This window comes from Bradyrhizobium sp. STM 3561 (genome assembly GCF_045571455.1).
In the GTDB taxonomy this organism is placed as follows: domain Bacteria; phylum Pseudomonadota; class Alphaproteobacteria; order Rhizobiales; family Xanthobacteraceae; genus Bradyrhizobium; species Bradyrhizobium vignae.
The window spans coordinates 169,339-284,681 of the sequence record NZ_CP120696.1; the positions used below are offsets into that span (position 1 = coordinate 169,339).

Here is a 115,343-nt window from a genome sequence, read left to right on the forward strand (position 1 = left end):
TGCGCTGATGGGTCCGAACGGCGCCGGGAAGTCGACCCTGCTCAAGACCCTGTATGGCATGACCACCGTCAAGGGCGGCAGCATCAACTGGCGGGGCAAGGACATTGGCACGCTGAAGTCGCGCGCGATCCTGGCCGAAGGCATCTCATGGGTACCGCAGGGCCGCTGCAATTTTCCGGTCATGACGGTCGACGAAAATCTGCAGATGGCGGCCTACACGCTGCGCGATGCCAGAGTGAAGGCGGAGCGCGACTATGTCTACGATCTCTTTCCGATCCTGAAGACCCGCCGCAACACGCTCGCGGGCAATATGTCCGGCGGCGAGCAGCAATTGCTCGAGGTCGCGATGGCCGTGCTGCAGCGACCAAAAATCCTGCTGGTCGACGAGCCCTCGGTCGGGCTGTCGCCGACCGCGATCGGTATCGTGTTCGACGAACTCGCACGCATCAACGCGGCCGGCCAGACCATCCTGCTGGTCGAGCAGAACACCAAGAAGGCCATGCAGGTCGCGCAGCGCGCCGTCATCCTGCGGCTCGGCAAGGTGATCTGGGATGGCCGGCCCGCCGACATAACGCACGAAGAACTCGGCGAGCTGTTCCTCACCGGGCGCATGCGCGGCGAAACCAACGTCGAGCACTGACACACTTTGCAACTCAAAGGACGACCACAGTGACGATCTTCGTGCCGGCCGCGCGCGTCTCGCGCATCAAGATATCCCCGACCACCGCAGCGTCTGCGCGCGTGCGCGAACTTAAGGCCGCCGGCCGCGACATCGTCGACATGGCGATCGGCGAGCCCGATTTCGACACTCCCGACGACGTCAAGGCGGCGGCACATGCGGCGATCGACCGTGGAGAAACGAAATACACCGCCGTCAACGGCACCATCGCGCTGCGCAAAGGTATCATTGCCGACTACAAGCGGCGCCTTGGGCTGGAGTATGCCGACAACGAGATCTGCGTTGGCGGCGGCGCCAAGCAGATCCTGTTCCTCGCGCTGATGGCAAGCGTGGAGGAGGGGGCGGAGGTGATCATTCCCGCACCCTATTGGGTCTCCTATCCCGACATGGTCATCGCCAATGACGGCAAGCCGGTCGTCATCCGCTGCTCGGAAAACCAGGGATTCAAGCTGACGGCTGATGCGCTGGAAGCTGCGATCACACCGAAGACGCGCTGGCTGATCCTCAACGCGCCATCGAACCCGACCGGCGCGGCCTATTCCCGCAGCGACCTCGAAGCGCTCGGCGCCGTTTTGCTGCGCCACCCCAACGTCCTCGTGCTCTCCGACGACATATACGATCAGATCTGGTATCGCGACGAGCCGGCAACGACGCTCGCCGCTGCAGTACCGGCCCTGAAGGATCGCGTCCTGCTCACCAACGGCGTGTCCAAAACCTACGCCATGACCGGATGGCGGATCGGCTATGCCGCAGGTCCCGCGCCGCTGGTCTCGGCGATCAACAAGCTGCAATCGCAGATGTCGTCCTGTCCGTCATCCATTAGCCAGGCAGCTGCGGCCCATGCGCTGACCGGCGACCAGTCCTTCGTACGCGACAGCGTCAAGCTCTACAAGGAGCGCCGCGACTATGCCTGTGCGCGGCTCAATGCGATTCCTGGCCTGTCATGCCTGGTGCCTGATGGCGCCTTCTATCTCTATCCCGGCTGCGCCGGCGTGATCGGCAAGACCACGCCCGAGGGCAAGGTTATCGAGAACGATCTTGACTTCGTGCTCTATCTGCTGGACGGCGTCGGCGTCGCCGCCGTGCAGGGGGCGGCCTATGGGCTCTCGCCCTATTTCCGCCTGTCGATCGCGACCTCTATGGAGGCGATCAAGGACGCCTGCGACCGTATCGAACAGGCCTGCCGGGCGCTGCGCTGAGAAACCGATTGAAATCAATGGGCTAGATAAGGGATACTGCCGGTCAGGAGCGTGGTTCCAGAGCAGCATTCCATCCTCATGAGCGTCGATTTCAGGAAGCTGAAGAGCTTCGTCAAGGTGGTCGATGCCGGCAGCGTTTCGCGCGCTGCCGGCCTCTTGCGCACCGCGCAACCGGCGCTGTCGCAGCAGATCGCGGCACTGGAGAGCCATTTCAAGCACAAGCTGCTGCTCCGCAGCAATCACGGCATCGTGCCGACCGAAGCCGGCCTGATCCTCTACCGTCATGCGCAATTGTTGCTGAAGCAGATCGAGCAGGCCCAGATCGATATCGACCAATCGACCAAGGCGCTGGCGGGACGGGTGTCGATTGGCTTGGCGACTTATTCGGCGTCGAGCACGCTGTCCCTGCCGATCTTGAAGGAGATGTCGGCGCTGCATCCGCAGATCATCGTCCATATCAATGACAGCTTTGGTCATGTCTTGAGCGAGCTGATCATGACCGGCAAGATGGACATGGCCATGATCTACGGCTCCGGTCCAATCAAGGGCGTCAAGTTGCAGCCGCTGTTTCGCGAGGAGCTGTATCTGGTTTCGCGCGCCGAGACGACGGCGAAGACGCCGACTGACGAGCCGTTGCCGCTATCGGCGTTGGCCGACGTCAAACTGCTGCTCCCGAGCCAAGGCCATTTCCTGCGCCGCCTGATCGACGAGTCCCTGGCGAGGGCGCGGGTGACGCCGAATGTCGCCTCGGAGATCGAATCGGTCTCCGCGCTTGGTGCGGCCGTGACCGAAGGGCTGGGCTCGACCATCCTGCCGGCCTCGGTCGCCGCCGCCAGCGCATCGAGCTTTGCCGGTGTCGAGGTGCGACGGCTGGTGCGTCCCGCGATCGAGGCGACCGTCTCGCTGTGCGTCTCCGACCATCTTCCGCTGTCGGAGCCAGCGCTTGCCACGCGATCGGTGCTTCTGACCGTGGTCGAGAAGCTGATGCGCAGCCATCCGCAGGGCATTAAGGCGGCCTAAGCAATACCGCTGAACGTCGAAGCCTGCGCTTTGCCGGTGCCCGGGCACTGGTTTCGCTAGGCCATAAACAAAACCTATGGCGGCAGACGTGAGTTGTGGTGGTCGTGTGCGACCGCTTTTCCTACGCTCGAAGACAATCGCTTCGAGGAAACAAATGGCCAAGCTCGCATTCGACACCGGAGGAACTTTCACCGATTTCGCGCTGCTCGACGACAACTGCGAATTGCATCTTCACAAGGTGCTGAGCACGCCGGCGAATCCTGCCGAGGCAGTGGTTCGCGGCGTCTCCGAACTGCTCGCGGAATTCGGCAGCGTCGTCGATCTCGATCATCTGCAGGTGCTCGGCGCAACCACCGTCGTCACCAATGCGGTGCTGGAGCGCAAGGGCGTCAAGACCGGCTTCATCTCGACCGCCGGCTTCCAGGACATGCTGCGCATTCGAAACGAGGGACGTTACGATCTCTATGATCTGAATCTCAAGTACCCCGATCCACTGGTGACGCGCGCGAACAGCTTTGGTGCGGTCGAGCGGATGTCGGCCAACGGCGAAGTGATCACGGCGCTGGAGGAGGACACGGTCCGCGAGATCGCCGGACGCTTGCGCCACGAAGGCATCAAGTCCGTCGCCGTTTGCCTGCTGCACGCTTACAAATATCCTGATCATGAGCAGCGCATCGCGGCGTTGCTGCGCGAAGAAGATCCCGATATCTTCGTGTCGCTGTCATCAGAGGTTTGCCCGGAGGTCCGCGAGTTCGACCGCGCCTCGACGACCGTCGTCAACGCGTATACGAGGCCGCAGATGTCCGGCCACGTCGCCCATCTCGAGCGTGAGTTCGCCGCAACGGGCATCAATCGCCAAGTGCTCTGGATGACCTCGTCGGGCGGTCTCGTGCCGAGCAGCCGCGCTGCGGAGCTGCCGGTGCGCCTGATTGAATCGGGCCCGGCTGCCGGCGCCGTTGCTGCTGCTGAATTCGGCCGCATCGCCGGGGAGGGCAGTGTGCTGTCCTTCGACATGGGCGGCACCACCGCTAAATTGTGCCTGATCCCGAACGGCGAGCCGACCGTCGGCACCGACCTCGAGGTCGCGCACTATCATCGCTTCCGCAAGGGCTCGGGCTTTCCGCTCAAAATCCAGTCGATCCGGATGATCGAGATCGGCGCCGGCGGCGGCTCGATCGCGGCCAAGAATCCACTCGGCCTGCTAGACGTCGGGCCGCGCTCGGCGGGCGCGATGCCTGGGCCGGCCGCCTATCAGCGCGGCGGCACCGAGCCGACCGTGACGGATGCAGACATCCTGCTCGGCTATATGGGCACCGAATCTTTCGTCGGCGGTTCGTTCAAGGTTTCGAAGGACGCGGCGTTGACGGCGATGACGAAGCTTGCGGCGTCGCTCGACGTCAGCGTTCCCCGCTGCGCCTTCGGCATCCACGATCTCGTCAATGAATCCATGAGCAAGGCGGCCGCCGTGCATGCGACCGACCTCGGCGTCGATCCGCGCAGCCTGCCGATGGTCGCGTTCGGCGGTGCCGGCCCCGTGCATGCCTATGGCATCGCGCGCAAGCTCGGCATCAAGCGCATCATCTGCCCGACAGGCGCCGGCGTCACGTCGGCGATCGGCCTCTTGATTGCGCCGGTCGCGGTCGATCTGTCGGCGAGCTTCCCGATGCAGGTGGACAATTGGGACTTTGAGACAATGGATCGCCTGCTTGGCGATCTCTCCGCGCAAGGTGCAGAAGTCGTCCGCGCCGCCGGGGTCGCGCCGGAGACGATCGTGAACAGCTACACGGTCGACATGCGCCATGTCGGTCAGGGCCACGAGATAACGGTCGCGCTGCCCAATCGCAGCCTGCCGCGCGAGAAATTCTTCGAACAGCTGCTCAGCAATTTCTACAAGCTCTATCGCGAGCTGTTCGGCCGCACCGTCGCGGGCTCGTCCGTCGAGGTGATCACCTGGCGCCTGCGCTCCAGCGGTGAGAAGGATCGGGTGACCCGTCCGCACACTCGCCATGCTGCCGAGGCGAAGAAGGGCACGCGCTCGGTCTATTTCAGCGAGCGCGGCGGCTTCGTCGAAACGCCGGTTTACGATCACTACAAGCTGCCGGTTGGCGAAGCCATCCAAGGGCCTGCCATCGTCGAGCAACGAGAGTCGACCGCCGTCGTCGGGCCGAGCGGCACGGCGCACGTCGACATCAACGGCAACCTCGTGATCAATATCGCCTAGGGAGGACGCCACCATGTCCGTGAACGCTGCCGATTTCAACGATCCCATCAATCTGCAGGTGATGTGGAATCGACTGATCTTCATCGCCGACCAGGCCGACATCGTGCTCGGCCGCACCGCGTTCTCGCCGATCGTGCGCGAGAACCACGACTATGTGACGGTGCTGCTCGACAGCCGCGGCCGCGCGCTCGCGCAATGCACTTGGTCGATCCCGGTGTTCATCACCTCGCTGCCGGTCGCCGCGCAGAAATACTTCTTGCCGAAGTTTCCGGCCGAGACGTTGCAAGAGGGCGACGTGCTCGCCACCAACGATCCCGAGATCGGCACCGGCCATCTGCCTGACGTCACCATGATCACGCCGATCTTCAAGAAAGGCAAGGTCGTGGCCTATGCGGGCTCGATCGCCCATCTTCCTGACATCGGCGGCGCGCCCTTACACTCCGAGGCCAGCGACATCTTCGAGGAGGGCATTCGCTTCCCAATCGTGAAGCTGCACAAGGCCGGCGTTCCCAACCAGGACGTCCTCGAGATCATTGCCGCCTCCGTCCGCCTGCCGACCGAGGTGATGGGCGACCTCGAATCCATGATCGCGGCCAACAACGTGATGGGCCGCGAGCTGGTCAAGTTCCTCGACGAGTATGATCTCGACGGGATCGACGAACTCGCGGACGCGATCCACACCCGCTCCGAAGCGCAGACCCGCCGCGCGATCCGGCAATGGCCGAACGGCACCTACAGCGCCGAGGTGCTGCTCGACGGCTACGATACCGACGTCACGCTCAGGGCGGCCGTGATCGTCCGCGACGATTCCATTCACGTCGACTACACCGGGACATCCGAGCAGATTCTTCACTCGATCAACTGCCGCACCAATTATCGCTATGCTCACTCGGTCTATGCGTTGAAATGCCTGCTCGACCCCGACACGCCGAACAACGAGGGCTGCATCACGCCGATCACGGACGAGGCGCCGCTCGGGTGTATCCTCAATCCGGAGGAATGGACGGCAGGCAATTCGCGCAACCTCATCGGGCATGTGATCCCATCCCTGATCTTCAAAGCGCTCGAAGGCGTGGTGCCCGGCAAGGTGATGGGCGACAGCGGCGGCGCGCCGATTTGGGCCGCCAATTGCGTCGGACGGCGTGACGATGGTTCGCAATATGGTTCGGTGCAGAATTTCCATGGCGGGCAGGGCGCCCGCGCTGAATTCGACGGACTTGACACGCTGAGCTTCCCGTCGAATTGCAAGGTCACGGCGATCGAGATGTTCGAGATTGCGGTGCCCGCGCTCACGGAGTGCAAGGAGCTGATCGCGGATTCCGGCGGCGCCGGCAAGAGCCGCGGCGGTCTCGGCCAGCGCGTCGTGCTGCGCAATCTCGGACGCAATCCCATGAACATCTACCTGGCGTCGGAGCGCGTGCGCCATCCCTGCTTCGGTGTGGTCGGCGGCAAGTCGGGCAGCGCCGGCAAGGTTTACCGGAATGGCGAACCGCAGTTTCCCAAGGGCAAGGTCGTCCTCAAGACCGGCGATCGCTTGGAGGTTGAGACGCCGGGCGGTGGCGGTTGGGGCAAGACGTCGGAGCGCAGTGCGGAATTGATCGAGCTCGACCTTGCGGAAGGGTTGATTACGACGGCTGCCGCGAGGCAGATTTACGGCTATCAGCCCTCAACCGTGGCGGCGACCGCCGCCGAATAGGACAATCATGGGTCTGCTCGATGGGAAGATCGCCCTCGTGACGGGTGCGGGAACAGGGATCGGGCGCGAGACCGCGATCCTGCTTGCGCGGGAAGGCGCGGCGGTGGTCGTGACGGGGCGCCGTATCGCGCCGCTCCGTGAAGTTGTGTCCGTGATCGAGAAGGCGGGTGGCAAAGCCGTCGCTCGCGCGCTCGACGTCGCGTCGCGGGATGCGATCCTCGAGACTGTCGCCTGGGTGAAAGGCCATGTCGGGTCGGTCGACATCCTCGTTAATAACGCCGGCAGCGCGAGCAAGGTGCTGAACGCGCGTTTCATCAGCGAGGCGGAGTGGAACGCCACGGTCAACGTCAATCTCACGGCTGTGTTCAACCTGACGCAGGCTGTGCTGGATGACATGATCGCCAAGAAGGATGGCACGATCATCACGGTCTCCTCGCTGGCCGTCGTCAATCCGAACCTGCTCGGCGGAGCGGCCTACGGTGCAGCCAAGGCCGGTGTGAAGAACTTCATGACGTTCCTGCACAACACGTTTCGTAACCAGGGGATCCGAGCAACGACGATCCTTCCAGGCGAGACCGACACCCCCATCATGGACAACCGTGCGCGGCCGCCGCTCGAGGGCGAGCGGGCGCTGATGCTCAATCCGCACGACGTCGCCCGCGCGGTGCTGCTCTGCGCCAGCCTGCAGAAGGGCGCTGTGGTCCCCGAGTTGCACATCTGTCCGACTTTCATGCGCGATACGTCCGCGGACATCGAGACGGCCCGTTGGGTCGGTGCACCAGCGGGCCTTGCCGACAAGCCGAAAAGCTAGCGAAGAGGATCTCCCATGAACGGAGCCAAGTTGCGCGAGCGCCTTGCCAAAGGCGAGGCGCTCACCATGTTCACGCCGCATCACTCGTCGTCGGGCCTGGCAGTCCGCCTGGTCGAGCTCGGTGCGGATGCCATCTTCGTCGATTGCGAGCACGGCACCTGGAGCTTCGAGGATGTCCGGGTCACCGCCCAGGCCATCCGCGGTGCCGGCGGCGCCGCGATCGTTCGCCCGCATTCTCATGAGCGGCCGGTCCTGATCCGTTATCTCAATGCCGGTGCCGACGGCCTGATGGTGCCGATGGTCGACACCGCCGAGCAGGCGCGCGCGATCGTCGATGCGGTGCGCTACGCATGCCCGGCCGATCACGAGAAGCGGTTGGTCATAGCCATGATCGAGACGCCCAAGGCGATCGAGGGCATCGACGAACTGGTCGCAGTGAACGGAATCGATGTGTTCTTCATCGGGCCCGGCGACCTCTCGCAGAACATGGGCTATCCGCCCGCGCCGCCGTTCGGTCAGCCGCGGCCGCAAGCGGTGATGGAGCGGGTTGCTTACGCCGTGAAGAAGATCTGCGCGGCCGGCAAGGTTGCCGGAACGCTCGTAACGTCGGATGAACTGCCTGCGCTGCTGGAGCAGGGGGTGCGGTATTTTTACATTCACTCCGACCCGTTCCTGCGTGTCGGCCTGGCTGGCGTCAAGAAGCTGCTTGCGCGCTGAGGCACACGCAGCGAGAGAGGGTCCCGTGGCATTCGAATTATTCAATCTCGCCGGCCGGCGCGCGCTGGTGACGGGATCGTCCCAAGGCATCGGGCTCGCTATCGCCCAAGGGCTGGCCGAGCACGGCGCCTCCGTGGTGCTGAATGGCCGCGACCGCAATAAACTGGATGCGGCCGCGGCAAGCGTCAGGGCCGGCGGCCATGACGTGGCAGTGACGAGCTTCGATGTGACCCGGTCCGACGCCGTTCGCGGCGGAATCTCACGTATTGAAGAGGCGATCGGGCCGATTGACATTCTCGTCAACAATGCCGGCATGCAATTCCGTACTCCGTTGGAGGAATTTCCGGCCGAGAAGTGGGAGGAGTTGCTCAAGACCAACGTTTCAAGCGCCTTCTACGTTGGCCAGGCAGTAGCACGCCATATGATTCCGCGCGGTAAAGGCAAGATCATCAACATCGCGTCGGTCCAGAGTGAATTGGCGCGGCCCGGGATCGCGCCGTACACCGCAACCAAGGGAGCAATCAAGAACCTGACCCGAGGCATGTGTGCCGATTGGGCCAGATATGGTCTCCAGATCAATGCGATCGCGCCCGGCTATTTCAAGACTCCCCTGAACCAGGCTTTGGTGGACAATCCCGAGTTCTCGGCATGGCTCGAAAAGCGCACGCCGGCGTCGCGCTGGGGCAACGTCGACGAGCTGATCGGCGCCGCCGTATTTCTGTCCGGCGAGGCGTCGTCCTTCGTCAACGGCCATACGCTCTATGTCGATGGCGGCATCACGACCTGTCTGTGATCAAGCGTCCCGTCGCCTCTTAATCAATTTTGCGGCCCTACACCGGGCTCGAAAGGAGTCCATACCATGTCGACGAAGCCCGCAGTGCTGATGATCGGAGCCTATCCTGCCTGGGATATGGAAGATCTCGACGCGCGCTACGTCGTGCACAAACTGTGGGAAGCGACGGATCGCGACCGCTTGATCGAAGAGCATCGCGATGGCATTCGGGCGATCGCCACGCGTGGAGAACTCGGCGCGTCCGCTGACCTCATGAAACGGTTGCCGGCACTCGAGATTATCTCATGCTATGGCGTGGGGACCGACGCTATAGATCTGGTCCACGCCAGGGTAAATGGAATCCGGGTGACCAACACGCCGGACGTGTTGACCGCCGATGTTGCCGACATGGCCATCGGCCTGTTGCTGGCGGTTGCGCGGAAGATTCCGCAGGCCGACCGGTTCGTGCGCGAGGGACGTTGGACCAAGGGCAATATGCCGCTGGTCACTCGGGTCACCGGCAAGAGCGCGGGCGTGGTCGGAATGGGCCGGGTCGGTGCGGCTGTCGCGAAGCGACTCGCCGCGTTCGATTGCGAGGTTGCCTATTTCGATCTCGCCAGACGGGCTGATCTTCCCTACACCTTCGTCCCCGATCTGGTGGAATTGGCCCGCCGCGCGGAGTTCCTGATCGTGACGCTGGCTGGTGGCGAGAGCACGAAAGGCATCGTCAATGCGCGCGTACTCGATGCGCTCGGGCCTGACGGTATTCTCGTCAATGTCTCCCGAGGATCGACCGTGGACGAAACGGCTCTGATCCGAGCGCTAGAAGCCAAGGCGATCAAGGGAGCAGGCCTTGACGTGTTCTGGAATGAGCCAAATATCGATGAACGGCTTTTACCCCTAGAAAATGTCGTCGTTCAACCGCATCACGCCTCAGGCACGACAGAAACACGACGCGCCATGGGCAAGCTGGTTCGCGACAACCTAGCGGCACATTTCTCGGGCTCGGCGCTGATCACACCCGTGGCCTGAGGAGAAAGCGATGAAAGTCGTCGTCATTCATGCCGCTCACGACCTCCGGATCGAGGATCGTGAATCCGAAACTCCCGGACCCGGCCAGGTCGAGGTTGCCATCGAAGCGGGCGGCATCTGTGGCTCCGACTTGCACTATTTCAATCATGGCGGCTTCGGCACGGTGCGGATTCGCGAGCCGATGATCTTGGGCCACGAGGTCGCTGGTACGATCAAGGCGATCGGCAGGGGCGTCTCCAAACTCGGCATCGGTGATCGGGTCGCCGTTTCTCCGAGCAGGCCTTGCAATGCCTGTGAGTACTGCCTGCGCGGTCTGCAAAACCAATGCCTCAATATGCGCTTCTATGGTAGCGCCATGCCGATGCCGCACATTCAAGGGGCATTCCGCGAGCGTCTCATTGCCGAGGAGTGGCAATGCTACAAGGTGCGCGACGGAGTTTCGATCAACGAGGCCGCCTTTGCCGAGCCGTTCGCCGTAGCTTTGCATGCGGTTGCGCGCGCTGGATCCTTGCTCGGTAAGCGCGTCCTCGTCACCGGCTGTGGTCCGATTGGGGCCCTGACAATCATCGCCGCTCTCGCGCACGGGGCACAAGAAATTGTCGCAACCGACGTTATAGACCCGGTGTTGAGCAACGCGAAGCAGATGGGAGCCAATCGTATCATCAACGTCGCGACTCATCCGGAGAAGCTTGCTGCCTATGCAGCAAACAAGGGTTACTTCGATGTGCATTTTGAGGCATCAGGAAACGAGCGCGCCATCCGTTCCGGGCTCGAGGTCTTGAGACCACGGGGCGTGTTGCTGCAGCTGGGACTCGGAGGCGATATCTTGTTTCCTCAGAACACGATCGTCGCGAAAGAGATCGAGGTTCGCGGGACTTTCAGGTTTCATGAAGAGTTTGGTCTCGCTGTCGACCTGATCAATAGGCGGGCCATCGATGTGAAGCCGCTTCTCACCGGCTGCTACGGTCTTGACGAGGTACAAACCGCCTTCGCCCTTGCTGGGGACCGGAGCCGGTCGTTGAAGGTCCAATTGAGTTTCTGAAGATTGCTGCGTTTCCCGGCCGCTGCCTCCGACGGCTCCGTGCGCGACTCAATCCTCAGTGAACCTACTCCTTAAGGAGATCTAACATGAACCTCTACAGCGGGCCCGTCTTCGAGATGGCGCGGGAGCAGTTTCATCTTGTTGCCGACCACATCGGGATCGAGGAGAAGGCACGCGACCGCCTGCTGTATCCCAAACGGGCTATCGCGGTTTCGATTCCAGTAAACATGGATGACGGACAAACGAGAGTCTTCCAGGGCTATCGTGTTCAGGATCACCTGACACTCGGCCCAACAAAGGGCGGCACTCGCTTTTCGCCGGATCTTGATGTCGGCGAGGTCGCTGCCTTAGCCATTTGGATGAGTTGGAAATGCGCCTTAGCCGGGCTTCCTTATGGCGGCGCCAAAGGCGGGGTGGCCTGCGATCCGCAGGAGCTCTCTTCGCGCGAACTCGAGGCCGTCAGCCGTCGCTATATGCAGGAGATGATCCCGTTCGTTGGACCAAACACCGACGTGATGGCACCCGACATGGGCACCAACGAGCAGGTAATGGCCTGGTTTATGGACACCTACTCCATGTACAACGGACACGCCATCAATGAAATCGTCACAGGAAAGCCGGTGGCGATCGGCGGCACTGCGGGAAGGCGGGAGGCGACGGGGCGCGGAGTTGCGCACCTTGTGAACCGAGCGCTCGAGCAGATCCAGGTCAGGGCATCCAGTGCCACGGCGATCGTTCAGGGGTTCGGCAACGTCGGCAGCATTTCGGCCTATATCCTTGCCCGAGAGATGGGTGTGAAAATCGTCGGCCTCGGTGACCACACCGCGGCCTACTATGACGCCTCTGGCCTGCCGTTAGAGGCCATCGAACGCCACGTCAGGCAGCACAGAAATCTGGCGGGCTGGTCGAAACAGGCGTTGATTGATCCCTCTGAACTGTTGAGCCGCAAGTGCGACATTCTGGTCCCCGCCGCGACCGAGCAAGTGATCACAGCTGCCAATGCCTCGAAGCTATCGTGCCGCGTTCTGGCCGAGGGTGCGAACGGACCCACGACGCCAGATGCCGACGCCATCATTGAGCAAAGAGGGGACATCTTCGTCATCCCCGACATCCTCTGCAACTCCGGCGGTGTGATCGTATCCTATTTTGAGTGGGTTCAGGACGTACAGCGGCTGTTCTGGACTGAGCGGAAAGTCAATGCGCGCTTGAACGACATTTTAGATGTTACCTTCGAGCGCGTCCTTAACCGTGCCAAACAAGATGGCGTATCGCACCGCATGGCTGCAATGGCGATTGGCGTCGAAAAGGTGCGCGAGGGCAAGAGGTTGCGTGGACTTTTTCCGTAACTGCCAAGCGCGATCTGCCGCTCACGCCCGCGGGGCGGGTGTCTTCCGATGAATACTGGGAACGGCTGCACACCTGGGCTTCGCGCGTCATACGGGAATCGATGCCGGCAGGAGTCCATCAGCTCGCGCTTCTCTACGGCCTCCTGCAACGAAAGAAGGTTCGTCAGATCCAGTTCCACAATGTGCAGGGAGCTCAGAACGATTTCGTCAAGGTCTATCACGACGAGGGCGATGTAAACCTATTGAACATCATACGTCTGCTCCGCGATACTCGATGGTAAGGTTCGCTGCTGGCGGACCACAGTCCCAAACATCCGGATGATCCTAAATACGTAATGAGATTGTTCGAACAGCGGCCGAACAGAGCACTGCGCAATTACCGGCGCACATAGGGTCGATCGGCCTCTGTCGAGTCCGAAGCCGAATACGGCGTGCCTGCTGATACGCTCAGCATCAGGAACAAGGCCCTGTGTGCATCATATCTGGCGGCCAGCCGGCTGCGTTGTGAGCCCGCCATGACCGGCGTGCCTTGCTCGTTCAAAAGGCACCATGACCAGCTCCGGCGGCGCCGCCTGAGTGAAATATCATAAAAAGAAAAAGCGTCAGACATCAGAAATAATTCTATCTGGCGCTAGGCCGGTTCTGCAAGAGGGACGCACTTCACTCGTCTGTGCTTATGAGATCGCGCCCAGATACATGTCGTTGCCAGCAGCTGATAAGTTAGATGACAGTTGTATATCCGGCGCGATGAAATTCGTCATGAAATGCGATGTTATGGCCGTTTTCGCCTTCGACTTACTTGCTTTTTTGACACCTCGCTTACGAGGTCTTCCGCATAAATTTGGCGCCCCGGAGCAAAGATGTATATTGTGGTGCTTTGCTAGCAATTCGAACTCTTCCTCATCCTATGATCCTTTGATAGGCCTTTCGGAGTGGCCCGTGCCGAGCGAAGCAACCATTGCTCTTCTTCGCACCGTGCTTGAGGAGTCTGCAGGGGCGTGCCGGCCAATGAGACCGGCCTTCGTGCGCACGTCGCTTCCAAGATGCTCGACGCCGCGGCGAGGAGTGAGATCGCGGCCGAGCGGCTAAAGCAAGTCGCGCTTGATGCCATGCGCTCTGCCCCGACGATGTGGCGCTAGCAAGCGCTGTCACCAGAGTACTGTGCGCGCTCAGCAACCAATCCTGCCACGTTCCCACAAAGCGAACTCAGGCTTGAAAAGAGAACTACAGCATTAGGCTGATTGACACCCTCGCTTGGGCAATCAACTCCTCACGACCTCTCCTCGTTTGTGCATTGTTGTCAGCGCGCAGAAATCGGCGCTTGTTTGCCTCTTCCCCAAAAGATGAACAACGAGAGGCTAAAGAGTAAGATGTTGAGCGGCACACCGCGCTTGACGGTGTATGCCGCACTCGGGTGCAGCTTGCTGCAGAGTGCGGCGATTATCTTCCACCTTTCGCGTGGCGAAGCCGGCTCTTTACGCTCTTTGGAAGCATGAAGCTGCTTATGCCTGTCGGACGAGGACTTGAGCTACCCATAATCCTGTTCTGAGGAGGGCTCCAGGCGCTGAATTCGACTGATCGCAGGAAGAATTACGCCAATGCCACCGAGAATGTCCAACAGTCCGGTGTGTGGCCCGGTTGTGGCGGTTGAGCTCGTTGGAAGTGCAAAAACCAGCTGGAAACCTGACCCGGCCAAATCCACATTGCAGCCAGCCAGTCGGTCATTTCATGTCTCTCGATGATTTGTACGTTATGCGGCTTGCCCGTTCAAAGAAGTGGCTGCGACCGTCTCGCCGAAGCGGAAACTCGACAGGGCCCAACTCCCGAGAAAATCGGGTTGATGATAGACGAGTGCAGCTGGCTCCTCTTCGGCGGCACCAAGCGCTACCATCAGCGGTATCAGGTGATCCTCGCGGGGATGTGCGATGCGTGCATCGGGCGCCAGAGTCCAGTTGACGACACGCTCACGCCGCTCGTCAGGCGATGAGTGGAGTAGTGTCTGCTGCAGCCACTGGTCAAACCGGCCGGATGGCGCGATTGCGGCAGGCCCCCTCAAGCCCAGATTATGAAAACTTGAGCCACTTCCCAGGATGACGACGCCATCTCGTCGCAACGGCGCAAGCAGACGTCCGAGCGAGAAGTACGTTTGGGGATCCAGATCGTGCCTGACCGACAACTGCACGATCGGCATGACAGCGTCCGGGTAGAAAGGCTGCAAAAGGCTGACCGTTCCGTGGTCGAAACCACGCTCCGGATCACACGCACAAGGAAAGCCGCCGGCCTGAAGCAAGGCCTGTACAGTCATTGCGAGCTCGGGCGATCCTGGCGCCCCGTACTTGATCTGGTAAAGATGTTCGGCAAATCCATGATAGTCGAACACCATGTTCGGTTGCGCGGCCGATGAGACGGCGAACTCCGCCGTCTCCCAGTGTCCCGAGATCACAAGCACGGCGCGCACTCCGTCATCCCACTCGCCGCGGATGGAGATCAGCGAACGCTCAAGCGCGCTGAAGCGCTTTCGTATCGCCCCTTCCATGTACGGCCAAGGGCCGCCGCCATGCGAAAGATAGTACGTCGGTAGGAACCTTGCCGCCGCCACGATCAGGCTCTCGCCAGTTGCTGCGGCCGGACAAACAGCCCCTCAAGGCTCCACGCGCCCGCACCGGCAAAGGTCAGGTAGAGGAAAATGAAGCAGAACAGGATCGCCGCATCGCCCTGATTGACGGCAGGCCAAAAGCTCTGGGTTGCATGAAACATGAAATAGGCAACCGCCATCTCGCCTGCGCAGATGAATGCTGCCAGGCGGGTGAACAATCCCACCGCAATCAGGGCACCCCCCGTAACCTCAAGGATGGCCCCGACGATCAAGATGCCGGGGAGGGGATTGGGAGCGCCCGGAATGGCCGCCGGGAAGGCAAACAGCTTCATCAACCCGTGTTCCATCAACAACAAGGCAGTGATGATCCTCATAGCGGCAAGAACGCGGGGGGACCAAGCTTCGAAATCAATCACTGGGCTATTCTCCGGGATTGCGGGACCAGAGCCCGAGTGTCGCGCGGCGATCAGGATGGAAGGCAGCGTCAATCAAGGTGAGAGTTTCGCTGGGCTCGTGACGTAGGGAGGGCGTAGCCCGACCGGAGTTACGAGCCCAGCGTCGGCGCGATCCCGAGGAGGACCGCGCCGACTGGTGATCGCGGCCGGCGGGTTATGCAAGTGGTTCTTCCGCCAAGAGGAATCACTCGCGTGCCCGGCCGACACATCACAGATCACCAGATGAGGCTCTACATGAAGTACCGTCAGACCGATAGCCCGCCGGTGGCGGCGGCCAAGGCGTCATTCAGTGCGTCGACCGCCTATCGGATCGAGAGAGACCCCCGACTTCCATCGCAAAGGAAGGCGCCTCGCGGCCGGCGACGACCGGACCCGTTGAGCGACGTGTTTGAGACCGAGATCGTCCCGATCCTGAAGGGGTCACCTGGCTTACGCCCGGTGGCGGTGTTCGAGGAGATGCTACGGCGTCATCCGGATCTCGGCAGCGGTATCCGTCGTACCCTGGAACGTCGGATCCGTGCATGGCGGGCGATCCACGGCGAGGAGCAGGAGGTGATCTTCCGCCAAACCCACGAGCCTGGCCAACTCGGCCTCTCCGACTTCACAGACATGGACGAGTTGGGTGTTACGATCGCGGGTGCACCGTTGGCTCATCGTCTCTATCACTTCCGTTTGGCCTATTGCGGGTTCGAGCACGCCCACGTCGTGCTTGGCGGCGAGAGCTTCGTTGCCCTGGCCGAAGGCCTGCAGAATGCCCTCTGGTCGCTCGGTGGGGCGCCGCGGGAGCATCGGACCGACAGTCTGTCGGCCGCATTCTGCAATCTCGATCGTGATGCACGGGACGATCTGACGCAGCGATACGAGGCCCTTTGTGCCCATTACGGCATGCGGCCTTCCCGCAACAATCGAGGTGTTGCTCACGAGAATGGTTCGATCGAAGGGTCCCACGGTCATCTCAAGCGAGCAATCGCGGATGCCTTGCTGCTGCGCGGAACTGTCGACTTCGACGATCTTGCCACCTATCGCGGCTTCATCGACGAGATCGTTAGCCGCCGCAATGCCCGCAACGCCAAGCGGATCGATAGCGAGCGCGTGGTGTTGCAGGAGCTGCCCGATCGCCGCACCTCCGACTACGAAGAGGTGATCGTCCGCGTGACGTCGTCCGGCGGCTTCACCCTGCGCAAGGTGTTCTACACGGTGCCATCGCGCCTGATCGGTCACCGGCTGCGGGTGCGCCTTTACGACGATCGTCTCGACGTGTTCGTCGGCGGCACCCATCTCGTCACCCTGCCGCGTGGGCGGCCGCATCCCAATGGCAAGTACGACCAGATCGTCGATTATCGGCACGTGATCCATTCCTTGCGGCGCAAGCCGATGGCGCTTCTCAATCTGGTCTACCGAGATCGGCTGTTCCCGCGCGATGCCTATCGGAAGACCTTCGATCGCTTGCGCGAACGCTTGCCGGACAAGAAGGCCTGCCGGATCATGGTCGATCTCCTCGCGCTCGCTAATGAGCGCGGCTGCGAGGCCGAACTCGCCGATCAGCTCACCGCCGACCTTGACGCCGGCCGACTGCCCGACCTCAACCAGTTGCGCGCTCACTTCGCTCCCGACCCGCCAACCTGCCGAACGTCGTGGTGCAGCTCGCGCCGCTTGCGACCTACGAATGCCTCATCGGTACCGCCGAGACCGGAGGTGCCGCATGAGCGTAACGAACACGGTTGATACCGCACGCCTCAATCTGTTGCTCAACGAGCTCCGCCTACCAGCCATCAAGGTGCTGTGGGCGCAATTTGCCGAGCAATCCGACAAGGAAGGCTGGCCGGCCGGCCGCTTCCTCGCCACCATCGCCGAGCACGAGATCGCCGAACGCGGCCGCCGTCGAATCGAACGGCACCTTGTCGAAGCACGTTTGCCCGCCGGAAAGACCTTCGACAGCTTCGACTTCGAAGCCGTGCCGATGATCTCCAAGGCGCAGGTGATGGCGCTCGCCGCCGGTGACAGCTGGCTGGGCAAGGGCGCCAATTTGCTGTTGTTCGGCCCGCCCGGCGGCGGAAAGAGCCACTTGGCGGCAGCGATTGGCCTGGCCCTCATCGAGAACGGATGGCGCGTCCTCTTCACCCGCACCACCGATCTCGTGCAGAAGCTCCAGCTGGCGCGACGCGAGCTCAACCTCGAGGCGGCCATCAATCGTCTCGATCGCTTCGATCTCCTGATCCTCGATGATCTTGCCTACGTCACCAAGGACCAGGCCGAGACCAGCGTGCTGTTCGAACTCATCAGCGCACGCTACGAGCGCCGCTCAATGCTGATCACCGCCAATCAGCCATTCGGCGAATGGAACAGGGTCTTCCCGGACCCCGCCATGACCCTCGCCGCTATCGATCGCCTCGTTCACCACGCCACCATCGTCGAGATGAACGTCGAGAGCTATCGCAGACGGACCGCCCTCGAACGAAAACGCGGCCCAGGACGGCCGCCATCGCACGCGACACCCAAAACCGTCGCTGATTGACGCTGCGCGACAATCAGACTTCAACAAAACTCTTGCGCGCGACAATCATCGCGGCAATCATCATCAGGCCGCGACACTGCCTCGCCATCCTGATTGCCGCGCTCTTCCTACCCAGATTGCCGCGCTACAGCCCGAGTGTGATCTTTTCCGCCGGATTGATCATCTGCAATATTGTTGAGGCATCATTTCCTGTCCTTTGATAATAGTCCGTCGCGAGACGGAGAAATCTATGGACACGTTGATGAGCCTTCGGGTGTTTTGTGCCGTGGCGGAGCTCAAGAGCTTTACCTCTGCAGCGAGCCGTCTTGGTGTCTCGCCCGCTATGGCCAGCAAGCACGTTGTCAGCCTGGAGGAGCGCCTCTCCGTGCGCCTGCTCCATCGTACGAGCAGGCATATCAGCCTCACGGAGACCGGCGCGCTGTTCTTCGAGCAGGCTCGTCAGATGGTTGATGGGTTTGACGAACTGGAAGCGGCCGTAAGCCAGACATCCGTCGCTCCAAGAGGACGACTGCGTTTGACGGCTCCGGTCTGGATGGCGGGACCGCTCTTCGCAAAATTATTGTCCGACTACAGGGCTCTCTATCCGGACGTGCTGATCGAGGTCGACCTCGATGGTCGCCTCGTCAATCTTGTGGAGGAGGGGTTCGACCTTGCGCTGCGGGTAACCGCCTCCCCGGACCCCGGTTTGATCGCCCGAAAGATCGCCGATGCCCCGTTTTTTTTGGTCGCCTCGCAAAGCTTTCTCGATAAGCGGGGACGTCCGGCCGCATTGGACGATCTGCGCGGCGCTCCGCTGCTAACTTATAGCCTGGTTCACGGCGATGGGGTGGTGGCTATGGAGACCAACCAAGGGCGCAAGACAATAAAATTCACCCCCGTCATGCAAAGCAGCAACGAAACTTTGATGCACCATGCATGCCTCGAAGGGATGGGTTTTGCTTTCTTGCCGAAATGGATGATCTCCCATGATCTCGCCGCCGGGCGATTGGAGCCGGTCTTTCCAGAAGAACTAATCTTCGCCGGCAAGCTCCTCGCCGTCTACCCGACGCGCAAATATCTGTCAGCCAAGGTGCGCACGTTCATTGACTTCATCGCGCGCGACCCGCGGCTCAAGTAGCCGCTCACAAGGCAAGGCCGAAGGTGACGACAAATATTGTCTCCCCGATCAGATCGATCACCTTTGCAAAGGACTCGGACGTCGGCGCTGCCAGACGTCAGGCGGCATGAAGAATGCCCTACAGGCTCAGCAACAACCCGTGTCGACCCAGACGCTGTCTGTTACCAAGGACACAAGGCATTTTGTCACTTTGCTCGGTGGTCTGGCATGCGGCGTGATTTTTCGGATTGCGTTTGAGGGACTGCCATCTAATCCTAATCTAAATTCACCCATCCCTGTCCGTAGGGACAGACACGAGGGTCAAAAGGCTAATATTGACTCGCCTCGCCATGTCCAGGGAGACAGGTCTTAAGTACCGCGCCACGAGTTGACATCGACCCGGCCCAGTTTTGGAGCGATCCCTATCCGACGCTGGCGATAATGCGGCGCGAAACACCAATCGCGTTCGTCTCTCAGCTTGGCTCGACGCTTTTGACCACACGCGAGGATATCTCAATCTCTGAGAAACAGATCGACGTATTCTCGTCCCATCAACCCGAGGGACTGATGAACCGCCTCATGGGCCACAACATGATGCGAAAGGATGGGGAAGCGCATCAAGTGGAGCGCCGCGCCTTCTTTCCCGCGGTATCGCCGAAAGCTATGACGGCGCATTGGAAGACACATTTCCAGGAACATGCGGATCATATCATTCGCGCAATCGAACCGGGCAGCCGCATCGACCTCATGCGCGATATCGCTCTGCCCTTCTCCGATAAATGCCTGAAATCCATCACTGGCCTCACCAATATTGGTTTTGCCGAGATGGATACCTGTCGCAAGCGATTATCGAGGGGATCGTCAATTGCGCGGGCGATCCTGGGATTGACGCGCGTTGCCATGCGGCGACATCGAGCATTGATGCTGCGATTGACGACATGCTGCCAGTCATGCGCAAACATCCAGACCAAAGCCTGCTCGGCGTGCTCCTTGCCTCGGGTATGGCGATAGAGAGCGTACTCGCCAACGTGAAGCTCGCAATCTCTGGCGGCCAGAATGAGCCGCGCAAAGCCATCGCGGGAACCTTATGGGCGGTCCTGACCCATCCCGACCAGCTTGACCTCGTCCGCACGGGCGAGGTGTCGTGGCTACAGGCCTTCGAGGAATATGCCCGCTGGATATCGCCCATTGGCATGTCGCCGCGGCGAATCGCAAAGCAGTGGACCATCCGCGAGGAGACGTTTGAAACTGACCACCGTGTGTCCCTGATGTTCGGTTCGGCCAATCGGGATGAATCCTGTTTTGCGCCGACCTATTCGACATACGCCGCGACGTAACCAAGAGCGTGGCGTTCGGGGCTGGGCCGCATTTTGTGCCGGTGCCTGGGCCTCCCGCGCCATGATTGCGGAGGTCGCGCTACCGACACTCTTCTCGCGCGCACCGAGAATCGAAATCGCAGCCGACGAGCCGGTGCGGATAGGCGGCTGGGCTTTTCGCGGATTGCTCAATTTGCCCGTACATGGTTATAATAGGCGAACCGGGCCCTTGGATCAGCCAAGCCCTCGAACAAACGCGCCTGAGTACGACCGCTGACAACCAAAGCCGCTTACCCTCGGCATCGAGGATCCATAAGAGCCAGGGTCAGGGGCGGGATCGTCGCCGCCTTGCTGGGGGAGGACAGGTGGTGTCTCGTACAATCAGCTCTGTCGGGATCAAAGTTGAACTAAACGGCGCATCCCTGTTGCTGATACGCTGCAGCAGCAACTGGACGGCCGCCCTTCCCACCTCGCCTCGGGGGATTGCGACCGTCGTCAAAGCTGGACGCCACAGAGTTGCTTCAGCGATGTCGTCAAAGCCTACGACGGAAAAGTCCTTTCCCGGCGTCAAATTGCGCGAGCGCAGGCCCAGCATCGCTCCGAAGGCGACGATATCGTTGAAACAGACGATGGCCGTAGGCGGCTCAGGCAGATCGAGAAGCTGGAGCAGGTGAGCCATTCCGACATCGCGCGTCTCTGCGCCTGATAAAACCAGGCGAGGCTCCAGTGGGATGCCATGTTTAGCAAGAGCTTCACGATAGCCAGCGAAACGGTCGCGGCCCGTCGAAATGTTTTCATTTGAACCGATCATTCCGATACGCGTGTGGCCGAGCTCGATAAGATGGTCCATGGCCTTCATCATGCCACCGCGATGATCCGGCGATACGTAGTCGACTTTCGCCCCAGGCACGGTACGCGAAACAAGCACACATGGCAGGTGCAGAGCATGCAAGGAGTTGATGAAAGCCGCATCCGTTCCGACAGCCGGGACCATCAGTAAGCCGTCGACATTGTATTCGCGGACCGTGTCGATAAAAGCGCTTTGGCGGGCGACCGATTCCCCCGAATTGGACATAAGGACAATGCGGTTCTCGGCCGTAAGGGAATCCTCGATCGCCGCAACAATCTCGGCAAAATAGGGGTTGGTGAGATTGTTCACAGCCAGCGCGATCATTCGCGTATGCGGAAGTCTAAGGCTGGCCGCGCCTCGATTATAGACGTAGCCGAGGCCCTTGGCGACCTCCAGCACCTTCTCGCGGGTCCGCTCCGGGATACTGGGACTGTTCCGCAGGACGAGCGAGACAGTCGCCTTTGAGACGCCGCTAGCCTTGGCAATGTCCACCAATGTCGGTCGCGACTCGCCAGATTTAGCCTTGGCCTCCACTATCCCGGCGTCCCTTATCTAACTTCTTGATGTTGAAACAGCATTCACAGAGGCGGACGCCAGTCAAGTGCTTGGCGCTATCCTATCCCGTACAGCTTCAACATCGTGCGCATGCGATCTGCCGCGCGCTCCGGATCTGCAAATAATCCAATCGAGGCTGCAAGCCGAAACACACGGCAAAGATGCAGAACTGAACGGGCGCCTTGCTGGGCCCCCAGCATGGTGAAGTGATCCTGATGCCCGCTTAGATAGGCGAGGAACACTATACCCGTCTTGTAGTATTGGGTCGGCGCCCGGAACAGCTCACGCGACAGCGCAACAGTCGGATCCAGAATCTCGCGGAAAGCTTTGGTGCCGGCGGTTCGATCCTGATTGCCTAGCGCCAACAGGGCAGCTGAAGCTGCCGGCGCAATCGCGTCGAAGATACCGAGCAAGGCGTGACTAGACCCTTGGTCGTCTCCGGCTATCAGCTCCGGATAATTGAAATCGTCGCCGGTGTACATTTTGACTGCCTTGGGCAATCGCCGGCGCATCGCAATCTCCTGCTTCTCGTCAAGAAGCGAGATCTTGATGCCGTCGATCTTGCTGGCGTTATCCTCGATCATGCCAAGGCAGACGTCCATCGCGGCGGCCACCTCGTTATGGCCCCAATACCCCGCTAGCGCCGGATCGAACATCTCGCCAAGCCAATGCAGGATCACGGGCTGGTCCGCTTGGGCGAGCACGCGTTTGTAGACTTCAACATAGTCGCCAGGACCGCGCGCGGCGCGAACCAAGGCGCGGCTCGCCATGATAATTACCCGCCCACCGAGACGCTGCACGAATGAGAGCTGCTCCGAATAGCCCTTGATCACCGCATTCAGATCGGCGTCGGGCGCCTCGATATGATCCGTGCCGACACCCGAGAAGACGATCGACCCCGGCCTGGCCTTGGCGCTCTCGACTGTATTCCGGATCAGAATTTGTGCGGACTGCCAATCAAGCCCCATGCCGCGTTGAGCCGTGTCCATGGCCTCCGCGATACCCAAACCAAGATCCCAGAGGTAGTCGCGGAAACGTTGGGTCGCTTCAAAATCAATCGCGATATCGCGCATCGGAGAAATGTCGGCGCGCGGATCGGACACGACGTGGCCGGCGGATAGTGCAATCCGCGCAAGAGGCTGGTTCGGCTTTGCCGTTCGCCATGTTGCTGAAGGAGGCATGACGAAGTCCTCCATGCCCCCGTCATCATGAGGCAGTCGAATGAGAGTCATTGAGCCTTACCTCCTTTGTCATTCCTGCGGCGCACGAGAAGCGTCGTTTCGCCTTCCTGGACGATCGTGTCGTCCTGCTTTGTGACTTCAAAGGCGAGTGTGAGAATGCCCTGGCCACTATGCGACAGTCGTGTGCCCGCGATTCTTACGCCGGCGCCGATCCGGTCGCCCGAGAAGATCGGCGCCCGAAACTTCCAGTTCCAGCCAAGCGACGCAATTGCTAGGATCCGGACCGCAGACCGGTTCTTGAGCCCGTCTGTCAACGCCAAGCCCAACAGGCCGTGCGCGACGCGCCCTGGAAATCCAACAGATCTTGCAAACTCATCGTCCATATGGACGTCAAAGAAGTCGCCGGACAGTCCTGCAAAGCCGACGATGTGCGCATCCGTTACCACGAGGCGTCCAGTCTGGTAGTGGTCGCCGACGACGAGATCCTCGAACCAGTATTCGCCCGCGCTCAGTGCGCGCTCTTCGCCGGCCATCACAAGCTCCTGAGCGCGAGCCCGCCATCGACGCGGACCACTTCGCCGGTTGAATAACCGAGCTGACCGCTTGCAAGCATTGCCGCGGCCCTTCCAATATCTTCGGGCTCGCCCCAGCGCTTGATCGGCGTTAATCCCTCACCGATCAGGCGGTCATACTTCTCCCGAGCAACCGCTGTCATCTGGGTGCGGATGATCCCGGGCCGGATCTCGTACGATCCGATGCCATGCTCGGCCAACCTGACCGCAAAGAGCCGAGCCATCATGGAAAGCCCCGTCTTAGAGATGCAATACTCGCCCCGATCGGTCGAGGCGAACTCAGCATTGATCGAAGACACGGTAATGATGCTGCGGAATGCGGGTGACTTCACGCCGACCATTCGGCGCACAATCTCTTGCGTCAGAAAGAAGGGCCCTCTCAGGTTGATCGCCATGACGCGGTCGTAACTTTCGGGGGTCATTTTCAGGAGATCATCGCGGACGGCTACGGAGACACCGGCATTGTTGACGAGGCATTCAAGGCCACCAAAGGCATTCCAAGCCCGATCGGCGGCATCGGCGTGATGCCTCACATCGGAGATGTCAAAGGGCAGGGGCTCGGCTTCGCCACCCTGGTCGCGGATAGCCGCAACGGTCTCAGACAGATCCGTCGAATTCGGCAGATCGTTTGCAATCACTGCGAAGCCTGCGCCAGACAGAGCAAGCGCGATCGCGCGGCCAATGCCGCGTCCGGCCCCGGTCACCAAGGCCCGCGGCCTTCCCTCATGCTTCATGGGCGTTCGTCGCTCCCCTGGTTCGGCGGCTCTCGAATGGCGCTTGCCAAGGCCCGAGAGACCTGCTACTAGATCGTTCTACTAGATCGATCTAGTATATCGTTCTAGCATCACAAGCAAGCAAAATTATCAAAGCCGCGGAGGGCCCAATGGATCGTCGTGTAGATCGCCGAACAATTGTCGCTGGAATGGGGGCGCTGGGGCTGATGGCCGTGGGCGCGCGAGCGCAGGGCCTCGGCCCAATGCCGTCCTCCCCCGTTGCGCTGAACGTGATCGACGTCGCGGGCAATCTTGCGCTGAGCCAGAAATCGATCGACGCCTACCGGCAGCAGAACGCAAAACTGGTCTCACGGATCGCCTACACGAAAGCGCCCGCCCCGGAGCTTGCCAGCAAGCTCAAGGCGCAGCAGTCGGCCAACCGCGTCGACATCGACATCGTGCTCACCGGCACCGACGGACTCTTTGCCGGTATCGAGCAACAGCTCTGGCAGGAGTTGCTGCCGCAATATGCAAACGCTCTGCCCAAACCGGAAGACATTTACGATGCCGGCCCACTCAAGATGCAGGCTCTCGCAAAAGGGCAGGGCATGGAAATCGCGTACACGCCGTCCGGACCCTTGTTCGAGTACATGCCAGACCGCGTGAAGAAGGCGCCCAAGACGGCTGACGAACTGCTCGCATATACTCGCGAGAACAAGAACCGCTTTCTTTATGCGAGGCCGGCCAACTCCGGCCCCGGCCGCACGTTCCTGATGGGACTTCCCTATCTGCTCGGAGACAAGGACCCCTCTGATCCGCTGAAGGGGTGGGACAAGACCTGGACCTATCTGAAGGCATTGGGCGAGAACATCGAATATTACCCCTCAGGGACCGGGCAGACGATGAAGGAGCTCGGCGACGGAACGCGGGACATGATTGTCTCGACCGTTGGCTGGTACATCAATCCGCGCGTGCTCGGCATTGTGCCGAAGGAGGCGGGTCTCTTCGCGCTGGACGGCTTCCACTGGGTCTCGGATGCTATGTTCTTCGCCGTGCCAAAAGGCGTCGCGCCGGAGAAGATGCCCGTCATCATCGACCTGCTCAAGCACATGCTCAAGCCGGAGCAACAGGCTTTCGCCTATGACGACGGCTACTTTTACCCGGGCCCTTCAGTGAAGACCTCGACACTCGCCATGGCCCCGAAGGAGAGCCAGGACGTGATCAAGGAGTTTGGCTGGCCCGACTATGATCGCCTGATTGGCGCCGCTCCGCTCGAGATCCAGCTTCCTGCCGATCAGCTTGTCGCCGCATTCCGCCGTTGGGACGAGGAAATCGGCGGCGCCAAGCGCAAGTAACCTCCCACGACTGGGGCTGCCCGACATGGGGCAGCCCCGCTCTTTTCTTATGGACAATCAACACCTCCCGCGCGGTCGGCACACAGGATCAACTCCATGACCATTGCTCTTCAGAAATTCGACGAGCTCCGCCTCGAGCAGGTCCGTCGCGAATTCGGAACCTTGAATGCACTCAAGGATGTGACACTCACCGTCAAACGCGGCGAGTTCATCGCGCTGCTTGGCCCCTCCGGGTGCGGGAAGTCGACGACGCTCAACTGCATTGCCGGCCTGCTTCCGGTCACCGGCGGATCCATTTGGCTCGACAAGCGCCGCATCGACATCTTGAGGCCGGAAGAGCGTGGCTTCGGCATGGTGTTTCAGAGCTATGCGCTTTTTCCTCATCTCACAGTCAAGCAGAATGTCGGCTTCGGCCTGAAAATGCGTGGGGTTTCGAAAGCAGAAATCTCGCGGAAGGTCGATGAAGCCTTGGCCCTCGTGCGCCTGACGGGACAGGCGCAGAAGCTGCCCGGCCAGCTGTCGGGCGGTCAGCAGCAGCGCGTTGCCATAGCTCGCGCCATCGTCATCGAGCCACCACTCGTCCTCATGGATGAGCCGCTATCCAATCTCGATGCCAAGCTTCGTCTCGAAATGCGCGCCGAGATCCGGCGCATTCACAACACGCTCGGAGCGACAACGATCTATGTGACACATGATCAGGACGAGGCTCTCTCGCTTGCCGATCGCATCGTCGTGTTGAAGGACGGTGTCATCCGTCAGGTCGGAACGCCGAACGACCTCTATGAGAAGCCGGCTCATATCGATGTCGCAGACTTCATGGGCTTCCGGAACCGCATCAAGGGCCGGGTCATCCGCCAAACTGGGGCTAAAGCAACGCTGGCGGTCGGCGACAGCGAAGTCACCGGTACGATGCGCGTCTCGGTGCAAGACGGCTCCCAAGCCTACGCCGCGATCCGCGCAGACGATCTGACCACCGGTGATCCCGGGGCCAACGCGTTCGCCGCGCAAGTGGAGACCATTGAATACAGAGGCCGTGAGTTCGTCGGAACCGCGCGGACTCCCGACGGCATCGATCTCGTCTTCAGGTCAGATCACGCGGTGAAACTGGGCGCGCAAGTCCATCTGCGGGCCGCTCCGGATCGCGTCCTCGTCTTCAGCGAATAGGAGACGCACATGGCTATTGCTACAATTGCCGAGAAGCAAGAGGTCGAAGCTGGCCCAAGCCTACGCCAGCGGCTAGCCGCACGCGGATTGGATGCCGTGACGCTTTTGGTGCTTCCTGCCTTCGTGCTGCTGGCGCTGCTCTTTCTCTACCCGTTTGCGTACGGCTTGGTGCTATCCTTCGAACCAAAGGCGGGCTCCGCCTGGTCGAACTATACGCGCTTCTTCACAGACCCCTATCTCTACGGCACAGTCTGGAAGACGTTGCTTCTGTCGGTCCCGGTCACTGTCGTCAATCTGCTGATCTCGCTGCCGGTCGCATTCCGCGTGCGGTTAATGTATCGACAACGGCTGCTAACGACCATCCTCGTCGTTCCGATCACACTCGGCACCGTTCTGATCGCAGAGGGGCTGCTGAACTATCTGGGACCGCAAGGATGGTTTAATCGCGTTCTCCTGGCGATCGGGTTGATCGATCATCCGTTGCGCCTCGTTCACAACTACTGGGGCGTCTTCGCCTCGCTCGTCATCAACGGCTTCCCTTTTACGTTCCTGCTAGTGCTGTCATATGTGACCGGCATCGATCCCGTGCTCGAACAGGCGGCGGCCACATTGGGGGCGAGCGCGCGGCAGCGCTTCACTGACGTGTATCTGCCGATTTTGATGCCTGGGCTTGCAATCACCTTCTGCCTCAGCTTCGTCCAGGCCTTTTCCGTGTTTCCCTCGGCTATCCTGCTTGGTGAGCCAGCAGGAGAAACCCGGGTGATTTCGATCGCGGCTTATCAAGCCGCCTTTGAAGAGTACGACTATTCCATGGCGTCGGCCATCGCGATGATCATGGGCTTTGTTCAGCTCGCGATCGTCATGGGCATGATGGCGACCCGCGGTCTGTTCTATCGCGGGCCGGCCTCAGGAGCAAAAGGATAAGGTCATGATCCGAGACACTTCGCTTGCCTCCAAGCTCTGGATTACCGCGGTCTGGGCATTCGTGGCGTTCTTCGTCCTCAACCTGCTCGCAATGATTGCCTCGGTCGTCACCAGCTCCTTCGCTACCCGCTGGCTCGGCACCTGGTTTCCTGCTGGCTGGACGACGCGCTGGTACGCCTCCGCCTGGAGCGAGTTTCAGCTTCAGGACGTCCTGATTGTCACGTTCGAAGTGGTTGGCGCGGTCGTTGTCGTATCGGGACTTTTGGGTGTTACCGCTGCCTATGCGCTCGCGCGCCGCGATTTCGTGGGCAAGAAGTTGGTCATGCTGGTGATCCTGCTTCCGCTGATCGTGCCACCGATCACCTTCGGCATCCCGCTCGCGACCGTGCTTTATCAAACCGGACTTGCCGGTACGTTCTGGGGTGTCGTTGCGGCCAATCTCGTTCCGACGGTGCCGTTTGTCATCCTGGTCATGATCCCATTCATTGAGCAGATTGATCCCAGGATCGAAGCGGCTGCCCGGGTCTTCGGCGCAAACACCTTCAAACTGTTCGTCCACGTGCTGATGCCGCTCTTGCTTCCCGGCATCCTGGCGGCATTGCTGCTCGTTCTCGTCCGGACCATTGCCATGTTCGAGCTCACATTCCTCGTGGCGGGACCGACAAGCCAGACGCTGGTCGTTGCTCTCTACTACGCGGTCTTCGCCGCCGGCGTGCGCGCGGTCCAGTCAATCGATGCAATGGCGGTCGTCTACATGGTGACGACGCTGATTTGGCTCATCATTGCGCTCAGGTTCGTCAATCCCACTCAGATTGTCACGCGCGCCAAACAGCAGCCGGCTCATTAGGCCCATTTGACGTAGGAGAATAAAGGTGAAAAACAAGATCATCACGGCGGCGAAAGCTGCAACCCTCGTTCGCGATGGCGATGTCGTTTGTATCGGGTCGTCTGCGGGGCTCAATTGTCCCGATCGCGTGCTCGCGGCAATCGGCAAACGATTCCAAGCTGAGGGGAGCCCACGCGATCTCACCGTGCTGTCGCCCATTGCTGCCGGCGATATGTACGGAATCAAAGGGATCGACCATTTGGCCCAGAAGGGCCTGCTCTCGTCAATTCTGGCCGGGTCATACCCAAGCGGACCGTCGTCGCTCCCGTCTCCTGCGATCTGGGAGATGATCGGTAAAAACGAGGTTGCGGCTTATAACATCCCGTCCGGCATCATGTACGACATGGCACGGGATGTTGCCGCCAAGCGGGCTGGTGTTCTGACGAAGGTGGGACTTGATACGTTTGTCGATCCCAGGCTCGGCGGCTGCAAGATGAATGAAGCTGCGTCTTCCCGCGGGGAGATCGTGCACCTTGTCGAGTTTGCGGGCGATTCCTGGCTGCATTTCCCCAATCATGCTCCGCATGTCGCGATCATTCGGGGTACCACTGCCGACGAGCGTGGCAACATCTCGATGGAGCACGAAGGCGCTGTGCTCGGAATGGTCGATCTCGCACTGGCAGCGCGCAACTCCGGCGGAATCGTCATCTGCCAGGTGAAGCGCACGACTGCGGCCGGCTCCCTTCCTGCCCACAACGTCCACGTGCCTTCGACTCTGGTCGACTATGTCGTGGTGGATCCGGAGCAAGCGCAGGCGACGGAGATCAGGTACGATCCTGCCATTAGCGGCGAAACACGCCGTCCACTCGCCTCGTTCGAGCCCGAGCCCTGGGGTGTCGACAAGATTATTGCGCGCCGGGCCGCCTTGGAGCTCGCAGATGACAGCGCGGTCAATCTTGGCTTTGGCATCTCGGCCATGGTGCCACAGATCCTTCTCGAAGAAGGCCAGGCAGAGGCGGTAACCTGGGCGATCGAGCAGGGCGCCGTGGGTGGAGTGCCACTAACGGGCTTTGCGTTCGGATGCGCCGCCAATGCGCAGGCGATCTTCCCGACGCCGCAGCAGTTCACTTATTTCCAGGGAGGAGGCTTTGACTGCTCTCTGCTGTCCTTCCTGGAGGTGGACGCGTTCGGCAACGTCAACGTATCCCGACTTGCTGCACGCCCCTACTTGACCGCGGGATGCGGCGGCTTCGTGGATATCACCGCGAATGCCCGGAAAATCGTCTTCAGTGGCTACTTCACCGCAGGCGGCCTTAAGGTGTCCGCGGGCGACGGTCGATTGCGCATCGAGCAGGAGGGCAAGATCGCGAAGTTCATCCCCGAAGTGAGCCATGTGACGTTTAGTGGCCGGCGCGCCGTCGATCGTGGGTGCGACGTCACTTACGTCACCGAGCGGTGCGTGCTGAAACTCAAGGCGAGCGGCCTGACCGTCGTTGAGATCGCCCCGGGTCTCGACCTCCAGCGCGACGTCATTGCGAAAGCAGGGACGCCCCTCGCAGTTGCCGACGATCTCAAGCTCATGGACGAGAAGCTGTTCCGTCCAGAAGCCATGGGCTTGAAGATGCGAGGCCGTTCCAGTCACGAGCCATCGTCCAAATGCGCCGAGTAGGAGAACAGAGCATGTCAACCACGCTGGTGACGAACGACGCTTTCGAAGCGAGCATTCCCCGTCCGGGCGTCTTGCTTATCCGGATCGTTTCCAAGCCAATGGGAGCCTTCACAATCCAGGCGCGGCGGGATCTGCGAACCTTTCTGGAGCGCGCTCACGTGGATCACGCGGCAAGATGCGTTGTGCTCACCGGAACAGGAGCGGCATTCTCTGTCGGCTCCAACATCCGCGAGTTTGAGGCGACGCCGGAGTGGATCGAAGCCGCTCGGCTCGCCGAAACCGGCCTCAACGAGACGATTGAACTCGGCCCGGTCCCGGTGATTGCGGCCTGCAACGGCTACACGCTCGGCGGCGGTGCCGTCATGGCGCTGGCATGCGACATCCGCATCGCCGGTCGCAGCGCGAGCTTCGGCGTGCCGGAAGCCAAGCTTGGCGCGATGCCGACGGCCACCGGGACCATGCGGCTGCCGCTGCTCGTCGGCCGCGGCCAGGCGCTGCGCTTGATTCTGACCGCGCAGCCGCTCGATGCGGAGGAGGCCTACAGGATCGGGATCTTCGATGAGCTCGTCGAGGACGATAAGCTTCTCGAGCGCGCGCTTGAGATGGCTCGTCAGATCGCGGCTGTCTCCCCGAAGGCGGTCAGCGCGTCCCGGCGATGTGTTTCCACAGCCCTGCGCCTTGGATATCACGCGGGCCTCGCGCTGGAAGCCGAAATCACCGTCCCCTTGGGGCTGTCGGACGATGCGATCGAAGGCAAGGCCGCCTTCGTGGAGAAGCGTGCCCCCAGGTTTAAGTAAAAAGCGAGATTTTTGATGCTCGATCGCCCGATCCGACCGCTGCCACTGTCCCGATGTTCAATCAACACCGCAACGCTTGGACATCGCTCTTCCATCCGAGACGTTATCGACCGCATCGCGCGGCATGGCTTTGGCGGCATTGCGCCCTGGCGGCGGGATCTCGAAGGACAGGACCACCGCCTCATTGGCAGGCATCTTCGCGATGCCGGGTTGTCCTTGAGCGGTTATTGCCGAGGGACCTACCTCCCTGGCGCAGATCGTAGTGCCTTTGAGGCGAACGTTGAAGACAACCGTCGCGCCATCGACGAAGCAGCGGCACTCGGTGCGCCCTGTTTCGTCTTGGTCGTTGGAAGCCTCCCGCAAGGGACGAAAGATCTCGCTTCGGCTCGGTCGCAGGTCATCGAAGGTTTAAGCGCATTGCTGCCTTATGCGCGAGAAGCGGGAGTTGGCCTTGCGGTCGAGCCCCTTCATCCGATGTACGCAGGTGACCGCTCATGCATAACTAGCCTCGGCGAAGCTCTGACGGTTTGCGAGACGCTCGACCCATCGCGCAAGGGCGGAATCGGAGTTGCCATCGACGTCTATCACGTCTGGTGGGACTGGCGTTTAAAGGACGATATCGCAGCAGCGGGGCAGGCCAAGCGCACCATGGCCTTTCATGTCTGCGATTGGCTTGTTCCAACGACCGACCTTTTGCTTGATCGGGGAATGACGGGCGAGGGGGTGATCGACCTCAAGACTATTCGCGCTCAAATTGAGGCGACCGGGTATGCCGGTTTTATCGAGGTCGAGGTTTTCTCAAAGCGCTGGTGGTCGACGCCTGAGGATGACGTTCTAGCCGCTTGTGCCAGGGGATTTGCATCAATCTGAAAAGAGATTGAAATGCTTCGGGAATCACTGTGAATGACTGGTGGCCGAGATCAAATGGACACGCGCGCTCGCTCCATTCTTGACGCATTGATGCAAGCCGCCCTTCGCAGCGCGGGCCCGGCGGGAAAGTTCGCCGGCCGCCTTCCTGATCCCCCCGCCGGCCGTACCATCGTCGTTGGCGCAGGCAAGGCCGCCGCAAGCATGGCTCAAGCCTTCGAGGCCGAGTGGCCGCACCCCGTCGAAGGGCTTGTCGTCACGCGCTATGGCCACAGCGCCAAGACGCGATCAATCAAGATCGTTGAAGCCTCTCACCCCGTGCCTGACGCTGCAGGCCAACAGGCGGCTCAGAAAATACTGGACCTTGTGAAGAGCGCCACTCCTGACGATCTCGTTATCGCTTTGATTTCGGGAGGGGCTTCCGCGCTGCTGAGCTTGCCTGCGTCCGGAATTACCCTTGAGGAGAAGCAGGCGCTGACATCGCAGCTACTCCGTTCCGGTGCGCCAATCAGCGCCATGAACGAAGTCAGGAAGGCGCTTTCTGCCATCAAGGCGGGCCGCCTCGCTGCAGCGAGCAGGGCACCGATGGTGACGTATGTCATTTCGGATGTGCCCGGTGACGATCCGGCGGTTGTAGGGTCCGGACCGACCATCGCACAAGGCTCAGTCCCGACGGATGCCACCACGATTCTTGATCGTTTCGGAATCACCGTGCCAGCCCATGTGCGGCACGCCATGTCGGCGAACGCCGCCCCTGTGACGATTCCGAATCCAGTCCACGTCATCGCGACGGCAAAGATGGCCCTCGATGCGGCCGCGCTTGCCGCGCGCCGCCTCGGCGTCCCGCCTCTCATTCTGGGAGACGCAATTGAAGGCGAGGCGCGAGAAGTCGGCGTCGTGATGGCCGGCATCGCGCGTTCTATCTTGAAGTACGGCAGGCCAGCCAAGCGGCCTTGCGTGTTACTGTCCGGCGGCGAGACCACGGTCTCGATGCGCGGAAAAGGAAAGGGTGGCCGGAACACCGAATTCCTGCTTGCGCTCGCATTGGCGCTCGATGGAGCCGAGGGCGTTTCGGGGATTGCTGTCGATACCGACGGGATCGATGGTTCGGAACAGAACGCAGGAGCCTGGTTTGATCCGAGATTTATCCCATCCGCTCGAGAGGCCGGTCTGGATCTTGCCGCTCTTCTCGCCGGCAACGATGCATATAGCGCCTTTTCTGCAATGGATCGGCTCGTCACAACCGGGCCGACTCTGACCAACGTCAACGACTTCCGCGCGATTCTAATTCGATGAATATCCTTGCGCGCCATAGAGCATCCAGCAAACGCCACACCTGAGACGCCGTGAGGCTTTTTCAGTATCGGCGAGCTTTCAATCGCTCAAACGCTAGCTATGTCTTCGTTTTTTCCAACCTTCATTCCTCGTGCGGCTTGGGCTTCATACGCACCAGCGCGCTCATAAGACGCTTCGTCTTATCAGATCGTCATCATCACTTCGGCCGACCATCATGGCTTGTAAAGCTCCCAAATTCGTCCAAACGCATAATCGCGTGCGAGCAAATCCATGCTTTAGCTTTCTCCACCGCGGCAAACCATCTCGCTCTGATGAGCGCGAAGCGTCGAGAAGCCTCCCGTCCCTCTGCATTGGGACAGACATGATTTAGGAATTCAGCTATCGCTCTACGAGCGGTCGGCCACATGCTGCGGCCGGCTTGATAGTGGCACGGCCTCAACAGCCGTCAGAGAGGCAGCAGAATGAGGAACGTCGGCACGGCATCCGCAATTTATCCCAGTGCGGCTTATGCGTGGTATGTCGTTTTTATGCTGCTCTTGGCAGGTATGACATCGTACCTTGACCGCTATCTGCTCGCATTGCTGATTGCTCCGGTTCGCGGATACCTGAAAATCACCGATACGCAGGTGAGCCTTCTCCAAGGCCTTGCATTCGCGCTTTTCTACGTTGCCGCTGGCCTACCGTTTGGCCGGCTAGTCGACCGCACCAACCGCCGAAATGTCATTCTCGTTGGGGTTCTGGTCTGGAGCCTTTTCACCATCGGCTGTGGCTTGGCGGAGACCTACGCTCAGATGTTCGTGGCGAGATTGGGCGTTGGTATCGGCGAAGCCTGTCTTGGGCCCGCGGCCTTCTCTCTGATCGCCGATTATTTTACCCGCGAACGGCGCGGGCGGGCGATGAGCGTCTATAACCTCTCCAATTATCTCGGCGGGGGAGCTTCCCTGCTTATTGGAGGCCTTATCCTTAAAGGCCTCACAGCTACCGCCACGGTAGATCTACCGCTATTAGGAGTAGTTCCAACCTGGAAAGCCGCGTTCTTTGTGGCCGCAGCGCCCGGGTTTGCGATTGCTGTTCTGTTGCTGACCGTCAAAGAGACCTCTCGCAAGGAAGTCGCACATCCGGCATTGACCGATGGTGCGATGCGCCTTGGCATCTATCTTCCGCGACACGCGAGGGTCTATTGCGCACTCTACCTCGTTTTTACGCTGAACGCCTTTGTCGGACTGACCTTCGCTTCCTGGGGACCGACTTTCTTTACGCGGCGGTTTGGCCTGAGCCCGGCCGAGGTCGGTCTCATCACCGGCCCCATCGGTATCGTCTTTGGCACTGCAGGCGCTCTTTTGAGCGGCATCCTGGGGGATTGGCTCGTCGGCAAAGGCCGCACGCGGTTTCTCATCCCGCTCATCTCCTGGCCGATCATGACGGCCGGCGTGATCTGCCTTTGTCTCGCTCCCAATCTGGCAATTGCACTTGCGGGGGAGGCGATCGTACTTTTCGGGAGCGGATTGGGCCTCGTCGCCGGCCCTCCGACCTTCCAGGACGTGACGCCTAATCAATTGCGAGGGCAAGTGCAGGCGCTTTATTTCATGTTGTCCGGGCTTCTGGGACTTGGCGTTGCACCGACTGCTGTTGCGCTGGTCACCGACTTTGTGTTCGGCCGTGATGATGCGATCCGCTACTCATTACTGGTTGTGCTAGTGCCCGTGGCGCTGCTCGCCTTTGTGGTCTGCTTTTTGTCCCAGTCGCGATACGCGCATCTTCGAAATGAGACTTGGCCGTTCGCCTACCCCTCGATTCAAAAACAGAATTGAACCAAGAGGCCGTCAATTCCGTAAAGCGCGCGTCGAGCTAGTGCCAAGCTCCGACGTCCTGATCGCATCGGCCCTTCGCACCCTCGGGCCTGCCGAGACTGTCGACGATAGGTCCGAAGAACAGCCGCAGATCCTGCTGCAGTTGTGGAAACGGGGGCGGCTTAAGACTAGGCTGAGTCCGGCGCAGGAAGCCCGTCCACAATCCACGCTTTTGGGTGACTGCGGCGAACGCCTCAGTGAGGCCCACAGGCATCTCGGTCGGGAACGCCGTCTCTCGGCGCCTGGTCGTTCCGCTGATCGCCTCTACTAAGATCGGCAGATCGAAGGGGAGCGTGCGCGTCGTGATCCAGATGTCGTAGAAATCTTTGATCCGGCCGTTTACCTCGCCGAAGCGGACGATCGCCTCGAATTTTTCGGCGATGGCGGTTTCAGGTGGGTACATTAGGATACCGGTGATGGCGACGACGAGGACGCGCTGCTCGATGGCGCCGCCGCCGAGCGGTTGCCGAACAGCCGGCTGTCCTGCCAGATCAAGATCACGCCGGGTCTCGACGGGCTCGTGCTGGAACTGCCGGGGCGGCAGGTCTGACTTCCAAGCGCGTCGCGAGCGACCGCTGCGGCGGATCAAACAGGGGGAACTGATGAAGCGACTGAAATGCACGCTCGCGTTTGTGGCGAGCCTGTGACCGGCCCGGCGAGCGCCGAGATATCCGACAGTGTCGTACGCGTCGGCGTTCTCAACGACATCTCCGGCATCTTCCAGGACACCAACGGCATGGGCTCGGTCGAGGCCGCGCGCAGCGACCGAGGATTTCAACGGCGGCGGCAAGAACATCAAAGTCGAGATCGTCTATGCCGACCACCAGAACAAAGGCGGACGTCGGCAACGCCATTGCGCGAAAATGGCTCGACGTCGAAGGCGTCGATGCTATCGTCCACGGAATTCCCCGGTCGGCTGTTTCCATCAACTCGCTGTTGCGAGACAGTCGCATGACCTTCCTTGCATCATTGACGGTCAGCTCCGATTTCACCATGCTCGCGCAACACCATCCAATGGGTCAACGACGCCTGGGCGACCGGCAATACCGTGGCGGCAGCGTGGTCTCGCGTGGCAGCGCGCTCAATGCTTTAGCACGACTTTGCCCTGAATGCCGGCGGCGACCGATTCCTGTGCAGCGCCAATCTCCGTGAGCGGTAAGGTCTTCGCAATCGGAATCATCAACAAACCACGCGATGCCGCATCGGCTACAGCTTCGAGCGTACTCGCGTCGGTGCGATGATAGAGTTCGTGAATGGTCACACGATTGCCAGCGTTCGCACCTTCCGGTACCGGAACGATGCTGGCGATCTGGCCCCCATCCCGTACGTGCCGGATGACTTCGGTAGCAACGGGTGCTGCAGCGCTGATCGCGTAGTCGAACATCGCTCTGCTGCGCGGCTCGGCGATATCGAGAGCTTCCCCCGCAACCCGACGTGCCTCCTCAAGCCTTGAAGGCCGTACGCCTGCCACAGGGGTTGCTCCGATTTGTTGAAGGTATTGAATCGCGGCGCGTCCGACTGCGCCCAAGCCGCCGGATATGAGGACGCGGTCTCCAGCCTTCACGCCGAGAGCGTCGACCGCCTGCCGTCCGGTGAGACCAGCCTTTGGGAGAGCCGCGCCTTGCTCGAATGTGAGATTTGCCGGAAGCCTAGCGAGAGCCGTAGCTGGCACAACCCCATACTCGGCGTGAGAGCCTCTGCCGTTCGGCGCGAAGTCAGCGATCACCCGATCGCCAACCGAGATTTCTGTTACACCGGATCCAACCTCGACGACCGTGCCGGCAGCGTCACCACCCAATATGGCGGGAAGTTGCAAGGGAATGAACTGAGCCACATAGCCTTGACGGATGATCAAATCGAAGTGATTGACCGCGGAGGCTTCGATCTTGATCAAAACTTCGCCGGGTTGAGGCTTGGGCGTTGGGACCTCGCCAATCACGAGCTGGCCGATGTCACCATAGGATCTGAGCAGAACAGCTTTCATAGTGGCTTCCTATTTCGAGCAGCCGCAACTGCGGACAAAACGCAACGCTGTGCGGCAACCTCGTTCGATTGCCCGATCGAGCTGACCGGATTGTGTCACGCGGCAATGCAAGTGATCGTCTGGCGGCCCAAGCCGGTGATCTCCCCAACCATCAAATCGCCCGGCTGCAGGAAGCGGTTGTAGTGGGTGCCGTTTCCAGCCGGAGAGCCGGTGCAGATCAGGTCGCCTGGCATCAAGCGCACATAGCGCGAGATATATTCGATCTGCCGACTAATATCGAAGATCATGTCGGCGGCGGCCTCATCCTGCATGATCTTGCCATTGATGCTGAGCGTCAGGCGCAAATGGGATGGATTGGTGACGAATTGTGCCGGAGCCAGCACGGGACCAAAGGGGAGAAATCCCGGCTGACCCTTTGCGCGTAACCAGTCGGTGCCGAGCTGCTTGTAGTCCGTGCGGGCAATCAAGCTGCGCGAGGTCACATCATTGATGATGGCATAGCCGGCAACATGGGACATCGCCTCATTTCGCGAGATGTTACGGCCGCCCCGCCCAATGATGACGCCGACCTCAATCTCCCAATCCGGCTTCTCGTCCGCCGCAGGCAGGACCAGCGCGTCATACGCGCCCGCAATTGCCGAGACTGGCTTGGTGAATACGTAAGGGTCACCAGTTGCTGCTCGCTCGTCCATCATGCCCTCTGCCCAACGTCTGAGGCCGGCTGCGTCTAGCCCTTCCGGTCCCACCCCCATATCGAGCGTCAGGTCCACGACATGCTTGCGATAATTGGCTCCGGTGCAGAAAACCTGATGGGGCAGATCAACCGGCGGGCAGATGGTAACGTCGGCAAATTCATGGAAGCGATCATGGACGAGTTCCTCCGTCACCGCCGCCCGCAAGTTGTTAAGGGCTTCCAGAGCAGGGTCCCAGTTCTGAAGAAGCTCGAGAATGCTCTTTGCCGCAAGGTGCTCAGAGCCAGCTATCGGGCATATGCGAAGGAGATCCTCGAGCGCCATGACACGCTCGCCAATGGCCAAACCTGCCCGCGGCCTCTCGGTACTCTTGCGAAACGTCGCGAGCGCATATTCCTGGAAGTTCATCGGTTGTGCTCCCGCCAATGACCAATGCTTTCGAGGAGATCGAAATCGACAAGATCCGAGTAGGTGAGATCGCCCCCGTGCAGCCGCGCGCGCTTTCGTTGCGCGATGAGGAGATCAACACCCTCCCGCTCCGGAACGAGAGAGTTCGGGACGAAGGAGATCATGTCCTCTGCAAGGCCTCCGGGTAGGCCAGTCTTTGTCAGATGCCAGACCGCGACATCCTTGTTTGTCAGCGCCAGTGCGCGCGCATGGTCTATCTCGGCAAGCCAGATCGCCATGCCTGCACGACAACGCTCATACGAGCTGCGTCGCATGACCAGTCCTTGGCCAGGGAAGGCTGGATATTGGTCGTTCACGCGCGACAGGACCTGCGCCCCCCGTGCTAAGGCCATCTGGTCGAATGGCGGACCGAGCAGGGTCGCATCCCCGCTTCCAGCTAACAATGCTTCAAAGCGTTCACGTACGCCGCCCGCACGTTTGAGTGCATAGGATCCATCGGGCAAACCGCATTCGTCCAGCAAAGCTCTAGCGGCCACGACGAAGCCGTTCGCAGGCGCATCGACGAGAAGAGTTTTGCCTCTTAGTCCTTGGATTCCCGTTACACCGGCACGGCTGACAAGGGAGAGGGGAATCGTTCGCTCGATCTGTGCGACGATACGGAAATCTCCCCCGCCCGCGCGCAGATTCCAGTCCATCACGTTGTCCATGGCCGTGATGGCTGCATCTGCCGCGCCGCTCAGAAGCGCCGCGAACTGGTCATCTGAGGATTTGGTGGCAACGCCGTCGACGTAAAGGCACCCCGCCGTCGATGAGCTGCGAGCGCGTGCAACGATCCCCACGGCTGGCTCGACGAACCAATGGACGGTGATAGGCATGCCAGGCCCTCCTCCTGGCCTAGGTAAACGATACGTCTCGTTTTGTAAAGGAGGGCCGGATGGGTATTTTGGTTTAGCGCATCTTTGCGGCCGCTTGCCTGAAGATGTCTCGTAGCCAGATGATGCCGGGATCGCGGCTGCGATAGTGGTGCCACTGCATCTGCTGTTCAAAACGCTCCATCGAAAAGGGGATTTCCAAGATCGAAATCGGCAGTTGGCTTGCCCAGAGCTTGGCCGTGCGGCGGTGGACGATTGCAATGCGATCGGTTCCGAGGACGAGATGGGGCACCGAGGAAAAGGCAAACGTCGAGACCTCGGTTCGCCGTGCAACGCCCAATTGATCCAGAAGGACGGAGTCCAGAGCCCCAGACGTCGGCGAGGAAAGATATCGTACGTGCCCGGCTGCTGCGAACGACTTCCGGCTAAGCGGCCTCTTGCCGTATTTGCCGCGGCGCCACGCCACGCAACAATAGTCATCTTCGAACAACTTGATCGAGGGGTGTTCCGGAGAGCAAACGATGCGCGGCGCAATCAGCAGATCCGCCTCGCCCCGCTCAAGGAAGATGTTCGGCCGTTCGGTCTGCCGCAGGAATTGGAAACGGATATGATCGCCGAACGCGGCCGTGAGCTCCAAGACAGGCGGAATGATGGTGTGAAGTGAGTAGTCGGACACGAGCAGGCGGAATTCCCGATCGGCCTCTTTGGGATCGAACGCAGCCTTTCTGGCCAAAGCGGCTTCAATGCGCGTGAGAACGTCGGAAATTTCTGGGCGAAGTGTTTCCGCGCGTACCGTCAATTCCATTTTCTGACCGACGCGCACGAGCAGTGGGTCATCAAAGTACTGCCGAAGCCTTCCCAGCGCATTACTCATCGCGGATTGGCTGAGATTCATCCGCTCTGCCGTTTGGCTGATCGATTTTGTGACGATGAGATGGTCGAGCGCCACCAGCAAATTCAGATCGAGATTGTTGAAGCGCAAGGCGGCCTCCCGGATCTATGGATCGTATCAATATATGTGATTTAAACTATCCATTTCCGTGATGCAGCGCGAGCCCCTATTCTGGGGGTGAGGCGGACGATGCCGTCGTGAATGCGTTCCGCGCCAAACGCCGGGAGCTTTCACAAAAAAGGAGGAGGACTAGCGTGAAAATCATTGGCCCTGATGAGCTCGTGTTCGGCGTCGACAACGTAGAGGCATGCGCCGCGTTCATCACCGATTACGGATTGAAGCACGTTGGCGACAAGGATGGCTCCGGCTTCTACGAGGCGCTGGATGGTACCGGCCTTTCGATTCATGCCAAAGATAGCCTCCATCTGCCGCCGCCGTTGCCGACCGGCAACATGCTCAGAAAGACGATCTACGGCGTCGAAGATCAAGGCACGCTCGACCAGGTCAAGTATGAGTTGAGCAAGGACCGGCAGGTTCAGGTTCAGCCGGATGGCACGGTAGAGTCGGTCGATGATCTGGGTTTCGCGCTGGGATTCCGCCTGACGCGCCGCCGGAAGCTGGATCTCCTTCCCGAGCGCATCAATTCGCCAGGTGCCGCTCCACAACGCGGCATCAACGAAATCGGAGCCGACGAGGACGCTGCGGCATCGCCGCGAACCCTGTCGCATGTGGTTTATTTCGTGCCTGATGCGGCAAAGATGGAGGCATTCTACACCCAGCGCCTCGGCTTCACCGTCATGGACCGGTTTACGGGTGGCGGTCCGTTCTTGCGTCCGGCCTCGAATACCGATCATCACACGCTGTTTCTGATTCAAACCCCGGAATACATGAAGGGACTTGAGCATTTTGCGTTTCACATGCAAGGGCCGACCGAACTGATGCTCGCGGGCTCGCGCATGGTGAAAAAGGGCTATCAGTCGTTCTGGGGGCCGGGCCGCCACAAATTCGGCTCCAACTGGTTCTGGTACTTCAACAGCCCGATGGGTACCCACGCCGAGTTCGATGCCGACATGGATGTCCTGGATGACAAGTGGGAGCCGCGCGAACTACCGATGAAGACTGAGCATTCTCAAATCTTTTTGCTCGAACACCGAGAGAAGTGGGCTCCGGGCGGTTGAGGTACAACATCTGCAAGAGGAGCGCGGTCCGGCATTTCTCTCGCTTCTTTCAGAGATCGAACGAAGCCGCGGCCGGTAGGGCGCCAAGGCCTTGTCTTCCGTTCGTGCGACTTGTGATTTGAGCTCAGATGCAATGAAGCAGTTCACGCCGGCGCTTTGCCATCTCTCAGATCTGAGGGATGGCGAGGCTTGCGGGTTTGATCCTTTCAAGAAGGGGCGCGATAGCGTTTTCGTTGTGCGGAGGGGGGAAAGGATCCACGCCTTCCTCGACATTTGTCCTCACTATGGCCAGACCCCGCTACCTTGGAAGAAGAACGCGTATCTCACCAAGGACGGAAGCCGCATTCTATGCAGCGCGCATGGTGCGACATTCGACATCCCAACTGGTCTTTGCGTTCTCGGACCGTGCCTCGGTCAATCGCTGACCTCAGTCGAGGTCTCAATTTCTGAGGGGGGAGAAATTCGGCTCTTGCTCGATCCCGGGGGCGGTGCCGGCGGCGAACGGCTCGCGTCCGATTGACATGTCTCAGTCGCCGCCCCTTGCGCCCAACCCAAAATTGGGCGATATTGGGCGAATGGACGACATCACTGATTCTCGCCAACCTGCCTTTGAAGTGCTGCGGAAATACCTGAAAGAGCGCGGCTTCCGTCCCAATGAGCAATTGCCTCCCGAGCGGCAGCTCGCCGAAGATCTGAAGCTGACCCGTAGTCGCCTTCGGACCTCTCTGGCCCGGCTCGAGCGCGATGGGGTGATCTGGCGCCATGTGGGGCAGGGGACGTTCATGAGCGCCTCACCGGACCCTCAGCTACGCCCTGCGGCCACTGGGACGGGTCCTGACCTGGAAACGAACCCGTCAGAAATTCTGGAAGCCCGCCTTACCCTCGAGCCGCAGATCGCGTTTCTCGCGGCGCAGCGCGCGACCGGGACCGACGTTGAACGAATTGGGGCAATTCTTCAGAAGTCTAAGCAAATCGAGCCTTGGGAGGAATGGAGCGCCCTCGACAAGGACTTTCATCTGGCTATCGCCCGAGCGTCCAAGAACCAGTTGCTTTTGAACATCCTGGTCATGATCCAGGAGAGCCAGACCCAGAGGAATTGGGGGCGCCTGTCAGATTTGCCCACCGCGGTAGCTAGGCGCGCCCACATCACGCAGGAGCATGAGGCGATCTTTGGCGCAATCGAATCTCGCGAGGCGCGCGATGCAGCCACCCTCATGCGCAGCCACCTTGAGGAAGTCCGCAAGGCTTTGCTCGGTCCATTCGCGCCGCTCTAGACTAGGGCGCAAAGCCCACATTGCAACCTCCTAGGGCCCGGCCAGCGCGCTGGGCCGATCCCCTAAGCTATTCACAATCAGGCCTCGACACAGATTGGTTCATTGACTCTGCCAGATTGGTCGACTATTGATCGATATTGGGTGGATATTGGTTGACCAAGGATGGTGCCGTGGCTATATCTAACAAAGCCGTGAGCTTTGTCTCGGCTTCAGCGGTTTCGGAAATCCTGGATTGGAGACAGGTCATTGAAAGCCTCTCGCAGGCCTATTCCGTTGCGCATGGGCCGATGGTCAGTCCGCTTCGCACCGTGGCGCGGAATGGCCGCGTCTGGTTGCGAAGCCTGTCTGCGATTCCGCCGGGCGCACGCTTCATGGGTGGCAAGCTGTTCGGCATGGGGCCTAAGCCCGCGATCAATTATCTGATCCCTTTGTTCGAACAGGAAACCGGCGAGCTCCGTGCCCTTGTTGATGGAGCCTTCATCACCAGTTTCCGTACCGCCTCGACATCGGCGGCAGCACTTGAGGTGCTGGCGCCGAAAGACGAATTGATCGTTGGGGTCATAGGTAGCGGCCAAGAAGCCGCGGCGCACGCGCGTGCGATTCACGCCATCCGCAAGATCCGTGAGCTGCGTATCTTTAGCCCAACGCCGGCCAGCAGGGCCCGCTTTGCAGACGCATTTCAGGCAGAAACCGGCGTTCGCTGCCTGGCGACAGATACTGCTGAGGATGCCGTGAGACCGGCGACGCTCGCTGTTGCGGCCGCGCGCTCGCGGGATGAGTCGCCCATCCTCTACGGCGATTGGCTGGATAACTGCCGGGCCGTCGTCTCGGTCGGCTCCACAGTCCCCGAGCAGCGTGAAATCGACACCAGCGTGGTCGCGCGCTGCGATCTCATCGTATGCGACGTGCTTGACGAGGTGATGCACGAGACCGGTGACATGATCGCTGCGAAGGAGGCCGGCGTCAGCTTCGAGCACAAATGCGTGTCGCTCAACGAGCTCCTGTGCGGAACGATCGAGGACAGGGTCAAGGCCGCGCGCATGCCTATGTTCAAGAGCGTCGGCGCCGGTATCCAGGACATCGTCTGCGCCGAGCTTGCATATGAGCTCGCCAGCAAGGCCGATCGCCTGGTGACGTTGCCGATCGAATTCTACAGAAAAACAATCTAAGTCGCAGACCTGCGTTCGGTTAGCCGACCGCAGAGACTGACGGTTGCATATTCGCCAGCCCGAGGGAGAGAAAAGTGGCATCCTATTCGAAAAGCGAGACGCGCGCCTGGACGCGCGAAAGAATGGTCGGCGCCGTAAATTGCACGATTCCCTCCTTCACGAGCGATCTGAACGGCATCAATGAAAAGGCGATCCGTCACGATGTCGCGCTCGCCAAGGAGCACGGCTTTGTCGGTTCGCTGGCCATTGGTGAGGTCAATATCACGCTGCGTGAATATCTCGATTTCGTCCGGATCATGAAGGAGGAGGCCGGCAAGGACTTCTACGTCATGCACCATGCGAGCTGGAATACGCTCGGGCAGAACATCGAGGCCGCCAAGCTCGCTGAACGAGCCGGAGCAGACTACGTGCTGCTGACCTATCCTGCCAATTTTTATCCGCAATCCGAAGAGGACATCTTCCAATACACCAAGGCGTTCTGCGATGCGACCAATCTCGGCGTGCTCCTGTTTCCGATGGCAATCTGGGGATTCTCCCGCCTGCATCCGGCTGACATTTCGTCGAAACTGATCCGGCGCTTGCTCGATGCCTGTCCCAACATTGGCGCGATCAAGGCGGAAGGTGGTCACCCCTCGATCATGAGCGTGATCGAATGCCATCGCCTCTTTGGCCAAGAGGTGGTCATCTCGATGCCCCTAGAGTGGGATCTCATCCCGCTATCCCAGCTCTTTCCAATCCAGCTTTCCGCCACCTCCGACCATGAGTTCTGGGGACCATTGATTCCAAGGGTCATGAAGCTTCTGCGCGAGGGCAAATATGACGAGGCAACCGAGATCTACTGGCGCATGCATCCCGCCCGCAAGGTCAAGAACCAGATGACCCAGTCGATGACGGGCTCCTTCATGTTGAACCGCATGCAGTGGAAATTCCAGGGGTGGTTGCAGGGCTACAATGGCGGTCCGCTCCGCGCGCCGACGCCCCGGCTGCACGAAAATCACATGCTTGCACTTCGGAATGCTCAGAAGGCCTCGGGTCTCAATCCCAGCGAAGACCCGTTCCATGAATTCTTCATTGGCCGCAATCCCTCCTGACCAGGCGATGACATGACGATTTCGAGTAAGTATCAGTCCGGAAGCCATCCGATCCTGATTGGAGAGTGGCGTGATGGCGAGGCCGGTGCGACGATCGAGGTCCGAAATCCCTCGAACGACGAAGTGATCGCCCAGGTGGCCAATGCCAGCGTCGCCGATGCGCTGGCCGCGGTCGACGCTGCCGCGGCCGCTGCGCCAGCTTGGGCGGCCACCTCTCCGCGGCAGAGGGCCGAAATCCTGCGCAGATGCTTCGAACTGATGATCGAAGAGGAGAGGGAGCTGGCGCGCCTGATCTCGCTCGAAAACGGTAAGGCTTACCCGGACGCGCTCGGGGAAGTGCGCTACGCCGCTGAGTTCTTCCGCTGGTATAGCGAGGAAACGCCAAGGATCATCGGAGAGATGAGCCTGGCGCCTTCGGGGCAGAACCATATTCTGGTATCCTATGAGCCCGTCGGCATTGCCGTGCTGGTAACGCCGTGGAATTTTCCCGCAGCCATGGCGACGCGCAAGATGGCGCCCGCTCTCGCCGCCGGCTGCACCTGCGTCCTCAAGCCTGCCACGGAAACACCTCTGACTGCGCTCGCAGTCGCGGAAATCATGCTTAAAGCGGGCGTCCCGAAGGGCGCGATCAACGTGATCGTAACCTCCCAGTCTGGTAAGGCGGTCAGCGCCGTGTTGCATGACCCGAGAGTGCGGACCGTCTCGTTCACGGGCTCGACCGAAGTCGGTCGCGTCCTCCTCAAGGAAGCCGCCGATCAGGTGCTGACGAGCTCGATGGAGCTTGGCGGCAATGCTCCGTTTCTCGTTTGCCGCGACGCTAACCTCACTGACGCCCTCGATGGCGCCATGGTGGCGAAGATGCGCAACGGCGGAGAGGCGTGCACGGCGGCAAACAGATTCTACGTCTCGCGCAACCTCTATGAGGGCTTCACCGAAGGGCTGGCCAAAAGAATGGCGGCACTCAAGATCGGCGACGGGGTCGACGAGGACACTCAGCTTGGCCCCATGGTGAATGCCGAAGCGGTGGTCAAGATCGACGAGCTTGTGCGGGATGCTGTCGCGCGCGGCGCGCGCATTGTAACGGGTGGGCACCGGCTCAATCGTCCCGGCCATTTCTATGCCCCCACTGTGCTCGCCGATGTGCCGGAAGATGCAAATATTCTGAAACACGAAATCTTTGGCCCCGTCGCACCAATCGTTCCCTTCGACGATGAGGCGCGCGCCGTGAAGCTCGCCAACGATACGGACTTCGGGCTGATCTCTTACGTTTATACCGAGGATCTGAAGCGCGGCTTACGCCTGTGCGGGCAGATGCAGAGCGGTATGGTCGCGCTCAACAGGGGACTGGCATCCGACCCTGCCGCGCCGTTCGGTGGCTGCAAAGCAAGCGGTCTTGGTCGCGAGGGTTCGACTGAAGGCATCAAGGAATATCTTGAAACCAAGTACATCGCAGTTTCGCTGTAACGAACGATGGAGAGATGATGACTGTTCAGTAGGCGAGTCGGATTGACCTCGGCGACGCCGCTGAAATCGACGTGAGGGTCAGCGTCCCGCTGAATGTTGCGGCCAAGAGCAGGTTTAACTGCCGACCGAACACCAGCCCTTTGGGTAGATACGCATTGGCGGTCTGCACGGAGGCGCAGGTCGCCATTTAAGATGAAAAAGAAGAAGGAGGAAACATGACCGCGGTGAATAAGGTTATCGTCGTGGGTGGCGGAATTGGCGGCTTGACGGTCGCCCATGCGCTTCAGCGGATAGGCGTAGCCACCAGAGTCATTGAAATAGGCGATAAGCACGACCGGATTGGTACCGGCATCACGCTGCTCGGGAATGCCTTGCGGGCACTCTCCGAATTGGGGTTGGTAGAAGCCTGTCTTGAAGGCGGCTACGGTTGGGACGTTGTCTCCGTGCGTGATGCTGGCGGAAATATCCTGAGCGAGCAGTCTTCACCGCGGATTTGGAATCCCGATCGTCCAGCTGCACTGGGGATCATGCGGCCGCGCCTAGGGCAGGTCCTTGAAGAATTCGCAACGAACAGTGGCGCGAGGATCGACTTCAAGACAACGATCACTCGGATTGATCAGGACGACGACGGGGTTACGGTTCAACTCTCTAACGGCGATGTCGATCGGGCCGACCTTCTGATCGCGGCAGATGGTGTCTATTCCAAATCCCGCCAGAAGATCTTCGGCGAAGACTTCAAGACGCATTATGCCGGGCAAGGAGTGTGGCGTTACACGGTTCCTCGCACCGACGCTATCAATGGCTTCGTCATATATCGTGCTCCGACAGGCAGAATGGTGGGCGCCCTGCCGCTATCGAAGGAATTGTGCTATCTTTTCTCCTTAGAAAGCACGGATGAAAAGCTTCGCATTCCGAAAAATCAAGTATGCGACTATCTCCGTAATCTTCTCGCTCCATTTACAGCGCCCGAATTGGTCGAGGCTGCCAAGATGATCGGCGAGGACAAACACATAAGCTACCGCCCATTTGATGTCTTGATGATGCCAGCGCCGTGGCACCGCGGCCGCGTCGTGCTGCTGGGCGACGCGGCGCATTCACTAACGCCGCAGATGACATCCGGCGGTGGTATGGCAATCGAGGATGCGCTGGTTCTGTCTCAGGAACTGAATCGGCATAACGATTTGGAGACTGCGCTCGACGCCTACAGTCACCGGCGTGAGCAAAGGGTCAGGCGCGTATACGATACCGGATACGCGATTTGCCAGGAAGAACGAAAACCGGAGCATGGCCGGGAATATGCTTTGGGTCTTCTTCGCGACGGCTACGCTTTTCTGGCTTCGCCCGTTTGAGGTGGGACGGAGTGCCGACAGATGGCGCAGAGACAGAATCGCCTCGGATGGTCGCGGAACCTCGTGGACTGCGAATCAGCGCAATGAATGCGTCTATCTAGACGCGATCGAATGCATCTGCCAGTTGCCAAAGGCAACAATGATAACTCAAGCCCGATCGGAAACACTACTAGAGGAGGAATGAATGACGAGACAAGCGGGGTCGTTGCAGGGATGGATTTTGACTTCTTCTCCGTGGATGACCGTGTTTGGAGTTGTTCTGCTATCGCCGGTTCTGCCGTTCATGATGAAAGATTTTGCGCATCTTCCGAATGCCCAGGTTTTGGTTACGATCGTGCTTGCCGGACCAGCAGTCATCATAGCGCTTCTTTCACCCTTTGTCGGAGTTCTGGTGAGGCGTTTCGGACGCAAGAACTCCTTGGTGGCAGCCATCATCGTCTACGCGATCGCTGGATCCGCACCGGTATGGCTCAATGACATCTATTACATCATCGCAAGCCGCATGGTCGTCGGCGCTTCAGAGGCGATATTGACCGCGGTCGCGACCGTGTTGACGGTAGACTACTTCTCCGGGCGCGCTCGCGAGGGATGGTTAGCGTTCCAGTTCGGCTCCGCATCGGTGATTGCGGTGATCGCATTCGGCCTCGGGGGTGCCTTGGGCGGATTGGCATGGGGATGGCATACGCCGTTTCTCGTCTACGGCTTCATGATCGTGCTGCTGCCGCTTTTCATTTTTTTCCTCTGGGAGCCGGCGAACCCGATCGATCAGTTCAGCGAGGCGGCCCAAGGCTCGAAATCATTTCCCTGGAGGCAGATCGCGCCGCTCTGGTTGATGACCATGGTCGCCTCCATCGCCTTCTACGTAGTGCCGGTCCAGCTCAGCTTCATTCTCAATTCTCGTGGACTTTTGACCCCCGAAAGTATCGGTATCGCGAGCGCCATCGCCAATCTCGGCGTTCCACTCGGGTCCTACCTCTTCCAGGCCTTTGCGCGTCAACGCGTGATGCGTTTGTTGAGCTGCGGTTGGGTGTTGCTTGCAGGCGGATTCGCGCTCGTTTCGGCGGCTTCGACCCCGCCGATCACAGTCGTCGGAGCGTTTATCGCCTGTGTCGGTGGAGGCCTTGTGATCCCGCTCCATCTAACATGGATCATGTCCAGGCTCCCTTTCGAACAGCGCGGGTTGGGTTCTGGCGGATTCGCGGGCGCATTCTATATCGGTCAGTTCTTCAGCCCGATCATTGCTGGCATCCTTGCCGCGGGCGCAGGTGGGCTTGACGCTGCTGTAGGCATATTGGGCTGGGTCGCTGGGGCGGCCACGCTCATCATTCTTGTTTGCAGCCTGACCCCGTTGGGCGGAAACATCAGGCTAGAACTGGCAGAAGCAAAGTAGATGAACACGGGGTCGATGGCTCATTCCCATTCGCGATCGGGTGGACGCCGGTCAAGCCCACCACTTCCGCGTATTGCGTGCGCCCTGTCACCGTCAAGCAGGACGTCTGCGGAAGTATGCGATGTCATGAATGTCACAGACTGCTCGCTTTCGCGGCTGACCTAAACCGATGTTTCTGCGCAAGGATGCGCCGTTGGGCACATCGGCTGAGGGCCAGATTTATTGGCGGAGAAACATCGCTATCCTGATCAAACCAATTCTGGCGGCGCCAAAGCGATCATTAATAGATAGGCGCAGGCCAAAGGTCGGCGTAGCCGATGAGGCCTTCAACATTTGTCGTGGATGCCAAATATCCAGGATCGTTGCCTTCACTGCCGCACGAACTGAGGCGAAGCCAGTCGCAGCACGATTGCGAACAGTTCGTTCTGCGAGGAGATGCCAAGCTTGCCGTATGCGCGCTTGCGGTACGTCAGCACGGTTTGCAGGCCGATCCCTAGATCGGCCGAAATCGTCTCCGAGCCGAGGCCGGACAAGATGCGCACGCAAACCTCCTTTTCGCGAGGCGTGAGCCGGATGAGGGGCGGGCGCGAGAATAGCGCCTCGAGTCTTTGGAATGGATCCTCGTCTAGCAGACTTTCGCCCTGAAAATGGCGGGCCACGGCCGCGGCGACCGTCGGCGTAATGCGGGACAGACGCCCGACTTGGTCTTGGGTAAAAGGGCCCCGTTTCCTGGTCCTATAGAGGTTGACGTAGAAGCAGGAATAATCAACCCATATCGCGGCTGCAACTTTGTCGACGATGCCGGCATCTTCAAAAAACATCTTGGCGTAATTCGCATTGTACATCCTGCGAGAGAATGCCGGAAGCAGGATGGGAAAAGCGCTCGCTGCTTTGCCAAAGATCACATCTCGATTGGGATCCGCGAGATGAAAGTGGTCGGCATAGGCAGCTCCAAGCTCGCCGGCGATAGAAACGCTGCCGATGTCAAGCTGCGGCCGGACTGAACGCTCACCATGGAAGGCGAACACCATGCAGTGGTCGACACCTGCGATGCGCGACAATGCATCCATCAACGCACAGGAAAAGGCAGGCCGCCCGATCGCAAGTACGGCAGCCGTGACGTCACTCAAGTCTTCCGTCTCCGAGAGCCGGAGGGTTTGCATGGCTTCCTCCTCTGTTTTTTGAGCGCGCCTGGGCTTCGGTACCCGACAGCACAAGCAAGGCGTCTTGACGCGCCAGTTTCGAAACGATACGGTTAGTAACTAAAACAAGCAAGAACAAGAGTTGATGTGGGAGTCGACGCGAGGGAGGAATAACCGTGAGCGACGATGTTGGGTCACCAAGCGAGCTTTGGCGCGGCCGCAAGCTGATTGCAGGCTGCATGCTCGGCATGATGATGAGCGTCTCATCGATCTATTTCTACACGTCCGGGCTGTTTCTTAAGCCCATCGCAGCCGAATTCGGCTGGACGCGCGGGATGGCATCCCTAGGGCCGCTGGTCGGTATTCTGGTGATCGGTATCGCCAGTCCCTTTGCCGGCCGTCTGGTTGACCGCTTTGGCGCCTTCCGGATGGCGCTGCTCTCGGCAGGCGGCCTAGCGGTCTCGTTCCTGCTGCTGGCAATGGCGACCGCAGGTCTGGCGAGCTTCCTTGCCCTGACGCTTCTTCTGGCCGTTCTCGGCAGCGCGACCACACCGGTGTCTTACGGACGCATGGTCGTCGGCAATTTTCCAAGGCGCCTGGGGCTCGTCTATGGGATCGTGTATTGCGGCCCGGGCCTTGGCGCGCTTCTGTTTCCCTCGCTCGTCGGACCTCTTCTCGGTGCCTACGGCTGGCGCGGCGCTTACCTCGGCCTGGCCCTTTTGACCCTGGGAACGATCCCGACCATAGCTCTGTTGCTGAGGAACCAGAACAGCAGCGAAAGGGCTGAGTCAAGCCGGACGCAGCGGAATTGGGCACTCTATGCGGACCGTCGCTTCATGTTGCTTGCCGCCATTTTCCTGTTGGCCTCGACCGGGATCTTCGGAACAATCGTCCATTTCGTCCCGATGCTCACGGATCGTGGCATTGCGCCAGCGACAGCAGCCAAACTGGCCGGGCTGATCGGATTTGCCGTTATTGTCGGCCGCTTGATCACTGGATTTCTGCTCGATACCGTCGAGACTAATCTGCTTGCGGCCAGCATTTTTCTGCTGTCGGCCTGCGGGGTGCTGATGCTGGCCTCGGGCAATTCGGATCTGATCCTGCCGGGCACCTTGGCGATGGGGTTCACTATCGGCTCGGAGTTCGATCTAGCGCTTTTCCTGGTCGGCAGGCGCTTTCCTCCGGCGCACTTCAGCACCTTATTCGGCGGAATCTATCTGGCAGTGTCGATCGGCGGGGGCGGGGGACCCATTCTGGCTGGCGTGCTCTTTGACGCGGCCGGCAACTACCTGCCATGGTTCGTGGTCGGCGCAGGATGTCTACTGGTTTCCGCTCTTCTCTGCCTCATTGGCCGTCTCGCGGTGTTCCGAGATCAGTCGGTCGCACCACACACCGCTTAATGTTGCACAGTCTTTCGCCGACCGGTGATCATCACATTCCCTAGAGCCACCGCGGCCTAGCACTCCGAAATGGACCGTAACACTTCATGAATCTGGATCAGCAGTTCCTGCGTCAGCATGAAAAGGGCAGTGGTCTGCCCATCGCGGTCAACTCGACCGCGCTGGCGACATCCCTGGAGACCAAGCTGGAGGTGATCGATCTCTCAGGACCTCGCCTTGAGTTGTCATTCAAGGTAGGCACGCACTTCTTGCAGGCCGAGGACGTCGTTCACGGCGGGGCGCTCACGACAATGCTGGACTTTGCCATGGCCTATGCCGCGCTGCTGGCGATCCCCGACGGGCTTTCCGTTGCAACCATAAATATGAATGTCGCCTATCTCAGATCGGCAAAAATCGGCGGATACCGCGCGCTTGCGGAAATCGAGCGCTGCGGAAAAAACGTGGTCTTTGCCCGCGCTCAGCTTCAGGACCGTGACAAAAGAGCCATCGCAACGGCGACCTCCTCGCTTGCAATCGTGAGGCCCAGGCGCAAGCTCGCCATGAGCGGGGTTGCTGGCGCCGAGCCCGTGTGAGGAATGCGGGATCGCTACAGGCTATTTTTTGCCCTTCGGCCGGGCCCGTTTGGATTTTGGATCGCTCGAGAACAAGGTTTCCACGCTTCCGCAAAGCATCTCGATAAACTGCTCATTCAGCGGCTCACCAAAGATCAAGCGGCGATAAATCGGCGAGTACAGCATCTCGACGGCCCACGCCGCATCGACATCGGACCTGAACAGTCCATCGCGCTGGCCTCGCTCGAACGTCTCCTGGACCAAGCGCCGGCGGTTCTTGGCAAATCGCTCGTTGAATTCCGCCAGCAGCGCGTTGTTGTCGTGGCCCTCGCATAGAATCTGCACGACAAGCTTGCCGGCGCGGCCAGCGAAATAATGGACGAGCGAGGTGAGATGACGTTTGATGGCCGTCCGCGGATCGACGGCCGTCGGCATCGGCGTGTTGCTGAAATGCGATTCCATGAATGCATCAATCACCAGTGCGCCCTTACCCTCCCACCAGCGATAGATTGTCGCCTTCGAAACGCGCGCCTCTCGCGCTACGGCTTCGATCGCGAGGTCGGCAACGGAAGTCGTCTGCAGCAGGCTCATGGTGGCGGACAAGATAGAACGTCGCGATGCGAGATCGCGCGGCCTTCCGATCGGCCTTGCATCCGAGTTGTCCGGATCTTCGGCGAACTGTCCGCGTGCGGCTTTGGATACGCGGCGTGTTTGAATAGTTGATGCCATGAATGCTGCCGAGATCCACACAGTTTTTAACCTGACCCGTCTGCCTAGCACGGCCTCACCTCGTTCGACAAACACTTCGCGCTCACTCCGTGGGGGGAGCTAAAACTTCCAGCTTGACAGCAATGGCACAAACGATACGGTGCGTTCCGTATAACAAAAAGGGAGGAGCAACCATGAAGCTCGGACGCATTTCGGTCGACACTCCGTTCGGCCCGGTCAGCCGACTTGTCGCGGCCGAGCCTTCGAAGAGCCGGGTTGTCGATCTGGCGAGCGCGGAGGTGCTGCGCCGGCAAGCGAAGGGCGCAACCCGCGAGGCTGCCCAGCGACTCTCATCAGCGATCTTTCCTCCCAGCATGTCCGCTGCCATTGCGCTGGGTGAGGTGTTCCTGGAAACCGCGCATGAAGCGGTCACCTCGCGCGCAGACGACGCAGCAACAGCCATCTCGAACGTGAACTGGCTTAGCGCCGTCGATCCACCCGTCATTCGTGATGGCCTCACCTTCGTCACGCACATCAAACAATTCCACGAGCGTGTTGGCGTTGAACCTACCGAAGCGCTGCTCGAGATTCCCGGCTATTTCAAGGGGACGCCATTCACCGCGGTGGGGCACGATGCAGAAGTCCCGAAGCCGTTCTATACTGACTATTTCGACTATGAGCTGGAACTTGGCTATGTCGTCGGTCGCATCTGCCACAATCTGACGCCCGAAGAGGCACAAAAAGCTCTGTTCGGCGTCACGATCTTCAACGACTACAGCGCACGTGACGTTCAGAAGCTGGAGATGAAGATCGGAATGGGGCCCGGGAAGGGTAAGGATTTTGCCTTCGGGATCGGGCCCTGGATCGTGACGATGGACGAGATCGGCCGTCTTGATGATCTGGAGATGGCGGTTCGCATCAACGGCAAGGAGTGCTCTCGCGGCAACAGCAAGGAGACCATCTGGTCACCCGGCGAGTCATTGGCCTACATGTCAATCTCCGAATACGTCCAGCCAGGCGATCTGTTCGCCTCGGGCACGGTCGGCAATGGATCGGGTCTGGAGATCGGCCGCAAGCTCGAGCCCGGTGATGTGCTGGAGCTCGAAGTTTCTCGCATTGGAACGCTCCGCTCCAAGATCACCGCGCCGGAAGAGAAGCGGTGGTGGCCGGAGAAGCGCAAGAAATTCTGGTGAGGCTTGCCGTCACCTGACCGCTCCGGGTCGAAGATCGCTTCCTATACCTGAACTCGTTCGAAGCTAGAGAATTGCCCATGGCTAAGCCCGTTCGTCGTATTGTGACCGGACACGGCGAGGACGGCCGTTCCGTCATCATTTCGGATGGCGCGGCACCAAACGTTCGTGTTGTGCCTGGAACCCCGGGTCTTGCAGGTACGGTCGTTTGGGCTTGCGACAAGACACCTGCCGACCTCATGAAAGAGGCGGAAACTGCTCCCGCTGATCGCCAGCTCGCGATCGAGCCGCCACCAAGCGGCAACATCCTTCGTATTGCCGAATTTCCGCCCGATAGCCTCTACTCTCGCGAGAAGCTCGAGGAGTTCAGGCAGGGCATTGGTAGTCCTGACGCCTTCGATACCAAGGCGCGGCATTTCTTCTTCCACAAAACACATACGCTCGACTATGCGATCGTTCTGGAAGGAGAGATCTGGGCGATGCTCGATGAAGGTGAGACGCTCATGCGCGCAGGCGACGTTTTGATTCAACGCGGGACCAACCATGCATGGTCGAACCGCTCCGATCAGGTCAGCAGGGTTGCCTTCGTGCTGATCGATGGCGCACGCGAATAGCCGAGGGAGCGCATCGCATGTCCCATCCGACGATCATTACCTGCGCATTGACCGGTGCCGGTGACACGGTCGGCAAGAGTTCAGCGGTGCCCGTCACACCGAAGCAGATCGCCGATCAAGCGATCGATGCGGCCAAGGCAGGCGCAGCTGTCGTCCACATTCATGTGCGCGATCCTGCCACTGGCGCGCCGTCGGTTGAGTTCGACCTGTATGCAGATGTCGTAGACCGCATCAGGACGTCGTCGACGGATGTCGTCATCAACCTGACAAGCGGGCCGGGGTCGCTCTACACGCCAGACGGTGGTTTGTTGCTTCAGCCGGCGCCCGGGGTCAATCCACCGATGACACCGCAGCAGCGGCTCGACCATATCCTCAAGCTCAAGCCGGAAATCTGTAGCCTAGACGTTGCGACGTTGAACTTCGGTCGGATTGCGATGGTCAATCTCGTAGACGACCTCGAATTCATGGGGCGAACGATTTTCGAGGCGGGCGTCAAGCCGGAGATAGAGGTCTTCGACCTTGGACATATTCGGCTCGCCAAATATCTCTTGGAAACCGGCGTGCTGAAGGCTCCCGCCTTCTTCCAGTTTTGTCTCGGCATATCCTGGGGCGCCCCTGCCCAAGCCGACGTGCTTCAATTGATGCGCAGTCTGCTGCCGCCTGGAGCGCTCTGGAGCGCCTTCGGCATCTCGCTCGATCAGTTCAAAATCGCAGCCGCGGCCTGTGAGCTCGGAGGTCACGTCCGCGTTGGCCTCGAGGACAATCTCTACATCGCCAAGGGGAAGCTTGCGTCCAGCAACGCAGAACTTGTCGAAGAGGCGGTCCGGGTTGTAACGCGCGGCGGATCGAGGCCGGCCACTCCGACCGAGGCGAGAAGGATCTTGCTCGGCAGATAAAGCAAAAGGGGGACGTCTTGCTCGTTGAACAACGTCCAAAATCCTGTCGCTTTACTTGATCCGGAAAACTTGGAACCGATTAAACGGCGCAAGGCGATCGCAACGCTACTTCTTTCCATCAGTGTCGGGCTGATCATTCCCCACATGGCGTACCAAAGCTGTTTGGCTCGGCACAAACCTCGCTGAAGGACCCGTTGGGTGCCATAGCTGGGTCACTCGAACTGTTCTTCACGTCACGGCGCCAGCTCTTTTTGCCTGGCTGGTCGCCTGCTTGAGACTGGTAGCGCCGCTTGGTCATCATCGGCTTGGGGCCGCGCGCGTCACCTGTCTCTTCGTCGTCCAGATGATCCGCCCAACAAGCGGTTCTTCGCCAGCATGAGGTACATGCGCAAACCTCGAGAACGGCTTTCTCGTTCGTCGCGACGGGCGAGGTGATCTGACTTGTAGGCCGCATTCTCCCCCGGCTGAGCTTGAGCCTTAGTGAGGGCACCACCTGCTCTATCGACGAGCTCGCCGGCAACGAATCCATCCCGCTAGGGATCGCGATAAATGCAAGATGAACGAGTTGCTCGCTCATCCGCAGGCCCAATGACAGCAATGGCGATCCATTGCAATCAGCCTGGACGAGGACGAAGGGCGGAGGGAGTTCGAGGGGCGCGCATTCCCGATGATGAGATGAGACGCTCTCTGGCGGAGTTCAATAGTGCCTTCTCGTAAGCCCGACAGGTCCGTCGCGATCCTGCCGAGCCAAAGCGATTTGCGGCGGACATGGATCTGCTTTTGCACTCGTTTGGCCAAGGAATCGAAAGCACCGATGAGCCGCTCCGGAGCGTAAGTTGATGAAGCTCGACCTACTTCTCTCCGCTCAATCGGTCGCCGGACAATGCTTCGGTGAGGTCTATTCCGGTGGTCTGGCAGCGACACCTGTAAGAAGTATAGCGGCGTATTCATCAATGACCTGATCTATGTCAGCCGAACGTGGCCAGACATGCGCGCTGATCACCGAGTTGCAAAGGCCGAGCAGCGCGAAGGCCGCATATTCCGCGTTCAATGTCGGGCGGAACTCGCCGCTTGTCACCCCAGCGGTGAAGATGTCCTGCACGAGCTTCTGATATTCGCGCGACAACGCGACAATCCGCCGCCGCTCATCATCGGGAAGTTCGTGGCGGTGGCGCAAGAACACGCGGATATAGTCCCCATACGGCCTCTCGCGAAGCGGCGAGAGTTGAACCTGTATCGCAGCCCTGACTTTTTCCGCAGCGCTGGTGCTCTCGGCAACCGCCTTGCCGAGAGCAGCGATGAAGTTCGTTACTCCCGCCTCGCATACGGCGAAAAGCGCGGCCTCCTTGGACGGCACATAATAGTAAAGACTCGCGCTCCTCACTTGCAGAAGGTCGGCAATGTCCCGGATGCTGGACCCTTCATAGCCTCTTTCGGCAAACGCCGTCGCCGAGGCGTCGAGCACCTTCTGATACATGTGGGCCCATCGTCGCGTCGTCTTCGATTCCGTACCAAGAGGTTTGACAGCCATAGGCGACCTGTGTTTTTCTATCGACTAATCGATAGACTCGAAAAAGACTAATGCAATCAATATCTGACTGCTCAGAAGCTGTAACGCTTCGGGGCCCGTCGGGCAGGGAAGAAATAGCAGTCGGTTCCGCTCATGGCCATGACGTGCCAATGGGCGAGGCGGGAAGCATTGGGAGGACGTGCAATGAGAAAAGCATTCATCGGCGCTTGTCTGCTGGCCGTTTCTGTTCTTGCAGTGCAGCAAGCGCGCGCGGAGATCAAGGTCGGCATCGTCATCTCAGCCACCGGCCCGGGATCCGCGCTCGGGCAACCACAGCTCAAGACTGTCGCTGCGCTGCCCAAGCAAATCGGCGGCGAGAAAGTTACCTACATCACCTTGGATGACGAGTCCGACCCTACTAAGGGAGTCCAGAACGCCCGCCGCCTGGTGATCCAGGACGGCGTTGACGTGCTTGTTGGATCCTCGCTGACGCCGGTAACGATGCCGATGCTCGACATTGCGCTCGAGTCGAAGACGCCATTGCTCTCGCTTGCTGCTGCCACAGCCATCGTTCAGCCTATGGACGAGAAGCGCGCCTGGGCGTTCAAGGTCGTTCCCAATGATGATCTGATGGCGGCCGCAATTCTCAAGCATATCGCCAAATCCGGCGTGAAGACGCTCGGTTATGTCGGCGTCTCTGATGGATATGGAGAGGGATACTACAAGGAGGTAAGCCGCCTTGCTCCGACCCTGGGCCTCACGGTGACGACGCACGAAGTCTATGCGCGAGCCGACACAAGCGTCACGGGACAAGTGCTCAAGGTGATGTCGACCAATCCTGATGCGGTGTTCATTGCCTCCGCAGGTACCCCCGCCGTCTTGCCACAACAGGCCCTTCGTGAGCACGACTATGGCGGAAAGATCTTCCAAACTCACGGTGTGGCGACGGAAGAATTCATTAAGCTCGGCGGCGCGAACGTCGAGGGCGCGGTATTTGCCGGCGAAGCCTTTACCATCGCCGCCGATCTTCCATCTGGTGACCCTTTCCGTCGGGCGACGGAGGAGTTGACGGCGGCTTACGAGACAGCCAACGGGCAAAAGCCGAACCTTTTTGCGGCGCATCTGTGGGATGTCATCGCGCTGATCGGCAAAGCCGCGCCGAACGCACTGAAGGGGGCTAAACCGGGCACAGCGGAGTTTCGGGCAGCGCTTCGGGACGAGCTCGAACGCGGGCAGAACGTGTATCTCAACAATGGATTGTCCAACATGAGCAAGGCCGATCACAACGGCTACGACGAGCGCTCCGCCTTCCTGATCAAGGTCGAAGGCGGCAAGTTCCGTCTGATGCAATAGCGCCGACGCTCGTGGGAGACGAATGAATGAGCATTACCATTGAACAGCTGCGAACTGGAATTCCGTCGGTTGCAGGGTGGGGCAAGCTCGAATACACGGATTGGATCGACGAGAGTGAGTCCTGGAAGAGGGGCTGCTATCTTGGGGAATGGTCGTTTCTAGATGAACTGCACGTCTCAGGCCCCGATGCTCTGAGACTGTTCTCCGAATTTGCGGTGAACAGCTTTGCGAAGTTCGAGATCGGTCAGGCCAAGCACATCATCTGCTGCAACCACGACGGCAAGATTATCGGAGAGGGCATCTTGATGCGCCTTGGAGCCGACGAGTTCGAGTTTCAGGCGCTGGGTCCGGTTACGGCCTGGCTGGAATATCAGCTCCGGAAGGGTGGTTACAACGCCGAATGGGACTACCGCGTCAGCAAGTTCAAATTTCAGGTCCAAGGTCCCGCCTCGGTCGAAGTGCTCGAGAAGCTCGTCGGGCCGCGCCTGCGCGATGTTCGCTTCATGCACCAGCACTCGTTTGCCATTGCAGGCCATGCCACGCTCTTTCTGCGGCAAGGAATGGCCGGCGAGATCGGTTTTGAACTCCAGGGCCCGCTACCTCATGCAAACAGCGTTCGTCGAGCAATCCTGGAAGCCGGGCAGCCTGCGGGCATCCGCCGCCTCGGATCCCGCACCGCTATGATCAATCACCTGGAAGCGTGCTTCCCGACGGTGACCCATGATTATCTGCCTGCGGTTTGCGAACCGAGCGAGAGCGCGTTCTACGATGACCTTGCGGCCCGCGAGCGGCACGGCGCTTTGAACTTCAGACGCTGGACGCTGGATGGTTGCCTGAAAGCAAAGGGGAGCTTTCAGGCCGACCATGTGTCGGCTTATTATCGCAGTCCGGTGGAGCTTGGCTGGACCAGAAATATCAGGTTCGATCATGACTTCTACGGTCGAGAAGCCCTGGAGCGTGAGACTGCAGATCCACACCGCAAGATCATGACGCTGATCTGGGACGCCGAAGATTGTGAAGATGTCCAGAATTCCCTCTTCCGAGCTGATGAAGAGCCATACGATTTCATGGACATGCCACGTCAGCAGCGCTTCTGCATGGACGCCCATTCGGTGCTCGCGGGTGGACGAGAAGTCGGAGTCGCAACATCACGTAGCTTCAGCTTTACATTCCGGCAGATGATGTCTCATTGTGTGATCGATCTCGACAAAAGCGAGGTCGGCACCAAGGTCGAGGTTGTCTGGGGTAATCCTGGCAAGCGGCAAAAGCACATTCGCGCCACCGTCGCTCCATCTCCCTACAAGAAAGACAATCGACGTACAGATCTGAGAGCAGCGCAACTGGCCCCGTAGGCAGCTTCAGTCCCTTGGCTGGGCTTCCGGTCTGATCATCGCATCTAGAACTTATAACAAACCATTCGATTAGCGCGGCGACCCTCATTGAGACTTTGTCATGTATCTGACCCAGATGCTCCGAAGAGCTCTCCAGATTCAACCCCATCATCCGGCCACAGTCGATGGTCGCTGCCGGCGCACCTGGGCCGAAACAGCCGACCGGGTCTGCCGCTTGGCAGCATTTCTACAGGCAAGAGGCCTGGAGGCAGGGGACCGCGTCGCAATCGTCTCACTCAACAATCACCGGTATTTTGAGGCGTTGTTTGCCATTCCCTGGGCGGGCGGCGTTGTGGTGCCCATCAATACCAGGCTCACGGCGCCAGAGATCGAATACCTCCTCATTGATTGCGGAGCGCGGACTCTTATAGTGGATCGTCATTTTCGAGACATCATCGACGCTCTTCCTGCGGCGAAAGGGATGCAAACAATCCTGGATTTCGATAGCACGCCAGGCCAGGGCAATGTCCTTGCCTATGACGCGGTGCTCTCCGCAGTCGGGCCCGCACAGGACGCGTTGCGGGGAGGGGAGGATCTTGCCGGCATCTACTACACAGGCGGAACCACCGGCCGTCCCAAGGGCGTGATGCTGTCTCACGCCAACCTTGTTACCAATGCCATGAACATGACAATCGGCATGGGTTTCGATGGCGGGTCAGTGTATCTGCACGCAGCTCCCATGTTCCACCTGTCTGACAGTTGTTCGACATACGGCGTGACCATGCTCGGCGGCCAGCACGTTTTCATGCCGAGGTTTGAGCCGATAAGTTTCCTTCAATCCGTGCAGGCTGAGCGGGTCACCAACGTTACCCTGGTCCCGACCATGATCAACATGATCGTCCGTCACGAGCGCTTCGATCAATTCGATCTGAGCAGCTTAAGGCGCGTTTGCTTCGGAGCCGCTCCCATGTCGGATGGTCTCCTCCAGGAGGTATTGCAGCAGCTGCCGCATGTTCGATTTCAGCAAGCCTGGGGCATGACTGAACTTTCACCGATCGCAACATTGATGGATGCGAAGTTTACGACTTCTGATCATCTGCAATCAGGTCTATTGCGCTCTTGCGGACAAGCGGTTGCAACCGTTGACGTTGCGGTCATTGACGAACAGGGCAACGAAGTGCCCCGGGGCAGCATCGGAGAAATCGTCGTCCGTGGACCAACGGTGATGAAGGGCTATTGGCAGCAGCCTGATGCGACCGCAGCGGCACTTCGCGAAGGCTGGATGCATTCAGGTGACGCCGGGCGGATGGATGCAGATGGCTTCCTCTACATCGTCGATCGTCTGAAGGATATGATCGTTACGGGAGGGGAGAATGTCTATTCCGCCGAAGTCGAGAATGTGATCTCACTTATGCCCGACGTCGCCGAGGTCGCCGTCATAGGCATTCCAGATGATACTTGGGGCGAGGCGGTCCACGCTTGTGTCGTACCGCGAGCTGGTGCAAGCCTTTCTGCGGAGAACATATTGACGTTTTGCAAAGACCGTCTCGCGAATTTCAAATGTCCTCGTAGCGTCGAAGTCAGGCTCCGCCCGCTGCCGCTGTCTGGAGCTGGCAAGATTTTGAAGGCCGAGTTGCGCAAGCCGTTTTGGACCACTCGCAGCCGTGCCGTGAATTAGGTCAAAGCGCACAGTGCTGTTGGCTCACATACAGGCCGAAACGAGCAGCGGACATTGTTCCGGATAGGATGGTCGAGAATGAATTGATCGCAGCGTTCTATCGCAGCAACCCGCCAATTGACAGTTTCGGTACGCCTCGTAGCATAACTTGGAAAGGGAGCCTTTCGTGGAAAGTCGTGCAAACGGCGCGAGAAGGTGCGACGCAGACCCGCAGCGCGTCTTTTCATGAGAGAACCGCACATCAAGGTTGCATCATTCAGCTTGCAACATTTGCAGGCCGATTGACACGCTGTAGCTCGCGTTGTTCGTTCCTTTGCCCAGATGTGGAACGCCGAGCTGTCCAGCACACCATGTCTCGTGCAGCAAGCCGATATTACTGGGGTCCGCCGACCATACGTTCGGACGAAAGGCCATATTGCTGCTCAACAACGGAATGCTGCGCGTTTATGAGGCCGAGCAACGCATTTCGAAGTGCGGCCCCCTAGTCTAGCCGTGCACGGCGTCGCTCAACGCGCCACGGGTCCGACTCGAGGGAACAACCACTTCGGCGATTCGAGAGCCGGCTTTAGATATGATTTAGGCCGGTCCAGTATGATACATTGGGCGCTTGCAAAATGTCGGCTAGCCATTCAACGTTTGCTAGCTTGACCCTCCGGCTTGAGTACCCGACGCACCGCAGTCGCCGACCCAAGCGAAATTCCGCAAGTGAATTCCTGATACCGTGTCATAAGCGAGCCGGAAGATATACGAAGCCTGAAAGTGACTTTTGGCGCTTTTCAGGCTTCAGCTTTCCCAAAGGGCTACATGTCGCTTGTCACTCGAGTGAACGACCAAAAAGTAGGCCTAGTCGGAATGGGGCGGCCCGGCGCGGCGGCTGCCAAACGGCTGGCACCGTCCGATTGCGAGATCGCCTATTTCGAAGTTAGTAGCCGGTCCGATCTTCCCTATTGCGCTTATGTCTGAGCTCGTCGATTTGACGCGTCGGACCGAGTTGTTGGTCGTTACGCTCGCCGGGTGAAAGCACGAAGAGCATCACAACGCCGATGCATCTGATGCATTGGGCCGAACGGCATTCTGATCGACCGTCAAATGAAATAGCGCTTCTCCGAGCCTTGAGATTCCGAGCGAGCCTCGCCGTGTTCTGGAAGAGCCGTGGATCGATAAGCCTTTGACTCTGCTCAAGGGTCGCAAAGAGAGTACCGAAAGCCCGGCGCTGTCGCGCAACTATAAACAACCGCAGCAATCAACAAAGGGAAATCACCACAGATCCCTTCAGCTCGTCCCCAGGTCCGAGAACCACGGTCCCGGTGTCAGCACACCCCCGAGCGAGCAGGTTGAATCCGTCCGCGACGTGGCTGACGGGCTCTGCGCAAAGATGTGCCGCATCAGCCGGCCGATGCAGCACAAAATGAGAAAATGCCGGATCCGCCCGCATCTCGATCCGGTCTCCATTCGCGCGGCGAATAATGCAGATCCCGCGCCAGCCGCTGCGATAAAGCGTCACCTCACCCGACGGCAATGAACCTGCCGTTGGGCCACCAGAGTCGGCCTGCGGCAGCGAGGCCAGATAGTCCGCCGTCACCGGCCAGTCGATCGGTGCTTCAAATTCTATGTTGTCCTCGAATTGGTATTCGAAATAAGGATGCAGGCCAATCCCGCCCGGCATCGGCGTCTGCGCCTCGTTTCGAAGACTCAGGCAAAATATGGCATGCGTTTGTTCAAGATCGACCTTAAAAGTTGCGCTGAACGGCCAAGGCCATTCGGCGCCTCCCTTATACGCGTATCGCATCGTCACTTGCGATGACGTCAGTGAGGTCGTCTCCCAAGGCATCCTGTGCGCATGCCCATGCAACGTATGCGGCTGCGCGTCGGGATGGGGCGCTAGCTCGTACCGCTTACCCTGGAAAAGAAGAACCCCGTCCCTCACGCGATTGCTATAGGGGACGAGGGGATAGATACCACCCTTCGGCCAGCGCCATAACTGAGCCGGTCCTACCCCAGCCGGGAACGGGCGCAGGACCCGTCGCGGCAAGCCGCCACCGTTGCTGCTGCACAGCTCGAGAAAGGTCACGCGTCCGCCAGCGGACGCCGAGAAGCCAAGTCGAGCCGCACCGGCTATCAAGAGCGGGCTGGTGATCATACGATGCAATTCAAACCATTTGAGACAGATAGTTTGGTCGCCCTTTCGCTGCCACGGCCTTAATGCTCAGCTGATTCCGCGACGAACGCTGCCAGCTCCGGCGTCGCCGGCGTCCGCAGGATGTCCGACGATCCCATTTCGTGCACCTTGCCATCGCGCATATAAAGGACGCGGTCCGCCACCTTGCGGGCAAAGGCCATTTCATGAGTCACCAGGATCATGGTCATGCCGTCGGCTGCGAGCTGCTCCATGACACGCAGGACTTCGCCCGTAAGCTGCGGGTCGAGCGCTGAGGTCACTTCATCGAACAGCATCAACTTGGGCTCCATAGCGAGGCTGCGGGCAATTGCTACGCGCTGCTGTTGCCCACCGGAAAGCTGCTCCGGATAGCAATCCATTTTCTCCCGCAGCCCCACCTTGGCGATCACGGTATCAGCAATTTCGCGGGCCTGCCGCTGCTTCATGCCTTTTACCATGCGGGGGGCTAGCATGATGTTTTCAGCCACGGTCAGGTGTGGGAAGAGGTTGTAGCTTTGAAACACGATTCCGACGTCGCGTCTCAGCGACTTTAAGTCGATGTTGTCATCATGGAGCTCGTGGCCGCAGATCAGCATCGAACCGCCTTGGATGGTCTCCAGGCGATCCATGCAACGGAGCGCCGTGCTCTTGCCCGATCCGCTCTGGCCGATGATGGCGGCGACCTCGCCCCTGTTTACCTCAAAGGTGACACCCTTAAGGACTTCCAGCTCGCCAAAGCTCTTGCGCACGTCCTTTAGTTCAACGATTGGCGACATTGAGTTTCCTTTCGAGGGCTCTGCTTTGAACCGACAGCGGATAGCAGATCGCAAAGTACATCAGGGCAGCGATGCCGAAGTAGAGAAACGGCTCAAATGTTGCGTTGTTGATGATCTTTGCGTTGTAGGAGAGCTCGGCGTATCCGACCACAAGTGAGGCGATCGACGTGTTCTTGACGATCTGGACCAAGAAACCGACTGTTGGAGGAATGGCGATGCGCAGAGCTTGTGGCAGGATGACGGCCCTCATGCGCTGCCAGCGCGTCAGGCCGAGGCACTCTGCCGCTTCCCATTGCGGCTTCGCCACCGCCTGAATGCTGCCGCGCCAGATCTCGCCCAGATAAGCGCTGCTGTAGAGCGTGCACGGCATGTACAGACTTCAGTTTAGTCCCAAGGTTACACTCGACCATTTCTGCGAAAAGGAGGGCTCGTACTCACATCGACCATAATCAAAACCCTACGAAAACTGTCTACCGAGCGAGCTATTTACACTTGCGACAATGTTACATTGCAGTCGGATGGCGCGCCAACGTTGATGGATTTGCCTTGTTGGTTTGCTCCTTGCAGTGCTGTTAACCCAGACGTATCCGCAGGACGCCTAAAGCGATAGCCCTGCTCGACAAACGACAAGATTTATTACGCTTGCATTGGGGGAAAAGAGAAAATGCGGCCTTGCGGTGAGCCGAATAGCTAGATTGCCGCGGATAGGCTCTAGTTGTCGCGGACACTTTCAGTCCGCGTGTATGTTGGCCTTCTTGATCAAAGCTCCCCATCGCTCTCTCTCGTCTCGCATGTAGCTGGCGAACTCGTCCGGTGTGCTTTGCCTGACGTCGATACCAGCCTCCTCAAGCTTGTGCTTGACTTCCACTTGCTGAATTGCGGCTAAATAGCTCGTTCGCAGCCTTTCAACGATTTCAGGGGGAGTTCGTGCCGGGGCCACAAAGCCCTGCCAAGCCCACACCTCGAAATCGGGATATCCGCTCGCCGCCATCGTGGGCACGTGGGGAAGTCCTGCAAGCTCCTCTAAGGAGGCAACCGCCAGCGCCTTGATTCCCGGCGTGGTCAGTTGCGATCGCGCGCTGGCGAAGTCTACGAACATCAAGCCGATCTGTCCCGCCACGAGATCCTGCAGCGCGGGCGCCGCCCCGCGATAAGGCACGTGATGGAGTTCGATCTCCGCGGCCCGCGCAAAGAGCTCGGACGCCAGATGAAAGGGGGTACCGATACCGCCGCTGGCGTAGTCTATCGAGCCCGGAGACTTCTTGGCAGCTTCGACCAGTTCGGCCACCGAGTGTACATTGAGCTTGTTCGTGTTGACCAGCAGCACTACAGCGAAGCGGCCCGTCAAACTTATCGGAGCAAAATCCCTTTGCGGATCATAGGATAGCTTCTTGTATAGACTCGGATTGATGGCATAGGTGGCGACATCGCCGAGAAGCAAAGTATAGCCGTCAGGCTCTGCGTGAGACACCACTTCGGCGCCGATGATGGAGCCGGCGCCCGGGCGATTCTCCACTACAATCGTTTGACCAAGCGATTGCGCCATCGATGAGCCCACGACGCGCGCGAAGAAATCGGTTCCCCCGCCGGGCGGATACGGCACGATCAGGCGTACCGGCCGGGCGGGATAGGAGGATTGGGCAAAAGCGACCTTCGCAGAGAGGGTCCCAACTGCGAGCAAGCCCAACGTGAAGTTGCGTCGTTCCAGCTGCATTACACACTCCGAAATCCGAAGAACAAGTGTTTGCTCCTACCGGGATCATTACTAACGAGCCGCCCGCATCAGGATAAATGGCATTGTCACCCGAAGAGAATCATGGCCACGAGTCTCTACCTTGATAACTGTCGGGATCCCTGCGATCCGAATGCGCAGGGACCCGCTAGTTTTCTTCCGGGGCTATGAGGATTGAATTGGCGACCGCGATGTGTTCAGGCTCCGGCCGGTTGGGGGACCACGTCGAGATCCTCGGCGCGCACTTGCAAATTGGTGACGGCTGCTCGATCGGCCGGGTAGAAGCGCGACCCCAGCACGAGCAGCAGCGCGGCGAGGCCGGAGGAAACGGGCATGATCGCCATGGCCGCCTGTAGTCCGAACGCGTCGGACAGGGCGCCGCTGAGCAGAAGGCCGAGACCGAGGCCGAACAGGTTTTGAATCACCGCAACCACGGACCCGGCAGTCGACCGCAAGGCGGGGTGCACGACATCTATGACCACAGCTGGCACGGGGCCGGTCGTCCCGGTCATCACAAAGGCGCCGAGCACAAGCATTGCGATTTGCAGTGGGCCCGGGTTGAGTGCGCCGAAGGCGGTCGCGAAGACGATCAAGGTGACAACGCTGCAGGCGGCTGGGGTCAGCATCCGGAAGCGCACATCGCGGTCAGCGAACCGGTCCGCCACGTTCGCCCAAACCACCGCACCAGCGGTCGCACAGATGATGATAGCTGCGGCCCAGACACCGCTGCGATCGGCAGGCTGGCCGTAGATGCGGTTGAAATAGCTCGGCAGCCACGCAATGACGGTGGATGCTGTAATGACCTGCAGAGCCCCGGCGAAGCAGGCGGCTAAACCGGAGCGCGCGCAAAATAATCCGGCCGCGATCGCCCAGACTATCCCGGCTTCCTGGGATGCTCCAACTTTCAACTCGGGCGCGCGGTAGTCGCGCACGTACATAAAGAGCACTGCGACCACGAGTCCAGGCACGCCGACGATCCCGAATGCCGACTGCCAGCCCCACCGAGCGGCGATCACGCCGCCGAGTACTACACCGAGGACCGCGCCAAAGGAGGCAGCCGCCAGAAATCCCCCAATGATGGTGGCGCGCATACGTGTCGGAAACATGCTCGAAAGGATAGCGCCCGCGGCGGGCCCGTAACCGGCTTCGCCGAGGCCGATGAAACCACGCGCGATCAGGAGCTGCTGATAAGTGGTCGCGAACCCGCAAGCGATCGTCGCCAAACTCCAGACTATCCCCATGGCGACGACGCTCTTAACGCGGCTCCAGCGATCAATGAGGAGCGATAGCGGAAAGGTGAAGACCGCGATCGTAACTGAAACCACTGACGTCAGCGCACCCAGCTGGGTGTCGGACAGTCCCCAATCCGCCTTCAAATAAGGAAACATCGAAACGATGATTTGCCGATCGATGAAGTCGAAGGTCATCAGCAAAAACGCCAATGCAAAAGCGATCCAAGCTTGCCGCTTAGGGACGAGATAGCCGTGTCCCGCCTGGGCGGGTCCGGTCATATGCATGGGGTAAGTCTCCCTTTAAGCGTTTCCTGCTGATGTCGTTTTTTTTGCCGCAGAACCGAATAGCGAGCGATTCTGCGGCGCGTTGCTAAAACCCCCGCAACTTCTTGAATAGAAATTCTACCAAGGATGCTTGCGGTTTGCATCGAACCGCTTGCTCAGATCGCGCCAGCAGTCGGCGTAAGTCTCGTCCAGTTCTTTGGACGTGGCCGCGTAGCGGGTCAGGCGCTGTGGGAAGCGCGTCTCGAACATGAACGAGAGCGTACTGGAAAGCTTCATCGGGGTAAGTTCGGCGTTGCTGCCGTGCTCGAAGGCCTTGCTGTCCGGCCCGTGAGGCAGCATCTGGTTGTGCAGGGAGATGGCGCCCGGTGGAAAGCCGTCAGGCTTGGCGTCGTAGACTCCGTAGATCAACCCCATGAATTCAGACATGAGGTTGCGGTGGTACCACGGCGGGCGGAAAGTCTTCTCCGCGACCATCCAACGCTCGGGAAAAATCACCAGATCGACGTTCGCCGTGCCGGGAGTTTCCGACGGCGCTGTCAACACTGTAAAAATCGAGGGGTCTGGATGATCGAAGAGGACCGCTCCGACCGGAGAGAAGTGCCGCAGGTCATACTTGTAGGGCGCATAATTACCGTGCCATGCCACAACATCGAGCGGCGATTGATCGATCTGCGTGGTATAGAGTTCGCCACCCCATTTGACGATGAGCGTGGAAGGCTCTTCCTTGTCTTCATACGCAGCGACTGGCGTCTTGAAGTCGCGAGGATTGGCGAGGCAGTTCGCCCCGATCGGACCGCGATCCGGCAATGTGAACGTCGAGCCGTAGTTCTCGCAAACGAAGGCGCGCGCCGGTCCGTTTAGCAGTTCGACAGCAAAAATCATTCCGCGAAGAATGACGCAGATCTCGCCTGGTTCAATGTCGATGGTTCCGAATTCGGTGCGGAAGCGGAGCTTTCCTTCCTGCGCCACGACAAGCAACTCGCCGTCAGCGTTGAAGAAGTACTCATTCTTCATTGAGGCCGTGACGAAGGCGACGTGGGCTGCCATGCCGACTTGCGTATCGGAATCTCCGGCGGTCGTCATTGTGCGAAGTCCGCTGACGAACGTCAGTTCTTCCGAGGGGATCGGCATGGGTTTCCAGCGCAACTGTCCGATCGGCAGTTCGCTTTCATCGCGGGCCTGAGGGGCAGTCCTGATGAGCCGCCGATCGATCCTGGTGAAACGGCCGGTATGCCTCACCGACGGCCTGATCCGGTACAGCCAGGAACGCTGATTGGTGGCTTGCGGAGCCGTGAAGGGCGAACCCGAAAGCTGCTCGGCATAGAGTCCGTAGTTGACCTTCTGGGGGGAGTTCTGCCCTACCGGAAGCACGTCCGGCAGCGCCTCGCTCTCGAACGTATTGCGGAAACCGGTCATGTACCGCGGCGCGGAATCGCTCTCGGTGGCTTTGCTGAACTTGCTAGATGACGTTTGAATGTTCATGCGATCTCTCCTATTTAGTTGCAAACGTGACCGTCAATTTTGCAACTATCAAGCATGAAAAAGCTCGTTCTGGAGGAGTTCATACCCTATCGGCTGAATAGGCTGGGGACGGCCGTCTCTGAGCGGCTCAAGGGGGTCTATTCGAAGAAATTCGGCCTGACGATTCCGCAATGGCGCGTCCTTGCAACTTTGGGGCAGTTCGAGCGGTTAACGGCAACCGAGATCGGTAGGCATTCCGCAATGCATAAGGCGAAGGTTAGCCGGGCGGTCCGGGATCTGGAGATACGTCGATGGTTGACCCGGCTTGAAACCGTGGAAGACCGCAGGTTCGAACTGCTGGTTCTTACTCCCGCGGGTCGAAGGGCTTACGATGCTATAGTTCCCGACATGGCGAACTTTGAGCAGAAGATGCGCAGCACGATCGGCTCGGAGAAGGCGAGGGTCGTTCTCGAAGCTTTGGATTGCCTCGAAAAAGCTCTCGATGTGAAAGCGAGCCGCCGAAATTGAGAGATGCGTAAAATGGCTTCTTTGCTATCGATCTTCAGGGGCCGAGTTTCGGTCAAAAGATGGAGTTATGCACGCCGCCGTCGATAATCAGGCTCTGACCGATCGTGTAGTTGGCGAACTCGCTGCAGAACAGTGCACAGAATGCACCGACATCGTCGGCCTCGCCAAATCTGCCGGCAGGAATCTGCAGCCTGTCGATGATCTTCTGCACTTCCGTCTCATACGAATCCGTCTTACCTGGCTTGTCCGACTTGAAGCGGTCCCGAATCCCGCCGGTGTGGTGCATTCCTGGCAGGATGTTGTTCAGGATGACATTGTCTTTGGCCAGTGGCTTGGCCATGGCCACGGTGTAGTTGGCCAGCGCAGATCGCGGAGGACCGGACAGGAGCCGGAAGTCGATGGGTGCTCGGGCCGCGAGGGTCAGGATATTTACGATCCGTCCCCATTTGCGCGATCGCATGCCTTCGATGGCACCCTTCATCAACTCGATCGGCCCAATCATCCCAGTCGCGAGAGCCTGCTGCCAGTCCTCCACGCTGATTTCTCGATAATCGGGCGTGAATCGTGGCGGCGAGCAGGTGATCACCAGAATGTCGGGTTCCGGAGAAGCGGCGAGCAGCCGAGCCCGCCCTTCCGCGGTGCTATGATCGGCCACCACCCATTTCACGGGGGTATTCGCTTTGCCTTGGATTTCTGTCGCAGCAGCAATCAGCCTTTCCTCGTTGCGTGCCGAAATGATCACGTCAACTCCCTCGCGTGCGAGCGCGAGTGCGCTGCTCTTGCCGAGGCCGGCGCTAGCTCCCGCGACAATGGCCTTCCGGCCGCGAATACCCAGGTCCATGCTTGTTTCCTTCTATTGTTGTCTCATGTTGTTGTCTATTCAGTGCCCGTTGGAGACGTAGCGAGAACTGACGTGGAAATTCTTTCTGGCATCATTGCCGGCTGGATAATCGTCGAGTGGTTGGCTCGAATGACCATCATCTAGCCTTTGCGCTGTTTCGGCTTTTGCACGCGAGACCGTTCGCTCCGCTCGGCGGCAGTAGCGAGCGTTCGAGCACGCGCGAGCAACTTGTCCACCATTGCCTCGAAGGCTAACTTTTCGGTGCAAGACAGCGGCTGGGTAAGGTATCTTTCGCGATCGATCGCCAGCGGCATGATCTTTCGGTAAAGGGCGCGGCCGGTCCGGGTTGAGCGGAAGATCTTCAGTCTGCCATCAGTCGGCGACTGCTCCCGGACTATATAGCCTTTCTCTTCGAGCAAGGACGAGGCGCGGCTCACCGACATAGCGTCCAGCGTAGTGTACTCTGATACGTCCGACGAAGAGATGGGCCCGTTATCGGCCAGCGCGGCCAGAATACGCCATTCCTGCCGGCTCAGCCCAAAACGCTCCTCGTACAGTTCGGAGAGTGATCTGGAAATTTGATCGGCCAGAACGACAAGCCGGTAGGGTAGGAAGTCCTTCAATCTTACCAGTTCGTCGTCTTCGGAATCGCTGTTGCGTGCGGAAGCGGCGTCGCTCATTTACGGCAGGTCCTCATCTAACCGAGATTTCTAACGGATGTTATTAATTCCCGATCGTGACTACAAGGGCTCACCAGTTCGGCGCTCGTTGACCGCGATCCGGGACATAGCGATTGTTAGAAGGATAAGGGCGCCATGCCGATCAAACCGTGCATCATGTTGGGGATCGCCGCAGGCACGCCAGTAAGACCGTCCAGATCTATAGGAACCTTCTAGACACGTTTTTTGGTACCGCATCATTCCCGCTGGGCGGCAGCTGCGCCTTCCCACTCCTCCAAAGGGAGCCGGCAAACGTTGGCTAGGAAGCAGCGCCGCAAGGGCGGCGGCTCCGAGTTGACTCAGGTACTAACAGGCGTTATGAAACTCATAACATCGGTTATAAAGTGGTGGAGGCGCGAATGCGTCGCGAAAACATCGCGGCGTTTCGCGATGTCGCCCTAAAGGGATGAAGCGGATGAGCGACGTAACGCCGAGCCTCCAAAACCACGAGCAGGCTTTAGCAACGTCGAGCTTGATTGCGGTTTCCGATTTCGGGTCCATCCGGCACGAATGCGAGTGTTCGGGGTAGGGCCCGTGATGCTCAAAACCTACAAGTTCCCGAAATTCGAGTACCGACCGTCGCCGGAACAGCAGCGGGGTGTTCCAGCTCGACATACGGTAGTGGTCGTCGGAGCGGGCCCTGTCGGCTTGACCGCGGCGTTGGAACTCGCTGCGCGCGGTATTCCTGCAGTCGTGCTCGATGACAACGATACCGTGTCCATCGGGTCGCGTGCGCTGGCCTATGCGAAGCGATCGCTGGAAGTGTGGGACCGTCTAGGTTGCGCAGATCGTCTGATCGAAAAGGGCGTGAGTTGGAAGGTCGGCAAGGTCTTTTTCCGGAATGAGCTTCGCTATCAGTTCGATTTGTTGCCTGAGACTGATCACAAGATGCCTGCGATGATCAACCTCCAGCAGTACTATCTGGAGGAGTCATTGATCGAGGAGATCAGCCGAAAGCCTTTGGTCGATCTGCGGTGGAAGCACAAGGTCGTCGGCCTGAGGCAGGCGCATGATCACGTAATTCTCTCGGTGGAGACGCCCGACGGCGTATTTACGACGACCGCCGAGTGGGTCTTGGCTTGCGACGGCGCTAATAGTGACGTTCGCGCGATGGTTGGCGCGACATTTTCCGGGCAGGCCTTTCAGGATCGTTTTCTCATCGCTGATGTCGTAATGAAAGCGGAATTTCCGCCCGAGCGGTGGTTCTGGTTCGATCCGCCCTTCCACCGAAATCAATCGGCGCTGCTGCACAGGCAGGCAAGCGACGTCTGGCGCATCGATTTTCAGCTCGGACGCGATGCCGATCCCGATGAGGAGAGAAAGCCGGAACGGGTCGTCCCGCGCATTCGCGCCATGCTAGGCGACGAGCACGATTTCGAGCTCGAGTGGGTATCCATCTATCAGTTCGCGTGCCGCCGCATCGACGATTTCCGGTACGGTCGGGTGCTTTTCGCAGGCGATTGCGCGCACCAGGTTTCCCCGTTCGGGGGTAGGGGCGCCAACACCGGCGTACAGGATATCGACAATCTCGGTTGGAAATTGAAGTTGATCATCGACGGGGATGCGCCGATCAGCCTAATAGATTCTTACAACGAGGAGCGAGGTGTCGCCGCAGACGACAATCTCCTCAATTCCACGCGTTCGACGGACTTCATCACGCCGAAGAGCGTGACCAGCCGGCGATATAGAGACGCGGTACTGGAGCTCGCGGCGGAAAACGAGTTCGCTCGCCCATTGCTTAACTCTGGGCGCCTGTCGCGTCCGACTCCCTATCTGAACTCCTCGCTGAATACACCAGACGAAGATATCTTCGATAGCAAGCTGGCTCCCGGCACGAATTGCGACGATGCGCCGATCCGTCGGAACGGCGAAAACGCATGGCTGCTGAACGAGCTCGGGGATGGCTTCATGGTGCTGACGTTCGGATTTTCTCCCGGGTTGAAGTTCATCGCTCAAGGGACGGCTAAAGCGCGCGTTCTCGTTGTCGGACGCGATATCGACGATCAAGGCGGCATTCTCTCGGCGCGTTACGATGCTCGCCCTGGCACCACCTATCTGATCCGACCGGACCAGTATGTCGCGGCGCGCTGGCGGCAATTCGACGCCGACAAGATCAAGAGGGCGCTGGCTCGCGCCATCGGAAGTTCCGGGAGATGAAATGGATTTGCTGACGACGCCAAATATCGCTGATCCGGACGGGTTCTATCAGGAGCTCATCGACTCGCAGCGGGACATGGATGAAGAGGAGGCCGAGCTGATGAACTGCAAGCTGGTGCTCATCCTGGCAAACCATATCGGCGACAGGGGCGTACTTCGCGAGGCCATCGAGCGTGCCCGCGGTTCATCGAGCCAAACCGGCTCAAAGACAGGCGTGGATTGATGATGACAGAATCGGCCAACGATCTCGATCAGACGCATGATCCCGCGCTGCGGAGCTGGGTCGACGCCGCAAACGATGAGAATGGTGACTTCCCCATTCAAAATCTCCCGATCGCAGTCTTCCGCAGGGCCGGATCTGGCGAGCAGTTTCGAGCGGGTATCGCCATAGGCGACTCGCTAGTCGATCTGTCCGCGTCCTGCCTTTCGCCTCATCTGAGTGAACCGGGACGGGCCGCGTTGAAGCTCGCCTCGTCGTCCCGCTTGAACGAGTTCATGGCGGCTGGACGTCCGGCGCAGCGAGCCTTGCGCAAAGATCTTTCTCGGATGCTGCGGCACGATTTCCCCGAGAAAAAGAGCGTTGCGGAAGCCCTGGTGGGACTTCGTGAAGTCGAATTCAAGATGCCGGCCCGAATTGGCGATTTTTCGGACTTCTACTGCTCCATTCATCACGCCACGAATGTAGGAAAGCTGTTTAGGCCCGAAAACCCGATCTTGCCGAATTATCGCTGGCTTCCTGTCGGGTATCAGGGGAGAACATCTTCGATCCTTCTATCAGAGCAATCGATCGTTCGCCCGAAGGGCCAGATTCTCCCGCCGGGTTCCGCCGAACCCGTCTACTCCGATTGCCGACGGCTCGACTACGAAGCCGAGCTCGGAGTGTTTGTCGGGGCAGGCAGCGCGCTCGGCGCGCCGATCTCGATCGACCGTATTGAAGACCATCTTTTCGGCGTTTGCTTGCTGAACGATTGGTCCGCCAGAGACATCCAGTCTTGGGAGTACCAACCGCTTGGACCATTCCTGGCGAAGAGCTTCGCGACGTCGATCTCGCCTTGGATAGTCAGCTTCGATGCCCTCGAGCCGTACCGCAGGCCTCATCGCAGGCCGGACGGAGATCCGGCTCCGCTACCGCATCTGACATCGTCCACCGACGCGAAACGGGGCGCGATCGATATCAAGGTTTCGATCGACCTTCTTAGCGCGACCATGCGCGCCCGGGGATTGTCGCCAGTTCGGCTCTCATTGTCGAACTACGCGGATGCGTACTGGACCATAGCACAGGTCGTCGCGCATCAAACCTCGAACGGCTGCAACCTGGCGCCCGGCGATCTTATTGGCACGGGAACGATATCCGGGCCGTCGCCCCAGTCGAGAGGATGCCTGTTGGAGCTCAGTGAGGGGGGCCGTTCGCCGGTGTCGCTGCCTTCCGGCGAGGCGCGGGTGTTCCTCGAGGACGGCGACACCGTGATCCTTAGGGCGTGGTGCGAGGCAAAAGGACGCGTCCGGATCGGCTTCGGAGAATGCCGAACGACTATCGGCAACGCCGTGTGATTTCATAGCGCCTCAACAGAGCACTCCTCGAAGAGAATAGGGAGTTCGGGATGAACATCGTAAGAAAGATCGGTTGGACGGGACTGATACTTATCGTCTCGACGGTCATCGCCATGGCTGCAGATCCAATCAAGGTCGGCGCCATCGTGTCCACGACGGGCGCGGCATCATTCTTGGGCGAGCCCCAACTCAAGACGTTCCGTATGGAGGTCGAGCGGCTCAACAGCGCGGGCGGGCTGCTGGGGCGTCCGCTCGAGCTGGTTGCCTACGATGACGGAAGCGAGGCTGCGAAAGCCAACACGTTTGCAAAACGGCTAATCGACGATGATAAGGTCGATGTCCTCATCGCAGGAACCACGACCGGCGCGTCCATGGCGATCATACCGTTGGTCGAGAAGGCGCAAATTCCATACATCTCGCTTGCCGGGGGAATTTCGATCGTCGAGCCCGTGAAAAAATGGGTCTTCAAGACGGCGCATACCGACAGAATGGCGGTCGCCAAAGTATTCGAGGATATCAAGAAGCGACACCTGTCCAGCGTTGCGCTGCTGTCCGATACAAGCGGCTTCGGTCAATCCGGCAGAAAGGCGGCGCTTGCTCTGGCGCCGCAATCCGGAATCGAGATCGTGACCGACGAAACATACGGACCCAAGGACACTGACGTCACGACGCAACTAACGAAGATACGAGGATCTAACGCACAGGCTTTGTTCGTATTCGGCTTTGGAGAGGGTGCCTCGATCGTCACCAAGAACGTCGCTCAGCTTGGCATCACGCTTCCTCATTACGAATCTCACGGAATCGCATCGCGGGAATACATCCAGCTCTCCGGCGCGGCCTCCGAAGGCGTGCGCTTTCCCGCTGCGGCCGTGGTCGTCGCCGACCAACTGCCCGAAAGTGATCCTCAGAAGGCGGTCGTGACGGATTACGCGGCACGGTATAAAGCGCGTTACAAAGAGGACGTCTCCACGTTCGGAGGACACGTGTACGACGCCCTCCAGATTTGGACGAAGGCGGTGGAGCGCGCGCAATCCACGGATCATGCAAAGGTCAGAGACGAAATAGAGAAAACCAAGAACTATGTCGGCACTGGTGGTGTCGTGAACATGTCCTCGAAAGATCATCTGGGGCTCGATTCGACCGCCTTTCGAATGCTCAAGGTGAGCTCGGGAACGTGGAGTCTGGCGGACTGAACAATCGTCGTTCGGAACGTCTTATCGGAATATGCGGATTGGTGCTCGATGGGAAAAGTATTCAAGAATGCACGCGACGCCGTTGAGGGGTTGATCAAGGAAGGCGCAACGCTGATGGCAGGCGGCTTCGGGCTCTGCGGGGTCCCGGGGGCACTCATCGAGGCAGTGAAGGAAACCGGAGCGAAGAACCTCACGGTCATTTCCAACAATGCTGGCGTGGACGGCGTGGGGCTCGGCATCCTGCTAGAGACAAGACAGATCAGAAAGATGATTTCCTCTTACGTGGGCGAGAACAAGCGTTTCGCCCAACAGTATCTTTCGGGTGAGCTGGAGCTCGAATTCAATCCGCAAGGGACACTTGCGGAGCGAATTCGCGCGGGAGGGGCCGGAATTCCGGCGTTCTACACCAAGACCGGAGTGGGTACTGTCATTGCCGACGGCAAGGAAGTCCGCGAGTTCGGCGGCGAGAAGTATCTGATGGAGCTGGGGCTCCGCGCCGATGTTTCGCTCATCCATGCGTGGAAGGCGGACACTGAAGGAAACCTCGTCTACCGCAAGACAGCTCGCAACTTCAATCCGATGATGGCGACGGCCGGTAGCGTGACCATCGTCCAGGTCGAGCACCTCCTTCAGCCGGGAGAACTCGATCCCGATTCAATCCACACGCCGGGAATCTATGTCGACCGCATCGTTCATATTCCGAACGTCGCTAAGCATATAGAGCAACGTACTGTGCGCAAACGGCCGAGCGCCTAGCCACCGACGGAACGGAGATCAAATGCCCTGGACTCGCGACCAGATAGCCGCCCGTGCCGCCAAGGAGCTGCACCAAGGTATGTATGTCAATCTGGGTATCGGCATTCCCACGCTCGTACCGAACTTCATCCCAGCCGGAATGAAGGTACAGTTGCAGAGCGAAAACGGCATGCTGGGAATGGGACCGTTTCCCTACGAAGGAGACGAAGACGCCGACGTGATCAATGCCGGCAAGCAAACCATCACTGAACTTACGACGACCAGCTATTTCTCGTCGGCGGAATCTTTCGCCATGATCCGCGGCGGGCACATTGACCTGTCCATCCTCGGGGCCCTTCAGGTGGCGCAGAACGGAGACCTCGCGAACTGGGCCATTCCCGGCAAGATCGTCAAGGGAATGGGAGGGGCGATGGATCTGGTGGCAGGCGTGAGGAAAGTCATCGTGGTGATGGAACACGTGAGCAAGGACGGCCCAAAGCTGCTCCGCGATTGCGGTCTACCTCTTACGGGATCGAGGGTCGTGGATATGGTCATCACCGACCTTGCTGTCTTCGAGATCGACAAGATCGGCTCGAACGGCATGGGTCTCATTGAGATCGCTGATGGAGTGAATCTCGACGAGATTAAGAGCAAGACCGAGGCGCCCTTCGACGTTCGCATCGCTGGCAACTGAACGCGGCACATCGCGAAAAGGACGTCAATGTCTCAATTCTTGCAGTTCGTATCTTCTGGACTGACAGTGGGCGCGATCTATGCACTCGCCGCGCTCGGCTTTTCGATCATCTACAACGCCTCGGGCGTGATCAATTTCGCCCAGGGCGAGTTCATGATGATGGGTGGCATCGTAGGCGCATTCTTGACGGCTGCAGGCATCCCGCTGCCGCTCGCAGCGCTCTTGAGCGTCTTGGTTATCGCACTCGTCGGCCTTCTCGTCGAAAAACTCGTCGTCGAACCTGCGAGCGGCGCGGATGTCGTCAGTCTCATCATCATAACGCTTGGAGTTGCGATGATATTGCGAGGCATCATCCAGGTGACGTTCGGCAAGGCCAATCACTCCCTGCCTGCATTCTCCGGAGACAAGCCTATCGCGGTCTTTGGAGCGACCATTCTGCCGCAAAGCATCTGGATCCTCTGCGTTTCCGCGGTTCTGGTGGTGGGACTAGGTGTCTTCTTCGGTCGTACGCGTATCGGCAAAGGCATGCTGGCCGCGGCATATAATCGGCTTGCCGCTGAGCTCGTCGGCATCGACACCCGCACCGTCTTGATGCTGAGCTTCGTTCTATCGGCGGCGATCGGCGCCATCGGCGGCATTCTTGTCGCCCCTATTGCGACGACCTCCTACGATTCGGGCGGAATGCTCGGATTGAAAGGGTTCGTCGCGGCAACGCTGGGCGGCCTTGGTAGCGGGGCGGGTGCTGTCCTGGGCGGGCTGTTGCTGGGCCTCCTCGAGGCGATGACCGCCGGCTACGCGTCGTCAGCATACAAGGATGCGGTCTCATTCGTTCTCGCGCTCTTGATCCTTGGGCTCAGGCCGCAGGGTTTGCTCGGTGCCAGACAGACGGATCGGGTATGAGTACAAGCGATTCCTTGCCGGACGTTCTCCTGCCGCGGAGCAGAGCTCCGGGGCTTCTGGCCGCGACGATCGTTCTCCTGCTTTTGCCGGCGTTTTTGCCGAACGCGTTCTATCTGGACGTCGCGATCCGGATCGCGATCAACGCGGTGCTTGCCATCACGCTGAACCTGCTGATTGGTTACACGGGCCAGATCAGTCTCGGTCATGCGGGCTTCGTAGGTATCGGGGCCTACGGGTCGGCCATTCTGACGTCCCGTTGGGACGTGCACCCCAGCCTGGCCCTCGTGGTCGCAGCGATAGCTGCGGGCCTGCTTGCCTGGGTCGTTGCTGGCCTGATCTTGCGCTTCAAGGGCCACTATCTGGCGATGGCGACGCTCGGTCTGGGCATCATCATCTCGATCGTCATCACGAACGAGACCGCCTTGACCGGCGGTCCGGACGGAATGTCGGTCGGCGACTTCGTGGTATTGGATTGGCGCCCCTTCGGCGAAGGGCAATGGTACTGGATATTTGCCGTTTTGCTCGTCGCGACGATCGCACTTGCCCAGAACCTCGTCGACTCGCCGGCAGGACGGGCCCTCCAGGCTTTGCACGGTTCGGAGGTCGCGGCGCGAGCAATGGGTATCGACACAGCCAGTTTTAAGACGCGCGTCTTCGTTCTGTCGACGTCGTACGCCGCCGTCATCGGAAGTCTCTTGGCGCACTACTTGGGCTTCATCACGCCCGGGCTAGCCGCCTTCCCGCATTCGGTCGAGCTCGTCACAATGGTTGTGGTCGGAGGCATGGCATCGGTCTGGGGAGCCGTGTTCGGGGCCGTGCTGCTGAGCCTTCTCCCCCAGCTTCTCGCAAGCTTCGAAGGATGGGAGACCATTACGTTCGGCGTCATCCTCGTCGCGACGATGATCTTTCTGCCGCGCGGGATCGTACCGAGCCTTGCGGACCTGTTCGGGCGCCGGAGAGCCTGAATGCTCAAGGTATCGCATCTATCGAAAAGCTTCGGCGGCGTCCATGCGATCGAGGACGTCTCCTTCGAGATTCCGCAGGGGGGCGTCTACGCCGTCATCGGACCGAACGGCGCAGGCAAGACGACGTTGTTCAATCTGATCACCGGCCTTTACGTTCCGTCGGCTGGATCGATCGCTCTCGCGGGCAAGGAGATTTCGGGCGTTTCGCCGAATATCCTCGCGAGCCGTGGCATGAGCCGCACGTTCCAGAATCTTCAGGTCTGCATGAATCTGAGCGCGATCGAGAATGTCATGGTGGGCGCCCATCTCAATCTCAACTCGAGCCTGCTTGCCGGCATGATCAGGTCGCCGGGGTTGCGGAGAGCCGATCGGTCCTGCCGGATGAAGGCGGCCGAGTTGCTCGCCTTCGTCGGCTGCGAGAAATTCGTCGCGGCTGATGCCAACGCGATGCCGTACGGGGCTCTGAAACGTCTCGAAATTGCCCGTGCGTTGGCGATGGAGCCGAAGATTCTGCTGCTCGACGAGCCTGCGGCCGGACTGAACCATACGGAAACGCACGAGATCGAGGAGCTTATTGTCAAGCTCGCAAAGTCCGGCATCACGGTCGTTCTCGTCGAACATGATATGAGACTCGTCATGAGCATCGCTGAATGCATACTGGTGCTCGACCACGGGAAGCGCCTCGCAGAGGGCACTCCCGACGAAATTCGTGTCAACCGTGATGTCATCGCGGCCTACCTCGGCAGCGAAGTGGGCGAGAGCTGAGATGCGGTCGCTTGACATCAGCCGGAGCGAGCATCGCACGATGTGGCAGCTTGCCACGGCGCTTTCGATGCTCGGCACGCGCCTCAGCGAGAACTGGGACACGCATGATCTGCATACGGTCGAGCTCATCCTCGACTATTTCGAGCAGTTTACCGAGCGTTTTCATCACCCCAAGGAAGACGACCATCTCTTTGCGCGGCTACGTCAGCGATCGAACGAGGCCGACGGCGTTCTTACGAAGCTCCATGACGAGCATGAGACAAGTCCCGAGCAGCTCGCTCGAATTCGCGCTCTGGTAAAGGCAGAGCCGGGGCCCCGGCGCGGGCAAGCTCTCGCGGAGTCGATCGAGAGTTTCCGCGCCCATCTCGACGCCCACATGAAGCTAGAGGAGGAGGGCACGTTCGCACTCGCGCGCAAGGTCCTCACGCCTGCCGACTGGGCTGAGATAGATGCGGCTTTCGAGTCCCATGCCGACCCGTTGACCCAGGCCGATGCTGCCGGCGAGATGGCTTTGCTGCGCCAACGCATCATCCAGCTCCTGCCCGCGCCCGAGGGGCTCGGCGGCGACGAGGACCCCGGGCCTGCCCACGCGAGTTTGACGGCTCCCCGTGCTGGCCGCGATCTTCTTCAAATACGGGACCTTCGCACCCGCTACGGCCGCATCCAGGTGCTTCATGGCATCTCCATCAGAGTAGGCGAGGGTGAACTCGTCGCCTTGGTGGGGGCCAACGGCGCCGGTAAGACGACGCTCTTGCGCTGCATTTCGGGTGTTCAGCCCACGAGCGCTGGTACGATCCTGTTCGGGAAAGAAGCGATCACTTCGACGAGGTCCGCCGCGCGAGTCCGGTCGGGGATCTGTCATTCGCCGGAAGGGCGACAAGTGTTCGGACCGATGTCGATCGAGGACAATCTGATCATGGGCGCCTACACGCGCCCATCTAAGGACATCGCCGCAGGACTGAGTGAGGTCTACGATCTCTTTCCGATTCTGCGCGAAAAGCGGGCTTTACCGGCGGGCACGCTGTCGGGCGGTCAGCAGCAGATGCTGGCGCTCGGCCGCGCCCTTATGGGTAGACCGAAATTGCTCTTGCTGGACGAACCGTCCATGGGATTGGCCCCGCTCATCGTAGAAGAAATCTTCCGGATCATCCGGACCTTGAAGCAGAGTGGCATGACCATCCTTCTGGTCGAGCAGAATGCACGCGCGGCGCTTTCCATCGCTGACTACGCCTATGTGTTGGAAACCGGCAAAGTGACGCTGGAGGGACTCGGCCATGAGCTACTCGCGAACGACGATGTTCGTCGCGCTTACCTAGGCATGTGAGTTCTCCCCGCGGCCGGCAAGCGCTCGCGTGATGATTGGCGTGGGAAGGCAATGGAAGCGAGTACATCGGGCGGATAGCGAGGGCCGGCCTCTGTAGAACTCGCTTCTGAGGCGTGTAGGAGAAGGGCATATGAGCAGCGAACAGGCATTGGCTGATTTCGTCTTGAAGGCGAGCTTCGAGGAATTTTCGGACAGCGCTCGTACGATCGTGAAGCAGATCGTGCTTGCCGTGATCGGCACGGGAATGGCCGGCGCTTCCGAGCAGGGTTGCCGCGAAGTCCAAAAGTATGTTCTAGAGGCGGGTGGCAAGAGCGAAGCCACGGTCTTTTTCACAGGCGCCAAAGTCCCGGCGCGTGCGGCCGCGTTCGCCAACGGAGTCATCTGTCGCGCACTCGACTATTGCGACGCAATGGCGCCGGGTCTGCACATGGGCTCTTCGATCGTGCCCGTAGCGTTCGCCATGGCCGAAAGCATCGGTGGTTGCAGCGGACGCGATCTGCTCGCAGCGATCGCGGTGGGCGCCGAGATCGGATCGCGCTTCAATCTGTCGGAAGCGGAGTACCATGGTTTCGATCCCACCGGCGTTGCCGGTGTGTTTGCAGCAACGGCGACCGCATGTCGAATAAGGCGGCTCCCGCCTCACGAGACGCTTCATGCACTCGCGTTGGCGTTCAATCGCGCGGGCGGCAGCTTCCAGAGCAATGTCGACGGTTCGCTCGCCGTGCGGGTCATCCAAGGATGGGTGGCCGAGTCCGGAGTGCTTTGTGCCGACTTGGCTGCCGTCGGCATCACCGGCCCGAAGAACTTCCTGAATGGCGTCTATGGCTATCGCCGGCTTTTCGCCGGCGACGCAACAGACGACCGTTTTACACACGCGCTAGGCGAGGAGTTCCGCCTCGAGCGGACCGTCTTCAAGCAGTTTCCGAGCTGCGGTCTGACGCAAGGCATCACGCAACTGACTCTCGAGGCCGTTCAGAGGCACGGCGTCCGTGCAGATCACGTGAGATCGATCTCGGTCCGGGTGCCGCCCTATGCCCATAAGCTGGTCGGCCATCAGTTCGTCGTGGGCGAGAACCCGCGCGTCAACGCGCAGTTCAGCATACAGTTCTGCGTGGCGAACGCTTTGCTTCACGGCTCGTCGGAGCTCAGTCATTTCACGCCCGAGTCGGTTGGCCGGGATGAGATCGTAAAGCTCGCACGGAATGTGGAGGTGCGAGTGGACCCGACGCTGGATGCCCGAGGACATACCGCAGTGGATCTCGACGTTACGACCGCGTCCGGCGAGTCCGTCAGCTTGAAACTGGATCACCCGGACGGATTTCCGGACAGTCCATTGAGCGCGGCGGCACACCAGCGCCGGTTCGAAGACTGCGTACGTTATTCTCCGGTCAAGAACGCGGAGGCGAGGGGCCAGGCGATCGCCCGAATGATCGAGAATCTTGAAGAGCTCGGCGATGTCCGGCACCTCGTCGGCCTGCTCGCCGCCAACTGATCGCGAGTTCAATCGAAAGGACGCATACATGGACGCTTATCTTATCGGATGGTCGCACACCGCATTCGGCAAGCTCACGGAAGATACGCTTGAGTCCCTTTTGGTCCGGGCCGTCAAGGAAGCTGTCGCCTCCGCGAAAGTGGATTTTGGCGCCATCGACGAGATCTTCGTGGGAAACTTCGGCGCCGGGTTCGTTCCCCAGGGATTCCCTGCGTCGCTGGCGCTGCAGGCTGATCCGGCTTTGCAGTTCAAGCCGGCGACGAGGGTCGAAAACGCATGCGCCACAGGATCCGCAGCTATCCTGCAAGGCATCCGCGCAATCGAGTCCGGAGCCGCACGCGTCGTCCTCGTCGTAGGAGCCGAAAAGATGACGTCGGCTTCCGCTGAAGAAGTCAACCGCGGCCTGATCAGCGCGAGCTACGTGGCCGCGGAAGCAGGAGCCGGGTCGTTCGCGGGGCTCTTCGGCCAGATCGCAAACAACTATTTCCAGAGGTTCGGTGATCAGTCGGACGCGCTCGCGCGCATCGCTGCCAAGAACCATCGCAACGGCGCAGCCAATCCGCTCGCCCACATGCAGAAGGATCTCGGCTACGAATTCTGCAGGACGGTGAGCGACAAGAATCCGCTGGTCGCCGGTCCCTTGCGCAGGACGGATTGCTCGATGGTATCCGACGGCGCGGCGGCCCTGCTGATCGCCTGTCCCGATATTGCGCGCCAGGCCGAGAAATCGGTTCGGATCCGATCGCTGGTTCAAGTGAACGACTTCCTCCCGATGAACCGGCGCGACATGACGCGTCTGGAGGGATGTTCGAAGGCTTGGCGAATGGCCCTGGATAGAGCCGGGCTACAGCTCATGGATCTCTCGTTCGTGGAGACTCACGACTGCTTCACGATTGCGGAGCTAATGGAGTACGAAGCCATGGGCTTGGCGAACCCGGGGGAGGGAGCGCGCGTCGTGTTGGATGGTGTGACGGAGCCCGGAGGCAGGTTGCCGGTCAACCTGTCCGGAGGCCTGAAGGCCAAGGGACACCCGATCGGAGCTACCGGAGTTTCCATGCACGTCATGGCCGCGATGCAGCTCGCCGGCGAATATCCCGGTGTCAAAGCGCGAGATCCCCGGATCGGCGGCGTATTCAACATGGGAGGCAGCGGCGTCGCGAACTACGTTTCGATCCTCGAAAGAGAGAGCTGAAATCGGTAGGGCGCCCTCAACTGGCCGCGGCGGTCAGCCGCAGGGCCGCCTTCAGGTCGAAGGTTATGTCTCCTGCTTCTTCAGGGGTGATCGCGCAGCCGGACTCCAAGAGCCTTCTGGCGGCGATGTGGTCGCCAGGCCGGTTCACCGATTCATCGCATCGCAGCGTTCCATCGGCGAAGCCGAATACCGAAAAAGCCGATGTTTTGGGATCGTCGCGTGAGACACACGTATCGCAGCCTCGCACGAGCCCGGCGATCTGAAGCTTGAGGCTGCCCTGGTTGCTCCAGAACCACGGCAAGCTATGGAAGGGCGCCGGCTTCCCGACCAGCCTGCGCGCTACGCATTTGACTTGGTCAGTGGCGTTCTGAACCGATCCCAGCCGGATCGTCGCGCGTGCGAAAGATTAGGGCGCGGGGCGCAATCGAGTGTGAGGTGACTCACATGTTTGCCGACGAAACACACGTCACCGTGCCGTGCACTTCAACCGCACGTTGGCGCAATGGCTCCATAGCTGATTACCGCGTGTTTATCGATCTTGAACCGGTGCGAGCGATCGAATCGAGCCTCTCCACACAGCGATAGCCACATCCAATAGGCTTACTGCAGCGAGAAGGCTGCCTCTGCTATAAGAAAAGAGCGCGCTGCCGAGCCAAGCGCCACTGGAGCGCCGTCCGCGCGACAAGCGGGCCAAACTTTTCAACTGGCAGAATCTCGTTCGACGGCATAAAACTCCGCAGGATATCAATAAGTTGGGGCGCTGGCGAATGAGTAGCAAGAAACGTCAAACCGGTGGTCGGCATCATGAGCCTTTGGGCGTCAATTCAATCGAAACCGGAATGCTCCTGTTGGAGGCGCTTGCTGCATCTTCTCGCCCACAGAATCTGAAGGCATTGTCTGCGTCCACTCGCATGCCGGCCCCTAAGGCGCATCGCTATCTCGTAAGCTTCATGCGGACCAAATTCGTCGAGCGCGAACCGAACGGAGCATACCGTTTGGGGCCGGCGGCATTGCGGGTTGGCATGTCCGCGCTTGGAAGCCTTAATATCGTGCGGCTGGCGGGGCAGGAATTGTCCAGCCTTCGTGACGAACTTGGCGTCACGGTGGGCCTAGCAGTCTGGGGTACGCATGGCCCATCGTACGTTTTAGTCGAGGAGGGAAGCAAGGCTGTTACTGTGAATGCCAAACCGGGAAGTGTTTTGCCGATTTTCGAATCAGCGACAGGTCGAGTCTTTGCAACCTTCTCAAGTGATAAGAAAGTGCTTCAATTTGTTGATTGGCAGTTGAAAAGCCTTCCCCACTCCGCTCGGAAGCAATTCGAATCGATAAAGAAAGAGACCAGGGCCAACGGCGTTGCCCGCTCATTAAGCGAGTACGCGCAAGGAATCGACGGCATCAGCGCGCCTGTTTTTGACCATCAGCAACAACTCGTCGCTGCCATTACGGTCATCGGCGCACGAGGGGAGTACGACACTGCTATTAACGGACTTCCGGTGACGTCACTCTTACATACAACTCGGCGTCTGTCAGCGAACCTTGGCTATGTGAGACCAGATTCGGCTGATTGACCAACAGTCGGACAGCCCGGCTACATATTAGCGATTTGGCGAGCGCCCCATTCGTACGAATGCACCGGTTGTGAGCGCCTTCTGAACAATTCACCGCCCGGATCTGAATACATGGGGAACAGGCTGAGGCATGGCGGCGCCCAGACTTCAAGTGTTCACTATTGCGGACTATGCGGCGGGTGTACGTGCCTTTGGCTTCTGGGGTTGAGCAGGTTGAAAATCCCCTTGGCGTCCTTCCGGCATTGCGGCCTGTGCGCGAGGCCGGGAGGCCTTCCTTGGCTAGGGGATCCTATCGCGAAAGATCGCCGCGCCCCTGGCGCTTCGAAGAGCTTCCCGGCATCCGCCTAAGGGAGTTTGCGAGCAAAGCGATCTTTATGAGGTGGCAAGTATGAAATTCCGTACTTTGTATCCCACGACGCAACTAGGCCGAGAAGCTCCCGCGCTTAAGAGGCCGCGCGGAAGAGTCTGGGCGCTTTTAATACCGAAGCAGCTGGCGAGTATGTTCTCCTGGCTATTTCGCAAGAAGTCGCCGCGCCCCCAGCGCTTTGAAGAGATTCTCAGCCAGAGAGTTGCGAGAATAGCAATCTCCACGAGGCTCATCGGCCAAAGATGAAATTCCGCTATTCGTAATTTCGTCACGTAATCATTTTCCGATTATATACTTGTCGATTGATCAACAATGAAGTAGGGTGAACAGAGAAGCCTAAGCGCCTTTAGGGGAGGCAACGTGGAAGAGTCTGGGTCGCTCTTAGTACTGGAGCAGCCGCGCGAGCATATTCTCGTCGTCACCATCAATCGCTACAGCCGGCGAAATGCCTTCGACGGTGCGACCGCGCGTGCAATGGAAGCGGCGATGGATGCCTACGATGGCGATGACAAGCTGCGGGCAGCCGTAATCACGGGCTCCGGGGGGGTATTCTGCTCGGGTCAAGACCTGATCGCGGCGGCGAAGGGCGATCTCGCCGAATCGCCGCGACGAGGTGGCTTCGGAATCATGAGGGAGCGGCCGAAGAAGCCGGTCATTGCGGCGGTTGAAGGGCACGCCCTCGCCGGCGGCCTCGAATTATGCCTGGCCTGCGATCTCATCGTATCGTCGCGGACTGCGACGATGGGGTTGCCCGAAGTCACTAGAGGATTGGCTGCCTTAGGCGGCGGGCTAGCCCGGCTGCCGAAGCGGCTTCCATATCACGTCGCTATGGAATTGGCGCTTATCGGTGAAGCTTGGCCGGCAGCCGAATTGCACCGGCTTGGGCTCGTGAACAGACTAGCGGAGCCAGGCAAGGCACTCGAGCTTGCGATCGATCTCGCGGAAAGGCTAGTGGCCAACGGTCCATTATCCGTCGCTGCCGGCGTTCAAATTGTCCGACAAGCTGCGGACTGGCCAGATGCGGAATTCTGGGAGCGGCAGCGAAAATATCTCGACCCAGTCATAAATTCAGAGGATCGCGCCGAAGGGCTGCGCGCCTTTGCCGAGAAGCGTAAGCCTGTCTGGAAGGGGTACTAAGTGCAGCCGAGTCCAACTCTCAAATCGAGCCTTCTGGAAGATCAGGTTGCCGTTGTCACGGGAGCCGGTCAAGGCATCGGCAGAGCCGTCGCCCACACGCTCGCCGCAAACGGGGCGCGCGTCTGCTTGGCGGATGTTGACGCCTCGGCCGTTGAAGCGGAGGCCGCGAATATCGGCGTCTTCGCGACTTCATTTGTGGGCGACTTGGTTGAGCCGGGCGTCCCGGATCTGCTCATTAAGCACGCAATCGACGCGTTCGGACGACTCGATATCATCGTCAATGCTGCTGGATATTATTGGAATTCCGTCGTTGAGAAAATGACGGATGAGCAGTTTCAATCCATGTTGGATATCCACGTCGTGGCGCCATTTCGCATTTGCCGTGCGGCAGCGCCCTACATGTGTGAACCCGCAAAGACCGAAGCAGCCACCGGCATAGAGCGATTTCGCAAAATCGTCAACGTCTCCGCGATCGCGGCAACTTTCGGCTCCTTCGGAGGGACGAACTATGCGACGGCGAAGGGGGCTTTGAACGGCTTCACCAAGTCGCTGGCGCTGGAGTGGGGGCGCTTCAAGATCAACGTCAACGCCGTCGCGTTTGGCGCGATCCAAACGCGTTTCGGCGCTCCGCTGACTGCTGCTCAAACTGTGAAGACTGGCGGTCGAGAAATCGCGCTGGGATTCAACGAAAAAACGAGCCAACGGCACGGCATTGCCCAGCAGTACGATCCCGCAAAAGTATACGAGCCCCGGCCGATCTCGTCCAACTTGGTGGGTCGAACAGGAACAGTCCAAGAGGCTGCAGATGCAATCTTCTGGCTTTCATCGCCCTTGGCCAACTACGTCACCGGTCAGATCGTGACCGTCAGCGGAGGCGAGCGCGGCGGGCTTTGCTAATCGGCTGCGTTCAATCCACGGCTCGTATTTGGCAGGGCTGCGTCGGAATTGGGGTACATCATGGCAATAGGGAAGCCTCCTTTTTCTCCCGAAGATCTCTCTACGATCGTTGCGTGCGAGGGAGGTCGAACACTTAGCTTCGCGGAATGGGAAGAACAGGCTGGTCGGCTTGCGGCGGGCCTCTCGGACCAGGGAATAGGTGCTGGTGATCGCGTAGCCGTCCGTATGCACAATAGGCTCGAGTGGCTGGTTACGAATCTTGCCCTCGCAAAGCTCCGCGCCGTTCATGTCGCCATTAACTACCGGCTGACCGCAACGGAGATGAAGGACATATTCAACGACTGCGGAGTCGTCGCGCTTGTTTGCGATGACGATGACCCAGCATCGCTGCGGGAGATGTGCCTGGCGCTGCACTTACGTGCAACGGTTTGCTTGGGCGACACGAAGCGCTTTGGCATTGCGTATTCTGACCTCCTTGCCTCAACGAAGCGGGTCACAGAGGAAGCGGGCGACTTTGCGCAGATGATCATCTACTCGTCGGGGACGACGGGCACCCCCAAGGGAACCCTGCGCACGCCTCCGCGGGACCTGCGGATCGCTGCAGAATACGCCAATTCCGTAAACTTCAACGGCGCGGCTGGAGGGCCAGGAGACCGAGCGCTGGTCAATCTCCCACTTCATCACGGTGTCGGGCCCGCGTTCACGCGGATAGCCCTGTCCACTGGCGGGATGGTTGTCTTTCAGCGCAAGTTCGATCCCGAACAAACGCTCGCCCTTATCGCATCCAAGCAGATCACGCACTGGGGCAGCGTGCCGACCATGATCCGCCGCGTGCTCAACCTGCCCGACGCAATTCTGCGTAAGTATGACGTAAGTTCGCTCAAGTGCTTGCAGTTTGGTGGCGCCCCGGCTGGGCCTGAGTTGAAGTTGCGGGCAACGGAGGTGTTTGGCGAGTGCCTGTATGAAAGCTACGGCACCGTCGAGGCCGGCATGATTGCTGGTGCCACGCCCCTGGAGCAACGCAAACGTCCCGGAACGGCTGGCCGCGCGTTCAAACACGTGTCCATCCGGATCGTAGATCAAGACGGCCGTGCATTGCCGCCGGGGCAAAATGGCGAAATTCGTGTTCACACGCCTTCGATCATTACCGGCTACATCGGCAAGGGCAAGCTGGGCTCGGATAAGATCGACGCTGACGGCTACTATCGGACGGGAGACGTCGGCTATCTCGATGAGGAAGGCTATTTGTTCATCACAGATCGCCTCACGGACATGATCATTGCTGGAGGAAGCAATGTTTACCCTGCCGAAATCGAACGCGCACTGTCGCTGCATCCGGCGGTGGCTTTGGCTGCGGTGATCGGCGTCCCGCATATGGACCTAGGAGAGCAGCCCGTTGCTTACGTTGAACTGAAGCAGGGGGCTGCGGCGAGCGAGAGCGAATTGATAGCCTTCTGCGAGGGACAATTGGCAAAGTACAAGTGGCCGCGCCGCATCTTCATGTTGCCGGAGATTCCGGTGAACACCGGCGGAAAACTTATCAAGAAAGATCTTCGCAAACTCTGGATGGATCATCAGCAACAGGACCGAACCGCAATCGGAGCTCAACGCAGCCATTAATGACAGTGCTGTTGGTATACGCATCGTCGTTGGAGGACATATGAGTATCGCAACCCTGCACGCCTCGCACGATCCCGCGACCGGTGCGGTTTACTACCCTCCGCGCCGCTTTGCCGCCGACGGAAGCCTTAGGGAGTGCGAGTCTCTGGAGATCGCGGCCGAGGGCGTCCTTGTAGCGTGGACCGAATATCTGGACACCGTGTACGGGCTACTTCGGCTGCCGATCGGGATCGAATTGGAAGTCGTACTTCAAGAACCTCCAAAGGCCGCAGGCGGCCATTTCATCGGAGTACGTGCCGAGAACGGGCGCCTCTTTTTTGAGAAGTCGACCTAGGAAGGCGGCACACTTTTGCGTCAGAGGCAGACGGCGGACGGAGAGTTTATGACTGACGTTTATGTGGTAGGCGTTGGGATGACCAACTTTGGTCGGCATGAAGTCGGCTCGGGTAAACGTCTGGCTGTCGAGGCCTCGTTGAGGGCCCTTGGCGACGCTGGACTGACATTCGATAAGATCGACGCAGTCTATGCGGGCACAGCTCACCCTCTCAGTCCGCGCGGTGTCTTCGTGGCCGAGGAACTGGGACTGACCGGCGTTCCTGTCCAGCATCTATCGAATGCATCGGCGACGGGCCTTTGCGTTGCGCATGAAGCAATCAGCGCAATCATGTCGGGGCGGGCGGAGACCGTCTTGGCGATCGGATATGATTGTCCTGACACAGAGATGTCGACCCTCAGCGTAATCGCAAACGAACGACAGGCGCCGCCAATTGTCCCGTTCGCCCTTCTCGCCGCGCGGCGGCTGCAAACCGGCGCCGCCGGCGAGCAACATCTCGCGGCGATTGCGGCGAAGAACTGGAACTACGCTCGAAACAACCCTCATGCGGCGCGTCGTGCTAGCGAGCCTGTGACGGCCGAAAAGGTTATTCGGAGCAAGTTGGCAGCCGCCCCGCTGACGGCGATGATGTGCACCACTTGGAGTGAGGGCGCCGCTGCCGCAGTGTTCTGCTCCGGCTCGGCGTTGAAGCGGACGCAGTCCGTTCCCATACGGGCCGTCGCCAGCGTGTTCCGCACGACATCGCACGAGGGGGGGCGCGGTGGAGCGCTTGAAGAACAGATGGCCGCAGCCCGATTGGTTGGCACAACGGCGCTGTCAAAGGCTGGATTGCGCCCTGCCGACGTGGACATCGTCCAAGTTCACGATGCTTTCGCTATCGAAGAGATGTTGTACTACGAGTCGCTCGGCTTCTCGGATCCCGACGAGACCCATTTGCTTATCGAACGTGGTGCGTTTGGTCCCAGCTCAAAACAACGGTTTGGCCTTCCCGAGTTCTCGACCGATGGCGGTTTGATAGCGCGAGGGCACCCTGGCGGACCGACGGGACTCGCCCAAATCTGGGAAACTGCTCGACGACTGCGTCAAGCGAACTCCGACCGTGTCGGCCTATGCCATCTCATCGGCCTCGGAGGATTATCCATTGGGCAGGTGTATGCAAGAGACTGAGCGTGAGGAACGCTCATCCGGAAAATCGTTTCTGAAGTTAGGTGGAGAGATCGCATGGATATCACCTGGTTTGGACATTCAAACTTTCGTATCGCATTTTCCGATGCGGTCGTCTTGATCGATCCGTTCTTTTCCGGAAATTCTCTATTTGCAGGAAATCTCGAAGCGGCGATTGACGGCGTTACCCACGTTCTTGTGACGCACGGTCATGCCGATCACGTGGGCGACACCATACCAATTGCCGACAAGACCAATGCCCTCGTCATCGCAGGTTACGAACTAGGAAACTGGCTCGCTGCCAACGGCGTGAAAAGAACCGACCTCTTGAATGTCGGAGGCACGATCGACGCGGGTGGGTTTCAGGTGACCGCAACGCGCGCCTATCACTCATCAGCTGAACTCGCAGTGACGATGCTGGCTCTTGCTGGTCGAACAACTTCACAACTGTCCGATCTTGGCGTTTCCATAAGCTTTGGCAATCCCAACGGGTTCGTTATTCGCTCAAAGGGGCAGCCAACAGTATATCACATGGGCGACACCGATGTGTTTTCGGATATGTCGCTTATCAATGAACTGTACAAGCCGGATGTTGTGATCGTTCCCGTCGGGGACCGCTTCACGATGGGTGCGGAGGGGGCCGCTTTAGCGGTGTGTCGCTATCTCAAGCCGCGCATCGCCATACCGTGTCACTATGGTGGATTCCCGATCCTCGAACAGACACCTGCCCGCTTCGTCGAAGCCGTTGCGCGACAGGATCCGCGTATCAAGGTCATCGTTCCGAAGGTCGGTGACGTCGTTCACGCCTAAGTAGTACAGGCCAGTTTGCAGATGGTGAGCCCGAAAAGATCACAAAAAATTGGTCGGGCTTTTCAAGGGGGAGGGAGGACGAGCATGCAAATCGAATGAGCAAACTCGCCGCGAAGGACCGATTTGTCAAAGACACTTAGTGCTTGAACTCTGGTGCTCGGAAGCGCGCGGCGGCATGTAGCCAGGGACTGCTACGTACAACATCCAACTTTCAGATCTATTCAATGTTCACGTCCCGCAGTGACCTCACTGCGGAACCGGATACGTCATGCTCGGGCTGCAAATGCACCAGAGCGTCCACAACATAGTAAAACGGGGAAAAGGAAATGCATCATAGATGGCTCCATGCATCGATAGCAGTGGCTCTCGTGGGGATGCTGCAATCAGTAGAAACTGTTTCAGCAGCGGACGTTCCACAGCCGCCGGTCAAAGTTATTCCGCCGAAGAAAGCGGCCAATCCGTTCCCATTCTTCTTCATCAATGACAATCGCCTTACATTCGCCTACGCGCCCGACGGAGCGTCTCCAGGCTTTCCCGGTCGAACGCCAGAAATGACATTTGCCTTCACCCATTTCGACGCGTGGAATTACGGAACCAATCTGATCAATGTGGGGCTTGTGAAATATTCGCAACATGCCCCGGCGTCCCCCTGCACGGTCTCCTATCAGGGATGTGCCGGATCAGTTCTCGACTATGCATCAATTCGAAGCACATTCGGGTTCAACGAGATCTTCGACACCAAACTCTTTACAGCGGCGCCGCTGAGAAACGTTTCGCTTGAGGTGGGCGCCGACCGTGGAATGCGAGATGTCGCATCTGCGCTGAACGTGACGGCGGTCACCGCTGGCCTCCAGTTCGCGTTTGATCTGCCGTACAAAGGCTTCCTGAATGTGGCGCCTCTGGTTTACAAGGAATGGATCTATTCTGGGACCATAACGCCGTTTGGACCATTCCGGCCCGGGGTGCCCGATGGCGTGCTGGAATTCCGCCCGACCTGGGCGGTCGAAGCAAATTACTACATGGATCTTGGCTTTCTACCAGAAACGATTCCGCTGGCGGTAAGCGGCCGTATGCTGATCATCGGCGAAATGGGCTCCGGTTATCCTGCCGGCGCTCTTCCATCCAAAATCTTCGTACCGTCGGCGACGCAAATTTACACCGAGCCGGTCCGACTAACTCTCGATGCCAGCAAACTGCTCTGGGGCAAAACTTACTCGCACGCCTTGGATCTGTGGGTCGCTTACAAGTGGAACCAGAATGTCCTAGGTCTCAACCATGAAACAAGTCCGTCATGTATAGGGGGCGCTTGTACAGCTTCGACGGTATACACGGGCGTGACTGTCAAGTTCTAATGGCCCGTCAGCACGCCTCCAACATTCTTGGATTCCTCCCAAACTTGAATCTCCGGCATGCCCGCCGGAGATTTCCTCTTCTCGCGTGCGCGGAGCAGGGCGGAAGATGGTCAACTCAAGGCCGGTGGTCGTGAATTGCGATCACTTAACGAGATCAATGCGGAGATAAACCATTTCGCGGCTTGTCCATGAGTAGTTGGCTTGATCGCTAATAGCCGACTCGGCGAGCAGCTTGCGGTAGCTGGAAGCGAACCAGGTCGGGCGAAGGAATTACAGGTCGACCAATGCAACAGGCGAAATTCGGCGCTAAGCGTAGGTTTTTCAGGTTACCTCCCGCTGTCGTCGGGGTGCGCAATCACCTGGTCTCCGGTACGTCGATCGTTCAACGAAATAGCGATGAGGACAGATGCGTTCCAAGTTGGACGGATTTCTGGTTCGGGAAGATCTCCGTGCGGCCGACGCCTTGTGATCCTATTGGCGAAAAGCACGTAAAGCCGAGCCGCACACTTTTCACGTCCGACCCGAAATGAGTGCTTGACCTTAGATCAGCGCTTTTTCGCGAGACGGACAGGAGCGTCAATTTGTGAGCGGATCATCGACTGTGCCATACGGATGACGGCTTGCAGGTCTATCGAATCAGGGTCCGCCAGCCATTGTAAGGCGACGCCGCGTAATATCCCCTCGATCACGACCGCTAGGCTTTGCACATCGACTTTTTGGGCTGAAGCGGACGCAGCCAATTCGGCATTGATAGATTCAATGATACCCGCCCGAATAACCGCGTTTGTCTCGGCAACAGCTGGTCTGAGGCCCGGGGTGGCTGTGACGGCTTCAACCAAAATGGTCAGCATGGCTCGTGCATTGGCGTCGTCGTCATGAAGCATCTTGAGCAGACCTAGAACCGACTCCGGCGCGCGCTTACCTTTGTTCGGGGGGAACAATCGTTCGGTCATCTCCTCCCTGATCGTCGAGACCACCGAACGCATGCAAGCTTCTTTCGAGCCGAAATGATGGCCTACCAAAGCGCGGCTCAGCTTCGCTTCCTTGCCGATCTCAACTAACGAAGCCTTTGCATAGCCGCGCGTGCTCAATAGTCTAATCGCTGCCTGCACGAGCCGAGACCGGGATTCAGCGCTCCTCTCAGCTTGCGTTCTTCTTTCTTTCAACATTCCCGCTTTCGTCCCATCCATTGTCTGATTTAACGAGCCAACCCGCGTGATCGATGAATCTCGTTCTAGGCGAAACCATCTCTGAAAACCATATTAGCTGCCCAGGATATTTGGCACAAACGGCACTACTGGTCAGCCACTATGCACTTCGCGATAACGCGATCCGACATCTTGGATCGTCCTTCGTCTCACTTCCAAAGCCTGATTCGGCTGGTAGCTCTACCGTGGACACAAGGGCAGAAACAATGTGGCGCAACCAGTGTGCGGCGATGCCGGAGAGATGGGAGGCCCGCATGAGATGGCAGATCAAGTGTCGCATCCAGTCGTTCTGGAATTCCCGCTAGTCGGAAATATGCTTGTACGAGACGTTCGGCGCATTCACCGGTGGGGCCCCGCGTCCGGCCGATCGATGCTCTTGACCCTTGCGGGTGGCTTGGAAACCACTCGTGTACGTCAATGTGTTGCTCAATGAGCTCATTGGAGCCAATGAATGCGATAGAGCCGTCCGAGGTTGGGCAAAGATTATAGGACGCTGCGGCCACTTGCGGTCGCGAGCCACTGGGCGCCAGGAACTTGCTGATTGACTGACAAGTAAATCTGATAGAGAATAGATTGTTCATAAAGCTAAAAACAACGAACGGAGGTCGCTCAATGTACAGCTCAAAAGCCAATACGTGGCGGTCAAGTACGACAGGTTCGCAATCATTTGGCCTCGAAGAGCACGTGCACGGCTGGCTTTAGTCTGCAAGTTGTCGTTGAGCCGCCTCGCGACCGCTCGATCATTGATCAATAATGTGGGGAAGTGCCTAAAGCGAGGTGCACTGCGTAGCTGTGTCGTTGCCGAAACAGCGTGAAAGGAAGCGGGCGAGGGGAGGGCTTTCGTTGAACCTGAAACGCATGGGGCCGTGCACCCGCGCGGGTTTCTTGTTCTCACCGCCCGAGCACGCAGACGAGACGAGATGACGCGGGCACAGCTGGTGCAGGGGACATCGCCTTTGCTCGCGGTTCGCGACGTCAGCGTCGTGTTCGGCGGCATCGTCGCGCTCAACGGTGTGTCCTTTGACATGCACAAGGGCCAGATCCTCGGATTGATCGGCCCCAACGGTGCCGGCAAGACCACGCTCTTCAACTGTCTCTCGCGGCTCTACCAGCCGTCGTCCGGCGACATCCTGATGGAGGGCGCGAGCATCCTGTCGCGGCCGCCGCACCGGATCGCCGAGATCGGCATCGGCCGCACCTTCCAGAACGTGGCGCTGTTTCCAAACCTGTCGGTGATGGACAATGTCCGCGTCGGCACCCATGCCCGCACCTCCTCTGACATCATCAGCGACTCGCTGCGCCTCGCCTGGATCCGCCGCAGCGAAACCGACATGAACAAGAAGGTGCACGAGATCCTCAGCTATCTCGATCTCGAGGACGTCGCCCACACCACTGTCTCCGGCCTGCCGTTCGGCACGCAGAAGCGCGTGGAGCTGGCGCGGGCGCTCGCGGCCGATCCGAAGATCCTGCTGCTGGACGAGCCCGCCGGCGGCCTCAACCACGAGGAAGTCTACGTGCTCGGCGACCTCATCCGCCGCATTCGCGACGAGCGCCACATGACCGTGCTCCTCGTCGAGCACCATATGGGCCTCGTGATGTCGATCGCCGACCACGTCGTCGCGCTCAATTTCGGCAAGAAGCTCGCGGAAGGCACGCCCGCGCAGGTGCAGGCCGACCCCGACGTCATCAAGGCCTATCTCGGGAGCAAGGACCAATGACGACACTGCTCAACGTCAAAGACCTGCGCGCCTATTACGGCCAGGTCCAGGCGCTCCATGGCCTGTCGTTCTCGCTCAACGAGGGCTCGCTGACGACGCTGCTAGGAGCCAACGGCGCCGGCAAGACCACCACGCTGCGCGCGATCTGCAACATGGTGCGCTCCACCGGTGGCATCGAGTTCGACGGCAAGCCCCTCAACAACCGCTCCACCGAGAGCATCGTGCGGTTCGGCATCGCCCACGTGCCGCAGGGCCGCGGCACATTCACCAACATGACGGTGGAGGAGAACCTCCAGCTCGGGGCCATCACGCGCAAGGACAGCGCCGGCATCGTCTCCGACATCGAGTGCATGTATGCGCATTTCCCGGTGCTGAAGCAGCGCCACACCCAGCAGGCCGGCACGCTCTCCGGCGGCGAGCAGCAGATGCTCGCGGTCGCCCGCGCGCTGATGCTGCGGCCGCGCCTGATGCTGCTCGACGAGCCGTCCTTCGGCCTTGCGCCCCTCGTCGTGCGCGACCTGTTCGGCATCCTCGGCAAGATCAACCGCGAGGACAAGGTGTCGATCCTGGTGGTCGAGCAGAACGCCCAGCTCGCGCTCGCGCTCGCCGACCAGGCCTATGTGATCGAGACCGGACGGATCGTGATGTCGGGCAACGCCAAGGACATCGCGAACAACGAAGAAATCCGCAAATCCTATCTGGGTTACTGAGGGAGCCGGGACAATGGAGCTGTTCACCAACCAAGTCCTGGCTGGGATTGCCACCGGCGCGATCTACGCCTGCATGGCGCTGGCCGTGGTCATGATCTACCAGGCCATCGGCCACCTCAACTTCGCGCAAGGCGAGATGGCGATGTTCTCGACCTTCATCTCCCGGCAGCTGATGCAGTGGGGCGTGCCGTACTGGGGAGCGTTCATTATCACGCTCGCGTTCTCCTTCATCGGCGGCATCGCGATCGAGCGGATCCTGTTCAAGCCGCTGGCCAAGGCGCCGGTGCTGACCAACGTCGCCGGCTTCATCGCGCTGTTCGCGATCATCAACTCCTCGGCCGGCCTGATCTGGGACTTCACTATCAAGCAGTACCCGACCCCGTTTGGCTCCTCGCCGTTCCTCGGCAGCCAGCTGATCTCGACCCACCAGGCCGGCATGATCGGCGTCACCGTGCTGCTGCTGCTCGGCCTCTACTTCTTCTTCCAGTACACCAGGATCGGCCTTGCCATGCGCGCGGCCGCCTCGGTGCCTGAATCGGCCCGGCTCGTCGGCATCAACACCAGCTGGATGATCGCGCTCGGCTGGGGCATGGCCTCGGCGATCGGCTCGATCGCCGGCATGCTGATCGCCCCGGTCGTGTTCCTCGAACCCAACATGATGGGCGGGGTCTTGATCTACGGCTTTGCCGCCGCCGTGCTCGGCGGCCTCACCAGCCCGTTCGGCGCCGTTGTCGGCGGCTTCCTGGTCGGCATCTTCGAGAACCTCGCCGGCACCTACATCCCCGGCGTCGGCAACGAGCTGAAACTTCCGATCGCGCTTGCGCTGATCATCTCCGTCCTGGTCGTCAAACCCGCTGGTCTGTTCGGCCGGCACATCGTCAAGCGAGTTTGATCATGAGCGCTGTCGAAGACGTCGTCACGGAAGATCCGGCCGTCGAGGCCGTGCCGAGGCGAGCCATGACGCTGGGCACCAGCACCTCGGTGGTGGTGCTGCTGCTCCTCCTTGTCGTGCCGGTGTTCGCGAGGAACTTCATCATCTTCCAGATGACAATGCTCTTAGTCTACGGACTTGCTGTGCTGGGCCTCAACATCCTCACTGGCGGCTCGGGACAATTTTCGCTTGGCCACAGTGCATTCTATGCCGTGGGCGCCTACGCAACCGCGATACTGATGGATCGTTACGAGCTGCACTATGTTCTCTGTCTACCTGTCGTAGCCGTATTTTGCTTTCTGTTCGGCTTCCTGTTTGGTCGGCCAGCGCTGCGACTGTCTGGCATTTACGTAGCATTGGCGACTTTCGCCCTCGCGACAGCCATGCCGCAGCTTCTCAAACTCAACGCACTCGAAAACTGGACGGGAGGTGTTCAGGGCCTCGTTGTGACGAAGCCGAACGCACCGTTTGGCTTGACGATTTCGCAGGATCTTTGGTTCTACTACCTCACGCTGGTCGTCGCCATTGCAATCTATGTGCTCTCGTCAAACCTGTTGCGCTCCCGCTCGGGCCGGGCCTTCATGGCCCTCCGCGACAACGATATTGCCGCTTCCGCCATGGGCGTCGACGTCGCACTCTACAAGACGCTGGCGTTCGGCATTTCTGCCGCGATCACGGGTATCGCCGGCGGCCTCGGAGCGATCACGATTCAATTTGTGGCACCGGATTCCTACACGATTAACTTCGCAATCTCGCTGTTCCTAGGGATGGTCGTCGGCGGCGTAGGCTGGTTGCCCGGCTCCCTTGTTGGAAGCGCCTTCATCGTATTCGTCCCAAACATCGCGGAGAGCATCTCCAAGGGACTCTCGGGCGCGACATTCGGCATCATCTTGTTCCTAATCATTTTCCTGATCCCGCACGGAGCCAAGCAGATTGCTTTTCTCGCTTGGCGTTGGGCCGACAATCTCCGCGGGTGAGCGGCGAGCGGATCTTTATTCTCGATGAGAGGCATGACGATTTGTTTGGATCCCTTTCCGCCCGCCGAGCCCCGAATGCGGTCAAATGATGTGCCGGAGGAGCGCAAGAGGAATGGAGTTGGCGCGACAAGTCAGTGCAGCAAGCGGCCTGATATTGGGGAACATCACAAAGTCAGTCGGTGAACCACGATTAAGCGCAGCACCGAGTCCGCATCCGAGCGGAGAACACCGGTACTAATTGTCGCCGCGGCGTGCGGCATTGAAAAGCTTGGAATATGGGAGGCAGCTCATGAGGATTGGTCTGATGCAACTCGTTAGGGGAGGAATGCTATTAGGTGCCATCGCGATCGGTGTGGCACACGTCCATGCAATCCAGGCGGCGGAACAGTATGGTCCAGGATACACAGAAACAGAGATTCGCCTGGGAAACTTGATGCCTTATAGCGGACCCGTATCAAGCCTTTCGGCGATAGGGAAAACCGCTGCGGCCTACTTCGAAATGATCAACAAGCAGGGGGGCGTGAATCATCGCCTGATCAAGTTTATCTCCTACGATGATGCTTATAGTCCTCCCAAGGCGGTCGAACAGGTTCGTCGGCTGGTGGAGAACGACGACGTCCTCGCGCTTTTTCAGAGTCTCGGGACACCCACAAATGCTGCGATCCAGAAGTATCTGAATGCGAAGAAAATTCCGCAGCTCTTCGTCGCGACCGGCGCCTCCAGGTTCAATGACCCTAAGGCGTACCCCTGGACTACGGGCTTTACTCCCACGATTGAAGCGGAAGCAGCCTTCTATGGGAAGTTCATTCGTGAAACCCGACCCGACGCAAAAGTGGCAATAATCTATCAAAACGACGATTCGGGTCGTGAGGCGATCAGAGGTCTCGAAATCGGATTGGAGGATGTCGGTTCCGAAAAGATTGCTGCGAGAATTTCGTACGAACCGACAGATCCTGTCATGGATTCACAAGTCGTTAGAGCAAAAGCCTCAGGCGCAAACGTGCTCGTAGCGTTTGGAACGCCAAAGGCCGGAGCCCAGGTTATCCGTAAGGTTGCCGAACTCGGATGGAAACCGCTCTTCATCGTTTCGAGCTCGCAAACGAATATTGCAACAGTGCTTCAGCCGGCCGGACTCGATAACGCCAAGGATATTTTCTCGATAACATATACCAAAGATCCCACCGATCCGACCTGGAAGGACGACCCAGATGTCGCCGAGTTCCGCGAATTTATGACGAAGTACAATCCCGACGTAGACTTGGCGAATCCGAGCGCCGTGATGGGATATATGGCGGCGCAAACGATGGTTTACGTCCTGAAGCAGTGCGGTGACGACCTCAGTCGGTCGAACGTGTTGAAGCAAGCCACAACTATAAGGGATTTCTCGCCAGGACTTCTCCTGCCCGGGCTGAAGGTAAATACGTCGCCGAACAACTACGTAGGCATTCGCGAATTTCGAATAGAACAATTTGATGGAGCGCGCTGGCAATTGCGAGATCCAAGATCTTCGCCTCTGTGACCGGCAGCCGATGCGCTACTTGCCGTGGCTCGCGGCCCGACGAATTATGAGGCGCTGTCTGAAGTGCGCATTTCGTATGTCCTTCGAATCGCGAGCGTCGCATCTGATATCCAGTCGATGACCTTGCCTGTGATCTGGTGAGCTACATCGACGATACGCTTGGCGCTTTGATGTTTAAACCTTGCAGCAAGCGTTCCGCCGCACCAATCTGGTGCGGCGTGTGGATGTTTCAGTGTGCAGCACGACGGGATGCGGTAGTTGTCGTGATCTAGGCTACCGCAAGACTTGGTCTTGTTCATCGTGCGACCCGGTTTCCAGGCCTGTCCGTAGATTCGGCGACGCTTGACCGAAGGGCCGCTCTCAAGAGCGGGTACCTCAAATCGAAGGGGTTTGACCCAAGAGGATCAAAAATGCCTGCGGGATCGACTGACACTCTGTTCCCCCTTACGCCCGCCCCATCCAACAAGCTCGGTATCTGCGGCTTGAAATCGAGGGCCACGAGACCGGATCTCTGCTCTTAATTGAGCTCCGCACTTGTCCGCGGTCGATCTTCTCTCCCGGCTGGCAGCGCATGCGCCCGCTCAGTTCAGTGGCCGTCAGCGGCGTATGGTGCAGCGGTTGGTGACGAATTGGCGATCAAAGGCCCCTCGAGAGCTCATCAGAAGCACAGAAACCATACTATCGGTCCAAGCTTCGTGGCTCGGTCTGTAGATGCCACGGGTTGCTTCGCCGAATCACCGGAAGCCGCTCGCTCGCTACGGCGCTCTGGAGGGCGCGCTTCGCGAGCGTGCTCGGAGCCGCGGCGTCCAACTTCGGCGACAGCTGGGGCGCTTCGGTAACATTGTTAACTGAGGCAATGCGGGGGGCCGTTTTCCATGGCACGCGACGGGTGGCGCCAGCGGATTTATTCCCAACTACACGCGAAAGACATGTTGTGGCCCGGTGGGTTTCGACATTCGAGGTCGACATTGATCAAATGTCTCGTTTGACTGTGGTCTCAGCGCCCGGATACCCAAGAGAAGGCGTAAGAGCAAAAGTCCGAATTTTCGGCAAGGCGATCGCTCTCAGCCGGGCAAAAACACAATGGCAGGTGATAGTTGCGGCCTAGGTCGTTTCAGCCAACTGGATTACGCCAAGATAGAGACTCTGTTCGAGCTTGAATCGTCGTGATACAACGTCACTGTCTCCCAAACACAAGACTAATTCAGCGGGACTGGGATTTAGATTTTGAATCTTGAAGTCTCCGAACACATCGGATTCAGTTTGGCCAACCAAGACGCCCTCTTTCAGCAGACGCACAGGCACGCCCGGCTTGCATTCCTCCACGCCCCCGACGTTTTGCACGATAGTCCCTCCCACAAACGCTGACGTAAATCGCTTCAAGTTTTGGTACAGGACACGAGGGCGCGACTTCAGGGCCGGCCGCAGATCGGACACGGTCCCGGTTGCAAGTAGGCTTTCGTATTCCTGATCAGACATTTTGAGCGCGCGCATAGCTCCTGTTGGACACGCTTGCGCTGCCCTGGGCGCGGTCCACCCCTGATCAATCAGATGCGCATCAAAGTTCCAGTGTTGAGGCACCTCCTCAATCTCGTTCCAATGAATGGCTCCATAAGGGCAGGCCTCCACCATACTCTTGCATCCGCGGCTTAGGTCTGGATCAATCAATACGATCCCGTCGGGCCGTCTCCGTACGGCTCCCGGCGGAGCAGCCGCAGCACAAGGAGGATCAGCACAGTGCTGGCACATGACGGCGAGATAGGCGACGTCGACCATATCTCCTTGCCCGCGCTCATTTGTGTGTATTTCTATCCACGCATGGCCGTTAGCGGCCATAGCGGCGGAATAACCGGGAAAGCTATTTCCGACGTGCTCATCTTGCGTAGCGAGCCGGCAGTTATTGCAGTTCGTGCATCGCCCGACGTCAAATAAAAGCGTCCACTTGTCCATGGCAAATATCCTGAGTCATCGGCAAACGGTTGATTCAGCGAATGCAGCCTCAATCTCGGCCAGGTCGCACCGTTCAATGTCAACTAGGCACGCACTGGCGGCAATAGAGTGCGAATTTGCGATCATGGGGCGCTTCGACGTCAGCGTATTGAGCGAACCGCCGCGGTCCATGATACCTGCCTGGCTTACAATCGGCTCGTAGCGCGCCGACGATTCGTAGCCATGGACCATGCCCCGTCCCAGCCGCGCCGTCGGAACAGCGACGCAGATAACGCTACCTCGGTCATTATAGACGCGGACCAAATCATTTTCTTGGATGCCGCGTTCGATCGCATCACTGATGTTGATCCTCAACACCAAGTAATAAGAATTGCCGACCTTTCTGCGGTGATCCCTCACTTCATTGAGAAAGCCACTCTTGCCATCGTTATGCGAGTGGAAGCTGAAGCGTGGATGGGGCGTGATCAGCTGAAACGGATAACGTTCATGCCGCTCGGAATGATAACCTTCCCACGAGCGCTGATACTTGAGAATCGGTGAACGCTCCTCGTCGTGAGGATCGTACGTTGCAAGACTCTGACATTCGAACTCGAATTTCCCGCTCTGAGTCTGAAAGCCGTTTCTGAATTGTCCGGCATATTCGCTTGCAAGCGGAGAAGGCTCAGGTGTGTCCTTTGGACGTCCCTCATAGAACCATCTGAACGCGACCGGAGGCCGGTGTTCGGGGCTGGGTGGCGGAACGACATAGTAACCGCGCTTTAGGAACCTTCGCCACGTTATCTTCTTGGACAAGTCGGACGCCTCGAACATGCGTTGGACCCAGCCGAGTTCATCCATGCCTTCGGAGAAGAGGGCACCTAAGCCGAGTTTCCTGGACAACGCATAGAAAATTTCATAGTCGGATCGCGATTCACCCAGGGGCTCTATGCATTTGTGCTGGAGCGTGATCACTCGATGGTTGACTTGGGCATGGCCGTGATGTCCATATCCAGCCATGTTGGCCCACTCACTGATGTCCCAACGTTCGAAGCTGGTGCAGGCAGGGAGAATGATGTCAGCGAAGCGGCTCTCCCCCTCATTCCAGATTGATTGATTGACGACGAACTCCAGGTTGGGAGAACGATACATCTCAACGTAGCGATTGCTTCCGGACATAGTCCCGAAATTGGAGCTCCCGTATTTGTAGATCATTCGGATCGGAGAAGCGCCTGGTGCTGGATAGCGAATTTTGGCGAACTGCCCGCCGATCGACCGCCCATCGCGGGGGAAACCTTCTGCCTTCCCCGTAAGTATAGCCTCGGGCAACTGCATTCTGGGCACTTGCTGCTGCACCGAATTCATCGTCGGCAGATGAGGCATGCGCTGATACAGCGCGATGGCTGCGCCCGTATTAGTCAAGTCCCCAGAGATGCCGCCGTCCGCGTATCCCGGGAACCAAAAGGTGTGGTCGATAGGCGTTCCAAACTGAAGGTTTCCGAAATTGACCCCCTCGCGTCCAAAGCCTTGTAGGGCAAGAAGGCAAACCATCGAACGCGCCCATTGCACACCTGTCGGTGCCCGTCCGGCACCTCCAAAGCCGTTACCCCAACCACCAGCTGCGAGATATGTGCGCTTGCGCCCCCATTCTCGCGCCAAGGCGCGAACGGTTCGCGCTGGCACGCCGGTCTCTTCCTGCTGCCACTCGGGAGACTTTGCGACACCGTCCGTGTAACCGAGGATGTAATCCTTCCAGGTTTCGAACCCCTCGGTACGACGACGCACGAAATCCCTATCGTAGAGGCCTTCCTGTATCCAAATGTAAGCGATTGCGAGTGCCATCGCCGTGTCAGTGCCTGGCCGGGGCGAGATCCACTTTCCGCCAAGGAAGGCGGCGGTGTTGTTGAGGTAGGGGTCGATGTGGACGGTCGGGATACCAAGCTCTCGGATCCAAAGTCGCCGAACTGTTCCCTCCTGCCCACCGTAAAGGCCGTTCGTAGCCTCCGGATCGCTCGACCAAAAGACCACCATCTCCGCGTGCTTAAGTAGATCCTCTACAGTGCTGTAGGGCTCCGCTGTTCCCAGGCGCATGCTTTGGCCCCAATGATGCATCGCGCCCCAAAACCAGCCCTCCCAACTGTCTGGATTGTGATTGACTTTGGTATGGCCGACTAGGTTCGCAAAACGATAGAGGCTGCTGAGCCAGTATCCAATATTTCCCCAATTGTGGTGTGCGGGATGATTAAAAGTGATTGCACTGGGACCATGCGCAGACTTCAGGCGGATGATCTCTGATGTAACAATATTGAGCGCTTCATCCCACGAGATACGCTCGTATCCAGACAGTCCGCGTTGACCGGGATTGCGTTCGCCATGTGGATCAAAATCAATACGCTTCATCGGATGAAGCAGGCGATCGGGGGAATAGACGAGTGACTTCCAGGTCAAGGTATGAGGCGAAATCGTTGCCTGCCTGGGCGGCACGAAACGCTTCCCGCGCGCTTCGATAGCCCACGATGGGCCGTCTTCAGCCGTGAGATCGATGGGCGTGATACGCACGATTCGCCCGTCTCGTACCCAGACGTGGCAAGGTCCACCATTGGTCATGGAAGTGAAGCGACGCGATCCATCCATCATTGCCTCGCCAACAGGCCAAGGAACCCGCGCCGCGGCCATGATCAATTGCACAAACCAGCAGGCAAACTCCTCCGGCCCATCCAGGGTCAGTTGGAAGTTCTTTTGGGCGTTAACCTGTTCCAGCCAATTGATAGGCGGCATCATCAGTCTGGCCCCGAGTGAGGCGGTCTCAAGCGTTAACACCGCGTCAGGATTTGCATGGAGTCCTGCATGCGTCCGGACATCCTTTCCGGAAAAGACGAAATAGCGTGCTACGCGGCCGTCCCTTGTTCGGATCTGCGCAATGCCCTTCTTTTCCCGAGTTCGCGCTCTGAAACTGCGATCGACTGCCGAGCGGCTGCGGAACAGCAAGGAGAGCGCGCGGAGGATCGCGCTAAACTTGATCTCATCTAACGCACCGGCTGCCCGGCTAAATCCGCCTCCCGCTGTCATTGGTGGCACCGCCTCTAGTTACTCAGGATGTAATCCGATTATGGATCGTGAAATCGGCTAAGGATGTCAAGGGTGGTGGCTCCCATCTTCTGGTCGGGGACAGGTGCGCTAAGAACAATGTCTGGGGGGACGCGTCAAACCATGAAGACGATGGCATCGGCGGCGAGTTCGATGAGCCCTGATGGACAGGGCGGCGTAGTTTCTATCTCAAACAGAAAAGGGCCTGCTGACGGCTTCGGCCAAGACGTGACACCTGCACATAGCGCGCTTGTTTGGCGCGCGAGCATCGACCGGTAAGCGCACCAATTTTTGACGCCCAGAGCCAATTGGTCGAGGCCGTAAGCATTGTTGATGTGGTGGGGAATATAGTCGTTCAAATGACAGCGGGCCCGCAACATCGCTTTTCAATGTGATGCGCCGCCTCTCCCACAGCTTGGGGCGCAGCCCAAAGATTAGCCAGTCAGTTCAGAAGAGCGACCTCCCACCCTCGGCACGAACGCGGGGAATTAGGCCGTTCAACTTCGTTCTTCGAGGAGTGTTTTATCGACCCAGGGACAAACCCCTGGGCTGAGCCGATAATTGCCGTCCATGACGTTAACCGGGTGACGTATACCGTCACGCGCAGCCTGCATTCGCATCTCGCGCGCCTCGGCCTGGCGTTCGGGCGGCAGCCATGTTCTCTCATGGCCCCACAAGCTGGGTCCCTCGGGGACTTCTCCGCCTGTCCAGTCAGGGTCGACGATCCGTCCACCCCACCCATACTCCACCATGAACCGTGAAGGGCTGAAGGAGTAGAACGAAGTCATGTAGTCATTGCTGTGCCGACCGAAAGTTGCGCCGATGCCCTCAGGTTGCGTGAGCTGAATGTCATAGGCTTGGCCTACATCGTCCAGATTGAACAACTCCATCATGATGTGGTGTATTCCGTTTGTGCCGGTCTCTAGCAGCGCCAAACTGTGATGTCGCTGATTGACATGAAAGAAGTAAATCCGAAATGGGCGTGTGAAATAGTCACTGAGCTTAAAGCCCAGGAGATCTCGATAAAACGGGATCACCGCGTCAAGCCGATCGACGCTTAGCACGATGTGGCCCATTCCCAACGCTCCAGTCACAAAGCCGGACAAATTTCTTCCAGGTACGAAATTGTCTTCGGCGACCTGCGGTCCGTAAAACGCTTCCAGCCGGTTTCCAACGGGATCACTGAATTCGATTAGTCCCGTGACGAACCGCTGCATCGCCAAGCTCTTGCTCCCCATGCGAACGGTCACGCCGGCGTTATCCAGACGCGCAGCAAGATGATTTAAGGCAGTCGCATCCGCAACTTCCCAACCGAAGAAGTCAAGCCCTTCGCCGCTTGTCTCATTAACGATGAGCCGCTGACGGCGATCATCCATCCGAAAAGCGCGGGTTGATCGACTCCGGTCAACTTCCTGTAAGCCCAGGAGATTGAGCGCATACGACGACCAGTTTTCGAGTTGTTGTGACCGAATCCCGACGTAGCCAAGTCCAGTAAGCGCCATAGCGAATGCTTTCGTTGGTCCCTGCCGTTCGCGTCCCTCCATTCGGAAACGCGATGCCGGTCATTTAGGGGGTTGACGTAAAAATTATATATAGCGTAATTGGATTACGGATTTGAGTCAACGATGCCTTTCTTTGAGATGAGCCGCAGTTTCGGATCAAGCGAATGAAAATCATTGCTCTCGCAGCAGCCTTAGCAATCATCGGCGGCCCGGTGTCTGCAGGCCAATCATCTATCAAGATCGGAATTCTTAATGATCAGAACGGTCCGTTTGCCGACTTAGGCGGCCCGGGGACCGTCCTGGCGGCCCGAATGGCGGTTCAGGACTTTGGCAACAGCGTTCTTGGAAGACCCATCGAAGTCGTCACGGCCGATACACAAAACAAACCTGACAATGCAGCGAGCATCGCCGCTCGCTGGATCGACGTCCAGGCCGTCGATGTCATTGCGGGCGTTCCCGTCACTTCCGTCGCGCTCGCAGTAAAGAATGTCACCGAGCGGAAGGGGCGGATCTTGTTGGCCACTGAACCGGCGTCAACTGAGATCACCTCCGATTGCCCCAAATATACTGTGCATTGGATGGACAATACCGATGCGCTTGCGTCTGGGACTGTTGCAGCAGTTGTAAAGGATGGCGGAAAGAAATGGTTCTTTCTCACCGCGGATTTTGCATTCGGCGCGACGATGGAAAGCGCCGCTCGCAAAAAGATCGCTGAGCTTGGAGCCCAGGTTGTTGGCGAGGTAAGATATCCTGTCGGAACTTTTGATTTTGCTTCATTCCTACTTGTTGCGGCAAACTCCCCAGCTGATGTGGTGGGCGTGACAAGCGTTGGGGCGGACACAGCTAACGCGGTTCGCCAAGCCGCCGAATTTGGTTTGTCGAGCTACGGCAAGAAGGTCATCGTATTTCTCACGTTCCTAACTGAGATCAACGCGATCGGCCTTGATCACGCGCAAGGCGCGTATGTTACGACCGGCCTTTACTGGGACGAGAATGACGCCACACGCAGTTGGTCAAAGAGATACTTTGCCAAGATGTCGAAGATGCCCACGCAGGCGCAAATGAACACTTATGCGGCCATCATGCATTACCTCAATTCCGTCAAACAGGTGGGATCCGACGATCCACTCAAGGTTATGGGGGCCATGCGCGCAAGCCCTGCCGACTATTTTGGAAAGCGGGCCTCGGTTCGAAAAGACGGGCGCGTGCTGTACGATCTCCAATTGTTTCGGATCAAGGCTCCTCGTGAGTCAAAGTATCCCTGGGATTATCTCCGGCCGGTCCGGACCATCAACGCGAACGAAGCCTTCGGTGATGGACCTCCAGGTTGCAGAGAGTGACGACATGGCGTTGTCAAGCCTGTCGCTGTTTGTCTTAATATGAGGAGTGCCGAAATGGCTGGAGAGTTGCCGACCTCTGATAGATCTATTGCCGCCGACCCCGGTCCTGAGCTCAGCAACGCCGAAGTCGTAGCTCGAACAATCGAGGCTTACGGCGCGAAACACCTGTTTACCCTGACAGGGCATCCGCAAGATCCAATTGCTGCCTTGTCCGAAGCCAAGCAGACCAAGGTCGTGCTCGCGCGCAGCGAGAGATCTGCCGTTTTTATGGCTGATGGCTATGCAAGGTTCAGTCGAAAGCCGACGTTCACTTACGCTCAATTCGGACCCGGCGTCACCGCTACGGTCGGCGGCCTGTCGGACCCATACTGGGGTAAGAGCCCAGTCGTCAGCCTGAGCAGTTCGGTGTCCACTCTGACACGAGGTCGGTTCGCCTATCAAGAGATTGACCAGGCCGCCTGCGTCGCTCCCGTTACGAAATGGCATGGCGAGGTTGCTGAGGCAAAGCGCATACCGGACATGATAACGCGCGCCGTAATCGAGGCCATCAGCGGAATACCTGGTCCGACACATCTCGACATTCCTGCGAACATCCTGCAGGGCAAGTTCCCCGGAAAGCCTGATTTGCGTGCCGCAAAGCGCTTTCTCGAGTTTCCCGCGTTTGCCGTTGCACCGTCGACCGCAAGTGTTGAGGCAGCCATTCGACTTCTTGTGGCGGCGAAACGTCCGGTAATTTTGGCAGGGGGCGGGGTTGTTCTGGCAAACGCGCATCATGAACTCACGGAGCTTGCCGAACTTCTCTCGATTCCTGTCCTGACAACGATACCCGGGAAGTCGGCTATCCGAGGCACCCATCCTCTCTGTATAGGTGTAGCGGGCGTGTATTCGCGTAAGGTGGCAAATGACGTTCTTGCGGAAGCGGACGTTGTGCTGGCGATTGGCACCAAGCTCGGCGTCATGGGCACAGCGGATTTCACTTTGCCGACCCAAGGCACGAAAATCATTCACGTCGATCTCGATGCACGGACGTTGGGCCGAACGTTTGTCGATGAGGAATTATCGATCGTCGCGGACGCCAAATCCGCTCTCCAAATGCTCATTGAAGCCGCGAGATCCACTCCAGGCAAGGAATGGACGTTGGGTGCTCAGGCGCGATTGCAGACGTGGCAGCAAGAGTTTGCGAGGCTGGCAAGCGTCCAGATGATAGACGGTGCTATCAACCCGCGCTTTCTCATCAAGCAGTTAGACGATTTCCTCTCGGAGACCGATATTGTGGTGGCTGACACCGGCTTCGCCGCAGCCTGGGCCGGTGCATTGCTCGATCAGAAAGGCGTGGGGGACGTCTTCTACCGAGCCGCTGGCTCACTAGGGTGGGCGTTCCCCGCGGCCATCGGGACACAAATAGCAGCCGGCTCGTCTCGGCGGGTCGTGTGCCTAACCGGCGACGGCGGTTTGGGGTATCATCTCAGTGACCTGGAGACGGCGCTGCGCGCCAACGTACCGACCATCACGGTAGTGTTGAACAACTCCTCCCTCGGCTTCGAATATATGGGTCATAAATTGCGGCACGGACACGTTGAGGATGATCTTCATCAGTTCCGTACAACCGACTACGCAGCAATCGCGCGCGCCTTTGGTGCGTTTGGCGAACGAGTGGAGAACCCGGCTGATATCACACCGGCGCTTCGCCGCGCATCGGAGTCGGGAAAACCGGCGATCTTGGACGTGGCGATTTCGAGGGAAATTGCTGCTCCGACCCGTCGGTTCGAAGTCTTTGAGGGAATTCGACCGATATAGTTTCAGGTACTTAGGTTGTCCCGGATCTTACATCGGATTGTCGAATGCGGCCTAAGCTTTTGGTGCGCGCCACGGCGAAGTTGTGACGCACCCGAATATCGCCGGCAAACAGCAAGCCGGCGACCCCGAAGGCGGAGGCACGACCACGCATGTCCGCATCCGAAGCGACACAAGATAGGATGCGTCGAAATCCAGGTCTGTTTTGACGGGACGGCAAGCAAGTTCGGATCGCCTTCAGCGCGCGATCATCACTTGGTGTCGTCCCTGAAGGTGGGGACAGCGCCAGTCGAGACACTATCTTATAGTGGTCCTCGGCGGGAGTGCCGGAAGCGGGGGTGGGAATATCGGGCCGCGCTCGAGGGTCTTCCTTCCCCAGTTTCGGCGCGGACAGCACGCGAGCGCCAGTGCCCTTCGGACGAACGTGGGCTACGACTTCGAATGATTGGGGGAGGAGGACACATGGACTCCATTGACTACAAAGCCGGCATGCGTAGGCTCGCCGGGACCGTCTGCGTGGTGACCACCGACCGGTCATCGGAGGACCCCGCGCCTCCAGCGGCGCCGGGTGGGCTTGGCGGGCTGACGTCCACGGCCGTGTGCAGTCTCAGCGCCGACCCGCCGCGGCTGCTCTGTTGCGTAAATCAGAACAGCAATACGGCCGCCGCCATACGGGCCAACGGCGTTTTTGCGGTCAACGTGCTCGCAGAAGAAGACGAGGAGGTCGCCAGGCAGTTCGCAACGGGTCTCCCAGCGCACCTGAAGTTCAAGGCAGGGGCATGGCGAGTCGGGCTGACCGGCGCGCCTGTGCTGTCCACGGCATCGGCAGTATTTGACTGCCGCGTGCGTCGGATTACCGAAGAAGGCAGTCACTTGCTCGTCATCGGTGACGTTGCCGCGGTGCACGCGGCCGGAAACGGCAAGCCGCTACTCTACGCCCATGGCGCCTATGGCCGCTTGGCGCATGTATCTGCCCTGGTCGGCTGACGAGTCCTAGATGGACGACGCGGCCGTGACGAATGCTCCGGAAGGCGCCCTTCCGTTGCTGGCGACTAGGTGCCCACTCCGAAATCAACCTATTCCATCCGAAGTTCAGTTCTGCTCTGGCGCAAGCTGGACGATGCATGCAGCCTTGAGGAATTCGGAATGGTGTGCTTCCCAGCACGTGTTGTTGGCCTCAAATGGCGTCGCGGTTCAGACGGCCGACGAGCGTTGCGACGAGCGCGCGCTTCGTGATTTAATCAAAGCGCTGCTGATGAAGCCTTTTAGCCTTTTGACGGCTCAAGCGACGCAGAATCCGCGCCAACAAACTCAACCGTGAGGCCGCGTCCATCCTGAGGGCACCGGCGATCGGCGCGGAATCAGTGCCATGAATAAGTCCGGCTCGCAGCCGCGGACCGGCATCGACACGGCGGTTGCGCTGACCGGCGAGATGTCGTGCGGCTGGCCACGGTCGAGGGCGCCTTCAGGGCGGTGAAGGGTGAAGGCACAGGCTGAACCGATCATCCCGGCGGTTTGGAACGAGTCCGAGCGGCTAGCCGCTCCGGTCCATGATGTCAGGCGGTAACGTCGCCCACGAACTTCTCTCCATCCCAGCGTGTGCTGCCAGCGCACTCCAGAGCCCCTTTCTTCTGTGCCTTTCGGCCAATCGCGATGAGCGCCATTGATCTCACTCCCCGACGTCTCCGGTGTCACCGGCAATCTGCACGACAACCTGAGCTGGGGCATAGCGAGCAACTAGGGCGCGCGGGTCGATCGGTCAATCTGGTTCAGATCGAAAACGGAGACGGTCCCTGTGTGGCGCGCCACACGTCTGATGGACAACGGCCGCAGAGATTTGGCAAGCTCGCGGTGGACGCGCGTCCACGCGTTTGTCGTAATGTGGTCGAACTGGATAGAGATTAGGCGGCCAGGCGCTTTCGCTTGACCGCCTCGATCTCTAGGCGGACGCCGCCAGACCCTTGGATGGGATGAAATCAGGAAGGACGTCGGCCGACTTGAGGATCGGGATCACTTTCTTCCAGAGTTCGGTGTGGTGCGACAACTGCTCTCGATTCAGAGCCACGGACTCGTAAACCGCGATGTTGGCGGCGCCCGTCTTACGGCATTGCTCGATGATGATCTCGGCAACGGTCTTCGGAGAACCGAAGATGTACTCTTCAGGCGAGATCCTCTCTGCCAGGGAAGGCGCGGGCTTAGGCGAAGATCCTGCGCTTGGAATGAATTGGGCGTCTTTGACCCCGGAGGCGATCCCTTCTTTTGTGGGCAGCTGACCGCCGATTCTCTCCAAAACCTTGGCGACCGGCTCCTCATACATTTTGTGCAGGATCTTCGCGGCGACCTCCGAGCATTCGCTGTGCAAGGCTGCGGCTTCGGCATCCGTATCCCAGATCATGACCTGACGCCGGATCAGTATGTCGTCAGGCGTGGCCGGGTGGTTTTCGGCCGCCATCGCCTCGCGATAGGTCTCGCAGAGGCGAGCCAAGCCTTCCGTCGACTGGAAGCCTAGAGCCAGCTTGGCGTTGCGCTTCGCGATCGAGACGACCGATGATTCAGTCTGGGCCGTCGCCCACTCGCGCCGGTAGCTGACCTTCCTGGGGCGCGGCATGGACAATACGTCCTCATAATTGAAATGGTCGCCGTGGAAGGTGACGTGCTTGTTTTGCTTGGCCAACTCGATGAAGCGGGCGGCTTCCGCATGCATCGCCCTGACGTCCTGAGGTGCGATGCCAAGAAACGCGAACTCCGGAGGTATGCCCACTGCGCTGCCGATTTCCAGGCGGCCATGCGTCAGATAGTCGAGCATGGCTAGCTCTTCGGCAAGTCGATGCGGCTGGTGCATGGCGAAGACGTTCCCCAACACGCCCAGCCGCAGCCGCTTCGTCCGCTGAGCCACCGCGGCGACCAGGAGGTTGGGGCAGGGGGAAAGCGTATTGACGAAGTGATGCTCGCTGAAGAACACGCCATCGAAGCCAGCGTCTTCCAAATCGACAAGATGATCAATGTTCTTGTCGAAGGTTTCTTGAACGACGCCTTCGTCTTCGTAGTCGGAATTAAGGCCGTTTCGGACACTCCAGAACTCGAACTGCCACGTCTTGATCATATTCTCGGAACCTCTGTCATCGCGAGCGTCAACCGGCTCTGATTTGTGACGATACCCAAGCGCGCCGGCGGCCACCCGCCGGTGAACGGTATCCAAGCGAGACTAGCGCGCACAATTGGGCCAAAGCCTTGATAGGACCCACCATCTCGGCATCCGTACTGAGGTATATTCCGCATACCGTCCCTGCCCTGTCTGTCCTCCTCCAGGGGGACATCCGAGTGTCCGAGCAACGGAAGCGCATGCGCATGGGTGGGACACTTGCTCGATACGGCTGGCCAAACCCGTCGGTGGCGCATCCTGAGGCGAACACGCTCGAGTTGGCCCGGGAGGCTCCGGCCGGGTCCCCGCGGATGGGGACAGAAGCCTCAATGGGGTCCCACTATTAAGGGGCTCAGCGTGGCCGCGGCGGAAGCGAGGCGCGAGCTGGGCAGCGGGCCGAAAGACCTCGCTACGAACCTAAGTTGGAACGTCTGGTCGAGCTCATTCGCATTCCGGCGAGTCGACTCGGCGAATTCGCAAACCAAAGCGTCGGCCGGAGCTTTATCGTTGACGGCGGCGTGCATCATTCGAATCTTGTGGACGCCGTCTGCAAACCGAGGCGGCGGAGCGGGCGGCACGACTTGACGGATGAGATGAACGGAGCTCTGACATGGACTTTGTAACCGAGACCATCGCCAGGTCCGACCAGCGCGCCATTTCCGTGGACGTTTTCCGTCCGGCCGCGAACGGCGCCGGCGCGACTGTGATCCTTCTTCACGGCGGCGGCTGGAGGTTCGGGGACCGTTCGGCTATGCATGGCTATGCGCGGTTGCTGGCCGAGAAGGGCTTCCTGGCCATCGCCGCGCAGTATGGCCTCCTTCCCGATGTCCGCTGGCCTGGCCAGCTTGAGGACGTCCGCGCCGTGATCCGCTGGGTTAAGGCCAATGCGCCTCGCCTGAACGTCGATCCGGCCAAAGTAGCAACGATCGGCTTTTCAGCCGGCGGCCACCTCGCGTTGTTGGCCGCAGGGACCAGCGACGGATCCGGCTACGAGCAAGTCCTTGGCAACGGGGCCGGCACGTCCGTGGCTGCGGTGGTTTCGTGCTTTGCTCCGCCGAGCCTGACATCCCGTGACTGGCAGGGTCGCCCACCTCAGGTCGACATGCTCCTGGACGGCGGGGGCGAGGAGAGGGCGCGCGCGCTCAGCCCGATCACCTACGTCAACCCGGCCTTTCCCACGCCGTTCCTTCTGGCCGGCGCTGCCGACATTGGGCTTCCTGTGACCGCGACGTTGGGCCTATACGCGGCGTTGAGCGAAGCTGGAGTCCATCCTGAACTGCACATCCTGCACGCCCAGAACCACGAATTTTCGGCGCTGCCGAGCATGATCGGTGGCTTCGTCGACGAGGTAGCGTTCTTCCTGCGCCGCGTGGTTGTCGAGCCCGAGCACTTCGCTGAGGAGGACCGGCGCCTGAACCTCTTCTCCCAACCCGAAAGGCTCAAGGCGTTGCTCGCGGGAAAACCGGCCGTCTGAAGCGCCCTCGACCTGTTCATCGCGCGAACAGATGCAAGAGCTTTCCGGCTTCGGCTCGAGCCTCAAGCGTTTAGGCCCCCGTCTGCGCCGTGTCAGCTACCGGCGAACATTCCAGGCGGTCCGCCAGTCGCGCAAGCCGACCTCAACAACACGCGTCCTGTCTCGCGCGCAGCGATCGAGACAAGCGGAAAGTGCACCTAGTGCCCCAGCGCACCCCGTTTGCGACGCCCATTGAAGGCGCCCGCCATCTGCAACCCGTGCCGCATGCTCCATTCATGCAGATACCACACGAGCAGTTCGCGTTGGCTGCCGATCGACAAGCGCTGATAGGCGCGCTTGCGATAGGTCATTGCCGTTTCCTCGCTGATGCATAGGTCGAGGGCCATTCCGGCGCTCGAAATGCCGTAAAGGATGCGAGCGCAAACCTCGACCTCGCGCCGGGGCAGCTTGATCGAACTCGCTTGCAACGTGGCTTCGATCTCGGACAGCGACGTCAGCGCGAGCGAGGAGTCGATTTCGTCCGACCTCGTCCTCACATGTCGATCAAGAATCGAGAATAGCGTGCCCGCAAACTGCTGGAGGCACTGCAGTTCTTGCGAAGTAATCTCGCCCTGTTCCTCCCGGCGCAAGATGCTCAAGCCGAGTTCCTGGTCCTCCATGCGGCCGCAGAGCAGGATGCGTTCGCCCACATTGGTAACGCCGTAGATCCGATCCCGCAGTTCGGCTTCGGGCATTTTCGCAGTCGTGATATGGCCGAGCGAGTAGCCGTGCGGCCCGATCGCCTTGCGCGTCGCAGCG

101 protein-coding genes and 6 pseudogenes (2 of these 107 only partly in view) are annotated in these 115,343 nt (G+C 59.3%); 77 read left to right on the forward strand and 30 right to left on the reverse strand.

The features are described 5' to 3' along the window. The 13 genes and pseudogenes from P6U28_RS40210 to P6U28_RS40270 all read left to right on the forward strand — a co-directional run. On the forward strand, nt 1-640 hold the 3' portion of the coding sequence (locus tag P6U28_RS40210; protein ID WP_407123228.1) for an ABC transporter ATP-binding protein. 101 nt of this gene lie to the left of the window's left edge; the window shows 640 of its 741 coding nt (coding positions 102-741); its start codon lies beyond the left edge, outside the window; it ends in the stop codon at nt 638-640. A gap of 29 nt (nt 641-669) precedes the next feature. Then, nucleotides 670-1,878 (forward strand): aspartate transaminase, encoded by a 1,209-nt coding sequence (locus P6U28_RS40215; RefSeq protein ID WP_407123229.1) that lies wholly within the window; start codon nt 670-672, stop codon nt 1,876-1,878. 78 nt (nt 1,879-1,956) lie between these two features. Continuing rightward, nucleotides 1,957-2,898, forward strand: a complete 942-nt coding sequence (gene nac, locus P6U28_RS40220) for a nitrogen assimilation transcriptional regulator NAC (protein WP_407123230.1) — start codon at nt 1,957-1,959, stop codon at nt 2,896-2,898. 154 nt (nt 2,899-3,052) lie between these two features. Then, entirely contained in the window at nt 3,053-5,119 is a 2,067-nt protein-coding gene (locus P6U28_RS40225) for a hydantoinase/oxoprolinase family protein (RefSeq protein ID WP_407123231.1), read from the forward strand. A 13-nt stretch (nt 5,120-5,132) separates the two neighbouring features. Further along, nucleotides 5,133-6,815: a hydantoinase B/oxoprolinase family protein gene (locus P6U28_RS40230; protein WP_407123232.1), complete on the forward strand. Its 1,683-nt coding sequence runs from the start codon at nt 5,133-5,135 to the stop codon at nt 6,813-6,815. A gap of 7 nt (nt 6,816-6,822) precedes the next feature. Next, nucleotides 6,823-7,626 (forward strand): SDR family NAD(P)-dependent oxidoreductase, encoded by an 804-nt coding sequence (locus P6U28_RS40235; RefSeq protein WP_407123233.1) that lies wholly within the window; start codon nt 6,823-6,825, stop codon nt 7,624-7,626. A gap of 15 nt (nt 7,627-7,641) precedes the next feature. Continuing rightward, nucleotides 7,642-8,343: an HpcH/HpaI aldolase family protein gene (locus P6U28_RS40240; RefSeq protein ID WP_407123234.1), complete on the forward strand. Its 702-nt coding sequence runs from the start codon at nt 7,642-7,644 to the stop codon at nt 8,341-8,343. A 25-nt stretch (nt 8,344-8,368) separates the two neighbouring features. Next, nucleotides 8,369-9,136, forward strand: a complete 768-nt coding sequence (locus tag P6U28_RS40245; protein ID WP_407123510.1) for an SDR family oxidoreductase — start codon at nt 8,369-8,371, stop codon at nt 9,134-9,136. Nucleotides 9,137-9,202: 66 nt separating this feature from the next. Continuing rightward, complete coding sequence (locus P6U28_RS40250; RefSeq protein ID WP_407123235.1) at nt 9,203-10,147, forward strand: 2-hydroxyacid dehydrogenase; 945 nt, start codon at nt 9,203-9,205, stop codon at nt 10,145-10,147. Nucleotides 10,148-10,157: 10 nt separating this feature from the next. Next, entirely contained in the window at nt 10,158-11,189 is a 1,032-nt protein-coding gene (locus P6U28_RS40255; RefSeq protein WP_407123236.1) for an L-idonate 5-dehydrogenase, read from the forward strand. A gap of 86 nt (nt 11,190-11,275) precedes the next feature. Beyond that, on the forward strand, nt 11,276-12,535 hold the full coding sequence (locus P6U28_RS40260; protein ID WP_407123237.1) for a Glu/Leu/Phe/Val family dehydrogenase: 1,260 nt from the start codon (nt 11,276-11,278) through the stop codon (nt 12,533-12,535). 101 nt (nt 12,536-12,636) lie between these two features. Next, nucleotides 12,637-12,816 (forward strand): hypothetical protein, encoded by a 180-nt coding sequence (locus P6U28_RS40265; RefSeq protein ID WP_407123238.1) that lies wholly within the window; start codon nt 12,637-12,639, stop codon nt 12,814-12,816. 1,104 nt (nt 12,817-13,920) lie between these two features. Continuing rightward, a pseudogene (locus P6U28_RS40270) lies at nt 13,921-14,004 on the forward strand (DoxX family protein); the annotation flags it as partial. A gap of 281 nt (nt 14,005-14,285) precedes the next feature. On the opposite strand, the gene P6U28_RS40275 reads toward P6U28_RS40270, so the two are convergent. Next, nucleotides 14,286-15,134, reverse strand: a complete 849-nt coding sequence (locus tag P6U28_RS40275; protein ID WP_407123239.1) for a DODA-type extradiol aromatic ring-opening family dioxygenase — start codon at nt 15,132-15,134, stop codon at nt 14,286-14,288. Between the two features lie 2 nt (nt 15,135-15,136). Beyond that, nucleotides 15,137-15,505, reverse strand: a complete 369-nt coding sequence (locus P6U28_RS40280; RefSeq protein ID WP_407123512.1) for a DoxX family protein — start codon at nt 15,503-15,505, stop codon at nt 15,137-15,139. A 237-nt stretch (nt 15,506-15,742) separates the two neighbouring features. Here P6U28_RS40280 and istA point away from each other — a divergent pair. The 5 genes and pseudogenes from istA (at nt 15,743) to P6U28_RS40305 (ending at nt 20,790) form a co-directional block, all read left to right on the forward strand. Next, nucleotides 15,743-17,292, forward strand: a pseudogene (gene istA / locus P6U28_RS40285) (IS21 family transposase). Beyond that, on the forward strand, nt 17,289-18,101 hold the full coding sequence (istB, locus tag P6U28_RS40290) for an IS21-like element helper ATPase IstB (RefSeq protein WP_283085345.1): 813 nt from the start codon (nt 17,289-17,291) through the stop codon (nt 18,099-18,101). The pseudogene istA and the gene istB overlap by 4 nt, the downstream one beginning before the upstream one ends. Beyond that, on the forward strand, nt 18,098-18,301 hold the full coding sequence (locus P6U28_RS40295; protein WP_407123240.1) for a hypothetical protein: 204 nt from the start codon (nt 18,098-18,100) through the stop codon (nt 18,299-18,301). Before istB ends, P6U28_RS40295 begins: the two co-directional genes overlap by 4 nt. Before the next feature lie 29 nt (nt 18,302-18,330). Continuing rightward, nucleotides 18,331-19,218 carry a LysR substrate-binding domain-containing protein gene (locus P6U28_RS40300; protein ID WP_407123241.1) on the forward strand — a complete coding sequence of 296 codons (888 nt, stop codon included), beginning with the start codon at nt 18,331-18,333 and terminating at the stop codon, nt 19,216-19,218. 372 nt (nt 19,219-19,590) lie between these two features. Further along, nucleotides 19,591-20,790 (forward strand): annotated as a pseudogene (locus tag P6U28_RS40305) (cytochrome P450). A gap of 48 nt (nt 20,791-20,838) precedes the next feature. On the opposite strand, the gene P6U28_RS40310 reads toward P6U28_RS40305, so the two are convergent. The 4 genes from P6U28_RS40310 to P6U28_RS40325 all read right to left on the reverse strand — a co-directional run bounded on the left by P6U28_RS40310 (nt 20,839) and on the right by P6U28_RS40325 (nt 24,405). Further along, nucleotides 20,839-21,855 (reverse strand): LacI family DNA-binding transcriptional regulator, encoded by a 1,017-nt coding sequence (locus tag P6U28_RS40310; RefSeq protein WP_407123242.1) that lies wholly within the window; start codon nt 21,853-21,855, stop codon nt 20,839-20,841. 119 nt (nt 21,856-21,974) lie between these two features. After that, on the reverse strand, nt 21,975-23,150 hold the full coding sequence (locus tag P6U28_RS40315; RefSeq protein WP_407123243.1) for a dihydrodipicolinate synthase family protein: 1,176 nt from the start codon (nt 23,148-23,150) through the stop codon (nt 21,975-21,977). Then, the gene (locus P6U28_RS40320) at nt 23,147-23,632 is read right to left on the reverse strand and encodes a MaoC family dehydratase (RefSeq protein WP_407123244.1); all 486 of its coding nucleotides are present in this window, start codon (nt 23,630-23,632) and stop codon (nt 23,147-23,149) included. Before P6U28_RS40320 ends, P6U28_RS40315 begins: the two co-directional genes overlap by 4 nt. Continuing rightward, nucleotides 23,632-24,405 carry a 3-ketoacyl-ACP reductase gene (locus P6U28_RS40325; RefSeq protein ID WP_407123245.1) on the reverse strand — a complete coding sequence of 258 codons (774 nt, stop codon included), beginning with the start codon at nt 24,403-24,405 and terminating at the stop codon, nt 23,632-23,634. Before P6U28_RS40325 ends, P6U28_RS40320 begins: the two co-directional genes overlap by 1 nt. A 149-nt stretch (nt 24,406-24,554) precedes the next feature. Between P6U28_RS40325 and P6U28_RS40330 the strand changes: the two genes are divergently transcribed. From P6U28_RS40330 to P6U28_RS40370, 9 genes are all read left to right on the forward strand, one after another. Further along, a complete protein-coding gene (locus tag P6U28_RS40330; protein WP_407123246.1) occupies nt 24,555-25,739 on the forward strand; it encodes an extracellular solute-binding protein in 1,185 nt (394 codons plus the stop codon). 96 nt (nt 25,740-25,835) lie between these two features. Then, nucleotides 25,836-26,903: an ABC transporter ATP-binding protein gene (locus tag P6U28_RS40335; protein WP_407123247.1), complete on the forward strand. Its 1,068-nt coding sequence runs from the start codon at nt 25,836-25,838 to the stop codon at nt 26,901-26,903. Between the two features lie 9 nt (nt 26,904-26,912). Beyond that, the gene (locus P6U28_RS40340) at nt 26,913-27,827 is read left to right on the forward strand and encodes an ABC transporter permease (RefSeq protein WP_407123248.1); all 915 of its coding nucleotides are present in this window, start codon (nt 26,913-26,915) and stop codon (nt 27,825-27,827) included. Nucleotides 27,828-27,831: 4 nt separating this feature from the next. Then, nucleotides 27,832-28,674, forward strand: coding sequence for an ABC transporter permease (locus tag P6U28_RS40345; RefSeq protein WP_407123249.1), 843 nt, complete (start codon nt 27,832-27,834; stop codon nt 28,672-28,674). Nucleotides 28,675-28,699: 25 nt separating this feature from the next. Next, entirely contained in the window at nt 28,700-30,322 is a 1,623-nt protein-coding gene (locus tag P6U28_RS40350; RefSeq protein ID WP_407123250.1) for an acyl CoA:acetate/3-ketoacid CoA transferase, read from the forward strand. Nucleotides 30,323-30,333: 11 nt separating this feature from the next. Further along, nucleotides 30,334-31,119, forward strand: a complete 786-nt coding sequence (locus tag P6U28_RS40355; RefSeq protein ID WP_407123251.1) for an enoyl-CoA hydratase/isomerase family protein — start codon at nt 30,334-30,336, stop codon at nt 31,117-31,119. Between the two features lie 15 nt (nt 31,120-31,134). Then, nucleotides 31,135-31,989, forward strand: coding sequence for a sugar phosphate isomerase/epimerase family protein (locus P6U28_RS40360; RefSeq protein WP_407123252.1), 855 nt, complete (start codon nt 31,135-31,137; stop codon nt 31,987-31,989). Nucleotides 31,990-32,043: 54 nt separating this feature from the next. Next, on the forward strand, nt 32,044-33,282 hold the full coding sequence (locus P6U28_RS40365) for a glycerate kinase (protein ID WP_407123253.1): 1,239 nt from the start codon (nt 32,044-32,046) through the stop codon (nt 33,280-33,282). 461 nt (nt 33,283-33,743) lie between these two features. Further along, nucleotides 33,744-35,093, forward strand: coding sequence for a spinster family MFS transporter (locus P6U28_RS40370; protein WP_407123254.1), 1,350 nt, complete (start codon nt 33,744-33,746; stop codon nt 35,091-35,093). 37 nt (nt 35,094-35,130) lie between these two features. On the opposite strand, the gene P6U28_RS40375 is transcribed toward P6U28_RS40370, so the two are convergent. Then, complete coding sequence (locus P6U28_RS40375; protein ID WP_407123513.1) at nt 35,131-35,577, reverse strand: nucleotidyl transferase AbiEii/AbiGii toxin family protein; 447 nt, start codon at nt 35,575-35,577, stop codon at nt 35,131-35,133. Between P6U28_RS40375 and P6U28_RS40380 the strand changes: the two are divergent. Then, nucleotides 35,554-35,682: pseudogene (locus tag P6U28_RS40380) on the forward strand (ferredoxin); the annotation flags it as partial. The gene P6U28_RS40375 and the pseudogene P6U28_RS40380 sit on opposite strands and share 24 nt — an antisense overlap. Before the next feature lie 52 nt (nt 35,683-35,734). Further along, nucleotides 35,735-36,192 (forward strand): annotated as a pseudogene (locus P6U28_RS40385) (ABC transporter substrate-binding protein); the annotation flags it as partial. Between the two features lie 21 nt (nt 36,193-36,213). Here P6U28_RS40385 and P6U28_RS40390 read toward each other — a convergent pair. From P6U28_RS40390 to P6U28_RS40405, 4 genes are all read right to left on the reverse strand, one after another. Continuing rightward, the gene (locus tag P6U28_RS40390; protein ID WP_407123255.1) at nt 36,214-37,116 is read right to left on the reverse strand and encodes an NADP-dependent oxidoreductase; all 903 of its coding nucleotides are present in this window, start codon (nt 37,114-37,116) and stop codon (nt 36,214-36,216) included. Nucleotides 37,117-37,211: 95 nt separating this feature from the next. Further along, entirely contained in the window at nt 37,212-38,216 is a 1,005-nt protein-coding gene (locus P6U28_RS40395) for a fumarylacetoacetate hydrolase family protein (protein ID WP_407123256.1), read from the reverse strand. Further along, entirely contained in the window at nt 38,213-39,091 is an 879-nt protein-coding gene (locus tag P6U28_RS40400) for an ABC transporter substrate-binding protein (RefSeq protein ID WP_407123257.1), read from the reverse strand. Before P6U28_RS40400 ends, P6U28_RS40395 begins: the two co-directional genes overlap by 4 nt. 73 nt (nt 39,092-39,164) lie before the next feature. Beyond that, a complete protein-coding gene (locus tag P6U28_RS40405) occupies nt 39,165-40,070 on the reverse strand; it encodes a LysR family transcriptional regulator (protein ID WP_407123258.1) in 906 nt (301 codons plus the stop codon). 164 nt (nt 40,071-40,234) lie between these two features. On the opposite strand from P6U28_RS40405, the gene P6U28_RS40410 reads away from it, so the two are divergent. From P6U28_RS40410 to P6U28_RS40445, 8 genes are all read left to right on the forward strand, one after another. Further along, complete coding sequence (locus tag P6U28_RS40410) at nt 40,235-41,158, forward strand: VOC family protein (protein WP_407123259.1); 924 nt, start codon at nt 40,235-40,237, stop codon at nt 41,156-41,158. Nucleotides 41,159-41,291: 133 nt separating this feature from the next. Further along, nucleotides 41,292-41,678, forward strand: a complete 387-nt coding sequence (locus P6U28_RS40415) for a Rieske (2Fe-2S) protein (RefSeq protein ID WP_407123260.1) — start codon at nt 41,292-41,294, stop codon at nt 41,676-41,678. Nucleotides 41,679-41,733: 55 nt separating this feature from the next. Beyond that, entirely contained in the window at nt 41,734-42,432 is a 699-nt protein-coding gene (locus P6U28_RS40420; protein WP_407123261.1) for a FadR/GntR family transcriptional regulator, read from the forward strand. A gap of 152 nt (nt 42,433-42,584) precedes the next feature. Beyond that, nucleotides 42,585-43,601: an ornithine cyclodeaminase family protein gene (locus P6U28_RS40425; protein WP_407123262.1), complete on the forward strand. Its 1,017-nt coding sequence runs from the start codon at nt 42,585-42,587 to the stop codon at nt 43,599-43,601. 74 nt (nt 43,602-43,675) lie between these two features. Beyond that, the gene (locus P6U28_RS40430) at nt 43,676-44,692 is read left to right on the forward strand and encodes a dihydrodipicolinate synthase family protein (RefSeq protein ID WP_407123263.1); all 1,017 of its coding nucleotides are present in this window, start codon (nt 43,676-43,678) and stop codon (nt 44,690-44,692) included. Nucleotides 44,693-44,704: 12 nt separating this feature from the next. Continuing rightward, nucleotides 44,705-46,156 carry an NAD-dependent succinate-semialdehyde dehydrogenase gene (locus P6U28_RS40435; RefSeq protein ID WP_407123264.1) on the forward strand — a complete coding sequence of 484 codons (1,452 nt, stop codon included), beginning with the start codon at nt 44,705-44,707 and terminating at the stop codon, nt 46,154-46,156. Nucleotides 46,157-46,371: 215 nt separating this feature from the next. Next, nucleotides 46,372-47,505 carry an FAD-dependent oxidoreductase gene (locus P6U28_RS40440; RefSeq protein ID WP_407123265.1) on the forward strand — a complete coding sequence of 378 codons (1,134 nt, stop codon included), beginning with the start codon at nt 46,372-46,374 and terminating at the stop codon, nt 47,503-47,505. Between the two features lie 184 nt (nt 47,506-47,689). Next, nucleotides 47,690-48,895 (forward strand): MFS transporter, encoded by a 1,206-nt coding sequence (locus P6U28_RS40445; protein WP_407123266.1) that lies wholly within the window; start codon nt 47,690-47,692, stop codon nt 48,893-48,895. A gap of 368 nt (nt 48,896-49,263) precedes the next feature. Here the strand turns inward: P6U28_RS40445 and P6U28_RS40450 are convergent, their stop codons facing one another. Continuing rightward, nucleotides 49,264-50,058: a helix-turn-helix transcriptional regulator gene (locus P6U28_RS40450; RefSeq protein ID WP_407123267.1), complete on the reverse strand. Its 795-nt coding sequence runs from the start codon at nt 50,056-50,058 to the stop codon at nt 49,264-49,266. 155 nt (nt 50,059-50,213) lie between these two features. On the opposite strand from P6U28_RS40450, the gene P6U28_RS40455 reads away from it, so the two are divergent. After that, entirely contained in the window at nt 50,214-51,437 is a 1,224-nt protein-coding gene (locus tag P6U28_RS40455) for an MFS transporter (RefSeq protein ID WP_407123268.1), read from the forward strand. A gap of 86 nt (nt 51,438-51,523) precedes the next feature. Next, nucleotides 51,524-52,009 carry a PaaI family thioesterase gene (locus P6U28_RS40460; protein WP_407123269.1) on the forward strand — a complete coding sequence of 162 codons (486 nt, stop codon included), beginning with the start codon at nt 51,524-51,526 and terminating at the stop codon, nt 52,007-52,009. A 21-nt stretch (nt 52,010-52,030) separates the two neighbouring features. Here the strand turns inward: P6U28_RS40460 and P6U28_RS40465 are convergent, their stop codons facing one another. Then, entirely contained in the window at nt 52,031-52,792 is a 762-nt protein-coding gene (locus P6U28_RS40465) for a TetR/AcrR family transcriptional regulator (RefSeq protein WP_407123270.1), read from the reverse strand. A 98-nt stretch (nt 52,793-52,890) separates the two neighbouring features. Between P6U28_RS40465 and P6U28_RS40470 the strand changes: the two genes are divergently transcribed. The 3 genes from P6U28_RS40470 to P6U28_RS40480 all read left to right on the forward strand — a co-directional run bounded on the left by P6U28_RS40470 (nt 52,891) and on the right by P6U28_RS40480 (nt 55,396). Next, on the forward strand, nt 52,891-53,889 hold the full coding sequence (locus P6U28_RS40470; protein ID WP_407123271.1) for a fumarylacetoacetate hydrolase family protein: 999 nt from the start codon (nt 52,891-52,893) through the stop codon (nt 53,887-53,889). A 77-nt stretch (nt 53,890-53,966) separates the two neighbouring features. After that, nucleotides 53,967-54,500, forward strand: coding sequence for a cupin domain-containing protein (locus tag P6U28_RS40475; RefSeq protein ID WP_407123272.1), 534 nt, complete (start codon nt 53,967-53,969; stop codon nt 54,498-54,500). Nucleotides 54,501-54,517: 17 nt separating this feature from the next. Then, complete coding sequence (locus tag P6U28_RS40480) at nt 54,518-55,396, forward strand: 3-keto-5-aminohexanoate cleavage protein (RefSeq protein WP_407123273.1); 879 nt, start codon at nt 54,518-54,520, stop codon at nt 55,394-55,396. 898 nt (nt 55,397-56,294) lie between these two features. Here P6U28_RS40480 and P6U28_RS40485 read toward each other — a convergent pair. Further along, on the reverse strand, nt 56,295-56,873 hold the full coding sequence (locus P6U28_RS40485; RefSeq protein ID WP_407123274.1) for a TetR/AcrR family transcriptional regulator: 579 nt from the start codon (nt 56,871-56,873) through the stop codon (nt 56,295-56,297). Between the two features lie 237 nt (nt 56,874-57,110). On the opposite strand from P6U28_RS40485, the gene P6U28_RS40490 reads away from it, so the two are divergent. From P6U28_RS40490 to P6U28_RS40505, 4 genes are all read left to right on the forward strand, one after another. Continuing rightward, entirely contained in the window at nt 57,111-58,259 is a 1,149-nt protein-coding gene (locus P6U28_RS40490; protein ID WP_407123275.1) for an ABC transporter substrate-binding protein, read from the forward strand. Nucleotides 58,260-58,285: 26 nt separating this feature from the next. Continuing rightward, nucleotides 58,286-59,611: an aminomethyl transferase family protein gene (locus tag P6U28_RS40495; RefSeq protein ID WP_407123276.1), complete on the forward strand. Its 1,326-nt coding sequence runs from the start codon at nt 58,286-58,288 to the stop codon at nt 59,609-59,611. Nucleotides 59,612-59,711: 100 nt separating this feature from the next. Further along, entirely contained in the window at nt 59,712-61,268 is a 1,557-nt protein-coding gene (locus tag P6U28_RS40500; RefSeq protein ID WP_407123277.1) for an acyl-CoA synthetase, read from the forward strand. A gap of 804 nt (nt 61,269-62,072) precedes the next feature. Then, a complete protein-coding gene (locus tag P6U28_RS40505; protein ID WP_407123278.1) occupies nt 62,073-62,231 on the forward strand; it encodes an NAD(P)-dependent oxidoreductase in 159 nt (52 codons plus the stop codon). 280 nt (nt 62,232-62,511) lie between these two features. Here P6U28_RS40505 and P6U28_RS40510 read toward each other — a convergent pair whose 3' ends face one another. The 6 genes and pseudogenes from P6U28_RS40510 to hmgA form a co-directional block, all read right to left on the reverse strand. Next, entirely contained in the window at nt 62,512-63,408 is an 897-nt protein-coding gene (locus P6U28_RS40510; protein WP_407123279.1) for a hypothetical protein, read from the reverse strand. A gap of 59 nt (nt 63,409-63,467) precedes the next feature. Next, nucleotides 63,468-64,202 (reverse strand): amino acid ABC transporter ATP-binding protein, encoded by a 735-nt coding sequence (locus P6U28_RS40515; RefSeq protein ID WP_407123280.1) that lies wholly within the window; start codon nt 64,200-64,202, stop codon nt 63,468-63,470. Further along, nucleotides 64,186-64,560 (reverse strand): annotated as a pseudogene (locus P6U28_RS40520) (amino acid ABC transporter permease); the annotation flags it as partial. The gene P6U28_RS40515 and the pseudogene P6U28_RS40520, both read right to left, overlap by 17 nt. Nucleotides 64,561-64,932: 372 nt before the next feature. Further along, nucleotides 64,933-65,916, reverse strand: a complete 984-nt coding sequence (locus P6U28_RS40525) for a Bug family tripartite tricarboxylate transporter substrate binding protein (RefSeq protein ID WP_407123281.1) — start codon at nt 65,914-65,916, stop codon at nt 64,933-64,935. A gap of 215 nt (nt 65,917-66,131) precedes the next feature. Beyond that, nucleotides 66,132-67,451: an MFS transporter gene (locus P6U28_RS40530; protein WP_407123282.1), complete on the reverse strand. Its 1,320-nt coding sequence runs from the start codon at nt 67,449-67,451 to the stop codon at nt 66,132-66,134. Nucleotides 67,452-67,568: 117 nt separating this feature from the next. After that, nucleotides 67,569-68,933 carry a homogentisate 1,2-dioxygenase gene (gene hmgA, locus P6U28_RS40535; protein WP_407123283.1) on the reverse strand — a complete coding sequence of 455 codons (1,365 nt, stop codon included), beginning with the start codon at nt 68,931-68,933 and terminating at the stop codon, nt 67,569-67,571. A 54-nt stretch (nt 68,934-68,987) separates the two neighbouring features. Between hmgA and P6U28_RS40540 the strand changes: the two genes are divergently transcribed. After that, the gene (locus P6U28_RS40540; protein ID WP_407123284.1) at nt 68,988-69,440 is read left to right on the forward strand and encodes a MarR family winged helix-turn-helix transcriptional regulator; all 453 of its coding nucleotides are present in this window, start codon (nt 68,988-68,990) and stop codon (nt 69,438-69,440) included. A 52-nt stretch (nt 69,441-69,492) separates the two neighbouring features. Here the strand turns inward: P6U28_RS40540 and P6U28_RS40545 are convergent, their stop codons facing one another. Continuing rightward, complete coding sequence (locus tag P6U28_RS40545; protein ID WP_407123285.1) at nt 69,493-70,281, reverse strand: SDR family oxidoreductase; 789 nt, start codon at nt 70,279-70,281, stop codon at nt 69,493-69,495. 140 nt (nt 70,282-70,421) lie between these two features. After that, nucleotides 70,422-70,961: a MarR family winged helix-turn-helix transcriptional regulator gene (locus P6U28_RS40550; protein ID WP_407123286.1), complete on the reverse strand. Its 540-nt coding sequence runs from the start codon at nt 70,959-70,961 to the stop codon at nt 70,422-70,424. 576 nt (nt 70,962-71,537) lie between these two features. Here P6U28_RS40550 and P6U28_RS40555 point away from each other — a divergent pair. The 12 genes from P6U28_RS40555 to P6U28_RS40610 all read left to right on the forward strand — a co-directional run bounded on the left by P6U28_RS40555 (nt 71,538) and on the right by P6U28_RS40610 (nt 83,968). Next, nucleotides 71,538-73,157, forward strand: coding sequence for an FAD-dependent oxidoreductase (locus tag P6U28_RS40555; RefSeq protein ID WP_407123514.1), 1,620 nt, complete (start codon nt 71,538-71,540; stop codon nt 73,155-73,157). Between the two features lies 1 nt (nt 73,158). Further along, entirely contained in the window at nt 73,159-73,380 is a 222-nt protein-coding gene (locus P6U28_RS40560; RefSeq protein ID WP_407123287.1) for a DUF2783 domain-containing protein, read from the forward strand. Then, a complete protein-coding gene (fahA, locus tag P6U28_RS40565) occupies nt 73,380-74,708 on the forward strand; it encodes a fumarylacetoacetase (RefSeq protein WP_407123288.1) in 1,329 nt (442 codons plus the stop codon). Before P6U28_RS40560 ends, fahA begins: the two co-directional genes overlap by 1 nt. 50 nt (nt 74,709-74,758) lie before the next feature. After that, on the forward strand, nt 74,759-75,901 hold the full coding sequence (locus P6U28_RS40570) for an ABC transporter substrate-binding protein (RefSeq protein ID WP_407123289.1): 1,143 nt from the start codon (nt 74,759-74,761) through the stop codon (nt 75,899-75,901). A 48-nt stretch (nt 75,902-75,949) separates the two neighbouring features. Then, on the forward strand, nt 75,950-76,657 hold the full coding sequence (locus P6U28_RS40575) for a CoA transferase subunit A (protein ID WP_407123290.1): 708 nt from the start codon (nt 75,950-75,952) through the stop codon (nt 76,655-76,657). Between the two features lie 22 nt (nt 76,658-76,679). Further along, entirely contained in the window at nt 76,680-77,330 is a 651-nt protein-coding gene (locus P6U28_RS40580) for a 3-oxoacid CoA-transferase subunit B (protein ID WP_407123291.1), read from the forward strand. Nucleotides 77,331-77,357: 27 nt separating this feature from the next. Continuing rightward, the gene (locus P6U28_RS40585; RefSeq protein WP_407123292.1) at nt 77,358-78,230 is read left to right on the forward strand and encodes a branched-chain amino acid ABC transporter permease; all 873 of its coding nucleotides are present in this window, start codon (nt 77,358-77,360) and stop codon (nt 78,228-78,230) included. Next, the gene (locus P6U28_RS40590) at nt 78,227-79,195 is read left to right on the forward strand and encodes a branched-chain amino acid ABC transporter permease (protein WP_407123293.1); all 969 of its coding nucleotides are present in this window, start codon (nt 78,227-78,229) and stop codon (nt 79,193-79,195) included. Before P6U28_RS40585 ends, P6U28_RS40590 begins: the two co-directional genes overlap by 4 nt. Then, entirely contained in the window at nt 79,196-79,960 is a 765-nt protein-coding gene (locus P6U28_RS40595; protein WP_407123294.1) for an ABC transporter ATP-binding protein, read from the forward strand. A gap of 1 nt (nt 79,961) precedes the next feature. Further along, the gene (locus P6U28_RS40600) at nt 79,962-81,284 is read left to right on the forward strand and encodes an ATP-binding cassette domain-containing protein (RefSeq protein WP_407123295.1); all 1,323 of its coding nucleotides are present in this window, start codon (nt 79,962-79,964) and stop codon (nt 81,282-81,284) included. 130 nt (nt 81,285-81,414) lie between these two features. Next, a complete protein-coding gene (locus P6U28_RS40605) occupies nt 81,415-82,776 on the forward strand; it encodes an MmgE/PrpD family protein (RefSeq protein ID WP_407123296.1) in 1,362 nt (453 codons plus the stop codon). 28 nt (nt 82,777-82,804) lie between these two features. Beyond that, a complete protein-coding gene (locus P6U28_RS40610; RefSeq protein ID WP_407123515.1) occupies nt 82,805-83,968 on the forward strand; it encodes an acetyl-CoA acetyltransferase in 1,164 nt (387 codons plus the stop codon). 16 nt (nt 83,969-83,984) lie between these two features. Here P6U28_RS40610 and P6U28_RS40615 read toward each other — a convergent pair whose 3' ends face one another. Then, entirely contained in the window at nt 83,985-84,269 is a 285-nt protein-coding gene (locus tag P6U28_RS40615) for an oxidoreductase C-terminal domain-containing protein (protein WP_407123297.1), read from the reverse strand. Between the two features lie 466 nt (nt 84,270-84,735). Here P6U28_RS40615 and P6U28_RS40620 point away from each other — a divergent pair, with 466 nt between their 5' ends. The 8 genes from P6U28_RS40620 (at nt 84,736) to P6U28_RS40655 (ending at nt 93,217) form a co-directional block, all read left to right on the forward strand. Beyond that, nucleotides 84,736-85,536, forward strand: a complete 801-nt coding sequence (locus P6U28_RS40620) for an IclR family transcriptional regulator (RefSeq protein WP_407123298.1) — start codon at nt 84,736-84,738, stop codon at nt 85,534-85,536. A gap of 727 nt (nt 85,537-86,263) precedes the next feature. Further along, a complete protein-coding gene (locus tag P6U28_RS40625) occupies nt 86,264-87,040 on the forward strand; it encodes a crotonase/enoyl-CoA hydratase family protein (protein WP_407123299.1) in 777 nt (258 codons plus the stop codon). Then, nucleotides 87,041-87,937, forward strand: coding sequence for an SDR family NAD(P)-dependent oxidoreductase (locus P6U28_RS40630; protein WP_407123300.1), 897 nt, complete (start codon nt 87,041-87,043; stop codon nt 87,935-87,937). Nucleotides 87,938-87,997: 60 nt separating this feature from the next. After that, on the forward strand, nt 87,998-89,557 hold the full coding sequence (locus P6U28_RS40635) for a class I adenylate-forming enzyme family protein (protein ID WP_407123301.1): 1,560 nt from the start codon (nt 87,998-88,000) through the stop codon (nt 89,555-89,557). A gap of 40 nt (nt 89,558-89,597) precedes the next feature. Then, the gene (locus P6U28_RS40640) at nt 89,598-89,891 is read left to right on the forward strand and encodes a hypothetical protein (RefSeq protein ID WP_407123302.1); all 294 of its coding nucleotides are present in this window, start codon (nt 89,598-89,600) and stop codon (nt 89,889-89,891) included. Between the two features lie 48 nt (nt 89,892-89,939). Then, the gene (locus P6U28_RS40645; protein WP_407123303.1) at nt 89,940-91,058 is read left to right on the forward strand and encodes a thiolase family protein; all 1,119 of its coding nucleotides are present in this window, start codon (nt 89,940-89,942) and stop codon (nt 91,056-91,058) included. A 54-nt stretch (nt 91,059-91,112) separates the two neighbouring features. Continuing rightward, nucleotides 91,113-91,865 (forward strand): metal-dependent hydrolase, encoded by a 753-nt coding sequence (locus tag P6U28_RS40650; protein ID WP_407123304.1) that lies wholly within the window; start codon nt 91,113-91,115, stop codon nt 91,863-91,865. Between the two features lie 368 nt (nt 91,866-92,233). Then, nucleotides 92,234-93,217, forward strand: coding sequence for a hypothetical protein (locus P6U28_RS40655; protein WP_407123305.1), 984 nt, complete (start codon nt 92,234-92,236; stop codon nt 93,215-93,217). 545 nt (nt 93,218-93,762) lie between these two features. On the opposite strand, the gene P6U28_RS40660 is transcribed toward P6U28_RS40655, so the two are convergent. Then, nucleotides 93,763-94,407 (reverse strand): TetR/AcrR family transcriptional regulator, encoded by a 645-nt coding sequence (locus P6U28_RS40660; RefSeq protein WP_407123306.1) that lies wholly within the window; start codon nt 94,405-94,407, stop codon nt 93,763-93,765. 938 nt (nt 94,408-95,345) lie between these two features. Between P6U28_RS40660 and P6U28_RS40665 the strand changes: the two genes are divergently transcribed. From P6U28_RS40665 to P6U28_RS40685, 5 genes are all read left to right on the forward strand, one after another. Next, complete coding sequence (locus P6U28_RS40665) at nt 95,346-96,143, forward strand: ABC transporter ATP-binding protein (RefSeq protein WP_407123307.1); 798 nt, start codon at nt 95,346-95,348, stop codon at nt 96,141-96,143. After that, on the forward strand, nt 96,140-96,853 hold the full coding sequence (locus tag P6U28_RS40670; RefSeq protein WP_407123308.1) for an ABC transporter ATP-binding protein: 714 nt from the start codon (nt 96,140-96,142) through the stop codon (nt 96,851-96,853). The genes P6U28_RS40665 and P6U28_RS40670 overlap by 4 nt, the downstream gene beginning before the upstream one ends. A 13-nt stretch (nt 96,854-96,866) precedes the next feature. Continuing rightward, nucleotides 96,867-97,745, forward strand: a complete 879-nt coding sequence (locus tag P6U28_RS40675; protein WP_407123309.1) for a branched-chain amino acid ABC transporter permease — start codon at nt 96,867-96,869, stop codon at nt 97,743-97,745. Between the two features lie 2 nt (nt 97,746-97,747). Beyond that, nucleotides 97,748-98,761, forward strand: coding sequence for a branched-chain amino acid ABC transporter permease (locus P6U28_RS40680; protein WP_407123310.1), 1,014 nt, complete (start codon nt 97,748-97,750; stop codon nt 98,759-98,761). A 289-nt stretch (nt 98,762-99,050) separates the two neighbouring features. Further along, nucleotides 99,051-100,280 (forward strand): ABC transporter substrate-binding protein, encoded by a 1,230-nt coding sequence (locus P6U28_RS40685; RefSeq protein WP_407123311.1) that lies wholly within the window; start codon nt 99,051-99,053, stop codon nt 100,278-100,280. Between the two features lie 44 nt (nt 100,281-100,324). Here the strand turns inward: P6U28_RS40685 and P6U28_RS40690 are convergent, their stop codons facing one another. From P6U28_RS40690 to P6U28_RS40705, 4 genes are all read right to left on the reverse strand, one after another. Further along, the gene (locus tag P6U28_RS40690) at nt 100,325-100,579 is read right to left on the reverse strand and encodes a hypothetical protein (protein WP_407123312.1); all 255 of its coding nucleotides are present in this window, start codon (nt 100,577-100,579) and stop codon (nt 100,325-100,327) included. 805 nt (nt 100,580-101,384) lie between these two features. Continuing rightward, on the reverse strand, nt 101,385-102,230 hold the full coding sequence (locus P6U28_RS40695) for a 4Fe-4S dicluster domain-containing protein (RefSeq protein ID WP_407123313.1): 846 nt from the start codon (nt 102,228-102,230) through the stop codon (nt 101,385-101,387). 15 nt (nt 102,231-102,245) lie between these two features. Next, nucleotides 102,246-105,275: a molybdopterin-dependent oxidoreductase gene (locus P6U28_RS40700; RefSeq protein ID WP_407123314.1), complete on the reverse strand. Its 3,030-nt coding sequence runs from the start codon at nt 105,273-105,275 to the stop codon at nt 102,246-102,248. 515 nt (nt 105,276-105,790) lie between these two features. Continuing rightward, on the reverse strand, nt 105,791-106,795 hold the full coding sequence (locus tag P6U28_RS40705) for a VOC family protein (RefSeq protein WP_407123516.1): 1,005 nt from the start codon (nt 106,793-106,795) through the stop codon (nt 105,791-105,793). A 164-nt stretch (nt 106,796-106,959) separates the two neighbouring features. Between P6U28_RS40705 and P6U28_RS40710 the strand changes: the two genes are divergently transcribed. From P6U28_RS40710 to P6U28_RS40725, 4 genes are all read left to right on the forward strand, one after another. Continuing rightward, a complete protein-coding gene (locus tag P6U28_RS40710) occupies nt 106,960-108,135 on the forward strand; it encodes an ABC transporter substrate-binding protein (RefSeq protein ID WP_407123315.1) in 1,176 nt (391 codons plus the stop codon). Between the two features lie 54 nt (nt 108,136-108,189). Beyond that, nucleotides 108,190-109,932, forward strand: a complete 1,743-nt coding sequence (locus tag P6U28_RS40715) for a thiamine pyrophosphate-binding protein (protein ID WP_407123316.1) — start codon at nt 108,190-108,192, stop codon at nt 109,930-109,932. A 459-nt stretch (nt 109,933-110,391) separates the two neighbouring features. Next, nucleotides 110,392-110,916: a flavin reductase family protein gene (locus P6U28_RS40720; protein ID WP_407123317.1), complete on the forward strand. Its 525-nt coding sequence runs from the start codon at nt 110,392-110,394 to the stop codon at nt 110,914-110,916. A 10-nt stretch (nt 110,917-110,926) separates the two neighbouring features. Beyond that, nucleotides 110,927-111,250, forward strand: coding sequence for a hypothetical protein (locus P6U28_RS40725; protein ID WP_407123318.1), 324 nt, complete (start codon nt 110,927-110,929; stop codon nt 111,248-111,250). 618 nt (nt 111,251-111,868) lie between these two features. Here P6U28_RS40725 and P6U28_RS40730 read toward each other — a convergent pair. Beyond that, the gene (locus P6U28_RS40730) at nt 111,869-113,032 is read right to left on the reverse strand and encodes an LLM class flavin-dependent oxidoreductase (RefSeq protein WP_407123319.1); all 1,164 of its coding nucleotides are present in this window, start codon (nt 113,030-113,032) and stop codon (nt 111,869-111,871) included. 649 nt (nt 113,033-113,681) lie between these two features. Here P6U28_RS40730 and P6U28_RS40735 point away from each other — a divergent pair. Further along, entirely contained in the window at nt 113,682-114,545 is an 864-nt protein-coding gene (locus tag P6U28_RS40735; RefSeq protein WP_407123320.1) for an alpha/beta fold hydrolase, read from the forward strand. 197 nt (nt 114,546-114,742) lie between these two features. Here P6U28_RS40735 and P6U28_RS40740 read toward each other — a convergent pair whose 3' ends face one another. After that, nucleotides 114,743-115,343 carry the 3' portion of a LuxR C-terminal-related transcriptional regulator gene (locus tag P6U28_RS40740; RefSeq protein ID WP_407123321.1) on the reverse strand. It continues 278 nt past the right edge of the window, so only the last 601 of its 879 coding nucleotides appear in the window; its start codon lies beyond the right edge, outside the window; its stop codon occupies nt 114,743-114,745.

Excerpts from the sequence above, each read along its gene's own strand:
- P6U28_RS40495 (WP_407123276.1), top strand. The coding sequence starts at position 58,286 with ATGAGCATTACCATTGAACAGCTGCGAACTGGAATTCCGTCGGTTGCA.
- P6U28_RS40480 (WP_407123273.1), top strand. The coding sequence starts at position 54,518 with ATGTCCCATCCGACGATCATTACCTGCGCATTGACCGGTGCCGGTGAC.
- P6U28_RS40415 (WP_407123260.1), top strand. The coding sequence starts at position 41,292 with ATGAAGCAGTTCACGCCGGCGCTTTGCCATCTCTCAGATCTGAGGGAT.
- P6U28_RS40555 (WP_407123514.1), top strand. The coding sequence starts at position 71,538 with ATGCTCAAAACCTACAAGTTCCCGAAATTCGAGTACCGACCGTCGCCG.
- P6U28_RS40370 (WP_407123254.1), top strand. The coding sequence starts at position 33,744 with ATGAGGAACGTCGGCACGGCATCCGCAATTTATCCCAGTGCGGCTTAT.
- P6U28_RS40500 (WP_407123277.1), top strand. The coding sequence starts at position 59,712 with ATGTATCTGACCCAGATGCTCCGAAGAGCTCTCCAGATTCAACCCCAT.
- P6U28_RS40420 (WP_407123261.1), top strand. The coding sequence starts at position 41,734 with ATGGACGACATCACTGATTCTCGCCAACCTGCCTTTGAAGTGCTGCGG.
- P6U28_RS40580 (WP_407123291.1), top strand. The coding sequence starts at position 76,680 with ATGCCCTGGACTCGCGACCAGATAGCCGCCCGTGCCGCCAAGGAGCTG.
- P6U28_RS40450 (WP_407123267.1), bottom strand. The coding sequence starts at position 50,058 with ATGCAAACCCTCCGGCTCTCGGAGACGGAAGACTTGAGTGACGTCACG.
- P6U28_RS40440 (WP_407123265.1), top strand. The coding sequence starts at position 46,372 with ATGACCGCGGTGAATAAGGTTATCGTCGTGGGTGGCGGAATTGGCGGC.
- P6U28_RS40525 (WP_407123281.1), bottom strand. The coding sequence starts at position 65,916 with ATGCAGCTGGAACGACGCAACTTCACGTTGGGCTTGCTCGCAGTTGGG.
- P6U28_RS40235 (WP_407123233.1), top strand. The coding sequence starts at position 6,823 with ATGGGTCTGCTCGATGGGAAGATCGCCCTCGTGACGGGTGCGGGAACA.
- P6U28_RS40225 (WP_407123231.1), top strand. The coding sequence starts at position 3,053 with ATGGCCAAGCTCGCATTCGACACCGGAGGAACTTTCACCGATTTCGCG.
- P6U28_RS40600 (WP_407123295.1), top strand. The coding sequence starts at position 79,962 with ATGCGGTCGCTTGACATCAGCCGGAGCGAGCATCGCACGATGTGGCAG.
- P6U28_RS40360 (WP_407123252.1), top strand. The coding sequence starts at position 31,135 with ATGCTCGATCGCCCGATCCGACCGCTGCCACTGTCCCGATGTTCAATC.
- P6U28_RS40695 (WP_407123313.1), bottom strand. The coding sequence starts at position 102,230 with ATGGACAAGTGGACGCTTTTATTTGACGTCGGGCGATGCACGAACTGC.
- P6U28_RS40640 (WP_407123302.1), top strand. The coding sequence starts at position 89,598 with ATGAGTATCGCAACCCTGCACGCCTCGCACGATCCCGCGACCGGTGCG.
- istB (WP_283085345.1), top strand. The coding sequence starts at position 17,289 with ATGAGCGTAACGAACACGGTTGATACCGCACGCCTCAATCTGTTGCTC.
- P6U28_RS40590 (WP_407123293.1), top strand. The coding sequence starts at position 78,227 with ATGAGTACAAGCGATTCCTTGCCGGACGTTCTCCTGCCGCGGAGCAGA.
- P6U28_RS40720 (WP_407123317.1), top strand. The coding sequence starts at position 110,392 with ATGGACTCCATTGACTACAAAGCCGGCATGCGTAGGCTCGCCGGGACC.
- P6U28_RS40665 (WP_407123307.1), top strand. The coding sequence starts at position 95,346 with ATGACGCGGGCACAGCTGGTGCAGGGGACATCGCCTTTGCTCGCGGTT.
- P6U28_RS40550 (WP_407123286.1), bottom strand. The coding sequence starts at position 70,961 with ATGAGCGACGCCGCTTCCGCACGCAACAGCGATTCCGAAGACGACGAA.
- P6U28_RS40650 (WP_407123304.1), top strand. The coding sequence starts at position 91,113 with ATGGATATCACCTGGTTTGGACATTCAAACTTTCGTATCGCATTTTCC.
- P6U28_RS40395 (WP_407123256.1), bottom strand. The coding sequence starts at position 38,216 with ATGAACTTCCAGGAATATGCGCTCGCGACGTTTCGCAAGAGTACCGAG.
- P6U28_RS40530 (WP_407123282.1), bottom strand. The coding sequence starts at position 67,451 with ATGCATATGACCGGACCCGCCCAGGCGGGACACGGCTATCTCGTCCCT.
- P6U28_RS40390 (WP_407123255.1), bottom strand. The coding sequence starts at position 37,116 with ATGAAAGCTGTTCTGCTCAGATCCTATGGTGACATCGGCCAGCTCGTG.
- P6U28_RS40365 (WP_407123253.1), top strand. The coding sequence starts at position 32,044 with ATGGACACGCGCGCTCGCTCCATTCTTGACGCATTGATGCAAGCCGCC.
- P6U28_RS40570 (WP_407123289.1), top strand. The coding sequence starts at position 74,759 with ATGAACATCGTAAGAAAGATCGGTTGGACGGGACTGATACTTATCGTC.
- P6U28_RS40260 (WP_407123237.1), top strand. The coding sequence starts at position 11,276 with ATGAACCTCTACAGCGGGCCCGTCTTCGAGATGGCGCGGGAGCAGTTT.
- nac (WP_407123230.1), top strand. The coding sequence starts at position 1,957 with ATGAGCGTCGATTTCAGGAAGCTGAAGAGCTTCGTCAAGGTGGTCGAT.
- P6U28_RS40490 (WP_407123275.1), top strand. The coding sequence starts at position 57,111 with ATGAGAAAAGCATTCATCGGCGCTTGTCTGCTGGCCGTTTCTGTTCTT.
- P6U28_RS40700 (WP_407123314.1), bottom strand. The coding sequence starts at position 105,275 with ATGACAGCGGGAGGCGGATTTAGCCGGGCAGCCGGTGCGTTAGATGAG.
- P6U28_RS40340 (WP_407123248.1), top strand. The coding sequence starts at position 26,913 with ATGGCTATTGCTACAATTGCCGAGAAGCAAGAGGTCGAAGCTGGCCCA.
- P6U28_RS40645 (WP_407123303.1), top strand. The coding sequence starts at position 89,940 with ATGACTGACGTTTATGTGGTAGGCGTTGGGATGACCAACTTTGGTCGG.
- P6U28_RS40460 (WP_407123269.1), top strand. The coding sequence starts at position 51,524 with ATGAATCTGGATCAGCAGTTCCTGCGTCAGCATGAAAAGGGCAGTGGT.
- P6U28_RS40545 (WP_407123285.1), bottom strand. The coding sequence starts at position 70,281 with ATGGACCTGGGTATTCGCGGCCGGAAGGCCATTGTCGCGGGAGCTAGC.
- P6U28_RS40345 (WP_407123249.1), top strand. The coding sequence starts at position 27,832 with ATGATCCGAGACACTTCGCTTGCCTCCAAGCTCTGGATTACCGCGGTC.
- fahA (WP_407123288.1), top strand. The coding sequence starts at position 73,380 with ATGATGACAGAATCGGCCAACGATCTCGATCAGACGCATGATCCCGCG.
- P6U28_RS40730 (WP_407123319.1), bottom strand. The coding sequence starts at position 113,032 with ATGATCAAGACGTGGCAGTTCGAGTTCTGGAGTGTCCGAAACGGCCTT.
- P6U28_RS40475 (WP_407123272.1), top strand. The coding sequence starts at position 53,967 with ATGGCTAAGCCCGTTCGTCGTATTGTGACCGGACACGGCGAGGACGGC.
- P6U28_RS40300 (WP_407123241.1), top strand. The coding sequence starts at position 18,331 with ATGGACACGTTGATGAGCCTTCGGGTGTTTTGTGCCGTGGCGGAGCTC.
- P6U28_RS40240 (WP_407123234.1), top strand. The coding sequence starts at position 7,642 with ATGAACGGAGCCAAGTTGCGCGAGCGCCTTGCCAAAGGCGAGGCGCTC.
- P6U28_RS40670 (WP_407123308.1), top strand. The coding sequence starts at position 96,140 with ATGACGACACTGCTCAACGTCAAAGACCTGCGCGCCTATTACGGCCAG.
- P6U28_RS40585 (WP_407123292.1), top strand. The coding sequence starts at position 77,358 with ATGTCTCAATTCTTGCAGTTCGTATCTTCTGGACTGACAGTGGGCGCG.
- P6U28_RS40735 (WP_407123320.1), top strand. The coding sequence starts at position 113,682 with ATGGACTTTGTAACCGAGACCATCGCCAGGTCCGACCAGCGCGCCATT.
- P6U28_RS40320 (WP_407123244.1), bottom strand. The coding sequence starts at position 23,632 with ATGGCCGGCGAAGAGCGCGCACTGAGCGCGGGCGAATACTGGTTCGAG.
- P6U28_RS40515 (WP_407123280.1), bottom strand. The coding sequence starts at position 64,202 with ATGTCGCCAATCGTTGAACTAAAGGACGTGCGCAAGAGCTTTGGCGAG.
- P6U28_RS40265 (WP_407123238.1), top strand. The coding sequence starts at position 12,637 with ATGCCGGCAGGAGTCCATCAGCTCGCGCTTCTCTACGGCCTCCTGCAA.
- P6U28_RS40315 (WP_407123243.1), bottom strand. The coding sequence starts at position 23,150 with ATGACTCTCATTCGACTGCCTCATGATGACGGGGGCATGGAGGACTTC.
- P6U28_RS40445 (WP_407123266.1), top strand. The coding sequence starts at position 47,690 with ATGACGAGACAAGCGGGGTCGTTGCAGGGATGGATTTTGACTTCTTCT.
- P6U28_RS40250 (WP_407123235.1), top strand. The coding sequence starts at position 9,203 with ATGTCGACGAAGCCCGCAGTGCTGATGATCGGAGCCTATCCTGCCTGG.
- P6U28_RS40335 (WP_407123247.1), top strand. The coding sequence starts at position 25,836 with ATGACCATTGCTCTTCAGAAATTCGACGAGCTCCGCCTCGAGCAGGTC.
- P6U28_RS40680 (WP_407123310.1), top strand. The coding sequence starts at position 97,748 with ATGAGCGCTGTCGAAGACGTCGTCACGGAAGATCCGGCCGTCGAGGCC.
- P6U28_RS40685 (WP_407123311.1), top strand. The coding sequence starts at position 99,051 with ATGAGGATTGGTCTGATGCAACTCGTTAGGGGAGGAATGCTATTAGGT.
- P6U28_RS40705 (WP_407123516.1), bottom strand. The coding sequence starts at position 106,795 with ATGGCGCTTACTGGACTTGGCTACGTCGGGATTCGGTCACAACAACTC.
- P6U28_RS40595 (WP_407123294.1), top strand. The coding sequence starts at position 79,196 with ATGCTCAAGGTATCGCATCTATCGAAAAGCTTCGGCGGCGTCCATGCG.
- hmgA (WP_407123283.1), bottom strand. The coding sequence starts at position 68,933 with ATGAACATTCAAACGTCATCTAGCAAGTTCAGCAAAGCCACCGAGAGC.
- P6U28_RS40660 (WP_407123306.1), bottom strand. The coding sequence starts at position 94,407 with ATGGATGGGACGAAAGCGGGAATGTTGAAAGAAAGAAGAACGCAAGCT.
- P6U28_RS40355 (WP_407123251.1), top strand. The coding sequence starts at position 30,334 with ATGTCAACCACGCTGGTGACGAACGACGCTTTCGAAGCGAGCATTCCC.
- P6U28_RS40675 (WP_407123309.1), top strand. The coding sequence starts at position 96,867 with ATGGAGCTGTTCACCAACCAAGTCCTGGCTGGGATTGCCACCGGCGCG.
- P6U28_RS40690 (WP_407123312.1), bottom strand. The coding sequence starts at position 100,579 with ATGAACAAGACCAAGTCTTGCGGTAGCCTAGATCACGACAACTACCGC.
- P6U28_RS40540 (WP_407123284.1), top strand. The coding sequence starts at position 68,988 with ATGAAAAAGCTCGTTCTGGAGGAGTTCATACCCTATCGGCTGAATAGG.
- P6U28_RS40485 (WP_407123274.1), bottom strand. The coding sequence starts at position 56,873 with ATGTATCAGAAGGTGCTCGACGCCTCGGCGACGGCGTTTGCCGAAAGA.
- P6U28_RS40400 (WP_407123257.1), bottom strand. The coding sequence starts at position 39,091 with ATGCCTATCACCGTCCATTGGTTCGTCGAGCCAGCCGTGGGGATCGTT.
- P6U28_RS40435 (WP_407123264.1), top strand. The coding sequence starts at position 44,705 with ATGACGATTTCGAGTAAGTATCAGTCCGGAAGCCATCCGATCCTGATT.
- P6U28_RS40510 (WP_407123279.1), bottom strand. The coding sequence starts at position 63,408 with ATGATCACCAGCCCGCTCTTGATAGCCGGTGCGGCTCGACTTGGCTTC.
- P6U28_RS40255 (WP_407123236.1), top strand. The coding sequence starts at position 10,158 with ATGAAAGTCGTCGTCATTCATGCCGCTCACGACCTCCGGATCGAGGAT.
- P6U28_RS40635 (WP_407123301.1), top strand. The coding sequence starts at position 87,998 with ATGGCAATAGGGAAGCCTCCTTTTTCTCCCGAAGATCTCTCTACGATC.
- P6U28_RS40325 (WP_407123245.1), bottom strand. The coding sequence starts at position 24,405 with ATGAAGCATGAGGGAAGGCCGCGGGCCTTGGTGACCGGGGCCGGACGC.
- P6U28_RS40620 (WP_407123298.1), top strand. The coding sequence starts at position 84,736 with ATGAGTAGCAAGAAACGTCAAACCGGTGGTCGGCATCATGAGCCTTTG.
- P6U28_RS40280 (WP_407123512.1), bottom strand. The coding sequence starts at position 15,505 with ATGAGGATCATCACTGCCTTGTTGTTGATGGAACACGGGTTGATGAAG.
- P6U28_RS40715 (WP_407123316.1), top strand. The coding sequence starts at position 108,190 with ATGGCTGGAGAGTTGCCGACCTCTGATAGATCTATTGCCGCCGACCCC.
- P6U28_RS40575 (WP_407123290.1), top strand. The coding sequence starts at position 75,950 with ATGGGAAAAGTATTCAAGAATGCACGCGACGCCGTTGAGGGGTTGATC.
- P6U28_RS40605 (WP_407123296.1), top strand. The coding sequence starts at position 81,415 with ATGAGCAGCGAACAGGCATTGGCTGATTTCGTCTTGAAGGCGAGCTTC.
- P6U28_RS40725 (WP_407123318.1), top strand. The coding sequence starts at position 110,927 with ATGGACGACGCGGCCGTGACGAATGCTCCGGAAGGCGCCCTTCCGTTG.
- P6U28_RS40470 (WP_407123271.1), top strand. The coding sequence starts at position 52,891 with ATGAAGCTCGGACGCATTTCGGTCGACACTCCGTTCGGCCCGGTCAGC.
- P6U28_RS40505 (WP_407123278.1), top strand. The coding sequence starts at position 62,073 with ATGTCGCTTGTCACTCGAGTGAACGACCAAAAAGTAGGCCTAGTCGGA.
- P6U28_RS40560 (WP_407123287.1), top strand. The coding sequence starts at position 73,159 with ATGGATTTGCTGACGACGCCAAATATCGCTGATCCGGACGGGTTCTAT.
- P6U28_RS40710 (WP_407123315.1), top strand. The coding sequence starts at position 106,960 with ATGAAAATCATTGCTCTCGCAGCAGCCTTAGCAATCATCGGCGGCCCG.
- P6U28_RS40330 (WP_407123246.1), top strand. The coding sequence starts at position 24,555 with ATGGATCGTCGTGTAGATCGCCGAACAATTGTCGCTGGAATGGGGGCG.
- P6U28_RS40610 (WP_407123515.1), top strand. The coding sequence starts at position 82,805 with ATGGACGCTTATCTTATCGGATGGTCGCACACCGCATTCGGCAAGCTC.
- P6U28_RS40230 (WP_407123232.1), top strand. The coding sequence starts at position 5,133 with ATGTCCGTGAACGCTGCCGATTTCAACGATCCCATCAATCTGCAGGTG.